The sequence below is a fragment of the Myxococcales bacterium genome (genome assembly GCA_012513515.1).
In the GTDB taxonomy this organism is placed as follows: Bacteria; UBA10199; UBA10199; order 2-02-FULL-44-16; family JAAZCA01; genus JAAZCA01.
In genome coordinates, this window is record JAAZCA010000031.1 from 1 (window position 1) to 89,994 (window position 89,994).

Here is an 89,994-nt window from a genome sequence, read left to right on the forward strand (position 1 = left end):
GCGCAGCTGCGCGATGTCGCCCTGACCATCAGCTGGAGGAAGCTGCTTCAAAATGCTGTCAGCAACAATGGCAGGGGATCCTTTGACCTTCAGATAATGAAGGGTTGACTCGGCTATTTCCCTGAAAACAGGAGCGGCGACCTGACCTCCGTAATAGGAAACTCCTCTTGGTTCGTCTATACCGACAAACACCGCGATCTTAGGATCGTCGGCAGGTGCAAAGCCTACGAAGGAAGAATAGTATTTCCCTTTTGCATAGCCACCGGTTTTCTTGTCAGCCTTTTGCGCAGTTCCTGTCTTCCCTGCAAACTTGTATTCAGAGCTAGAGGCTAAAGTTCCGGTGCCGCCCTTTTCAACGACCCTTATCAACAACTCTCTCATAATATTGGAGGTTTCGGGTGAAATAGGATTCCCTTTCACCTGTGGCAGGCTCTCGTAGAACACCACTCCATCCTCCTGCACCACTTTTTTGACCAGGAAAGGTTTATAAAGAGTTCCGCCGTTGGCTATGGCCGCAAAAGCCATAGTCATCTGGATGGGCGTAGCAGCTATCCCCTGGCCAAAGGCTATTGTTGCATGCTGAAGCGCAGACCAACTCCTTGGTGAGGAAAGTATTCCTGAAGCCTCTCCTGGGAAATCGATCCCAGTCACCTGACCAAAACCAAACTTCCTTATGTATGAGTATATCCCATCCCAGCTGAGCTTCTGCTCGACTTTGTATGCCCCTATGTTGCTGGAGACTCTTATTATATCGGCAACGGAAAGTTTTCCGTGCGGATGAGCGTCTTTTATAACCTTGTTACCTATCCTCAGGCTTCCATTCTCACAGTCGAAAACATCGCTTGGCCTTACGACTCCGGCATCAAGAGCCGAAGCCACTATCACAACTTTGAATGTGGATCCGGGCTCATACGAATCCAGGACGGCGCTATTTTTCCAGTTGGATAGTGGATACTTCGAATAATTATTTGGATCAAAATTAGGCTGATTGGAAATAGCCAGTATCGCTCCGGTGTCAACATCGACCACTATTGCCGTCCCTCCGGAGGCCCGAGCTTCACGAACGCCTTTTTCGAGCTCTCTGCCTGCAATGTATTGAAGAGTTTTGTCTATCGTCAGTTCGACGTCCGAAACCTTCGGATCCTCCAATCCAGACGGAGAAAGGTACAGGTTGCCCTTGGCATCTCTCCTGTAAACTCCCGGAGATGAAGAGGATGAAAGTTCATTATTACGATGAAGCTCTATGCCACCTAGGGGCTCTGAATCCATGCCGACTGCACCGAGAATTGTAGAGGCCAGATTCTGCCCAGGATAAAAGCGGCTATTCTCCTTCATGACATAGATTTCATCCAGATTGAGGTTCATTATTTTTTTTGCCTGCTCCTCTGTAACCCTTCTCTGAACCCAAACAAATTTCCTGTTTGATGTAAGCCTTTCAAGCAGTTTGGATCTGTTGATTTTGAGCACCTTGGATATTTCATTCGCAGCATTAACAGGATCGCTTATCCCCCTGGGGTTAGCGTAGACCGATTCCACCGGAACATCGATCGCGAGCTCCCTTCCCTTCGAATCAAGAATCCTGCCTCTCTTTGTGCTCATTCTCACGGCAGTTCTGTACTGCCTGAGGGCGACTTCCTCTAGCCTTTCATCGTGGCTAAGACGAAACGAAACCGCCCTGCAAAAGAGCACTCCAAAGGATACGGCCAGAAACGCCCCTATGAAGAAGACTCTCTTAACAGTTCGCTTCTCTTCGCTGACTTCAACGGTCCTGTACTTCGGCATACCCAGGCACCTCTTTCGATTCCACGAATTCTATCTCGTCGCTCATGGGAAGCCTCATTCCAAAAATCTCCATGGCGAATTTTTCCAATCTCCCTGGCGCATGAAGAGCTGCAACCTCGGCCTCAAGTCTGTTTTTCTGTTCCAACAAATCGGAAGTCGCCTTTCTCATTCCGCTGACCTCCCGTCCCATCTGTATGACCATCACCCTGGTCCATGCAAAAAAGAGAAGAAACGCCAAGACTACAAACATGAGTCCAACGACCTGCTTTATATAACGCCCTTTAACTTTAGCCGAACGTCGCGCAACAGGCTGTTGTCTGACCGCGCTAAAAGAAGGCACCGTCCCTGTGTGATATCTGGTATCCATCAGCCCTTCTCGATGACCCTTAACTTTGCACTGCGAGACCTTGGGTTCTGCTCCACTTCATCTTTGGAAGGCACGACCACGCGCCTTACCGGAAGCGAAAAGCTTTTCCCGGAGACTAGCTCTCTGAATGAATGTTTCACGATCCTATCCTCAAGCGAGTGATAGCTTATTATCACAAGCCTACCTCCGCTTCTCAAAAGAGCCGGAGCAGAGCTCATAAATTTTTTCAGTTCGTCAAGCTCTCCATTGACCGCAATCCTCAGGGCCTGAAAGGTCCTGGTAGCAGGATGTATTCTCGACCTTCTCATAGCAGGCGGATATGATCTAACGACGATATCGGCAAGTTCTCCGGTCCTTGAAACCTTTCCAAACTTTTTGATGTTGGAAGCTATCCTTCTTGCAAATCTCTCTTCACCCAGCTCTTTGAGAATCGACGAAAGTTCTTCCTCTTCAAGCGATTCCAGAAGCTCGGCAGCGCTCGGTACGCCTGTTTTATCCATTCGCATGTCAAGCTCGGCGTCTTTCAAAAAGCTGAAGCCTCTTTTGGCATCATCGAGCTGATGGCTAGAGACTCCGAGGTCGGCGAGTATCCCGTCCACATTTTTTATTCCTATCTCTTCAAGATGATCCGATACCGAACTCATCGCACCATTGATAAAAAACTTTTTTACTTTCAAAGATCCCAACTTCTTTTTCCCTTCAGCTATGGCTTCTCCGTCCCTGTCTATTCCGATAAAAGTACCGCGAGACGAAAGCCTGCTGGCTATCTCAAAGGCATGCCCGCCTCCTCCGAGAGTGACGTCCACGAAAATGCCGTCTTCTGATGGCCGTAAAAAATCTACAACCTCTCGCATCATAACGGGAACGTGATACTCGCTCATTGCGGATCCTCACGTGGCACATCCTCGACAAAGCTCAGGAGCGCATCGTGAACCGAACCATACATCTCCTCGTCAAGTCCCATCGCTCTCATGATGCTGTTTATGTAACCGTTGGCAGCGGCCATTTTTAGATCACCGCCATCGCACTTGAATGCTATAATCTTGTCGGCGATTCTTCTCACAAGTTTATAGTCAAGGTGCCTGAGGCCTTCGAAATTTAGAACGACGTTGTTTTCATTGCACTGAGACAGCGACATCAGCAGTTTTTCAAAAACCTGCACATTGTCCTGAGACAATTCGCCGTGAACACCCACTACAGAAATGTCGTAATATTTTTTTACTTCAAACATTCCATTTTCGGATTCGCTCCCCTCTCCCGAGGGACGGAAGAAAAACTATTTTTCCTCCTGCCGTCCGGAAGAAGAGAGCGCCCCTCCCCCCTTATGGAAAAATTGAAAGATCACAGCCCAAGATCCGCGAGCCTCTCGCCCAGATTGCCGAGCTTGTCTTGGGCATCGGCGAATATCTTGGCCCACCTGTCACGATCCCATATCTCAATTCTCTTCGTCGCGCCGACTATTACGACCTCACCGCTTATCGCCGCGTAATCCCTGAGCGTCTGCGGGATGAGAATCCTTCCCTGTTTGTCTATCGGACTCTCGAAGGCAGCTGATATGAATACGCGCTGCAGCGCCTTGACTTCCTCAAGAAACTGGGGAAGGGCCGCCACCTTGTTTTCAAGGGTCTGCCACTCCGCCATCGGATAGGCCCACAAGCACTGATCGAAATTCGTTATGATCAGGCGCTCGTCGTAGTTGGTCGCGAGGATCTCGCGAAACCTAGCCGGAACCGAAAGCCTCCCCTTTGAATCGATTTGGTGTTCGTAACGTCCTCTGAACATGGCTCAAACCCACAGTTTAGGTTTATATCCCACCTTCTCCCACTATATGGGAAAATAGCGGCAAAGAAGCCGGACAGTCAAGGCTTTTGCTTTGTAATTGCTTGAAATAATGAGGTTTTTTACGCTTTCTGCACAGCGCACCGATATGACAAAAACATTCCAAAATCCTCATGTTGTAACTACGTATAAAAGTAATATATCGAATAGATCTATAACATGTTGAAATATAAGAATTTTATTCTATAGAATTTATAGGACACATCGACGCGAGCAAATGCCTATCAGATAAGCATTTAATCGATAGATGCTCAGCAAAGACACTTATAGTCGCTTTAGATGAATCAACCTTCAGGATATGCGCTTGGCAAGCGATTTTAAAGCGATTCAAATAAAGAATGGCGCTTTAGCGGCGCTCAAACCTTTTGCACAGCAAAATTCCAGACTTTGGGAGGTAACCAAAAAAGAGGGGGATCGTGGAAAAAATTTGAACAACCTAATGGAGCGGTATGCCCATAAGCATGAGCCCCCTCGAAAAAAGTGTTCCTGCCGAAGGAATCCCGCTGCCGACAAATCCGGCTCCTCCGATGTAAGCATGCCCAGGCATCAAAGCCTGCTGAAAATTTTGAGCCGCCACGTTTCCACCGACATATCTCTGCCACTCGCAAAATTCATTTACTCTCGTCCTCATCGCTCTCCATTCATCTTCTACCTCGCGAGCATCCTCGGTGGAGATTTTTTCATGTGTCAGTGTCGTTAACGAATTCATCCTGTGCAACAATTCGTTTATTTCTCCAAGGGAGCGAATAGCCTTCGTCCTTCCCAAAACAAGTTCATCCATGTGTGGCGCCAAGGATTCATCTTTATCAATGCCTGAATCAGCCGCTAGCATTCGCATCGCATCATTGGAGGCAGAAAGCATCTGTATGCCCCTCGCTATTTCAGGAAGCCAGTAAGAGCTTATCATTTTGCTCAGAAAAGAATTGTATTCGAAAACATCTACAGGATCTGTCGGCATTTTTCTATTCAGGAATTCATTGATATGATTTATTACTCCGGAAGAGAAAAATCTGAAAAGATCGGCGAAGTATCGCCACTGCTCCTCCAAAAAAGACATAAAATTCTGTGAATCAAACTTCATCGATGGATGAGTCGAAAAACCTGCCTTATGAGGAAATTTTTTCCTCTTCTCAAGCTCGGTAAGTAGGGAAAGTTCATCCTGGAGCTTGGAGTATTTTTCAACAGCATCTATTCCAGTTATTTCATCAAGCATAGCCAGAACAACCGAAAGGGTCAGCGTCTTCTGAAAACGTTTCCAGCCATGGCCAAGATCAAACTCGGAAAAACGATAGCTTCCAGGGTGTGAAGATGACTCGTATATTCCCATTCGCCTTATCGACTTTTTTCCTGTCGGACGAAGTTTTGAAAAAGACGCCCCCTTGGATTTTAGGGAGTTAAGAACTGACAATGCGTCGGTATATTCTTCCGATCCAACGGATATCATCTCTGGAATGTACAAAATACAGCGCCTGTCCCCGCCATTCACCACAAAAGGAACTGCCTGAAGCCCCATCTCATCTGCGACTTCCTTGAGAATCAAATTCATTTTTTTAATATCGCAATCAGAGTCCAGTTCGAACTCGAACTCCAAAAGCGCAACCTTTTTCAGGTCCGGATATTTCATGACTGCATAGTTATTTTTCACCCTGCTCCAAACCTCGTGCGCCAAAGCATAGGGATCGATGCTCATTCCATCTACATCATAAGGAGAAGCGAAATGCATTACAAAGTCCCCTGCCTTCTTGCTCATAATAGAAACGGGCATCTTCCAATCGGTAGTGACATCTATGGCGGTGTTCCACACCGATTGAAAAGCCGCATCGCTGAAATCCGGTGCATATAATTTCCTGTGGTGCCTGAGAAACTGTTGAATTGAATCGGCCTCCGCCGCAAAGCCGGACCTCCAATTCAGTTTGAACAGCTCCTGAATAAATACGTTCGCATTAACCATCTCTCCCTTGCGGGTTTTAACGTAATCATCCCTCTTCAGAAAAAAAGGATTTTTAGGATCGGCCATTGATTTAGCCCACAGAACGGCTGCTATACTTCCAAAATCATCGGCGGTTTTTTTCAGTTTTTCTAAAGAATGATAGACTTTCGCCCGGTCCCCTGAGGCGTAAGCCTCATCAAGAGAATCTATCGCTGAAAATAAAATTTCTTTCGCACCGCCCGGGTTGTCCTCTCTGGGAAGGTGTGTAAGATATCCCCATTCGCGCGAAATTCTCTGCCAAATATTGAGGATCTTAGCAATCCCGTCTGCAGTATTGTAACCGAAAATTTGTAACGCACCAAAAAGAACTTCCAGGTGCGGAAGATGTCGAAAAAATCTCTCGTCTAGATGCGCAAAATTAGGCGAAGGATCGTAGGTTCCGTCCGACACGTATTTCCCAATGTCCATGTAGGATTCAAGGACCCTGCTTCTGGATTGATCGGCCAGCACCCCATCGACGTCGGATGGCAAATACACATCGACATCGGAAAGTGGAGCGCGCTCCTTTTCAAAATATTCGAGAACGCCAGAAAGCCTTGCCAGATGATAATACGATCCCTGTAGAACAAATGCCTGCAGGATCTTGCTGCGTTGCCGAGAAGCAGGTAAGGATCCATCCCCAACCCACCTCTTTAAAGCAGGGAAGTCAACCTTAGTATCCTTCAGCAGCGCCTTGAAAGAGGCAAAGCCATTGCCATTAGAACCTTGCGCCTCTACGCGCTTCATTGCCTCGATATCTAGATCGGTGAGATACAAAATATCGCGAAAGGTTTTAATGTCTTCAGGGGTCTGGATCGCCATGTCGAGTATGTTCCCGGAATGAAGTGGCATTACCACCGCAGTACCCCTTATTTCAAACCTATCTATGCACTCAAGCAGCCTCTTCTCATCATCGCTAAGTTTTGCCATGTCTGGAAATCTTGCGGCAAATTCTCTCCTCAACGCATTGGAAAAATTGAGTTTGAAATTACTGAAAACTTTTTCAAGGTCTTCAGGTTTGTCCACAATCAATTGATATGTGGTGTGCTCAGCCGATTGAACGGCACTTGCCACATACTGCCTCCTAGCAAGCCACTCCTTCATAACGCCCATAACAAAATTGGCGAACCTTCCGGTATCATCCATTTCATTCATGTGAGATGCATTTATGGCAAGTCTGGCAGTATATGTTTTGTTGCCACATTCGTCATCGAATATGGTATTTAGAATTCTTTCAGTATGCAGTCTCGCTATAGCATTGTGATCAAAAAAATAATACCCGAGATCGTCGACTATTTCCTGCAGGATAACCTTTACACTCCTCATCTCGTGCAAGAGATCCTCATTCACATCAGAGAGACGAAGCTTGGATATGGCGTCCAGGATCTGTGCGATATGTATCTGCCCTTGGGTATGATGAGTGAGCGTAAATTTTGGCTGAAATAGGATGCAAAATATCCGGCTGACGATGGATCATCCCAATCCAGCTCCAGCGGAAGATATTTACCCGCTCCTCTCAAAAGTGAGGCGTCAGGACTGGAGCTCATCTCCGCCTTGATGAACAGGTCCACCGACTTGCCAAAACTTGCAAGGTCGTCAAATGACAGTTTTTCCTTCGTCATCTTTCTCGCGAAAGTTATTAAATTCTCGCCAGCGACGGTGTCATGAATAACCGGACGGGGGGGAGAATAGCCCTCTCTGAAAAAAGGCGGGACCCTCGGCATCACCATATCAGGTGAAACTCCGCTGTGTCTGACGTAGGAATCGAGAAATCTGCGAGCATATTGGGATTCGAAGACATCAAAATGGCTCTCCATTGGAGGCAGTGCAATCCCAGCGCCACTCAGAAGGTCGATCAGCGAGTTGGCGAGATTGGATGTAGTCAGGAATCTTTTCAGATACTCTTCCATGCACAGCCCCTAGTTAAGCCAATCCCCAAAAAGAGCTCTCCCATTTTATCGGCTGAAATGCGAAAATGTTGCCTTAATTCTGCTAGCAGCTCGACGGGAGAATTAGAACGTTTTTCAAATAATATCAGACAGTTAAACCTTATAGCCCCTCTTATCAAAAACCTGTTTTACCTGCGATACGGAGTATATGGCAAAAAGAAGGGCCGGGATGAGGATGGTCAGTTCGCTATAATTGAAGCTCTCCGAGAGAGGAAATTTGATCCCCAGGTTGTGGGTGAGAATAGACCAGGCATTATTGAGCGCATGGCAAAATATCGGAGCAACGAGGGTTCCGCTCTTTTTATATACGATGCCAAAAAACAGGCCCAGGATGAAATAGAGTGGAAAATACCACGGGTTACCGTGCATCGCAGCGAATATCAGAGAGGCCGTTATCACCCCAATCCGGCTTCCGAGCTTCGAAGAGAGAGAACCCTGGAAAAATCCCCTGAAATAGATTTCCTCACAGATTCCGGTCAAAAGACAAAATATCAGAATTTTTGCGGCAAGCTCCCACGGACTTGAAAAATCCATGACCCCTGAAAGCGAATCAAGCACGTGGACAGGCGTATGAAGATACAGATCGGAGAACCAGACCATGTAGTCGATGAATATGTCCATGCAGAAGGTACCTGCAGCCATGACCAGAAACTGCGACCACGAGGGAACCCTAAAAGGAAATAATCTGCGAAGGTCGTATCTAAAAAAAACCGCCATCGCCAGAGGAACTCCCGCCATTGCGATGATCTCGTTCAGTGAAACCCCCAGGAGCAAAAACCCCGCTTTGATAACGAAATAGGGGGCTATCTGAACTGCGGAGACGAAAACCCCCGATAGAAACACCCCCTGAGGAGGAGGAAATGCACTGCCCGGCGCTAAGAGCGTGTCGATTATTTTTTTCATCTAGTGAGCATCGCCTATTTATAGACTACCACGTCTGACAAATCGAGCCTCGGAGGAACCCTTTTGGCTGGTTCAGCCGGACGACCTATAGGAAGCATCGCAACCGGCCTGAGTTTTTTTGAAAGCGACAGGACATCCGAAGCTACGGCCTCATCGAAAGCCCCTATCCAGCAGCTCCCCAGATCAAGCGACGTTATGGTCAAAAGCATATTCTCTATTGCTGCAGCGGTCTCCTGAATGGAATACAGATCCCTTCCCCTTGCCCCATATCCTCTTTCCGCACGATCGTAATCTATGCAGACGACTATTATGACCGGGGCCTTAGCTATGAACAGCTGATGTGCTGCATTTGACGCCAACATCTCCTTCATTTTAGCATCCCGGACGACCTCGAAATGCCAGCTCTGTCCATTACCGGCCGATGGCGCCATCACCGCGGATTCGAGAACCTGCCTTATCACCTCGTCACCGACATCAAAGGTCGGGTCGAACTGCCTCACCGATCTCCTCTTGGATATAGCCTCTCTCAGTTCCATAGTTCCTCCATAATCACACTAAAATCTGTCGAAGCATTTCTGTCAAGAAAAGAGCTCTTGGCAAAAGCCTCACTAACGTATTTATATTACGCTATGGACAATCCAAAGGCTTTGAAGGTCGGGGACACCATAGGCGTAGCAGCGTCGGCGAGCCCCTTTGACAGAAAAAAATTCATCCGGGGAATCCAGTCCCTGGAGAACATGGGGTTCAAGGTATTCTATAGAAGCGATATATTCGATCAGAGCCGATATTTGGCTGGAACGGACTCGCGAAGGGCGCAGGAGCTGGGCGAACTGTTTTCCAATCAGGAAATATCGGCCATCATGTTCGCACGCGGTGGATACGGAAGTCAGAGGATAATACCACTTCTCGACGCTGGATTCCTTTCTAAACACAGGAAGCCCGTGATAGGTTTTTCGGATGTTACCGCGCTGCTCACCTATCTTCGTCAGTCAGCAGGGGTGCCGACATTCTACGGCCCCGTGATTACCTTGCTTGGCAGCACCAGGAGCGAAATAACTGGAAAATCGCTGCTGAATGCTATCACAGCGCAAGGAGCGCTTGGAAAGATATCCTCGGAACCCGCAAAAACCATAAAGGTCGGCAAGGCATCCGGAAAAATAACGGGCGGCTGCCTCACTATGATAAACTCCAGCATCGGAACTCCATATGAGCTTAAATTCGAAGACTCGATACTTTTCATAGAAGATATCGGTGAAAAGGTGTATGTCCTAGACAGAATGCTCACACAGCTCAAAAACTGCGGGGCTCTAGCGAAGGTCAAGGGGATCATATTTGGATCCCTCATTCCTCCGGAACAGGAGCCGTATGACGTGAAATCTATGATCGAGGACGTCCTCCGCAATTTTCACGGTCCGGTGATCATGGATTTTCCTGCCGGGCATATCGATGAATTCATAACCCTCCCACTCGGGGCCGATGTGACGCTGGATGCGCAGGAGGAATCGCCGCCAATCATAACCTATAATTCCGGCATACTATCATGACAAAAATTATAGACAGAACATTCAAGGAAGCTATCGAGGACGGAGTATTCCCGTCTGCGGAAATACTGGTCGCCAAGGGGGATGAAATTCTTTTTCATGAACGATATGGCAATGCCCGCGAGCACACCTGCTTCGACATAGCATCACTCACCAAGCCTCTTTCAACCGCGACATTGTGCACAATGCTGCTCGGCGATGGGCTCCTAAAATTTGACGATACGATATACCAGTGGCTCGCGGGAGCGAGGGAGCCTTTTCACAAGAAGATCACCATTCGTCATCTTCTGAATCATACCTCCGGCCTCGCAGCCTGGCAGCCCTTTTACAGGGAGCTTCCGCTCAGCCTCATTGGAACTGAAGATGGTAAAAGAGAAATTCTCGAAAGCTGCTATAGAGAACAGACTGAAAATGAACCTGGAGAAAAAACTCTCTACAGCGACATCGGCTACATGATACTGGGGGAAATTCTCGAACAGGCCGGAGACGCTCCGCTCGATTCTATGTTCGCGGATAGAATCGCAAAACCGCTGTTCCTTGCCGACACGTTTTTCGTAAGAAATACCGGAAGCGATCATTTCCCGAGATCGAGGACGGAAAACACCTCCTCCAGCCACGTTCACGATCCCAACCAGAAGCATCATACAGAAAAGAAAAGGCGTTTCGCACCAACTGAGGACTGCCCTTGGCGAAAACGGGTGATACACGGCGAAGTCCACGATCAAAACGCATACGCCATGGGTGGCGTGGCAGGCCATGCAGGACTTTTTTCCACAGCTCAGGATATCAACACCTTAACAGCAGAGCTGGTCAAATGTATAGATAACAAATCGTCTTTAATTCCGCCTGAAATAGCTTCTGAATTCATCGGTAAGAAAAAAGGCAAGTTGGCCGGGGAGGAATTCGTGCTGGGATGGAACCTGCCTTCCCGCAGAAATTCGGCTTCAGGACATTTTTTCTCTGCGAGCTCGATCGGACACTTGGGGTTCACCGGCTGCTCGATATGGATCGATATTGAGGCCGGTTTTCGGATAATACTTCTCACGAACAGAATTCATCCGACGCCGATGAATGAGAAGATAAAATCCTTCAGGCCAAGAATTCACGATCTTATCTATAACGAGCTCCTTTCCGGCTGATCATCAGCTTGCCGTAACGCACTTTTGCTACTCACAGCGTAACCTGGCATAGCCCCCTTTTGGCTTGATTTAAGCTTTCCCATAAACTAAAAATCTTAAAAAGTTCAAACACTTGTGGATCGTCAGCCCTATGGAAAAGCGTAGGACCGGAAGGGCTGCGCAGCTCTATAAAAGGGGAACGAGATGAAAGTACACCTGATAGGAATAGGCGGCACTGGAATGGCATCGCTCGCTGGCCTTCTTTCTGAGTCCGGACACATTGTGAGCGGAAGCGATGGAAAGATCTATCCGCCGATGAGCGATCTTTTGGCCGACCTGAAAGTGAAAATATTCGAAGGGTACGAGGCTTCACACATAGCAGCCGCGAAACCGGATCTCGTGATCATAGGCAACGTGATACGCCGTGAAAATCCCGAGGCCCAGGAGGCGATAAATTCGGGGGTGGAATACACCTCGATGCCCGTCGCAATCTCCAGCCTTTATCTCAAAGACCGCACCCCTCTGGTGATCACCGGAACGCACGGAAAGACGACTATCTCCTCGCTGGTGGCATGGCTCGTAAAATCATGTGATTTCGATCCGGGATACCTGATCGGTGGAATAAGCCGCAACTTCAACAAAAACTATGCCGTCGGGAAGGACAACTACTTCATCATCGAAGGGGATGAATACGACACCGCTTTCTTCGACAAAGGACCGAAGTTTTTGCACTACAGACCGCAGGCGGTCATAATATCTTCGATCGAGTTCGACCATGGCGATATCTACAGCGACATCGACCAGATACTCAAATCCTTCAGGAGGCTAGTCGAAATAGTACCTCCCGACGGGGTGATAATAGCCAACGGAGACGACCCTAATGTCTCGGAAGTTGTGAAAAATTCGGCATGCAGGGTGATCACATACGGGAAAAATCCAGGCAATACGTACTATCCCAAGAACGTCAGGCTCCTTGAATCATCCGTCCGCTTTGAAATATCCAACATAAAAGGCTACTTCGAAATGAAAATGTGGGGCGAGCATAACATCCTAAACGCAGTAGGCTCAATCGCCATGCTTACGGAATGTGGAATGCCCTCTGAAAAGCTGGCGAAGGGGCTTTCCACTTTCACTGGAGTAAGAAGGCGGCAGGAAATAGTGCACGAAGCAAAAGGCGTTACAATCATAGACGACTTTGCGCATCATCCAACCGCAGTCAAAAAGACCATCGAATCCGTCAGGCAGCGTTTTGGCGCAAGAAGGCTTTGGGCAATTTTCGAACCGAGGTCCAACACATCACGAAGAAATTTTTTTCAGAATGAATATTCAGAGGCGTTCAGCGAAGCGGACAGAATACTGATAGCGCACCCCTATCGCGAAAACGACATCCCTGCGCATGAGCGTCTCGACGTAGAAAAGATAGCCTCATCCCTTCATAGGATGGGAAAGGATGCTCACAGCATATCTTCAACTGAAAACATAGTTGAATATGTCATGCGCGGAGTCGATCACGGAGATATAATACTCGTGATGTCCAACGGCGCATTCGACGGAATAACGTCAAAACTCGCAGAGGGATTGAAGTGCAGAAGGATAATCAACAACCGCAGTGAAATAACCCCCAGCAGGGTGCCGAAATGAATTCGGGTCGAAGGGATACCCACCGCCTGAGAAACCTAATAGCTTCCGTAGCCCTGATGATAGGTTTCATCGGCGTGGCCTCATGGCTCGTCGACAGGCCGTTCATAGTCAGCCACGTACTATCTCTCGTAAATATGAAAAGCGCGTGGAAGGTTGAAGCTGAATTCATAGACATAGATTTCGTGACGATGTCAGTATCAGCCAGGGATATCCGCGCAGAACACAGGAAAGAGCAAAGGCGTCTGTCAATTCAAAATCTAAAGGTAGGTCTGAATCCGTTCGGGCTACTCAAAGGCGAGATACTCTTCGATGAATTCGACATCTCAGGCTTGTCGGCATCCTTCCCAAAACGCGAAATCAAGAAGAAAAAACAACCCGGCAAGATAAACCTGGCAAGGATCATACTCCTAAAGAACATCGCCCTCGATGAGGGGATTATACGCCAAATGGATATAAAGGTGGGAGATGAGTTCGAAATATCCACCGACGAGGCAAGGCTGTCGATATCATCCGACCTCTTTTCGCGGACGAACATCAAGCTGAGGGTGGATGGCGCACTCGCTGAAAAATCAGGCGAGAGGATAGCAGGTTCCGGAACCGTACTACTGGACGCATCGACAAACTTCGGAAAATGGGGCGATGAATTTCCATACGTAAACGATCTTTCCGGAAAACTCAGGATCTCCGACGCCAGGATGTCGGGCCTAGACATGAGAGAGTTCTCTGCTAAGGCCGAATATAAGTCCGATCTCCTGATTCTGAAGGATCTCTTCATAAAAACAGGGGAGCACCCGCTCTCTGGAAGGCTATCCGCCGATCTTTCCAGCGAAGAATTCAACCTGTCGATAGGAATAAAAAATCCAATCTATCTCCCATATATAGCAAAGCCATCCATAACCTTCGATACGGGAGGAAAAGTCTGGGGAGAAATAGAACTCGAAGGAACGGGATTTCTCCCTTCAAAAAGCGAAGGAAAGGGACATGTGGATATATCTTATCTCTTCGACGCCAATCCTGAGTCGCCGGTCAATCTCAAGTCGGCTCTCGACTGGAAAAATGGCATGTTGCATCTCGTAAATGCCGCTCTAACGACAGAAGGAGTTCATATCCCAGCTTCGGGTTTCGTTGACATACCGGGAAAGAAAATGTCTTTTTCGGCAAAAGGCGAAAATTTTCCGATCGAAAACTTCTTCAAGACTTTCAACGATCCACGGCTGAAGAAGATATTTGGACGAACCGATTTTTCCGGAACATTTGAAGGCTGGGGCAAAAAATTTCAGGCGGATGTGAAGGGAACAGCCAAAAACGCCGGCTGGTTTCCCATAACGACCGAAATAGCCAACGCGCATTTTACAGCCACCTACGACCGTCTCGCCCTTGTTGGCGAGGTCTTCGACTCGCTGGGAAAAACAGGAAATGCCGATCTAGTAATAGATATGGGCGAAAAGCTTCCGTCGGGAATCAGAAGTAAAAAAATATCACTCAAGGCCAGCTTAAAAAATCATACACTTGATAATTCTTTTGAGTTCATGAACTTGACCGGGGCGGGAGATGGATCGATAGATCTCTCCGGGACACATGAATCCGTCACTGCCAAAGCATCGGGGGCAATAAGAGGGGGGTCTATTAAAGGAATAAAATTCGAGTCCGCATCCCTCGATGCCGATATTTCAAAGAAGAAGGCGGTATTCAAAAATATACAGATCGCCGCATTCAGATCCAAATCCGCCTCCGGCGGAGAGGTCATCGCCGACATATCGCCGGACGGAACAAGGTTCCATGGCACGCCTACGCCGGGAATCACTATAGACGCATCGTACGCGAATAACTCGCACAGGTGGAATATAAAGGAAATATCCATCGAAGCGGATGCGTCGGAAGAGGATGACCTAGGCCCCACCCGCGCCACGATGAACGGTTACATTACGCCTGAAGGGCCCATCGATCTTCGCGTCAAAGGAGTTCTCGATCTGACATACACAAGACCAGCCTTGCCGATGCTAAGAAGCGGAAGCGGAGAGGTTGGCCTCGATTTACACTTCACCGGACAGAGCGAAAATCCGGCCATAAAAGGTTCAATAGATCTGAATGGCAACAGCCTGATGTTCAGAAACTTTCCCCTCTCCATGGAAAACCTCACCGGATCATTCGTATTCGAGGGACAAAAGATCAACATGAAGGATGTAAAATCACGTTCCGATGAAGGTCAGATGAGTTTCAACGGATGGATCGAGCACAAAAACATGAGAGAAAGCGCTGTTGATTTGTCAGTGTCTGGAAATGCGATGCGTTTCAGAAACAGCGAAAATAATCTGTCCTTGGAATTTGAAGGAAGCCTGGAGCTCAAAGGCAAATTCCCATCTCCGCATCTTTCGGGAGACATATCGATAATAGACGGAATTTATGCCAAGGACTTCAACATACTCGATCAGTTCATAAAGGATAAATCAGACAACAAAAAAAGTTACGCCCAAGAAGTTTCATATGAAATAAACCCATCGCTGGATCTGAGGGTAAAAAATAGCGGCGACTTCGAAATCAAGAATAACGTTGGAAGAATATGGCTGCGCTTCGACGCGGAAGTGAAAGGCTCTTTGCAAAAACCCGTCGTCTCCGGTGCTATATCAGCCTCCGAAGGGGAAATTTATTACCTGGGATTGCTCTTCGATGTGGATAAGGGCTTTGTCGAATTCAGGGGAAACTACCAGGAACCCTATATCGAAGTACATGCCAGCAAGGAAGTCTCGATCTACAACATATCGCTCGCGCTTTACGGAAACACTGACAATCTGCGGTTGGACCTTTCAGCCACATCACCTTCCGGCCCTCTGGAAAAGAGAGATGTGGTTTCCCTCATAATGTTTGGCATTACGGAACAGGAAAGAGAGATGTACGCGCGCGAACGCTCAGGTGACTACACCTCTTCTCTGCTCGCAAAATCGCTTTCAAGCGTTGTTGAAAGGCCGTTCACGAAATATACCAGACTCGACATATTCAGGCTTGAGGCCGCAGATCCCAATTCTAACAGCATATCCAGGCTTTATGTAGGCAAACAGCTCTCTGACAGACTCGGAATAAATTTTTCAACCGACATAGGAACCAATGAATCGGAACAGACTATCATAGCCGAATATCTCCTGACCGATCATCTACTTCTGAGGGGCTCACAATCTACTGACAACGTTTCGGAAATAAGCGGGCTTCTACGCTTTAGGATGAGATGAATAGAACACTGAGTACAATTGCGGCTATAGCCGCTGTTTTGATATTCGCAACGGCATCGCCATCGGCGATAGCCGGACAGAGTACCGTCTCGGAAATAAATGTCGCGGGGCTTAAAAATATCTCGCCAGATACCGTAAGATCCATCATGCCCCTGAAGGTCGGCGATGAATTTTCCTGGTCTGAGCTTGAAAGTTCTATAGGATACCTTAGGAAGTGGGGAGTCTTTGACGTCATAGAGGCAAATCCCAGGATTACGGAAGAGGGAGTCTCTATAGACATGCGGTTGGAAGAGGCACTCATAGTATTTTCGATAGACATCGCGGGAAATTATCCTTATTTGGAAAACAAAATAAGGAAATACCTCTCCCTCCACGCCGGAGATATCTACACTCCGGAAAGAGTAGATGAGCAAAAGACAAGGATCGAAGATTTCTACAAGCGCAACGGATTCTTTTCAACCAGCGTCTATTACGATGTGAAATCAGAGCCAGAATCAAATGGCGTCGCCATAACCTATTATATCAAAAGGGGTGAAATCCTCCGGTATAGGAATATCAACATATCCGGCAACAAGGCATATCCATCCGGAAGATTCATATCCAAGATAAATACGCTGAGGCCATATTCAGCGAGAAGGTTGAAGGACGCAATCCGCAGCCTGAGAGAATTTTACAAAAACAACGGATATCCCAAAGCTCGCATAAGAATAGCTGAACAGAGAATGGATTTCGATGCAAAGCGCGTTGACTTGAATGTGGAAGTATATGAAGGCCCGCGAGTGGAGGTTATTTTCACCGGAAGCAAACATCTGAACAAAAAAACTCTCAGAAAAGCCCTGACGATATTTTCGGAAGGAAACATAGACCAATACGAGATAGAAGTAAGCGCCGATGGGATCACCAGGCTCCTGAATAAAAAGGGATACCCGAAAGCTGAAGTAAAAGGGTCGCGCCAAACACTCAAAGACGGAACGATCTTGATAACATTCGATATCGACGAGGGGAAATCACAAAAGATACGTTTCATTAAATTCGAAGGGCGCAAGGACGCTGATACCTCCAAAATAATGAGCGAAATGCGGAATAATCCGGCATCTTTTAAAAAGAGTGGAGCCTACTACCCCTCCGAGAGAGATCGCGACGACAAATCCATACAGAAGGCGATGCAATCCGAAGGATATCTGGATGCAAAGGTGGGCGAATGGGATGTAAGACCCACTCCGCAAGGTTACGCGCTAGATATCGAGATACCCATAGAGGCAGGAGAAAGGACGTTCGTAGGCAAGGTCATATTCAAGAACTCAGATGGGCTTAACCACAAAAAACTCCTGAAGGCATCAGGGTATAAAATAGGAGAACCTTTTGACCTTCCATCACTTGAAAACAGCAAAGAGAGGCTCCTCACATTTTTGGCCGATAACGGGTATCCATACGCAAAAGTAGAAGCGCACTACGAACTGAAGCGGAATAAGAGGGAACTCCTCCAGTCAAAAATAATTTACGACATAGAAAAGGGAAACAAAGTTCGAATAGGCGAAATCTTGATAGTGGGCGACGTCCTGTCGAGCCAAAAGGCGATAAAGAGCGCCATGAACATCAAGGAAGGAGACCTGTTCAGTTACAGGAAAATAATCGAAAGCCAGTTAAACATCAGAAGGCTGGGTCCTTTCGCATCGGTAAGCGTGGCGGCGATCGGTCTGGAAGATAAGCGCGAAACTGTTTCGCTACAGGTAAAGGTGGAAGAACAGAGGCCGTTTTTGATCGATCTCGGACTGAACTATTCCACCGATGAAAGCTGGACGGGATCAATGCGATTCACAAATTTAAACGCCTTCGGCTGGGCCAAGACGAACTCATTGGAGCTAATCGCTGGCACAAAACTGACGCGCGCCGAACTGGTATGGCACGATCCGAGATTTTTAGGTTCCAGCTTTGAAATGACATCGAACGCATGGGCGCAGCATAAGGTGCGCCCGGCCTATTCTTTCGTCCAGGTGGCCGGAGGATTCGGATGGTTCAGAAGATACCGCCGCTTTGGAATGCTCTTCAGATGGGAACTCGATAGAAATTATTTTCTCTCAGGAAACGCCACAGTAGCCGACGCTGACAGTCTTCGAAACAACACCGTATCGAAAATAGCTATATCAGGAAACATCGATACGCGCGATAACTTCTCAGATCCGAGAAAGGGATTCTACACAGCTCTTAACTGGGACACCTTCAACGAAATCAAGGGGGCGGAGGCCAATTTCTTCAGAATTTCATGGCAGGGCGAAAATGACATCAGCCTGTTCGACTGGCTCACGTTCAATACGGCCGGAAGATTTGCGAAGCTCCTCACGATAGGAAGCAACATCAGCATACCGATAAACGAGATGCTATTCCTAGGAGGCGGCGATACGATACGCGGATTCGATGAGGATTCTTTAGGACCTGCGGACGCAGCAGGTAAGCCGGTCGGAGGAAGACTGCGTTGGATCTTCAACGAGGAGATGCGCATACGCGTGATGAAAAATTTTCAGCTGGCGGGCTTCTTCGATATCGGCAGCCTCACCGATTCATTTGGTGCAATCAATTGGAATACGGTCAGGAGATCGGTAGGCCTCGGTATAAGATATGTAACGCCGGTAGGACCCATACGCGTCGACTACGGCTTCAAATTGGATCGCAAGACCGGCGAATCACGCGGAAGGGTGCATATCACGTTCGGTTATGTGTTTTGAGCTATAGTCCATTGTCAATCGTCACCAGTAACGATCGTTACTTCTTCCCCAGCTCCTCTGGATTTAAAATAATTCGGCGTATTATTTCGATATCGATGGGTTTGCCTGCGAAGAAATCTTCAAAAAAATCATTGGCTGCATAATAGAAGAGTCCAATCATCTTCAACTGCGAAAGCATGAACTGAGCCTTTTCCTTCTCGGCCCCACTTAAAGTTATCTTGGCTTCGCTCACTCTGGCCCGCGTTCTCTCTATCGTCGTTATCGCGTCGGACAAGGTTCCATAAATCCTCTCAAGAAAATCACGCAGCACCTTCTTCGGGTAGCTCCTCTCGGCTGCGTAGTAATCCCTTCGCGACCCCTTAACCCAGACCTTGCGAACAAGATTATAATCCTCGAGCATCCTTATATTTATGGATATATTGCTCTTTGAGACTGAAAGCCTATCGGAAATTTCGTCCAAGGAGAGCGGATCGTCGGAAAGAAAAAGCAGTGCATATATCTGGCCGCCGACTTTGTTTATCATCCCCAAAAGCGCCGATGAAATTTTTCCGGCTCCCTGGATAAAGGTATCCATCGCATCATCTAGAGTGACCGGTTGATCTGAAATAATCTTTTTTTTCGAAGATTTTACCACAGGACCTCCTTTTTCCACCAGTCACGATTCACGAGTCACCAGTAACGGTTTTTAACCCGCACACGCCCCCTCTTCCACCTTCGCGGAAAATTCTGTGAGGGGAACTCCATCGAGTGCGTGCGCCCCCGCTATTCCAAAGATATCGAGAACCGTGCTGAATATATCAGTGCTACGCATCGGGCCTTCCCTCAGCACAACGCTCGACAACAGCGGCACTATGATATGTTCGGAAAGAAGCGAGCCATGAGTATATTTTCCCGCACCATCATGTGATGTGGAAAGCAGTGAAACTCCGGAAGCAGCGCTTGTGACGATATCACCAGCCCTCTTCGATCTAAAAAGACCGAGAAGCTGCACTATCGCATCCGGATAGGCGCTCTCCCAGCTGCGTTCAAGTCCCGAAGAGGCATCGAGTACCTGACCCTGCCCTACATATCCGAATGGATCCTCTCTGGTCAGATAGGTTATCCTGCCATCGGCATCCTCGATGATCCTGGCTTTTCCGCGCGAGCTCTGGACGATTATTCCGCCTTCGTTGCTGCGGCCAGCCACGATATCGATTTCAGCTTTCTCGATTAGAGACCCTACGATTCCCTTTCTCTCGATATCCTCGAAAAAGTTTCTTTCATCCCAAGAACCGCCCTTCTTGAAGTACAGATTCGCCATCGAAGTCCCTGAGGGTAGAGAGATCACGTCGCTCTCTTGCCAGTCCTTCAAATTCCCAGATGAACCGGCGACCTTTCCCCTCTTGGAAAGAAAATTCTTGAGATCAAATCTCTTTTTTCTTTCGACCAGAGAACAGTCCGGGACGAAAAAAAGCGCGGTCCTGTCATAAAGTCCGCGGTCTTTGAGTATGCCTATTGCCCCGCCTATGTACTCATCCAGTCTGCGGTAAGAATATTTCACCGCCTCTTCGCTAGCCTCCTCCGGATTCAAAAATGCCGCTGGCGGAAATGAATAAAATACAAAATCGGTCTCCTTCCTGGCGGCCGAGGAAAACCAGCCCAGAGCCGCATTAGCCGCAGCATCCAGGTCCGCCGCGCTTCTTGCTTTCTGGAACCTGCTGAGCGTGCTGAAAAAAGACATGTCGCGCACCAGCCCGCATCCGCGATTGAGCGGGCCGAAGATATTGGCGGCCTGCCGCGAATATTCGAAGATCGTACGAACGGAGTTTGAAAGATCGTGATCCATCGCGTAGGTTCCCCAGCCATCGTAGTCGCGAAACCTATTCATAGAAAAAACTTTTGAGCTGGAAATAGACCTGTCGAACCATCTGATTCCGGGTATATCGCATGTTCCAGGAAAACACCCGGTTATGTAAGGGGCAATCGCCGTTCCCGCCGTAGATGGAAAGGATCCGCACAGCTCGTATTTTCCGCCGCGCGAAGAGATGTGTCCTGAAAGATTCGGCAGCTCTCCGGAAGTTAACATCGAATCAAAAATTTTTCTGTCAACTCCACCTATGTTGAAGATGACCACATGGGCGAATCGCGCTTTGCTCCTGTCGTATCCGTATCTCGCCTTCTCCCACAGCTCCTCGCGGCCGCTGTGCGTGGTGAGTTTGGAGAGGATCTGCACCATCGTTTCCTTGCCGCGCTTGTCCTGCGTGTCCAGCGCGTTCATCACGAATATCGTCCTGTAGGCGGAGGTCCAGATCGTCATCGCCGCTATGAATATCGTGGAGCCTATCACAAGAACCGGCGCAGGGTTGTGCCACCAATGCTCCAGAATTACATCGGCGACCGGCTGCATGATCGCAGCCACACCCATGTAAACTATCCTCTCCGGACGCTGCATGACCCCAACCGCGCAGTCGATTCCAAGCGCCTCGCCCCTCGCTCTGGTGTAGCTCACCATCGTAGAGGCGATCATCGCTATTATGGCGATCGGCATTATCCATCCATCCCTGAAATAATATGCGATCCCGAGGAAACAGGCCGCTTCCCCAACTCTGTCGGTGACAGAATCAAAGAATGCGCCGGAGCGTGTGCATTTGCCGGTTATTCTCGCGACACGGCCGTCGAAGAAATCGAAGCTCGCCCCGAATACCATCGCCCATCCGGCATAGCCAAAGGAACCTATGGCGAAGAGAAGTCCTGAAATCGCAGCGATAAAAAGCCCCATGATGGTTATCATGTTCGGGCTTATGCGCAGTTTGATCAGGAAGCGCACTATCGGATCAGTGGTCCAGAACCACCATTCTCTGGTCGTCGAATCGAGAAAGCTGGAGCCCTGATTTTTGGCGCCGGCGAACTCCCTCTTTTTCTTCTTTGAAAACCAGATGTGGTACATGAAAAATGAGCTGACAAGGACCGCGTTTATAACAAAGAGCGGCCCGAGCGTTATCCAAATTTTGCTTATAGCAGGCATGGCGGTAGTAAAAATCAGATTGAAGGGTTTTGGTCAATAGGATTGACTGCAGGCAAGTTTAAAGGTCAACGGTGGATGGTGAAAGGTTGAGGTTAAGCAAAAATGGTTTTTCTTAACCTCGGCCTCAACCTTAACCTGTTTTTTAGGTCAATGGTCTATGGTCCATTGTCAATCCTCACGGTTGTTACTGGATCCTCGATTACACCACTCGAGGATGACAAACACGGTGTCATTCCCGCATGCCTTAGGCGGGAATCCCGTTCCGACATTTTCGGTTTTCGATCATCAAACCTCGATCCTCGACCATCGAATAAAAAAAGGCCCCCGTTTTCACGGGGGCCTTTTGTTTTACACCTTACATCTCTATAGCTTCAAACTTTAGAAGTTATAGACGAAGCCCATGACTGCGCCGAACACGTACTGCGTCTCACCTGCACCTGATGTCGGCTTCACGATGTCAAAGCGGCCTTCGAGCTTGAACTTCGCACCGTCGGCAACCGCGTATCCGCCGCCAAGAGCGATTTCATGCACCTGTTGCTTTATGCCAGTACCGATGTAGTCGATAGGGCCGTTGGTACCCTGACGCTGCATCGCCATCGAATAACGGAGCGTTCCATCCCACACATCGGAGAACACATAGTGCAGGTTGAGGAGACCGGCGAAGGTATTTAGGTTCTCGTCCACGCCAGGAACGAGGGCGTTATCACGACGATAGATTCCCTCGAGACCGAGAGCGAAAGACTCTGTAAGCCACCAGTTGATATCTGCATCCACGCCAAAGCTGTAGTGCCTGTTGCTGCTGCCATCGGAAGGCCCGAAGAACGGGGAGATCCCGAATGTGCTCTCTGTTCCCTCTTCGCCCCAGTTGAAACCGATTCTGGCGCCGAGAGCCGGCATGTTAGCGGTCCTACCAAAGTTATCGTCGTTGATGATCCTATTGGCAGCCCAGAAGTGCAGGTCAACCAAATCGGAGAAAGCATAGTAGATCTTTGCACCGGTGAGACCGACCGGACGGATCTGCGAGCGGATGAGGATGGTCTGGGAGATCAGATCGTTGTCAGCTACATCTACGGACTCGAAGCCGATCGGGGCGTTGAAACGACCGACCAAAAATTCTACGCCGTTACCAGCCGGGATGTTCGCGGTGGCATAGGCCTGTTCGAGTACGAAAGCCTGGGTGCCAGCAGCAAAGGAATTCACCCTGCCGAAGTCGAGGTCAGCGCGAAGACGTACGTTCTCGCCGAAGGACTTCATGATGTCGAGTTCCACGCCATCGAGGAAGAAACCGAAATAGTGCTTCTTGCTCGAGTCAGCCCCCATGTACTTGCCCATCGGGCCAGGACCGGTCAGCACTCCATCTACACCGGTAGCGATTTCCGTGTTGGCCTTGTCATTGTGGTACTGATAACCCATGCCGGTTACGATGCTGCCGGACATTTCAAAACCGCCGCCTACGTACTTTTCCTGCGCGTTGACGTTGGCCGCAAAAAAGGCCAGGCCGAGCGCTAAAGCTATAACTAGAATCTTTTTCATTGTTTAACTCTCCATTTTTCCTTTCGCCCCAAGTGACGTGACAATTCACGTTACCCGGGACTATTTACTGCAAGCTAGGATGTCGGACTATATTAATTTTATACGCGGACTGGCCGATTCGGAGAGTTTCACCACCTTTCCCGACCCGATTTCCGCTAATCGACTATTGAGTTTTCAACTGCAGTTCCGCTCATCTAGCGATTCGAAACAACTCCGTCAAGCTACAAAAAAACCTGCTACGCGAGAGCTGGGAATATACGCGGGAGTGTAAAGAAAGTTCTAGGCCTCTGCAAGGATAACCTTGTTCTAAAAAGGAATTTTATCCTTAAAATTAAAATATAGCTAAAAAGGATCATTTTTCCCTTGACTGATGGGAGGCGGAGCAGCTAAGTATTTGAAATCATGACAATAAATCCGAGTTCCTATAGGGTGCTGGTCGTCGACGACGAGCCGGAGATCCATGCCGTGCTTGGAAAACTCCTCTCCCGCGAGGGGTATAACGTCGAAAACGCGTATAATGCGGAGGAGGCCTTCCAGTCGATAAAGGAAAACAGACCGGATCTGATCATCCTGGACATAATGATGCCCAAGATCTCCGGGATAGAGGTCTGCAACCGCCTGAAGGCGGATGAGTCAACAAGCGATATCCTTATATTAATCGTCTCCGCGCGCGATGCGCAGCGCGACCGCATCGAGGGGCTCTCCCACGGGGCCGACGATTACGTTTCGAAGCCCTTTCACCTTCGTTCTCTGGTGCGCAAAATCGAGCACATGCTGGAGAAGCGCGATGAAGAAAAGTTTCAGAAGGAAATTGGAAGATAGACAAAAAATCGGGCGTAAGGAAAACCCGACCATGTACTGACATAACTTCGACCATGGACAATTGACCATCGACCAAAACATCAAGAAGCTAGAATCTGGAAGCGAGTTACCAGTCACGGTCGTTGCTGGATCCCCGATTAAAGCACTCGGGGATGACACCATGAATGTCATTCCCGCATGATTTAAGCGGGAATCCAATTCCGACATTTCACCAGTCACGAGTTACAAGTCACGAGTCACGGAATCTTATTTCACTTCAAAAACCCCCGACACTGCAACGCAGGAATTTTTAGGAAGACTGGTGACGCCGTAGGCGTTGCGAACGTGCTTTCCATATGGGCCGAATATCTGCACGAATAGCTCGCTTGCACCGTCTGCAATCTTCTCGTGATGTATACAGTCAACCCCAGTAGCGATATGAACTTCGAGCTTCACTACGCGTTTTATCTTGTTGATAGTTCCGCCGAGGGCGCTTTGCACTATCCCAAGCATCGCTATAGCTGCCGTCTTCGCGGCGAGCTTGGCGGTATCGGGCTTTATTTCGATGCCGACCTTTCCGGAATACTGCAACTTTCCATCTACGTATGGAAGCACGCCGCTGACGTGGAGAAGTTTCCCCGAGGTAACGAAGTTGACCGTATTGCCTATCTCTGCCGACGGCTCCGGAAGGTCTATGAAAAGCTCATCCAACTTGTCGTCAAAATTCATTGAACCCCCTCTTCCGGGGACACAAACGGTTTATGTCCCCCGATGGAAGCTATTTTTTTGATTTGTAAAAGAATATGAAGATGAGCAGCGGCGTCCCTTTGAGCTGCCTATAAGCCTGGATTTCCTCGCTGGCGAATTGACCGCGCATCGTCTCATCGACAAAAACCTCGCGCACATCGACAACGCGAAGATTCGCAGCTTTGCAAATCCTATAATAATCCTCGAACCTTCGCACCATGGAGTCCGCAGGACGAAGCTTGCCTGAGCCGCGCTTTGTATAGAGGCCGAACGGGTGATAGTCCACAAGCACGCCCTGCCCTCCGCGAGAAAGCACCCTCCCCATTTCGGAAAGCGCCCTGCTTAAATCCCCCTGAATCGGGGTGGCCATCCTCGCCAGCAGATATGAGAAACTCTCCGCCGGAAACGGAAGCGCCTGTGCAGTGCTGCGGACGATATATCCGCGCGAGATATCCCCCTGCCGCCCCACCGAGCCACCGCCTATCTCTACCGCCACCGCCAGCTCGGCCTGACGCGCGAGAAGCTTCGAGCCGTATGCCGCAGGCCCCTCTCCGAGCTCCAGCGTAGTTTTACCGGAAAGATCGGGGATATAGCGCTCCATGATCTTATTTACAGAGAGGTCTATGAGCTCCTTCAGCTTCGGATAGTCCATCAGGCTTTCGACGGAGAGTATCGGCTGCACCCCGCTTCGGATGCTCGTCTGGACCTTCACCTCTTTGGCCTTGCCGATAACCTTTTCGATGAAGGTGCCGAGCGTGAACATCGACTTCTTCAGAATTTTTTCGAGCTGATCGGACATAACATATATCTATATTAAAGCGGCCTCGCGGACAATTGTTTTATGAAAGACAAGCGATCAACGGTGAAGGGCGAAAAATACGGCGTAAGGGAGACTTCGACCATGGACTATCGACAATTGACCAAAGATACGTTTATACTACGCCATCATTATAGTGGAGGAGAAAAGAAATGAAATTCGTCACAACCCCGGAAGAAAAAGTTCTCGCAGACAAGTGCGATATTCTGGCCATCGGATGCGTACAATCCAAATTAAAAGGTAAAACTATACCTTCCTTCGGGCAACTTTTAAAAATATCTGACGAAAAACTTTCCGGCGAATTGATGAAACAGACCAGGGTCGAAAAATTTACGGCAAAAAAATCCACATCGATGACGCTCTTCTCGGCAGGGCTCGTAGCGCCGAGGTACATAATGCTGTATGGGCTGGGCGAACGTCAGGAAATATCCCTCGACGACATAAGAAATTTCGCTTCCGCCGCAACCCGCAGCACCGAGAAAATCCACGGCAAGAAATGCGCAGTAGTCCTGCCCAAACTTCCATCATCCATCGAGCTTCCTGATGCGGCACGTGCAATAGCCGAAGGGACGATGCTAGGCTCGTATGCTTATGAAAACTACAAGAGCGACGAAGATGACAAGCACGAACGGGTCACGGAGGTTTCAATCACCATCGATCGCCCGTCGGAAAAATTCAAAAAGGCACTCGATTTCGGCGCAGCTCTGGCGGAGGCAACCGTTCGCGCGCGCGATATGATAAACACACCCGCCAACTATATGACCCCGTCGCACCTGATCGTCGAAGCGAAGCGCATAGCCAAAACAGCAGGGCTCTCTTGCACGGTCTATGACAAAAAACGCATGGCTGATGAAAAGATGGAATGCATACTCTCGGTGGCAAAAGGCTCTGAGGAACCTCCCGCCCTGATAATCCTCGAATATTGCCCTAAGAAAAAACCGAAGAAGCACGTTGTTCTGGTCGGGAAGGGAGTGACATTCGACGCAGGCGGAATTTCGTTAAAGCCTCCACAGGGGATGCCGACGATGAAGGATGACATGGCTGGGGCGGCCGCCGTCATCGCCGCGATGTCAACGATTGGAAATTTCAAGCCGGGCATAAAGGTGACAGCTATCATCCCGGCTGTTGAAAATCTTCCCGACGGAAAGGCGCTGAAGCCAGGCGACATAATCCGCGCAAAAAACGGCAAGACGATAGAGATCATAACGACTGATGCCGAAGGGAGGCTTATCTTGGCCGATGCCCTGGTTCTGGCCTCCGAAATGAAGCCCAGCGCGATAGTCGATCTAGCGACGCTGACCGGTGGCGCGCTTTACTGCTGCGGCGAGCTCTATTCGCTTATCATGGGAAATGACGAAAGGCTGATCGCCAAAATGATGGCTGCGGCGAAGAGTTCCGGCGAGCCAATGTGGCAACTCCCGATGGTAGAGGAGTACAAAAAGGGTTACACATCCGGAATCGCAGACCTGAAAAATTCCGGCAAGAGCAAGGCACAGACAATAATGGGGGCTATTTTTCTTCGCGAATTCGTGGACGAAAAAATTCCGTGGGCGCATATCGACATCGCCGCGTCCAGCTGGACCGAAGAAAAACTCCCGCTTTCTGATCTCGGCGGCACTGGCGCGATGACAAGATCGCTCATCGAATTTGTGATGAAGTTCTAAGCAGTATTGTTACGCTCTTTTGAATCTGCTTATTCCCAGGAATTCAAATGACGGCGCGCGTTCGACCGTGCGGGCAGGTTTTTCCAATACTTCAAGATCGCGGCGAGGATCGGATCCCCTCACCATTTCATCCACCGGGGCATTCGGGGCAGCCCCCACCTTCTCCATCGCATCAGCTGCAAAGGAAAAAAAGAGGTCTCCCTCCCCCTGCTCTCCAACCTTGGACGGATCGCTGGAAACGAGCCACTCTATTTTGGCTACGACTCCCGTCTTCATCTTTGGGAACTCTCCCTTTGCTTGCTCTCTGTTATTGTTATCGACAGGAGGGCGGCTGAAGTTGCTAGGAAAATCAAAGTGTTCTATCTTCCGGGGAGACAAATGGCTTATCTCCCCAATTGGAGGGGCTTAAAACGCCTTCTTTTTGGAATAGGTACCGTTTGTCTCCCCCGAAGAGAACTTGGCTATGAATGATGAAGGGTCCATGTCGCTTCTTATGCCGAGGCGGGTTAGGGAAAAATCATATTTTACCGGATCTTCCGGGGAAAATTCACGAAGAGAGGCGGTGATCTCAGCGGCGGTCTTGAAATCGGCGCTTTTTCTCGATGTAAAGCCGATTGAGGAGCATATCCTGTACATATGCGTATCGAGGGGAATGATCAGCTTCGAGGGGGGAATTCCTCTCCAAAAACCGGGATCGACCTCATCACACCTCACCATCCACCTCGCAAAGAGGTTCAATCGTTTGCAGGCGCTCCCCGAAATCGGCGAAGGAAGAAGATATCCAAGCGGTTTTTCAGCCAATTTATTCATGTTATCGACAAATTTTGCCATAGCCGCGGAGATATCCGCCGCAGAAGCCGAAAAACCATCGCAAAAGCATCCCTCCAGAGATCCAAACCTCTCCACCGCTCCCTTTACTGCAAATAGCATAGATGCAATTTCATCCCCAGTCGTAAAACGATGTTTAAAGTCCTTAAAAAGCATTCTCATCGACTTAAAATTGTTATTTTCAATAAAATTTGACGGATTTTTAACCAAATTTAGGACTTTTTCGACACTTTTTAATATCTGCGCTACCCTGCCATATGCAAGCGAGGACGCAATGAGAGCGACGATCTCTCTATCGACCCCTTCACTGTAGTTGTACAAAAACTGAAGCGGATCAGGGGAGACGTATTCCCGCCGATTTAGACGGCAGTAGAGCTCATCGAGATCCTTTTTCGATATCATGGACATTGATATGCCTCATACTAGGAATTACTCCTGATAAACAAGTATTTTTTAGAGGAGAGGTGCCCTTTCTGTCCTATGAGGGAAAAGGGAAAAGGGCAACTAATTTGAAAAATTGACGATAACCATACCGGAGGAGTTCGCTAAATGCCGCCAAAAATCAATATCAAAAGGAGTCTGCTCGGCGGATTGGTCCCCAATGAGTTTCAAACCGACGTGGCCCATATGGTCGATTTCGCTCATAACGGCCTCCCTTTACAGCTCATCCGAAGTGGAGAGCCGGTCGAGCCGATACATCAAGATCATAAGATAGCGAAACACAACAACTGCAACGGCAAGGAGGAGTGTCTCGCCGATCACTATTTCGGAAGTTTTTTCGATGTGAAAATCGGAATATCCGAACCGCCCCCCAGAATCGCAGCCGCAATCTTTGAAGATAGGACAACGGCCCTGAAAACCACCGAAAGATACCCAAAAAGCTACATCGAATCGTTGATGATCTGCCCGAGGCCTGCGGCGTTTAACACCGGCGCACACAGGATCGTGGTAGTCTTCTGGACCTCAGCTGAAAGATTTGCCGCGGCCTTCGAGGAGGGGGGGAGCCCTCTTCGCCCCAAAGATGAAAACTTCTTCGTTGACGGCCTGACTCCCAAGGCGGAGGAGATGCTCCTAAACCCTATATTCATAGAAAATCAACTTCTCCCCTCCATCGTCGAGGCGATGACGGGCCAGCAACTTTTCAAGGATGCACATAATTTCTTAATAAAAGTAAACAATCCCTCCAAGAATTCAGGCCACACCGGTCACTGGTTTGAAGGGTGCCGCCCTTCTAACTTGATGTATAAATATTAAAAGACCGTGCTACAGTTTGATAGCTCGATAAAAAGTAACCGCCATGACTGGTGACTGGTAAGCGGTCGGAACCCCGCGGTAGCGGCGGCTTAAATCATGCGGGAATGACGGCGTAACAAAAACCTGCGCCATTAACGAGGTTTTTTAGGATTCGCGCCCATGATCCTATTCGCCCAAGATTGTGTGCGTTCTATAAAGCGCCTTTCTACTCCATCAGCAGATACGATTTGAAGAGAACCCACACCTTTGATCTTCATCTTGGATCTTATGATCTTCTCAACGTTATCCCTGCTCATGCCCCCAGTAAGTGGGATCCTCACCTTGAACTTCCCTGTCGGGGTATCTTCTAAATCACACCAGTCTATCTTCACGCGATCATTTAACAGAGCTTCGAGCACGCTTTGCATAACTCCCTTATCTGCAAATTCTGTTCTCTCGACCACAACATCCATAAATGTGACTTTGCCCACGTAGGGAGGGGGGGTGCCCCTGTAGGAATCCTCGAGCGTGGAGAAAAATTCGTCCACCGCCTCCAACTTGCTAGGCTCGTCGATAGGCATCTCGAATTCAAGCAAGGCCTGCTGTGATTCTCCAACCCTTTCGAATTTTACGGATGAAAAAGAAAGCCCGTAGTCAAACGCCGACAAAAGTATGTTTTTGAGAAGCGATGAGTCGTGACGAAGGAGAAGTCTGGCCGAAACTTTTTCGTTACGATCGTAACGCGTAAAAAGTATCGAATTCGCCATTATCCTGCTCTTGACTTCGTTGACAAAATCCTGCCGCCAAGCTCCAGAAGTTTTAGAAATTTCAGAAGCTTTACGAAAAGCCCCAAGCGTTATAAAGAACTCTTCCTCAGTTTTGAATCCCAATCTGCGATAGAGACGCTCAAACGAAAAAAGGAAGGTCGGGCTGGCAGTCCCAAACTTCCTTCCCCCCTGTGAATTTATGAGCTCCTCCTTCACCTCGGATGATATCCTAGCCAGCTCAGCCTTGCCATGTCCGGAAAGGTACTCCTTATTTATCTTTCTGGGATCAAGCGAGAAATTCTTCTCTGCGACGGTTGCAGCATATAACATCATCGCCCTGGCGTAGGGGGTTTTCACAATATGGATCCTTGTGGGAAATATAGAATGGCCCCTCGTTTGGAAATCGAACCTCTGACCGGATTCGATACGGGACTCAAGTTTTTTGGACGAACCTTCCAAAAAACCCACATCGGCATAGAGAGCGGAAAATGCGTCCCTCGCAAAGGCGGCGTCAAGCAGGGATGGTTTTCTATCTTGGCTGCCGGTAACGATCTTCAAAATCTTTCCGTTGGAGTCATCGATGACGAAAAAAGTTCCGGACGAATGAATCCCATCTTTTTTCGCTTTAAACAGGGTTCTGGGAGGGTCTATGTCCGACGAGGTCGTTAGCTGCACCGTTTCCCCTGTTTTATAAGCGCCATGAGCTGCGGAACCGAACTCGGCATTCATGTGCATGGCCGACGTTCTTACCTGTACCTCCAGGAGATATCCGCTGGAATCCTTATAATAGGCGTGTAGGGACTTATACCCGTTTGCCTTTTGTTTAACATAGATGTAGTCGTCGTAATGCTCAGGTAGATACTCCCAGCCGCGGGCGGTGAAATAAGCTTTGACCTCCTCCATCGCCTCGTAGCACATTTCGTCGCGATCGTCATTTATTATGATCCTAATTCCGTTGGTATCGCGGTTATTCCCCTTCTTATCACGTCTGACACGGGCACTGACAGTTGTCTTCATGCGATGCTCGATATAGTGACCGATGCCTTTAGCATCCAAAGCATCCCTGAGCTCCCTTGAAATTTCTTCCAGCCTGGCATTGGACGATCTCCTATCCATGCCGACCTGCTTGCGGAGATGTTCTTCCATTTCCTCGTAAGAGAATGGCTCCAGATGCCGGAATGCGACGTCCTCGAGGGTTCCTCCATCCTGGCTAAAACCGAAATATTTCAGTATCTGCGATGTGACGAAACGAGATCGCTGCATCTTCTCCTCGCTCTCGCGGTCGAGGCCGGAAGAAGGGCGCTGAGATAAAAGCCCTGCGTCGACTGTGTCCTGAGCCGCGAGAAGCATCAACTCCTCGTGGCTGTTCGAAATCGCGAATAGAAGGCTCATGAGACGGCCGTACTGATTCTTGTCAGACCAGTCGCAGGTAAAGGATTTTGTCCTCTCGAGCTGGCTCAGTAATTTTTTAACCTCCGATTTACCATTCCCGGAGATAGAATAATCCTTCTTTCCGGAGATCAGCGCGGCGGCGATCGCGGGAGTGGAGGAGTCCCAGCTGGCGAGTAAAAACGCACATCGCAAATTTCTTATTTGGCTATCGGTGGAAAGAGTGGAAAGGTTATCAAGCGCACTTCTGACAAGTTTGAGGTCCTTATGCCCCAGCTTTTCGAGCCGTTCGAGGAGCTTCTTTTTCGGCTCAGAGGTATCATCGGGATCATGGTCAGGAAAACCATAAAGCCCCGCAAAAATCTCTGAGGACTTCAATGCAGCGCTGGCAGCGGCATCGCCGGAGGAAAAGATCGCAGCCCCGGATCCCGCATCGCCTGCAAAGGCCATCGCGTGAGATGGAGCAAAGATTGATCCGGCGGAAATGCCATGCGGCGCACCATGAGCGAACCTTTTGCAAAAATTTTTAACCTGGCAAATGGTGAAAACTGGAGCGCTTGAGCTCCCAGCCTGCCCGGCGAAAGCCACAGGAGCGAAAGAGGCAGGCGTTGCGGCAAAAGGAAAATTAAAAGGCTTAAGCACAGGAAAACGCATAGTCCCCTGCTTCTCGGCTTCCTGCAAAAAAAGTTGCGTACTTCTTTCGGGGAGGCAAACGATTCGCGCCACTATAAAAAAGATACATATCAGCGACTTAACCGGTTCGGCCAGTCCATGCAAGCGAAAATACTTAAGTAACCTCCGAAAAATCAGCAAATTCAGAGCGCCTCTAAAAACCATGCGCTTGTCATCCCCGAGTGACGGAAAGGTCGTCATCCCCGAATGACGAGAAGGTTGTCATCCCCGAGTGGTATAATCGGGGATCCCGCAACAGCCGTGAAGTGGGAAAAACAGAAGCTAGAAGCTAGAAAAACCTCGCCTGTAGAAATCTCGCTTCTCGCTTCCAGATTCCAGCTTCTTGATGTTTTGGTCGATGGTCAATCGTCCATGGTCGAAGTTATTGTTGCCTCTAGCTTTTCAGAGGTTCCTTAAAGGATCAAAAGAAACAAAATCACAAACGAACAGCTTATTGCCTTGCCATGACGCGCTGCGTGGAATAGTCTGTGGGCATTCAAATTCGCTCTTTCATAAAGTTGCCCGCAAAATGTCCATTCTCCTTTGAACCGAATAAAACGAGGGAGGGGTTATGTATTGTGGGGGAAAAGAATCGCCAAACGGAGTGCGCCTTACAAACACGCAGGTAAATGCGTTCACCAGATTTTTGAAGATTGGTTGGAATGTCGGTCACGAAGATCAGGGGACCCCTATAGATCTCTCGCTTTTCGATTCTTTCCACTCGCTGGATCAATACCGTTACTCCCTTTTCCCAAATCGCATGAAGCCATTTCAGTTCGGATATGATCTGGGCTATAAAAATTTTCTGGAAACAAATAGACGCGGATTCTTTGACAAGTTCTCCCCGGACTTCAATCTGGATGCCCTGCAACTTAGACAAAAAATTCCATGGCCGATAGAAATAATTCTACCCAGCGCCAAGATACTCATTGGATTCGATTTCATGAATAAATATCCCAGCGAAAAAAGCCTGACGGCCATGGGGTGGGAGGAAGGGCAGCTCGACGACAACCTGAGCTCCGGCGTAGCGAAACAGTTTCAAATATCGTTCTGAAAATGTCAGATGTTGTGGAGCTTCATCCCAAGCCAGACGCTTCTGCCCGGCTCTGGAAATCCGAACTCGCTCATGTTATTCGCATCGATCACATTTCGCACCGACAGCGAGAGCTCAAGCCACTTGAAGGGGTCGCTCGTGATCTTCACGTCCCAGCGCTCGCTGGATCGGAGACTGGCCCACACCCCGCTTTCTGGATTAACATAAGGGCGCGGACCGGTGACGATCAGGCTGCTCGATACGCTGAATAGATCGAGTGGCTCCCATGCCACGGAAAATCTGCCTTTGTGTTCCGGCCTGTACTCAAGCTGACTTGCAGGATGTGAACTCGAAAGTTTTCTGGCAAAGAGGTACTGATACCCCATATCTATGTTCAGGTCGCATCCGTCGAATTTGAATTCGATCGCCACCTCCGTCCCGGCTAATCGCGCTCTACTGCTATTTCGCAACTGGTAGAGATCCGGCGAGACAAGCTCCCTCAATATCATATCGTAAATCTCGCTATCGAACACGCTGATCCTGAAGGTGAGCCATTCTAGCGGAGTCACAGTCGCATCGAGCGAGAAGTTCCAGCCCTTCTCCGCTCCCAAATTCGGGTTTGGAAGATGCGATCCGAACGCATCAGCGAACCTCTCCTTCAGCGTTGGAAATCTGGCGCGCCTTGCAACGGAGAGACCGATCATAAAAGCATCGGAGGGTGAAAATTCGACTGCAAAGAGAGGGCTCACGGTCATCTGATTTTTAGTCTCTATCAGCGACGGAAAACTCTGTGGAATCTCCGAATCTATCTGAAGGCCGGTCTTTATGCTCCAGATCTCATCGAGCGCCCAGTTGATCTGTGGAGATATGGTGACGAGCCAGCGTTCATAGCTGATCGAGCCTGCGGCGCCCTCGCTGCTCTCGGTATGCTTCTCTAGCCTGCCTCCAGACCACAGAAGCAGTTCTATCTTCTTCATCCACGGCGGGCTTATTACGAAAGCTCCCTGCAGTACGCCGCCAGCGGCGATGTCGCTATGGCGGGATGTAAATGAGCTGGGGAAACCTTGCGAACTGTATGAAGAATCGTCGTAGGATTTCAGAGTATTGTCGAACTTGGAAAGAAAGAGCGTCTCCTTGATCTGCATACGGTCGGAAAAATATCTCCCCTCGTGCGAAGCAGAAATCGTGCCCGCACTCCAGGGATCAAAACGCCAGAAACGCGGCCTAGATACCTGCGTATTCGGAGGAACGTAATAGTCCCCTCTAACGAGGTCGGCTGAAACAAGGAGGGTGTGATTTTGCACGAGCTCTATGTCGAGTTTGCCCCCACCATATCCCATTTGAACTTCACTGCCGATTCGGTCTCCCCCTCCCTGAGTTGGAGTCGGAGTATAATCCCCGGAGAGCGGAAAGTGGTCCCGGTAATCGAAGCCGCCGTAAAGTACGTACCCGATTTTGCCTATCGTGTTGCTATGAAGAATCGACGCCCCTACCTTGCTCACCGGCGACCCATCGCCCCTAAACTCAAAATGCGGATTTTTGCTCGGCGATCTCGTGATGATATTGACTGCACCGCCGAGTCCGCCCGGGCCATAGCTTATCGAGCTGGCCCCCTTGACGACCTCAATTTCCTCCACCATGAAGGAGGGAAACTTTCCGAGGTCGAGATCGCCGTTATACGGAATGGCGGATGGAACCCCCTCTATCAGGACGGAGACCTCCTTCTGGTCGAACCCCCTCATGTAAAAAAGATGCTCGCCCCTAGTCCCGCTAACGACTTCCATCGATGGCAAATCGCCGAGTACGTCGGCAATGGTCTCTGAGCTCCCTTCGTCGATATCGCCTCTGTCAACGCGATCGACCATGGTTCCCGCCGATTTTCCCGCTATCCCGGCAGTCACTGAGATGACGCCAAGATCCACCGGCTCCCCGGCGTACAATGCGGAATGGAAAAAGATCATGGCAAGGGCCGCCATGGCTGTTCTTCCGGGAATATTCATAAAGGTGCAATACCCAATACTTCCAAAGTCCGCCGCGGTCAACCTGCCTAAAACGAACTTTTCAACTGTCCGCCCTTTTTTACATAGCAGGAGCATCTAATCGCTCTATTGCATTTATAGCGCAAGTTTGACAGGATTCCTCGCGAAACCGGAAGAACCAAGGAGGACTTAAATGGACGACCATAGGAAAATCTATCTCTCTGAAAAGGACATGGAGAGGCTTAGAAACATAGTCGGAGAGCGGCAGCAGAGCAAGGAGCTTCAGCTCCTCGCCGACGAGCTGGACCACGCCATAGTACTTCCTCAGGAAGAAATACCGCCGAACGTGGTTACTATGAACTCCAAGGTCCTCTTCGAAGACGTCGACACCAAGAAGACCTCCGAAATAACCGTCGTCTATCCGCAGCACGCTGACGCAGCAAATCGAAAAATATCCATACTGGCACCGATAGGAGCTGCGCTCATAGGCCTCTCCGTTGGCGATACCATAGAGTGGCCCCTTCCGGGCGGAAAGAAAAAGACTCTACGAATACTGGAGGTGCTATATCAGCCGGAGGCGGCAGGAAGACGGGACCTATAAAGGAAGCTCAGAAAAATGTCCATGGAACAATTGTTAGCACTGGCAGCGGTTTTAATCTTCGTAAGCGTGGTATCAAGTAAGATTTCCGACAAGTTTGCCATTCCGGTTCTGCTGATATTTCTCGCCGTGGGGATGCTCGCCGGTTCCGAGGGAATAGGCGGCATATTTTTCAACGACACCAGAATAGCCAAATCCATAGGCGTAATCGCGCTGATCTTCATAATATTTTCCGGAGGTTTCGACACGGACTGGAAGGAGACCAAGCCGGTGCTCTGGCATGGGGTTCTGCTTTCGACAGTCGGCGTCTTCATAACCGCTGTGATCACCGGATTTTTCGCCATGTATGCCCTTGGCTTTTCGCTTCTCGAAGGGATGTTGCTGGGCTCGATAGTCTCATCGACGGATGCCGCTGCGGTTTTCAGCATCCTGCGCTCAAGAAACATCAGCCTGAAGCCGCCGCTCAAAGCCCTTCTTGAATTTGAATCCGGAAGCAACGACCCCATGGCCGTTTTTCTCACTCTCGGAATAATAGGAATAATTACCTCGTCGGCCGAGATCAGCGCATCGACTCTGATACTAAAATTCCTTCTGGATATGGGCGCGGGCGCTCTCATCGGTTACCTGATGGCAAGATTCAGTATCTTTTTCATAAACTTTCTGAAGCTGGAATACGAAGGGTTGTATCCGGTAATAATGATATCGCTTGTATTGCTTACCTACTCCGCCGCCGTCATCATGAAGGGGAATGGCTTTCTTGCGGTCTACATAGCCGGCCTAATGCTCGGTAAATCCGACATCCCAAACAAGAAGATGATAATGCGATTTCACGACGGAATCGCATGGCTGATGCAGATTGTCATGTTCGTAACTCTCGGCCTTTTGGTTTTCCCCTCGAAACTGATACCTCTGGCAGGAGTCGGAATGGCTCTGACTATGGTTCTCATGTTCGTGGCAAGGCCTGTCAGCGTATTTCTTTTACTTATTCCATTCAAACTCAGCATGCGTATGAAGACAATGGTAGCATGGACCGGTCTCAGGGGATCTGTTCCCATTATACTCGCAACATTTCCTCTGATGGCCAATATCAGCCGTTCGTCGATGATGTTCAATATCGTCTTTTTTGTAGTGATCGCATCCGTGCTTATACAGGGGATGTCGATACCATTCGTGTCTAAAATTCTAAAGGTGAACGCCCCCTTTCCAAGGCGCACCGACCACCCGATAGAATTTGAAAGAAAGGGCAAGATCGATGCGGATCTTACTGACATCATCGTCCCTTATGAATCCGAGGCGATAGGGAAAAAAATAGGCGAGCTTCCAATTCCAAAAGAACTCCTGATAGTTCTCATCTCCAGAAACGGAAAATACGTCATCCCTTCAGGAGATACCACTTTTGAGGCAGGTGACGTCCTCCTCGTTCTGGCAAGCGATCATGATTTTGCCGCGCTCAGTCGCGAGATAAGCAGGATAAAAAAGGTTGAAAAAACCCGAGATATCCAGCAGCCGTTTACATGCGTTTGAAATCTGCCTAGTATGCTGTAACCTCACAGGGAGGAAATATGAAGCTGAAAAAAGCAGTTTCACTTTTCGCAGTTATTCTAATCACGGCCATCTTCTTTTCGGGCTGCGCAAAAGATGATAGCCACTGGGGTCAGAAACTAGATGTCGATAAAAAATGGTGGAAGGTCGAAGGGCAATCTTGGGATCGCAAAAACAATCTTTTCATGGCCGTGGGATATTCCAATCCGAACTGGAGCGATAAATACGATCAGAGGAAGAGCGCAGATTTGGATGCCCGCTCTCAGGCAGCATCCTTTATGAACAGCCTCGTAAAAAATTACATGCAGGAAACGAGAAGCCACAACTATTCCTTATCTGAGAGCTTCGTCGAAATCTCAGCCAACGAAACGGTTTTGGGTTCCGTCATAGTCGCCAGAAAGTATTGGAAAAAGAGGTATCATTCTCTCGTTAAGGTCGATCTCGGCTATTTCTTTTCCAATATCTACAAGAAATACGCAGCCGATATGGAGTCGAAGATAAAAAAATCTTCCCAATCAGTTTCGGCGGAAGAGATAAGCGCGAGGGTCTCCGCTTCTGTAGAGAAACTGAAAACTTTGGAGGTTCCTGCTATTGAAAAAAGCATCGTAGCGACTCCCAAAGCGGAGGGCATAGATGAATAAATTATTGCGCTTCGCAATTTTAGTCTGCGCATTCACGTTTTTATCCTCTCAGGCATCTGCTAAAAAACCTGACTGGATAGATGGAACGTCAAAAAAATATCCCGAGCCACACTATTTCATAGGCATGGGTGAAGCGATGCTCGGAAAGGGTTCGGAAAAACAGGTTCACTCCCTCGCTGCAGACAGGGCACGCGCTGAAATAGCCAAGTCGATAAGGAGTAGCGTATCGGTGGATGAAAGATCGGGAAGAAAGGTTGAGTCTTCGGCAAAAGGAAAAAGTCGCGACCTTTCTCAGGACTCGTATCAGAGTTCATCGGTCAGGATATCGGCAGGCCAGATACTGGAAGATGTTCAGATCAAAGAGTACTACAAGGATAAAAAAGAGGGGCGTCTCTATGCTCTGGCCGCGCTCGACCGCCCGAAGGCCGCCAAGAGGCTCTCGGCAAGGCTCGATCAGGTGCTGAAAGAAATCTCCACCGAAATGGAGATGGGGCGCGAGGCGCAAGATGCCGGAAACTATCTTCCAGCGATGAAACGCTATAGCAACGCACTTTCGCTCTCCTCTGGAGCTTCCGATATCGCGGAACTAATTTCAATATTGAAGCCTGCCGGCCCGTCACCACTATCGGAGGGATTGGCCACAGCGGAGATAAAGGAGCTGATTTCGAGGCTCGGCTCGATGATCGCTTTTGAAATAAAAATAAACGACGAAAATTCTGCGATCAGACCCTACATAGTGCGCGGACTGAAAAATTACGGATTTTCTGTCGGCGCCGACACAGCCGGAGCCAAGAAATCTTATACGCTCGATTGCAGGATTGATATCATCGAAAAAGGAACGATCGATATGGGGCCGGGGCTTCTGATGAATGTGTATCAGGCAGATCTTGATGTTGAGATAACCGACACTTCCGACAGCAATGTCATAGGATCGATGACATGGTCCGCAAACGCAAACGAGAAAAGTTCGGTTGCTGCTGAAAAATCCGCAGTACGCGCGCTTGGAAGGCTCGTGGAAAAACAGATCGGCGAAAAGTTGGTGGGGATTTAAGTTAAACAAAAACTGAAAGGAAAATTTATGAAGCGATATCTATCCACGATAATTGTAATAACCTCGCTCTTCATGGTCGCATCGTGTGGAAGCAAGAGCGTCTATACGAAAGGCAAATACATCAACCCTGAAGAGGTAAAACTCCTGAGCGACAAATTCGTGGAAGCCGACCTTCAGATGATTGCAGACACCCTTACGAATTCTCTTCTCTCAAGCGATCTTGTGGCCGAACAATCTAAAAAGCCTTCGATAATAATCAGCCTTTTTACCAATGGAACCGACGAGCATATCGATATCCTGTCGCTGACAAACAACATAAGAACGGACCTGATGAAATCGAAACAGTTTCGATTCCTAAATGAGCGACTCAGAAAAAAGATGGCGGAGGAATACGAATATCAGGCCTCCGGCTACGTCGATCCCGAAACTGCCAAGATGAAGGGAAAACAGATCGGCGCGGACTGGTTGATATCAGGGCACATCTCCTCCATCAGACAACCGGTTGGAAAAGATGAGATCGTCTATTACAAGACTACGCTGGAAGTCACCGATCTCGAGACCTCTGAAATACTCTGGGCAGATGAAGTAGAGCTTAAAAAAGCATTCAAGCGCAAAAAGGTTAGGTTCTAGCAGATGAGCAAGCCTCCCCTGCGAGCTTTGTCGATTTTATTGGCGATAGCAACAATTCCGCTGGCGTCGTGTTCATCCACTTATATGAAGAGTGCGGATGGAGCCCATCGCGCCATGTATCGTGGCGATTATAAGCGTGCGATCAATCTGATAAATGCCGTAAAACCCGCACAGAAAGATGCGCTCCTTCACCTGATGGACAAGGGGATGATCCTGCACGCTGCCGGACACTACGAAGAGAGCAATAAGGTTCTTTTCGAAGCGGAGGATCTTGCAAAAGGGATACGTTCCAAGAGCCTTTCGCGCGAGGTTGGGGCTACGCTTGGCAGCGAAGAGGCGACCGAATACTCCGGCGACAATCATGAAGTCGTGATGATTGCCGTCACGAGGATGCTCAACTTCCTAATGCTTGACGATTGGAATTCAGCTCTCGTGGAAGTGAGAAGGGTTGGAAATATCGCTGCGGATTATTACGGTTCTTCAAAAAATTTCGACAACGCCTTTGCGATATATCTCTCGGCTGTTATATGGGAAACGCTGGGACACTTAAATGACGCCTACATAGATTATAAAAGACTGGCGTCGCTCAATAAAAATATCCCCTATTATTCAAGCGATCTGAAAAGTTCCGCGAAGAGGCTCGGTCTTTCAGCCAATCTACCGCAAAAGCTTTCCACTCCATTGGAAACGCCTGAAAATTACAGATCGCACGGAGCTGGCGAGCTCATAGTGATACTGCAGAGCGGGCGTTCACCGAAATTCGTATCTGAATACGTATCCGATGGGCTGATCACTATGGCAGTTCCAATAGCGTTTGTATGGCCTGACTCGCCTGCGATGGCAGATGTCATCGTAGATGGAAAAAGCATCGGCGGAACTTATCCATTCTACAATGTGTCCGACGATGTGATGCGCGCAATGAAAAGCCGTCAGAAGCGCACGCTGGTCAGAAAAATTATCAAAAGCTCTGTGCAGACCGGCCTTTATGGGGCGAGCTATAACCTGATGAAATCTGATGATTCGGCAGAACAGGGGCTCGGCCTCGCGCTTGGAATCGCCGGGCTTTTGATGTCGGCATCCGAAAAGGCGGATGAAAGGAGCTGGCGCACCCTTCCAGCCCACTATGAAATAGGAAGGTTCTATCTGAAGCCGGGAAAGAGTGAAGTCTCGGTAGTCTCCAGATCCGGGGCTAAAATAGTTTCAAAAGATGTTGAGATCTCCAAGGAGAAACCCGTCCTTATCCTTGCCCACGTCCCTTGGGACGGAATCGATACGCCAAAGAGGTATGCTGCTAAGCAGAGTGAACAAAAAAATATCTCCGAAAAGGAGAGGACCATCTCAAAGGAGATCAGGAAAAGACCCTCTGATGGAAATCTAAAAATAGATTTGGCGGAGGCAAAAATAGAGAACGGGGATTACGACATCGAAAAGCTGCTTTTGGATGGAATTTCGCAGGGAGGAGATAATATCCGCGGATATTCACTTCTTACCGTATCACTAGCTGTAAAAGGGGATTATATTCCGGCATCCAAAACCGCGCAAAAAGCAGGGCTAACATCCTATGCAGACGCACTCGCCTACGCCGGCGGTGAAAAGAGCTCCGCCCCAAAATCATCGTACTCTCCTTCGGAGGGGAGGGTCAAAGGCTTTTCAAGTTTTACGCACGGGCTCGTTGCTGAAAAAGACGGAAATCATAAGGAGGCCTGCCGACTCTTTTTAAAATCATACGAGGATGGTTTAAAAGGCAAGCCGGTTATCAAAAAGACGCTTGCCGCCCTCGGCGCCTCCGGGGATGATTTCAAGAAATCTGCTGAAGGCAGGGCCATAGCCGACAAGTTCATCGATGAATATCTCGAGATGTACTAGCCGCAATATGATCTGACAGTCCGTATTTCCAGCCACAATCCAACCTTGCAACTGCAGATTAAACATCAAGAAGCTAGAATCTAGAAGTGAGAGGCGATTTCTACAGGCGAGGTTTTTCTAGCTTCTAGCCCCTCGCTTCTGGCCTCTGTTTTTCTCAGTCACGGTTGTTACGGGATCCCCGATTAAACCGCTCGGGGATGACAACCTTTTCGCCATTCGGGGATGACGACCATACTGTCATTCCCGCATGATTTAAGCCGCCGCTACCGCGGGGTTCCGACCGCTCACCAGTTACGAGTCACCAGTCACAAGTCACGGCTGCTACTGGGCCGCCGCATCGGGCTCTTTTTCTGAAGTATCGGAAAATTTCTTCCTCATGCTATGAATGTAATCGGTACCTCTGCGGTAGAGCTTTTCGTATTTCTCATTCCATACCGGTTCTGTGAGTTTTGCATATTCCCTTGAGAATTGGTCGATATTTTCCTTCAGCTCCTTTGCGATCTTGTCTGCGGTTGCGTAAGAGAGCTTCGCGCCAGATTCTGCTATCGCTTCGCGCCAGCATTCCGGCACATCTATGATCATGCAGGGACGAAGGAGATTGTCGCTATACGGCTGCCTTCTTCTTATCGCCCTGAAGAGTTTCGAATCTCGAAGTATCTCGAGAAGTGAGCTGTCGTATACGTTCATATCGGAAGCTTGAGCAAATACACATGGCTCAGCATCCCCCTTATTATTGACGTGAAGGTAGCGCCTGCCGCCGGCGAGACAACCCCCTACCAGAGGGCCATCGCACCAGAAATCAGCCAGAATGATCGACTTCTCTCGCCTAAGCTGCAAAATACGTTCGAACCTGAGCATCCTTTGCTCAGGGGTTGGGACGAGTTCAAAGGCTGGCTCACGCCCTATAGGCATATACTGAAAGTAATAACCGACGTCGCATCCAAGATTCGAATAGTAATCGACTAGCTCATCTGAAAGCAGCATATCGTTGTTCTCACGAGTCGCTGTTCCTGAGAAACCAAATGGCACGCCAGCGGCCTTCAATTTTGCCATAGCCTTTTCGACCCTTTTGAAATGCCCCTTGCCGCGACGCCTGTCTGTCTGCTCCTCGAACCCCTCTATGCTTATGCAAGGAAGGACGTTGCCGAGCCTCGCAATTTTTTCGACGTGATCCTTCTCTGCGAGCGTTACTCCGCTGGTGTAGGTCTGAAAGTAAGCATCGCTGTGCTTCTCGAATATTTCGAAAATCCTGTCGTATATGTAGGGCTCGCCGCCGCTTATAACGAAGAAGTAGATTCCCATCTCCTTGGCCTGTGTGATCAACCTGTCGAAGGCCTCAAAGCTCAGGTCGGAATCTTTTGAATGTTCGGCAGCATAGCAGCCATAGCAGCGCAAAGGACAGCGCTGAGTCGGGCTGACCACAAGAAGAACGGGGATATCGAAGCCGAGGGCATCACGAATGGCATTTCTCTTTTTCTGCCCGGCTACGCCTTCGTTTATGATCATGTTCTCGATTATGGCGCGTTTGCAATTTGAATTAGCCCTTTTGAAGACCTTGCGCAGCGTGCAAAAAATTTTCTCGATGAACTCCTGACCGGCCGGGTAGTTGTTCTCGCCGCAGAGTTTTTTCATCGTGTTTATGACCGTCTTTTCGGGAATATATGGAAGGACTTTAAAAAGCCCCTTCACAATCGGCTTCGTGAAAGCCAGCCTAACCCTCGTTGAAGTCGGGATCGTATAATGCATCGTGCGCTCCTTTTCAATTGCGTTCAATCGGTTCTAAACGTTACAAACATCTGTTATATAAAGGGAAAATACCCGCGCCTTACTGCAACTTTTATCCCCATTTTTCAAGCTTTATATTTATAAAATGTGTAACTTCCCCCTCTTCCGGAGAGAGGGGTGGTGTGCGTTCCCCCAAAAAAACATTATAAATTAACTGGTTATTTGTGTAGACAAGAAGAATTGGGGAGAGGAGCGGTATCTCTCCCCCGAGAGAAGAGGATCGAGGCAGTGTAAAAAATCCCTCCGCGCGAGACCTTGCCGCCGGGCATCGGAGTCATTATGTATTTTATGTCCATGACCTCGAAACCCGCGCAGTCTGGATGTTCGAGCGCGGCGTTGATCCGTTCCTCCAAATCGTACGGACTGGTCGCTTCGACAACCTTGACCTTATACTGAGACATCCAACCTCCGACTGGCAGAAACTACCTGCCGATCCGTTCTATTCCATCCATGTAGGGAAGGAGGGGCTTGGGGATGAGCACGCTGCCATCCTCCTGCTGATAGTTTTCCAATATGGATATGATAGCGCGGCTTACCGCGATGGCGGTCCCATTTAACATATGCACAAAGAAAGTTTTTTTATCGGCCTCCCTTTTAAAGCGCACTTTCAGGCGACGAGCCTGATAGTCGGTGCAGTTCGATGTGGATGTCACTTCCCCCCATTCGCCGGATTCGCCACGCCCCGGCATCCACGCCTCGAGGTCGTATTTCCTGTAGGCGGGCCCTCCTAGGTCTCCGGTGCATATATCCAGAACGCGGTACGGGATACCGAGTCCCTGAAAAATTTTTTCCTCGAGGCCTACGAACTCTTCGTGCATCTCCTCAGAGCTCTCCGGAGTGGTGAAGGCGAACATCTCTATCTTTGTAAACTGGTGAACGCGGTAAAGCCCCTTCGATTCGCGCCCCGCTGCACCCGCTTCCGTTCTGAAGCAGTGCGAAACGCCGACGTATTTTTTCGGAAGTTCGGACTCGGAAAGAACCGTATCCGAAAGCATCCCGCCAAGAGTTATCTCGGCGGTGGCAATCAGGCAAAGGTCGCTGTTCTCCACGGAATAAATCTGAGTCTCCTCGCCCCTGGGATTGAAACCTATTCCGTCAAGTATCGAAGCCCTCGCAAGATCCGGCGTCATGATTGGAACAAATCCTTTGCGCCGCAGGATCGAAAGTGCGTAAGCGATAAGCGCGTTCTCCAGAAGCACCGCCTCGTTTTTCAGATAGTAGAACTTCTGACCGGCGACCTTCGCACCAGATTCAAAATCTATCAGATCGAGCTTCTCGCCGAGCTGAACATGGTCGAGCGGCTTGAATGAAAATTTTGCCGGTTCACCCCACCGCCGTATTTCGCGGTTGCCCTCCTCCCCGGCCGCAACAGGGGCAGATGGATGCGTCATATTTGGAATTTCCCGCACGAGAAGATCCAGCTCCTTCTCGACTTCGGCCAGCTCTGCGTCTGCATCTACAGCGCGCTGCTTTAATTCCTTGCCCTTTTCGATGAGTGCCGTTTTTTCCTGATCGGAGAGTTTGGCTTTCATCGACTTGGCGTTTTCATTCTGTTCGCGCCTGATCTCCTCCGCACCCTGAATCAGAGTTCTGCGTTTTTCATCTAGGGAAGTAAATCGGGCGAGATCGACACGAACATTTCTGTCGGCGCAGTTCTTGCGCACGGCATCGAGATTTTCTCTTATAAATTTCAGATCGAGCATATTTCACCAGCCAGTCCTGTGGTCTATCTGTTGAGCTCGCCCTCTATGACTTCTATGAACGACTGGGCGGGCTGCGCTCCGGAGAGCATGATTCCGTTAATAAAGAAAGCGGGCGTTCCAGTGACTCCGGCATCAACTCCCTTTCGGATACCTTCATCGACGAGGCTGGCGTACTTTCCACCATCGAGGCACTGGTCGAACTTCTTGCTGTCCAGTTTCAAATCCTTGGCGTATTTCTTCAAAGCAGGAATCTCGAGGCTGTTCTGATTGTCGAAGACCTTCTGGTTGTAATCGTAGTACTTGCCCTGATCGCCAGCGCATCTAGCCGCTTCGTGTGCCTTCTTGGCCTGGCGGTGAAAAGAAAGCGGAAAGTCCACAAAGACGTATTTCACTTTCCCCTTGTAATCCTCCATCAGCTTCCAGATGGTCGGACGAACCCTCTTGCAAAAGGGGCACTGGTAATCAGAAAATTCCACGATGCTGATCTCGGCCCCCTTGTTACCAAACACCGGAAGGTCCGCTGTATCGATATTCATTCTGGGGGGGGATAGGTGGATTTTGACTTCCGAGGCCTGACGCAAACGCGAGATCATATCCCTGCGTGCCACCGACCTCTTGGTCTGTTCCAGGTGGGCCCTGACCCTATCCTTCACTTCTTCAAAAGTCTGCTTTCCATCTTCCTTCCTGGCTTCGTAGAAGGCCTTCATCTCGGCCTCCGTAGGCGGAGTCAATTTCGCCTCAATCTCGGATGCCAAAAAATCCCCAACCTTCATCCCCTTGGCCTTTGCCGCTTGGGCTATGAGTTTCTCTTCAAGCATGTCATTGAGCACTCTTTTCTTGATCTGATATACCTGAGTCGCGACCTTCTGAAGCTGGCTTTTTGCAGCCTCGTCAAGCTCCGCCATTGTGATGACTTCGCCGCCCACAACCGCGGCATCGCCGGACTCGGGGGCAGCGCCGGTTGGCGATGGCGATGGCGACGAACATGAAACCATAGTTACAGCCAAGAACAATGAAACAAAACCTGCCACATTACGCTTCATCAACTCCCCCTTTTCCCTGTATCTAAAATTTTGCCGAAGGCTCGCAACAGGCGCATCTTCGGATATCGCTTCCCCCTTTTAAGGCGTGAAATCTATATCACAGCGATTCCCCGTGCAATGGAAAATCTGGCCTGTTTTATTGCTTTTCGGACGAACCTTTGCGGCATATAAGTAAGCTCCGACAGGGATTTTAAAGGCAGCCGACATCGCAAGGCTCTGAACTCGGCAATTGTTGCCCTGAAGGAAAATTTCTCCAAAACAGCGGCGATAAAACTTTAAAGGGTCACACAAAAAGCTCGCAACATTTTTTGGACTCCGACGATAAGTAGTATGTGAGGGTGTTGTAAGGGGGTTAGGGGGTAATAAGTGAAAGTTCTGAAGCTCTTTCTCTGCGTATTGTGCTCCATCCAAGTCGCGCTGGCATCGGCATCTGCTCTGGCCAATCCAAAAATAGATTCCTTTATAAAGACCTCCAAACTCCGCAAGAGCGCGGTTTCATACAAGGCGCTTTCCATGAAAGCCTCTGTAAAATCTGAAGATTCCGAAATGGTGGAAGTCTTTATAAAGAGCTCCGATCCGGAGTCGACAAAGTCAAAAATTAAAAGGGCCCAGGGGTGGGTACACACCTCAACCGATTCGGTGATCACGGCTTCTATCGCCAGCGACTCGCTGGAGTCGATCGCCGAATCGGAGGAGGTACAGTTCATTGAAGGCGGCAAGCCAATCGGAAAGAGCAATGACAAGGCAGCAATTGAAATCAACGCTGGAGAGGTCAGCAAAAGTCTGAATCTTCCCGAAGGCTATACCGGAGAGGGAGTGATCATCGGAATCATCGACACCGGGATCGACTATTCCCACGCCGATTTTAAAGACGCCGAAGGGCGCAGCCGCATCATATCGATCTGGAATCAGATGCACTCCGGCGGAAAATCTCCCAGCGAAATCGAAAACAGCTTTGGAACGGAATGTGATTCCGATTCGATAGCTGACGGAAGCTGTCCCCTCGCGGATTCCGATGGACATGGAACCCATGTCGCCGCCACCGCGGCAGGAAGCGACGAGACCTACAGGGGAATTGCTCCCGACGCCAACATAATAGTTGTCAGCTACGACTCCAGCGTTTCGATGGACACGGGATATGCCAAGCCGATCTTTTCAACAAAAATCTGCCAGGCCGCTTATTACATCTTCAAAAAAGCCGACTCGTTAGGCATGCCGGCCGTAATCAACTTGAGCCTTGGGACCCACATCGGGTCGCACGACGGGTCATCACTTTTCGAATCATGCCTCAGCGAATTGCTGAAAGACTCCGCGGGTCGCGCAATAGTTGCGGCCGCCGGAAATGAATACACCGAAGGCAAAAACGGATTCACAGGAATACACGTCGGAGGCGAGATAAGCGAAACGACTGCCTCGAACTTCGTCATAAGAAGAATAACATCCGACAGGATATATTACATAGACCTATGGGGATCGAAGGGAAGCGATCTCTCAGTTGGCCTCGCATTTCACAATGGACGCGCAGGAGGAACGCCTGAAAAATTTTCGGGCCTCGTTGAAATGGGGGCGAGTTCAAGCGGATCGTTTCTCGACGGAAAGATAAATTATGTTATCAATTTCACCGAAGAATCGTCAGCCTTAAATGGCAAGCCGCATGCCGGCATAAGGATAATGGTCGATCCATCGCTAAACGATATTTCCCGGCACAGCTTCGATCTCGTAGTCTCAGGAAACGGGTCTTACGATGCATGGCTCTTTCCGGACAAGCCGTCAGAGACGATACAATTTACAGATTTTCAGGGCGGCGCCAACACATGGAATTACGTGCCGGGGGACAGCATGAAGAGCATAGCGATGCCCGCCACATCCCCTGAAGTTATCGCCGTAGCCGGATACACAACGCGCAACAGCTGGAACAGAGGCTCCGGATGCTGCGAAGTAGCCTTCAATCTCGGAGCCATACTCGATTTCTCGAGTTCAGGCCCCAGCGCGGATCCTTCAGCTACAGGCCAGAAGCCAGAAATAGCAGCGCCGGGCGGAATGATAGCCTCCGCGCTATCCTCGACGGCGACTCACAATAGCCTGATGATCATGCCCGATGGCAAACATGCTCTCCAGGCCGGCACCAGCATGGCGGCCCCATTTGTGACGGGGACAATCGCTCTGATGTTCTCAGCCGATTCCAACTACACCCACGATGACGTAAAAAAATACATAGTCGAAAGCGCCTACGTCGATGAAGACGTTGGCGAAGCTCCCAACAACAGATGGGGTTTTGGAAAACTCGACGTGCTGGCCGCACTCGAAACAGCGATCAACGGAGGTTCATCCGGCCGCTTCGACGGGAATCAAAGCCTCAGCGAACCTGAAGGCGCAGGCGCTTCCGGAGGAAGCCTTGGTTGCACGCTCTCCTCGGAGGTGAGCGGATCCGACAAAAAGATAGTCTTGGCAGGAATGTTCTTCATCGCAGCGGCCCTGATAGCGGCGAGAAGGCGTTCGATGAGATAGAAGGGGAAGAAGATCCGCTATTTGCGATGGACGATTGAAAATTTTATATAGACCCGGCTTGACCGCTCGGCACCCCTCCCCCATGCCTTTGAGCCCAAGCCGGGTTTTTTGTTGCCTGAATGCAAAATTACGCCGAGTTCCAGATCGAGCATCTCCGGTAGAGCCCTTCGAGCTTTTTAGGCGCTTGCTGAACGATGGGATTGAAAGGGGGATCGAAAGAGGGATCGCTTGAGTTAAAATGGGAATCCTAAAGAGTAACCGCGGAAAAAACAGGAACAGGATCTTCTCCCGTGTCAGATCGCCTGATTACCGCTTTCTCAGGTGAGAATCCTGACCGCTGCTTTTTCATGGGGGATCGTCAATACATCGCGACAGAGAATGTCGAGTTGACAGGTGAGAGCATTTCCACTAATCAGCCGGAGCTTTCGGAATCTGCATCGATCGGGGTGTAGCTCAGCTTGGCTTAGAGCGCACGGTTCGGGTCCGTGAGGCCGGAGGTTCGAATCCTCTCACCCCGACAAGAACAAACATAGAAGGGCTGGCGTTTTGCGCCGGCCCTTTTTCATGTCCGTTCAACAAATCCGCAAAATCAAACGAGCCCTCCCTGTGAGCCTCATGACCAAAGGAATTTTTAATCCCTTCCAGGCTATGATCTCTGCCCGCGCAAAAGGGAAAGCTTTTTATGTCGTTTGAATTTTTTAATTTCGGCCTCGCGCACCATAGCAGCAGATTTGTTCTGCGCCGACTCTACGTGAAGGAGGCGGGCGAAGCCCCTCGCCCTTACATACTTCGCTCCGCGCCCCGCGGCGTGCATCGCGATCCTGCGCTCTATGTCGTTGGTAGCTCCGGTGTAGAGAGTGCCATCGCGACACTCAAGAATATATACCGACCAGGTTTTTTTCATCTCATCAGAAGATCGATAATGTTCGTGCTGATTCGAATATGCGTCCCTTCGCTCTCTATCGATACCCTCTCGAGAAGCGATGCGAGCCTGTGATCACCCGGATTCTCGAGGATTAAAAGCGCCCTAAGCCCCTCGAGCGCATCCTTGAGATTCTTCGCTGCAGTTGCGTCCGCTGCCGAAAGCGTGGCGGTAAGGCGTTTGCCATTCTGGCTTAGAAAATAAAGGAGCGTCCTGCCGCCGTCATCTGCGCCGAAAAATTTTGAAATTTCAGGAGAAAGCCTGAGATAACCGTAGATCACACCAACCGGAAACGAGCCCTCGTCCGAGACATCACGAGGAAGCTTCTTAGAAACTCTTTCGAAGGCCGAAATCGAAGCGACCGCCATGTGAATGTCATCTAGAAACCTGAAGCAATATGATTCATCCACACCATCCTCGCAGAATGTGGAGATCCCGCTTTTTTCGTCCAAAATTTCCGTAAAGGACTCCTCCTCGCCGAGAGCAGCCCTGACATCGGAAACAATCTTCTCCTTTTTGAAATCCCCCTGAATTATGAAGATCGTATTCGAAGGCGAATCTCCGGAAGCGGGAAGGATCGCTGCGGAGAAAAGCCCTACCGAATCCCCCTTGGCCAGAAGCCCTTTGAGAAGATCCGCAGCGGCTCCTCCCTCATTCTGCAGTTTTGAAATTATCGCAGCGCCGATCAGCGGATCTTCGAACAACCTCCAGGCATCCACCGATGCGTAAAAATCACATTCCGCAGGAATCCACCTGGCGACCATTTGAAATTTTTCCGAGGATGGGGATGTGATATCGTAGAGGCGGCTCTTTTCAGATATCGTCGAATCACCCGAAAATTTCAGCGCGTACACGATCGCGGCTGCGAGGAAGAGGATCAAAAGGACTCTAAACGCCATCCTTCCTTTTCTCACCATACATCCCTCCTCTGCCATGAATCGATAAATGCGGCTATCGATTGTCTCGCCTGCATCGCACAGTATTGAAGCCGTGGCATTTTCAAAATTTGCTTTGGATTTTTTACGAGCTTGCCAGCCATCGCCACCGGATCAAGATCACCTGAGTCGGTGACGGCGTCTCCAAACAGAGGAAGGGTCAAATCCAAGGGATCCAAAACGGCGCGCACTATCACAAAAGGCAGAGAATGATCCGCGCAGGCTGCTGCGAGATCGTAGCTCTCCATGTCTATGCCTACCGCCTCGAATTTGGTTCCGGTATATGCCTTATCGTGAGATTCGGAAACGGGCAGCGCAACGGTAACCACCGATCCGGCCTTTCCCCTGATGCCATCCTCATTACATATTTTTATGGCGCTTTCGACGTACCTGGGCTCGAGATCGATCTTCTCCGAACCGCTCTCATCCACAACCCGGTCGGCTATTACGAGATCTCCGGCGGCAAACCTGGGATCTGCCCCCCCGCAATATCCAACATGAAGGCAGAAATCAGGGCGGTGGTTTTCTATGAGGTACGATATCGCCCTGCGCATCGCCTCGCGCCCTATTCCACTTCTGGCGAGTATCACCGGTTTGCCATTATATTTGCCGATTATGATCTGTGCAGGCCTGACATGAATCCGTAAATCCATCTCGATCTTCGATCTGATAGGTCTTATCTCATCATCCATTGCCGCAACGATAGCGAGCCTCTTATTTTCCATCTTCAATATCTAATTCCGTCGAAAGAGGAAGTCAACGCGGCAAAAAACTGCCGTGACTGGTGACTGATGACTCGTAACTGGTGAGCGGTCGGAACCCCGCGGTAGCGGCGGCTTAAATCATGCGGGAATGACATTCATAGTGTCATCCCCGAGTGCTTTAATCGGGAATCCCGTAACAGCCGGCGCTAAAAAGGATTAAGGTAAATGGTTTAAAATAGCGTCCATTTGGCCATGCGAAGGATATCCCCTACGGATTTCATGGAGCTCAGCGCAACGGTGGCCTCGAATCCGCAGTGAGCCATGCAATTGGCACACCGCCTGTCTCTGCCGGGGCCGTAGCGCTCCCAGTCAATATCGTTTATGAAGTCAGAATATCTCTCGTAATGCCTGTCCGTAACGAGGTAACAGGGCGCCTTCCATCCGCATACGTTGTAGGTGACATTTCCCCACGGCGTACACGAATAATCCCGCTTGCCCTGGAGAAAATCGTAGAAGAGTGGAGTATTCCATACGCGCGGGCCTCGCACTACATCATCCAGAGCTTTGAACTTCTCAACTATAGCGGTCCTGTCGAGAAACTGCGACTGATCTTCCACATCCGAATAGTCGAAAGCCGGAGATATGAGCAGGCCGTCAACTCCGAGTGAGCCGAGGTACTTGGCCAGCTGCCTGATTTCTTCGACATCGCTCTGTTTATAGACGGTGGTGTTTGTGCATACAGAAAAACCGGCCTTCTTCGCCGCTACCACCCCCGCCACAGCCTTGTCAAAGGCCCCCTGCTTCTCAACTATCGCGTCGTGGATCTTTGCCGTTCCGTCGATGTGAACGTTTATGTTGAACATTCCGTTCGGACGCAGCGAAGAGATCCTCTTCTCCAGCACCTGCCCGTTGGTGCATAGATAGGCAACCTTTCCTCTGGCGACTATCCCGTCGATGAGCGCAGAGATATCCGGGTATAGTAGGGGCTCTCCGCCGCATACTGAAACCACCGGGGCATCGCACGCATCTATCGCAGCGAAGCACTTCTCCAGCGGAAGCATCTCGGACATATGTTCCCTATACTCGCGAATCCTCCCGCAACCGCTGCATGCAAGATTGCAGGCGTGGAGAGGCTCGAGCATGAGCACGAGAGGAAATTTCTTAACCCCAGCTCTTTTCTGTTTTGAGATATGCTTGGCAACCGCCATCGTCTGTCTTAAAGGGAATCTCATAGGGACGATGCCCTAACATCGCACAGGGTTGGAGTCAACCATCTCAACCATTGACGAGAGTCCGGCGTCGTGACTATCTCAGCCCTATGGAGTTGGAAACGAAGAGATTCAGAATCATCAATGAGGGCTTTATCTGCAACAACTGCGGCGCCAGAGTCCCTCCGACATCCGGCACGACCCCAAGAAATCACTGTCCTTTCTGCCTGTGGTCGAAGCACCTCGACATAAATCCCGGAGACAGGGCAAGCGAATGCCGCGGAATGATGCGCCCGATCGGAATCAACACGGACTCAAAAAAGGAATATGTCATAGTTCACGAATGTGTGAAATGCGGCATAAAAATGAGATCGAAAAGCATACGAAACGACGGAAATGAATCCGATGATTTCGCTGTAATTCTGGAACTCTCGACTCATCCAGTCAAATAGTCCGCTGCTCGAGATTAGATGGTCGAACCTCGAATGCTCCGTAATCAATTGCTATTGCAAGAATTCCCCGCCGGGTGATAAACATTCGGCATGAAAAACGCCGTAGCCCCTTTTCTTCTAAGAACATTGATAGCATCGGCAGCCATATCTGCGATATCGGCCGGAGCGGCTTACATCTTTTTCGATTCATCGGCTGCTCTTTCAATCGCGGCCGGATGGCTCGTCTCGCTTACGTTTGCAGCAGTGCTGTCGATGACCATAAGCAGATCGTTTTGCGGAAAATGCGTTCAAAGCGGAATAGCCATAGCCGGAATCGTGATCATGGCAGGCATAGGAGCCTCGCTGTGGCTCATGATATCGAAGGGATATGCGGACCCCGTTTTTTTTATGGCGGGATTTTCCGCAACCATAATCTCGCTCGCAATTGAAATGATGCGCCTGAAGAGAAAAAAATAAAATTCCTTTGTCATCCCCCGAATGTTTTTATCCTCCGCCTTTGGCGGGGCAGGCGGGAATCCACCAACTGCCGTTCTGGACAAATGGGAATCCATCGCCTAAAATGCCCCGTCTTTAAACAGGTCCAAATCCAACAGGGGGAATGATATGCCTGCCAGAAAAATTCCGGCATCGGAACTGAGATGGAGTCCGCCAAAGTCGATGCTCAATAAGTTCAAAAATCCGCTAAAAATACAGCCCACCGAAGCTATTGTAGGACAGCGAAAGGCCACCGACGCGCTGGACGTGGGGCTCAAGCTCTACAAGAGGGGTTACAACATCTATGTGGCCGGCATAGCTGGCACCGGCAGGATGACGACCATCCGGAGGGCGCTCCAAAAAGTCTGCAAGGAGGCATCATGCCGTCCGGAGGGAAGGATCGTTCCCCCCGACAGATGTTACGTTTACAATTTTATCGATGCGTCGCAGCCGATACTGCTTACCTTCCCGAGGGGTCAGGGGCGCGTCTTCAAAGACGACATAAACGAGTTTATAAGGTTCCTCAGGACGGAGATACCGAAGGTCCTCGAGTCGCAAAACGTCTCTAAAGAACGCGAGATGATCGTGGAGAGGTACCAGCGCCAGGAGAAGAAAATTTTCGAGGAATTCGCTGAAAGCCTGAAGAGGGAAGGCTTCGCCCTCATACAGGTTCAGGAGGGCGGATATATAGCGCCGAGCGTTTTTCCGATCATAGGCAACGAAGCGGTCTCGGTCGATTATCTGGACGTACTCGTCAAAGAGGAAAAGCTGGACGCCGCGGAACGCGACAAGAAGGTGAAGCGACACCGCGAACTGATGGCCGACCTGAAAAGGGTCCTCGCTAGCGCAAAGGGAGTGGGCAAGGAGATGCACCAGTCCCTTGAAAGGCTCGTGGAAAGAGCCGCCTCGACAGTTCTCGACAGCGCCATGGACGACCTTCTCGTCAGATACAAAGATGAAAAGGTGAAAAAATATCTCCTGCGCGTAAAAAATCACATCCTCAAGAATATAGAGAACTTCTCGGGTAAGAAGGAAAATGAAAAACATCAGGAGGGAATACTGGTAATAGGCGGCGGATCGCGCCAGCCGGAGGACCCCTTCTGGTACTATGAAGTCAACCTCCTCTACGACACCTCTTCCGTCCCTTCCGAACATGGTGACGCCCCGATAGTTGAAGAGCATAACCCCAGCTACATAAATCTTTTCGGAGCCATCGAATACAACGTGGGATCGGGAGGATTCTGGAGCACCGACTTTCGGCATATCAAAGCAGGTTCGCTTCTCAGGGCGGACGGCGGATACATAATAGTCAACGCGATGGATCTTCTTCGCAGGCCTCTCGTATGGGATCAGCTCAAGAGGGTGCTCAAGACCGAGCAGCTCTCCATCCAGCAGCCAGAAAGCTATTTTCAGATAGCCCCCCTCACGCTGAAGCCCGAACCGATAGACCTCAGCGTGAAGGTGATCATGATCGGTCCGTCGTGGCTATACAATGTCCTCTACCACTATGAAGAGGATTTCCCAAAAACGTTCAAGGTGCTTTCCGACTTCGGAACTACTATGCCGCTCGATGACAACGCGGCGATCAACTACGCGGCCGTTCTTCGCGCCGTTTGCGAACGCGGCAAAATCAGGCATTTCGACCAGGAAGGGCTGGTCGCCATGCTGGAACACGGAATCGAGGAGGCAGGACAGCGCGACCGCATATCGACGCGCTTCGCGTATATCACCGACGTCCTTCGCGAAGCGGATTTCTTCGCATCGCAAGATGGAAAATCTAAGATAGGCAGAAAGCACGTCGAACAGGCGATAGACAGCAAGAGGGATCGTCACAGCCTGACCGAAGAGAGAGTACAGCGCATGATAGACGAGGGAGTGCTATTGATAGACTGCAAGGGAAAACGCGTAGGTCAGGTCAACGGTCTTTCGGTCTATCAGATGGGGCATGTCTCATTCGGAAAGCCGTCGCGCGTAACCGCAACCACTTCGGTTGGAACGGGCGGTATAGTAAACGTAGAGCGCGAAGCGAAGTTATCCGGGCCAATACACGACAAGGGAGTCCTTATCATCAATGGATATCTCCGCCAGAAATATGCGCAGCGCGAACCGCTAAACCTTTCCGCATCGATCTGTTTCGAACAGTCCTACGGCGGCGTGGACGGCGACTCGGCATCTTCAACTGAAATATACGCGATCCTCTCATCGCTTTCCGGACTTCCCATAAGGCAGGATATCGCCGTAACGGGATCCGTGAATCAGCTCGGCGACATTCAGCCGATCGGCGGAGCCAATGAAAAAATAGAGGGGTTCTTCGACGTCTGCAAGGCCAAGGGGCTTACCGGCAAACAGGGCGTGATGATTCCGGCGCAGAACGAAAGGCATCTGATGCTGAGGCGCGATATCGTCACAGCGGTCAAGAAGGGAAAGTTTCACATCTATTCGATAAGGGATATAGACGAAGGGCTTGAACTTCTCCTCGGAAAATCGGCCGGCAAGATGCGCTCAGACGGCAGCTATCCTCCCGAGACGGTTCACGGCATGGTGGCCAAGCGCATCGCTAAGATGAACGAAGTTCTCGCCACGATGGGAGGCGGCAAGGCCCCGGGCAAAAACAGCGAGAAGAAAGACACTGAAAAGAAAAATAAAGCGAAGAAAAAAACCAAAAAGCGCGGCAGGTAAATTGTTAGAACGGGATTCCCGCCTAAAGCATGCGGGAATGACTGCGCACTGAAAGGTTGTCATCCTCGAGTAGTGAGAAGGTTGTCATCCCCGAATGATTTTATCGGGGATCCAGCAACAACCGCAACATGCGAAAGGTAAAAATATCATGCAAAAATTCAACAAGACCCTTCTTGAAGAGATCCTGTCGCTCCCCACAATGAGTTTCCATGAAACCGCAGTGGCGACATTCGTAAGAATCTATTCTGCAGCGATAGGCCTTAAAGTCGATGAAGATCGCTTCGGCAATATACTTGTCAAATACAAGGGCGGTTCGGGAAGGCCGGTTACATTCACAGCGCACATGGACCATCCCGGATTCGAAATCGTATCCTCATCAGGAAAGAAGGGGACCGCCGCCCTGTGGGGGCGCGTCGACGTAAAGTTCTTTTCAGGATCAAGCGTAGCGATCCATACGGAGAGAGCTAAGATCAAGGGGAAGATTGGAAAGCTCATCAAATCCAAAAAATATTTTGGCAAGCCATGCTTCGAAATCTCATCGGATGAAGAATTTTCGGAAGGCGATTTCGGGCATTACGATCTCCCCGGTTTCAAACAGAAGAAAGATATCCTCCATGCCAGAGCGGCGGACAACCTCGCCAGCGTAGCAGCGATATTGGAACTCATGACGAGGCTGGTCGCCAAAAAATCCAAGTCGAATGTCTGCGGCCTCTTTACGCGTGCGGAGGAAGCCGGCTTCATCGGCGCCTTCGGTGCCATCGAGGCCGGAACAGTTTCCGCTAAGGATCCCATAATAGTCATGGAATGCAGCTCCGCGCCCGGAGGCAAGGTCGATATCGGCGGAGGGCCTGTAATCAGGTCCGGCGATGCCCAGAGTTCCTACGACCCCGCGGTTGAGGCGTGGCTGATCGACTGTGCAGCCTCGGCAAAATCCAGATCGAAGGGATTCAAAAGCCAACGGGCGCTTCTAAAAGGCGGCCGCTGCGAAGCATGCGTATATGTTGCGGAAGGCTTCCCTGTCGGCGGGCTGGCGCTGGCACTTGGCAACTATCACAACCACGGCCCGAAGGGATACGCTGCGGAATACATCTCGGCATGCGACTATGAAAACATGATTTTACTCATGGAAGAGGTCGCCGCATCCCCGATGCCCAAGAATATCTTCAAGAAAAAACTCGCCCCGCTATGGAAAAATTACAGGGATCTGAAAAAGAAATTATAAACATTTTAAAATTATTTAATACTGCATCTTGATTCTTAATCTTCATCTTTATCTTTATCTTAATCCTGATTCTGATCTTAATAACGATATTTTCGAATATAAGTTAGTTTTACAAATGCTGATCAAAGATCAGCGATCAGGATTCGCCCCCTCCCGCAACAACCGTGACTGGTGACTCGTATTAAAATTTGCTCGACCATCCGGCAGTATTGGTAAGCACATTTACAATCGTCTAACTATCGTCTATAATTAGACTATATGTTACAGCCCAAGTATAGCGTTTCTGATAAATTACTTAATAATATCAAGACTATAGCAGTGATATGCTCAGAGCTTAATAATCAGGCATTTGCCAAAACAATACTATCTAGTTTTGAGGCAAAGGCTAATTCCCTCTCTGCATATTCATCCACGAGCATTGAAGGAAATCCAATCCCCCTTACGGATGTCAAAAGACTTATTAAATCAAAACCGGAAAAGATCAGAGATACCGAGCGGGAGGTGCTGAACTATAACAGCGCCTTTGAATACCTTAAAAATGAAATTGCTGGCGGTCAAATATCCATAAGTGAAAAACTGATCTGCACTATCCAAAAGAAAATTACCGAAGGGCTGATCGAAAAGCACAGATGTGGAAAATTCAGAACTGAACCTGTTTTCGTAAACGACCCCAGAACGGGAAAGCCGGCATATCTCCCTCCCGACCATCAAGATGTTGGCAAGCTGATGAAAGAATTATTAGATTTTGTAAAGCAAAAGCGTGGCAAGATCGATGCGCTCATTCTGGCCGGAATTTTTCACAAGGAATTTGTGATCATTCATCCGTTTGTAGATGGTAATGGTAGAACTGCAAGACTAATCACAAAAGCACTTCTTGCAGATATGGGGTTGAACACATTCAATCTCTTCAGCTTCGAAAATTATTACAACAGAAATGTCACCAAATATTTTGTAAAGGTTGGAGCGCTTGGTAACTTTTACGATATTGGAAACGACCTTGATCTTACAGAATGGCTGGAATATTTTACCGATGGAATAATAGATGAGTTGTTGCGCGTTAAAAAGGAGCTCTCTGCCGAAACTATTTCACCTAAAACCAAACTATTTCCCCATCACAACAAGATTCTCGATTTTATAGATCGCAACGGATTCATAACGGATAGGGACTATTCAAAGCTGACCAAGCGTGCAAAGGCAACCAGAGCTTTGGATTTTAAAAAGTTGATGGAACTTGGACTTATTAAACGCTTTGGCAAAGGACGAGCGATTCATTACAAGAAAAAGACAAGATGAAGCCGGGCGTTTTTTTGCCTGTGTCGAGATTGCGTGGCCCCCACATATCTTCAAGAAAAAACTCGCCCCGCTATGGAAAAATTACAGGGATCTGAAAAAGAAATTATAAACATTTTAAAATTATTTAATACTGCATCTTGATTCTTAATCTTCATCTTCGTCTTTATCTTAATCTTGATTCTTAATCTTAATCTTGATTTTGTTGTACTTAAATATGATGGTGAGATTCCTTCGTTTTTAAGCTTTGATTATAATGAGGAATGAGTTTGGTAAAAAAATGTTATAAATAGATAAAGTGTTTGCCCCGCGCCCGTGCGGCTGATATAGCGCTGCGAGACAGTCAGGAGGATTTATGGTCAGAAAAGTCGTCCCATATAAGATCAAGATCGTAGAGCCGATAGCGCTGCTATCCCGCGAGGATCGCGAGGCAAAGATTTCCGAGGCAGGGCTCAACATTTTTCGCCTCAGATCTAAGCACGTCTACATAGACCTTCTCACCGATTCGGGAACCGGCGCGCTCAGTCAGGAGCAGCTTTCACAGATGATGATAGGGGATGAATCGTATGCTGGATCCGAGTCCTTCTTCAGGCTGGAGAAGGCGATCCGCGACATCATGCATCTTCCTTACGTGATCCCGGTCCATCAGGGGCGTGCGGCAGAACAGGTTCTTGATTTCACTCTTGTAAGGGAAGGGCAGGTCGTCCCCGGCAACACGCATTTCGACACGACCAAGGCGCATATCGAATTCCGCGGAGGGCGAACTATAGATTGCACTATCGCGGAGGGGCGCGATTCGACGGTGATGTATCCGTTCAAGGGGAATATAGATATGAATCTCCTCGAGCATGCGTACAAAAAGTATGGCCGTGAAAAGATATCGTATGTTCTCATAACGGTCACGTGCAATTCCGGCGGGGGGCAGCCGGTCTCGATGGAAAATATCAGGCAGGTTTCGAGCTTCTGCGCCGAGAAAGGGCTGCGCCTCTTCTTTGACGCCGCGCGTTTCGCGGAAAACGCCTATTTCATACAGCAGCGCGAACCGGGCTACGCCGACAAATCTATAAAGGGAATCGTGCGCGAGATGTTTTCATATGTCGAAGGATGTACGATGTCGGCGAAGAAGGACGGCCTCGTTCCGATCGGCGGTTTCCTCGCCCTGCGCGATGAGAAACTCTATGAAGAGATGAAGCCCACGGACATCCTCTTCGAGGGTTTCTACACCTACGGCGGAATGAGCGGCATGAACATGGATGCGATGGCGCAGGGGCTTTGCGAGGTCGTAGAGGAAAGTTATCTAGCGCACCGCATAGGTCAGACATCATATCTCGGCGAAGAGCTTACTAAGAGGGACGTTCCGATAGTGAGGCCTGTCGGAGGTCACGCTGTATTTATCGATGGGAGAAGATTTTTCCCGAACGTTCCAGAAAGCGAATTTCCCGCGCAGCTTCTCGTTGTGGAGCTATATCGCGAAGGCGGAGTGAGGGCGGTAGAGGTCGGCTCATGCCTCGCTGGTCGCGATCCCGATAGCGGAGATAACATCCGTCCAGCCCTTGATCTATGCAGACTTACGATCCCGAGGCGCGTTTACACCGAGGAGCATTTCGATTACGTAGCCGACGTCGTTGACGAGGTTTTCAAGAAACAGCGAAGCAGAAAGCGCGGCCTCGGATTCGATGTGGAGACCAAGGGAATTCGCCACTTCACGTCGACGTTTAAGGAGTTGTAAATCAACGTATCTTATAATTACTCAGTGATGATTGCGAATATAATCTTTTTAAAATCCTAAATTGTCGTCGCCGCGACGGGAAAATCCCGTTCCAACCGTTCACCACTCACCAGTCACGGTCGTTGCTGGATCCCCGATTACACCATTCGGGGATGACACTATGAATGTCATTCCCGCGGCATTAAGCCGCCGCTACCGCGGGGTTCCAACCGCTCACCAGTCACCAGTCGCGAGTTACGGCAGTCCCCACTTGCGCCTTACATGGTATAGTTATAATGATAGCGCAGCATGCTATTATCCGTTGGCGCATGAGATGCACCTCAACCGGGGAGGATTCAATGTCAATGACCGACAAAGAGCTCATAAAAATCGCGACGGAGGCGAGAAAAAAGGCGTATGCGCCGTACTCAAAATTCAAGGTGGGAGCGGCACTTCTTTGTAGCGATGGCCGGGTTTTTACCGGCTGCAACGTCGAAAATGCCACGTATGGCGCCACCTGCTGCGCCGAGCGCACCGCCATATTCAAGGCCGTCTCGGAAGGGGCGCGCGAATTCCTTAAAATAGCGGTGGTGACAGGGAGTTCGCATATCGATTCGCCGTGCGGGATATGCCGGCAGGTCCTTTTTGAATTCACCCCCGACCTCAGGGTCATAATGGCAAATACTAAAGGAAAATCAGCAGGTTACACCATTAAAAAGCTCCTCCCCGCCGCATTTTCACTGAAAAAATAGCCCCCTCCTCGGGGGAGACAAGCCGTTTGTGCCCCCGGAGCATACCGGGGTGAAATACGCCGCCAAAAATTTTCTCAAAAATTGGCATTTTTTTTAGCAACTAAACCACAGAGGGATCGATAACACTGCGGTATAGCGCTTTTGGATAAAGCGCTGAAGGGAAAGAAAGTTCGCAACAAATAATTTTTTCGGACGATAAAACTAGTGGATGGGCATGGGGGCTTTATCCGTGCAAATCCTCTTCAACGGACGGCAAAAGGAGGCACAATGTTAGCAGGTTCACAAAGATGCGAATTCAGGTCACAACTATGGCTCGATAGCGATTCATTTAAAACGATGATGGAGGTCCTAAAGGCTGACTGCGAAATAGATTCGAAGAGGTGCGTCGAGACGGAAGGATTCAAACTAGACAACACGAGCGAGCCCTCCGAAGGTGGATGCAGGCGCCAGGTAAAAAGGGGCGCAGAGTTTGAAGATGTCTTCCGGAAAGTAGTCGATGGCAGACTAATTTTAGGTCGTATACTCCCGGCCACCCTGCTGTGGAACGCTATGCAAGCCATGGACGTCTGTAAATGGGGAAGCCGCGCCGGATATCTCTTCGCCGCCGGGACGGAGCTCATAAGAGGGCTTAGGGAAAGCTTCGATCTAGGCAAGGCCGACATCAAATATGACGAATCATTCAAACTAATAAAAGACCTGGGAGACAACCCAGTGAAAGCTCTCGTTGAAGCCAAGGCCGAGTTAAAAGCTGACATCGAAAGCACGCAAATAACCACCAGTGCGAAAGCTGGAAAGCAAACGCAACTTGACACGCTCAAAAGCCACGAAGAGGACTTGGCGGTTACGTATGCGCGCGCCTCAATCGCTTTCATCAGGGATAACGCCGCCAAATCCGACCATCTTGAAATGCTTATAAATCTGGGGATGGATGAAGAGACAGCGATGGTCCTCTACTCGCTCGCTCCGGCCTATAGAGAAGATGGAGAAACGAAGCTAGACGAACTGTGCGTAAGTGTCGCAGTCGAAAAACTCGTTGAAAATAAGTCGATCAGCAGAAGCTGGGGAGATGTAATAATCGCATTCAAGAAGATCGTCGACATCAGCGCCGCAATTCAAAAGGCATCCGAAAGTGAAGATGTAAAAAAAATCGATAGTGCATTTGTCGCCGCAACTGCCGCCAGACAGCCTACGAAAGAGATGATTCAAGGATGGCTCACTAAAAGAATGCAGGCGATAAGGACCGCGATTGGTGAAGATGGGGCATCGAAGCTCGTTACCTCTTATGAGGAAGCCGTAAATCTCCTGACGGATCTCGTACAGATCACGACGGCCCAGAGCGCCCTTGTGAATTCCTTAACCCCCTTGCTGACAGAACTTAATCGGTACGTGGCGCTTTTACAATCCGCCACGCAGCCCGACACCAAATCCGACCCTAAAAAGTCCGAACGAGTAAAAAAGGTACCCCCTAGAGTCATCAGAACAAAAAGCTCTGGCGGTAAAGCTAGCAGAACCTCTTCTAAGACAAATTATGAAGCAATCTGCCGTTCTACCATTGTGCAACGCGCCCAAGACGCTGGTCTGCGCGCTGCTTACGCCAAAGCCGTAAAAGAGGGGAAATGTAAGTAAGTAGTTGTAGGATAAATTCCTTTAATAGGAGGCTAAAATGTTTTCTGCCGGTGACGATAGATATAAACTTGGGCTTACCCCGATACAAACAGCGATTGTCGATGCCATTGCACCGGCGTTTTGTCCGGTACAAAAGTTTGACAACAACCCTGTGAAAAAAGACGATTGCGACCTTCTGCTTGCGAAGGTGCTGGCGGATTCAACCGCGGCTCTCCAGGACGACGAGGCAAAAAACAGGTTCACCGCCGAGATATTCCTCCCTGCAGCGCAGACAGTAGGGCACCAGTGCCAAGAACAAAAAGCAAAGAGAATGGTAGGAGATGAGAGACAATGCTCACTCGACTCCTACAGGGATGAAAAAAAACCTAGGGTTCAAATTTTAACATCGAGAGATAGCGGTCTTTTAGAGATGCCCTTCATCCCATACCTAAGAGAGGCAGCTGCAGGAAGAGTGTCAGGAATCTTAAACGCACCGTCAGCCGGCTCCACACGTACAGTAGCTATGTTAACCGCCCCTCTGCCCAATGCAGAGTTTTCAAATTTTCTAAAAGAGCTCAGGGATAACGGAATGGTAAGGCTCGCCCGCGAGGCAATGCGCCTATTTAACGACGCGGCAGAGCGCGAGGGTTTCAACCGGTCAAAGATCGACCCCCTAGTTGATTCTATAATAGAGCTCGTAAAAGCGTTCTCAGATCATGTTCCGAGTTCATCAGATAAAGATCATGCAATCGATGCCGCACATGAGGCGCTTTCGAAGACTATCATCTATAAATTCGAAGAGGACGGAAGAGGTGATTTTCGTACCCTCCCCGAAAGTGTGTGGGGAGCCGGGAGTAAACTGACGGAAAAGGATGCTTTGAGAAAACTCTTCACAAATGCAATTCCGCGTTATCTCGCAAATAAAACAGCCCCGGCATACGCTGATAAAGATGTCACCAAAGCTCTGGGCGAACTCGGCGACGCGATGCTGAGTGCGATCCAAAAGAGCGCTGAAAAAGATCCCGCAAAGCTAGTCGTAAAAGAGGTGAAGACCGACGGAAGTGGGAAACCGACCGAGGTGATCTTTATGGATGGAGCCGAAGCCGCCAAAGCTCTGGCTGCTTCAGGTCTGGAAGATACGGACGGCAGGGCGCTTCCAAAAAGGCTCATCCAAGGGCTAGGCGCAGGATGGAATGAGATAGCGCTTGAGCCCCTGAAGGAACTTTGGAGGGCCGCCTACCTCAAGAACGCAAAACTTGCCAAGATCGGCACCCCCGAGCGCGAACGCGCAATAGACTCGATGATAGAGCAGCTAGAAGGTGCGAGCCCGGTTGGAATCAAAAGCGCGGTTGTGGAAGATGTTAAGAGAGACGGCACAGTCGTTCTGGGAAATCTCCCAGAAAAGAAATTCGCGGATAGATACCTCAATTATCTTTCAACGCTCGAAGGCGATATGTACATGGCCTTCTACGACAAGATAACCGAACTCCACAGGGAGGCCGTGAATAGCGCCGATTTCAAAGCCAAAAAATTTACGGAAGATGACGTAGCATCGGCGATAGAACGCTCTCTGAGGGATGCGATATCCGGCGGTAAACCTAAAGGATTGAGCACCTTTGGACTGCTGCATTATGCGGGGCTTGATAAGAACAAGAAGCCGAGTTTTGCAGCAAAGACGGATGATAAAGGTAGGTTTGGAGGAGAAGCTTCAGTCGTAACATATTTCGACAGCGGTCGTGCCATACTGCAGGGAAGGTTGAGCGCAGATGTCAGGGCATGGGATATAAATCCGAATTGGTCGCTTTCTGTTCACGGTGGGGTGGCATACGGAGAGAGGCCTGGCTATTTTACCAGAGAGCTCAATCGCCCAACAAGCAATCCACAAGGGGTGAAGGATAACTCTCTCGTAACCGGCATAAACTTGTCGGTTGATGGAAAGGTTATGGTAGGCAAGGAAGGCGAGAAGCGGCCTCTCGGCATGTCGATTGTTGCCGGTATTGTTGAAGACGGCAATGATTTTCGAAACAGGATAGTTTTCCCAAGTTATACCCTGTCCATTCCGTTTGGTAAAAAGGATGAGACGGGTAGTGGCTCTGTAAGTCTTGGGGCCTCCATTGGCAAATATTTAGATATAAACACTAACTCCAATACGCAAGATCAATGGAATCTTAATGAGTCGTTTTTTCTTGGCGGATCAGCAGGTGTAAAATGGCTGATGAATAAAGCGTGGAAAGCTAATTTGGGTCTATCGCTACAGTATGATCATACTCTTAACGGAAGCGCCGCAAAGCTTTTACAGGGATTATTTGAACTTTCTGCTCAGCTCCCTGGAACCGGCCTCGCAGGCGCCTTTAAGATGATATATTCAGGAAGCTACTCTGAAAATAATTGGCATTATCTGAGCTTTAGAATTCCGATTGAGTTCATGTTCCCACTGCCAGAGGGATGGGAAATAGGTCCCCAAGTTATCTACAGGACCGATTTGTTTAGTACAGGATTCGATAAAACAAACGACTCCAATTATACATTAGATTCAGCTGCAAACGGCGGCACGATACCGAGTTCAATAGTCACCGATCCTTCCAATGGAAAGTTTATTCATATTTTAAATCCGCAATTGTGCATTAAACATGATGGAACCGTTGTCGGCGCTAGAGTTTGCATGGGATATGCCTGTGCCATGCAGAATCCTTACATTAACCATTTTGGAACGTTTAATGGTGCACTAACTTGGTAACGGGGTTGATGGTATTAGTCCATACTAAAGAGCTTTGGATAGAGAGAGGATAGGGATATGAAAATAAAATTCTCCTGGATTTCGAAACTTCTTCTACTCGCGGTCGTATTTCTGACCGCCTGCGACGACGGAGAGCTGAGGGTGCGTAGGCATAGCTTCAGCATAACACCGGCGTCACCGGTGATCGTGAAATTCAACGCCGATCCGAACCAGATTCTGCTCGGAGAGAGCACCACGATAACATGGGAGGTTTCAGGGGCGGACTCGATCGAGATAACTTCCGTCGGCAAGGACGGATCCTCTCCCATTCACGTTGAAACCAAGGAAAATGCCGGAACGGTGGTTGCGAAGAACCTCACGGCCGACACCGATTTCATAATAACCGCTGCCGTCGCCGCAGGCGCAGGAGCGGAAGGTGACGTAGCCCCGAAGGGGTTCTCGATAGGCGCGTATCCCCCGAAGGGAGAGGATGTTGCGATAGGCGGGAAGATTGGAGATCCTTCGGGTTCATCCACCGCCCTCCCCTCCACAAAGACCATCACTGTGAAGGTCGTTGCGGTCGAGGAAGTAAACGCGATGATCACAGCCGATAAGGAAACGCTGGCAGATGGCGAATCCACGATAATCCGCTGGAGCGTGACCCCTGAGGATGCGACGGTAGAAGTGCTCGATGATCAGGGCGTTGCGGCAGAGCCAACCTATGCCGGAGATGACTGTTTGATCAGCGACCCGACTGAGCTTCTCGAACGCGGAACTCCGACGGATCAGGTTCCAGCAAAGGGATGCGCTGTGGTATCGCCATTGCAAAGCTCGGTATATACGGTGACAGGCACCTCCAAGAGCGGAACTATCGGCAGCGCTGATGTGGCAGTTTCCGTAGCAAATGTTGAAATATTTGCAGAGATAAAGGTAAACGGTGTTAAGAATGCCAAGGTCTTCAGTTTTTCAGATCCGCTCGATATAACATGGAAGGCCGAACCTGCAGGGTCAATCGTTACAATAAAAGCGAATCCAACAGCAGTATCGTGCACTCCGGAGTTACCTGCTGGACAGGCGGTCAATTATTCAAGTGCGAGCTGTGTAGTTTCTGGAGCTACAGAGTTTATAATCGAGGTAGAGACACCATCTGCTGGTAAAGCAAGTGACACGGCTAACGTTGCACTAGGAGAAACAAATGTTGGTTTGGATATACGCTCGGATGAATGGGCATTCCCGGGAGAAGAGGTTTCTCTGGAAATTAAAGCCGCCAGTGGCACCGATGCGTCTCAGATAAAGGAAGTCCAAATTTCAGACCTATCTGCGGCAGGGTTCATCAAAAGAATTCAACTTCCGACTGCAGGCCTTGTTAAAGTAATTACCCCTCCAGAAGGAATCAGAGTAAAGATGGTTGATACTTCGGATCACGTAACTGATTATGGAGTGATGGTAAGAAGCGTTACGACATTTATTGAAAATGTAACTGAAAATGCAGATGCCATAACTACGCTTTCGTTTGATCCAAATAACAAGGCTACGAGGTTTGCCGGCGTGCAAATGTCAGGCTGGAATACCGGCAAACTCAGAATTTACAAGAATGGTGCAGATATCGATATTGATCTTGGGGCAGCTTTAAAAGCCGCAAATTCGATAGGTAGTGGATGGGTAGAAAGTTTCTTGGATGAGGTAATTCATTACTTCCCTGTCAACGCAATATCCGTTCGACCTGGCAACTCAAATGAAATATACGTTGCTACCACAGGCGGAGTGATGATTTCAGATGATGCTGGTAAAAATTTTAGCATGCTCACTCCTGCTAGAGTTATAAGCTCAAACGGTAAGGACTATGATGGATCGCATCCAACCTGTAGAGGGCTTGAACTAAAAGGCAGTAAGGCGACTTTCAAAAAGCAGATAGTCAACCTTAAACAGGTTTGCGATGTAGAAATTTCGAAGAGTGGGAGGATTCTCGTAGCAACTGACATGGGAATCCTGACAATAAGAGATGTTCAGGCATTTCGCAATAAAGAGGCTGGCGCTGGCGTGATAGGAAGGCCATCTGAAGGCCAAACCGCTGAAAGCTCCGGTTATTTAACTTTTGGCCATGTAGTGGATGATGTGATTTGCGTAGATATCGACTCATGTTCAAAGGCTTTTGCTGCAGCTGACAATGGAATATTTGTCAGCAATGATGGCGGTGAAACTTGGACATCATTTGGAGAAGTTTCATCGAGAGCTTACGAACTTAAAATTCTAGGAGATACTATATACGCAGCGACAGAATCAGGCATATATCAATCGCCTATAGCATCTGCGGGATGGGTAAAAATGGGAGTGGATTCCAAAGTGCTCTCGCTCGCCATTGATCCCACAGTGGGTAAATTTGGAAGAATGTTAATAGCCGCAACCGAAGATGGAATGGTTGTTACGAGGGATTCAGGGGCTACTTGGTCTGCGATGAACGTTGATGGCATATCTGCTGGTGATAGTGTAGCCCTATGGGCAAATACATCCCAATTTGGCGGCAAGATGATCAATGTCATGTTTGGCAGTGGAAAGAATATAGTTTTTGGTCAGGCTTTGGTAGGAACGGTGGCGCAGGAATTAGAGAATTCGGAATATGAAGAAGCGCTGCTCTCAGCCGGCGCAGATGAAAAAGTAGTCGAGGCATTGAAGACTAGGTCTTCGAAATAAAAAGAGGTAAGGTAAATAATTTCAAACGCCGGAGGAAAACCCTCCGGCGTTTTTGTTTTTCCGGGGGACTCAAACCGCTTATCTCCCCTGAAAAAGTATGGCATTTTACGCCTCCGCGATTATAATCGCCCACCATGAAGAACCGCAAATTGAAGATTTTTATCCCCCTTATAATTTCAAGCGCGCTAGCAATCCTCGCCATCCCCCCCTCGATCTGCCATGGAATGGCAAAAAAACACTCCGAATCCGCTAAATTCGAAGAAAGCCCCGGCTGGAACAAGATAGATCTTCGCATGAAAACTGCGTGGAAAGAGGCTGAATCTGAAGGAAAACGCTCAAAAATGCTCGAATGTATAATAAAAACCGAGGAAAAACCCGATAAAGATGGTCGCGAACTCCTAAAACGGGCTGGATTTAAGACCAGAACTTTTATAGGAAGGATAGTAACCGGATCGGTGGCAGCGGGAGACCTGCCGATGGTCGCTAACCTCGAAATGGTGGAAATCATGGAACTTGCGGCCCCCATGTCGCTTAAAAAGAAAAAATGATGCGATCATCGCGTGTTAAAACAGGCAAGCCCCTTCTCTTATACAAAACTCAACCACGGAAGTGGGCGTCGCATCTCATTTGATGCGCAATCGGGGGAATCATGAAGAAAAATCTAATCTATCTGACGATGGCGATCCTCATGGCCCTTCCATCGGCCGCGTACGCCGGAAAGCTCGATCTTCAGCTTAAAATGCTGGCCCAAAGTCCCGAAATCGGAAAGACTATGCTCGGCAAGTCCCTCTTCGTTCGCGGCGGACGAGAGTTTGTCGATGTCATAATAAAATCCTCCGATACCGCGATCACCAAAGAGGCGATCGAGGAAAATGGCGGAACGGTGAGAAGCCTCATCGGCAAGATAATGACAGCATTCGTTCCGATTTCTTACCTGAGCGCGCTGGAAAATCTGGATGAGGTGGAAGCCGTCGAGGCATCGGTACCGATGAAAAATCTGATGGACTCCGCTCGCTCAAATACCGGCGTAGCAACGCTTCAGGCCGGATATAAGAATGTGCAGTACACCGGGGAAAACGTCGTCGTAGGAGTCATCGACACGGGGATCGACTATTCCCATTCCGATTTCAATAACGCGGACGGAAAATCCCGCGTTCAGTACCTTCGATTTCAAAGCGCTGACGAAGATGGGTTCTCGATAACGGAATGCGCCAACGATACAATAAGGGATGGTTCGTGCGAGATATCCTACTATAACAATAAAGATGATGGCCACGGGACTCACGTAGCCGGAATTGCAGCCGGGAGCGATAACACTTACACGGGCGTTGCCAGCGCGGCAGACATAATGCTCGTTCGAAATGATTACCGCGATGATATAGCGGAGGATGGAGAACATGCTTCAGGTCCAACATTCACGGCCGGGGTACTGGATGGGATAGCCGAAATTTTCAAAAAAGCGGACATCCTCGATAAGCCGGCCGTAATAAACATCTCTCAGGGAACCCATATCGGCGCACACGACGATACATCCCTTCTTGAATTTGGAATAAACGAAGCCGTCGCCGGAAAATATGCTGACAATGGTAAAAACTACGGCAGGGCGGTGGTTGTGGCGGCTGGCAATGAGTACGTAAACACAGATATACTGAGAGAGCTGGGAACTCTTGGTGATACATATGCAGATCATGCAGGCGGAATTCACGCCTCGTTTGATGTCCCAAATGGTGAGAGCCATGCCTGGAGGCTTTGGGTAATACTGGGCCAAGCGGTGGGGAGAATTCCGCTTATAATCGACGCGTGGTTTGGCGTGGGAAGCCAGGACCACTGCTCGGTCGCATCGAACATATATCGTTACAATGATGTAGCATCTTCTGGGGCATCCACCTCGAAGGCGGTGGCATCTGTAGGAGACATTCGCCTCTCTGAAAATAAGAACGAAAGCGACGAATCATCGGACAAGATAGTAGCAACCGTTCTCGCTACCGATGGAGCCGATGCCAGAAACGGAAAGCCGAGGGCGATGGTGGCGTTTGCGCCTGGAAGCAAAGCCGCCACTATCGAAGAAGGGGAGATAATAATAATGAAAGATTACATAGGCATCACGAGCGGAAAGGGGTACGTCCTCGATATCATAATCCGCGCTAGCGGCGGAGAGTGCGGGGGGGATATGTGGTTGGAAGGGGGAGGAACCTACGCCAATTTTATGAAAGGAATCGACAACGGCGACTTTGACATGACAAGCGGCAACAACGGCGCTGCCTATGTATTCCACAGTCAAACGGGCAGTGGAAATAATTTGATGACGGTGGGGCTGCCTGCTACAGCCTCAGGCGTCATCGCGGTTGGCGCATACCTGCAGGAAAAACCACATGGACAAAATAAGAGCGAATGGAAAGACTATTACGGCAAAACGTGGGACGCGACCGATATAGACAGCGATACGGATGGCTATGCGAATATAAATGGCGGCACTGTAATGGAGAGATGCCCATTTTCAAGCGCAGGCCCTACGGCAACCGGAGCTATCAAACCCGAAATCATGGCGCCGGGGGACCCTGTAATCTCAACGCTGGCAAAAGGATACGAGAAATCTTACACGGATAGAGAAGGCACTAACTCCTTCAGGCCTCTCAAAATTGACCACAATCATTTCAAAAGCCAGGGGACATCGCAGGCCAGCCCTCACATAGCCGGGCTCGTGGCATTGCTATTCCAGAAAAACGACACCCTGACGGCTGACCAGACGAAGGACGCAATAATAGCCGGAGGCTCCCTCACGACCCCTACCTATGAGGTCGGATACGGAAATGTAAGCGCGACAAAGGTCATCGATTCCGTTTCTTCGCCCGATACGCGCGGATACAGCGGAACTGGAGATCTCAGCACAAGCGATCTGAATCCCAGTTCTTCCAAGGGATGCGGAGGAAGCATAGCGCCTTTTGATTCTGCCGGTTCCCTGTCGCAGATCATCATTCTCGCACTCGCCGCGGCAGGAATGGCGGTGCGAAGGATGAAAAAACATTGTTAATTGTTGGAACTGGATTCCCGCCTAAGACCGCGGGAATGACAACAAACGAGATTGTCATCCCCGCATGGTTTTGGCGGGGATCCGGTAGCTACAGTAACTTGGAATCGAATAAATGAAAAAAATCATCTCAGCGGCGCTGATCGCCGCAATCGCCATCGCAGCTTCATTTGGAATCTCAAAATTAAAATTTTTATCCAGCGCTGAAGATACGACCTTCGATATCAGACAGCTCGCCTTTTCCCCGAAAACATCTGCCAGCGCCGATATCGTCATGATCTGGATCGACGAAAAAACGATTTCGTCGCTGCCATATCGATCCCCGGTGCCGCGCGATTTCCTCGCCAAGTTAAATGACAGACTGCTTTCAGCAGGCGTGAAAATCGTGGGCTATGACATCTTTTTCAAGGGCACATCATTTCCCGAGGCCGACTCTGAACTCGCCGAATCATTGAAAAAATCAAACTCGCTCGCAGTGGTTCCGATGAGGCCGAGATCCCTCTGCCATGAAAAATTCGCAGAGGACCCGGCAATATCCGGATGCGTGGATCTTCCGGATGAAATTTTCATGAACTCACTTACGGGAATCGGACTTGCCGACCTGCCATTTTCCGCATTTGATTCCACAGTCAGGGAGGCAAAGCTTTCATTCATAACCGACCGCGGAAACACCCAATCCTTCGCTGCCATACTCTACGAGGCAGTTAGCGGCGACAGGGCGCAGGACCTGATCGGAGATCCTGCAAACTGGAAAGGGGTTGGGCTTTTATCCATCCCCCCTTTTTCTGATTCCTCCGGAAAAACAGCGATTCGTTTCGCCGGACCTCCGAGCACAATCGGATCCGAAAAAAATCCATTCAGGATATTTTCGGCGAAGATGGTCGCAGATGGCATGATTCCCGATTCATGGCTGAAGGATAAGATAGTTCTTATCGGCGCGGCATACGACGACGCCACCGATGCCTACCTCACGCCGTATTACGGAATATCTACCGGATTTGCCAGAATGAACGGCGTGGAAATACATGCAAACATTCTATCGTCGCTCATGACGAAACAGTTTTATTACTCGATAACTCGCTGGCAGGTATGGATGATATCGGCTGCGCTCGTAATTTTGGTCTCTCTTTCATCGACCATCTTCCCTCCGCTGCGATCGGCGGCTGTCGCTTTGGCTTCGGCGTTTGGATGGATATTCGTATCTGTAATCATTTTCAAAAAATATGCGATAGTCGCTCCGATCGTAACCCCTATCGTTGCGATAGCGATATGCTATCTCTTCGGAGTTGTCTGGAAGGCACTCACCGAGGGGAGGGAGCGAAAATTCATAAAAGGAGTTTTCTCAAGATACGTCCCGCCTGCCATAGTCGATAGGATAGTTGAAAATCCCGAGTTGATAAAGCTAGGCGGTGATGAACGGGTCATCACCAGCATGTTCACCGACATAGCATCTTTCACGAGCATCTCGGAAAAACTCGACCCTTCGACCCTCGTTTCTTTTCTAAATGAATATCTCGGCAGGATGAACGATGTGCTGTTCGAATTCGGCGCCACGCTCGACAAATACGAGGGGGATGCTATCATCGCATTTTTCAACGCTCCGCTCGACGTGGCAAATCATGAGATAGCCGCTGCAAGCGCCGCGATACGCATGAAAGCGGCTGAAAAAGATATCTCGGAAAAATGGAGCGGGCGCTGCGGCAGAGAAATCCGCACGAGGATCGGAATAAACACCGGCCCTGCCGTAATCGGCAACATGGGTTCGGAAGGTCGTTTGGATTACACAGCGATCGGCGACACGATAAATCTAGCAAGCCGACTCGAGGGAACGAATAAATTCTACGGAACGCACATAATTGCGAGCCAGTCCACCGCAGCCGCTCTGTCCGATTCGATAGTAAGAAGGCCTGTCGATCGCGTTCGTGTGAAAGGAAAAAACGAACCGATACTCATTTATGAGATCATAGGTTTTGCGAACGAGCTCGACCCGGCGCGGATCGATTTCGTAATTGCGCAATATCTTGAAGCGTTCAAAAAATTCGAACAGCGGGATTTTTCTGAAGCGAAATCGATCCTGCAAGATATTCTGACAAGACATCCCGATGATTTCCCATCAGTGGAACTTCTCAAGCGCTGCGAGCGCGGAATTTTGGATCCAAGTTGGGATCTTGTAACGGAGATCTCTGGAAAATAGAGATGTATGAATGAGACTCCCGTGACTGGCGACAATTGACAATGGACCATTGACCAGCTGCGATCGGTTGTTTTGGTCGATGGTCAATTGTCCATGGTCGAGGTTATTGTCGGAACGGGATTCACGTTTGCCCCGCGGTAGCGGCGGCTTAAATCATGCGGGAATGACATTCATGGTGTCATCCCCGAATGACGAGAAGGTTGTCATCCCCAAGTGCTTTAATCGGGGATCCAGTAAATCTAAAAAGGAGCTTGTATGAAAAAAATATTATATATCTTCACAGCGACAGCGCTCTTGGCAATTTCCACATCCGCCTTCGCCTCTGCCATCCTAGTGGACAGCGTTGGCGGCGTATCGGTAAAATTTCCGGATGAAAAAATTATGGCCGGCGAGATAGGGATGGAGATGCCGCAGGGAAGCTTTGTATCGACCGACAACTCGGGCAGAGCCTCGATACTCCTGGAAACGGGAACGGTGGCGGAGATAGGCCCCGACTCGAACTATTCGGTGGGAAGGGAAAGCAAAGAGGTCAAGAGCTCGGAATTCGGCGGAGGGATCATGCTCGCGATGCGCGAGATATCGGCCTCCGACGAAGGGCCTACCGTTCATGGAATGGTCAGGGGAGTTCGGACCTTCAAAAGAGCCCGGCCGCGCCCAAGGGCAAACATAATAGGAGCCATATATCCTAAAGCGACCAACGTGCTCCTGACGGATAAAATATCGTTCGAGTGGGACTCAGAGCCGAAGGTGGACTGGCCCTCTCCCGCAATAGCCATAGATGACGCATCGGCAAAAAATATCGCTATCATACCGATAAAGCAAAATCAGAGCTCCGCTATCGTCTCCAATTCCTCAGCCAGGTTTGAACGCGGAAAAAAATACAGCTGGTATCTCGCAACGAGATCGCCTGAGCTTTCTGGAAAGACCGCACGTTTCGAATTTGGCGTCCTCCCCTACCGCGCGGAAAAGGAGCTAAATTCCGAGATCGAAAAAATAAAGGGCTTAAAAATGTCCCCGGATGGGGAAGCCTTCATGAGAGCACAGGTCTATTATAGATACGCCCTCTATCGCATGGCGGTGGATACGCTCCAGCCGATCTACAAAAAAACCGGACAGGAAAATATCGGAAAGTTAATAGATCTCTCTCAGAAAAAGATGGGGATAAGAAGGAGTAAGGATTAAGTTCGGCAGTTGAAATTCGGTTCCTGCGTTTCTTATTCCTTCGGAGCAGCGTAGATCATCGCAGCAGCGGGAGCCCCCCGAAGCCATTTGTCGGATGTGTTGTTGTATGTAACCGACAGAACCATGGAGGAACCCTCCGAAACCGAAATCCCCCGAGGCTCGATGAAGGGATTGCCCTCGAGGTCCAGCAACTTATTTTCGGAATCGAGCTTTGCATCTGCACGCCAGAAAGGCTCAGCGTCGTCGGCAACGCCAACCTCTATTGAGGAGCCGAAATTCGACAGGGCCCCGTGCGCTGCGACCACGGAGAGAGCTTCATTCGTTTCGAAAGAGGCCGACATCTCTGCGAAATCATTCGGCGCGATCGAAACGGCGGAATGACCACACGGATCGAGCTCCAGGAGCATCGGCCTCACGTCCTTCAGGTTCGACTGCTCATTCATCGGTTTAACCAGAAGCGTGAGTTCGAAGAACACATCCTGATACTCCGTGCTCGATTCATTTTTTAGCGATACACGGGCCTCCATGGGATCGGTCGATAGAATCGGGTAGCCATATCCCTGCGGAAGATTAATATCGGTGAGCATCGAGGTAGCCATGGCAAAAGGGAGGCCGCTGCCGGCGTCGGAACAAAGAGGATTTTCCTCATGGAGATTCGATAAAATGACCATGTGCAGAAGGTCATTAGGAAGCGCGCGCCCCTTTACATCTACCACCTTGGGTGAAAAACCGACCATCCAAACCGGCTCATCGCTTTGAAAGGTCATGACCAGTGGACGCTCTAGCATCTCGCCTGATTCGAGCCAGCGCGGAAGGTTCACCGGACCTATGTGATAGACAATTTTTTTGAGGCCGGCCTCAAGCGCAAGCCTGTCGGCTATCGCAGGGGAGGTATCGGCTATCGGGCCGGACTCACGCCCTGCCAGATCGGTCTCGGAAGCGGGGGAATTCGAACAGCCAACCAGGGCGACAAAAACTAAAATAGTGAATAATTTCATTCGGTTCATGGCGGCGGATAATAGCTGGTTTTCATCCCCCAACAATACGCAGGGCGTCAATAAAATCGGATATCCATTTAACGCACCCCGCCGTCCTTCCGGGGAGAGATACCCTCTATCTCCCCTAAATAAAAGCTTAGATATCAATATGTTATTAACTTTAAGGGCTAAAACTGGGGAGGGGTACCGTTTATCTCTCCCACGAAAAAAAATGGGAAATGGGCTTGACTATGCCTGATTTGATATCATATGGTGCGCAACCTGAGGCTATTAGCACTCCGTCGATGTGAGTGCTAATGAATTAAACAAAACGATTTCAACTATTTAAAAGGAGGAAGGAACATGTCGAAGTTGCAGATTAAGCCGTTGCAAGACAGGGTCATCGTGAAACGCCTCTCGGGCGAAGAGAAGACCAAGGGTGGAATCATCATCCCTGACACCGCGAAGGAAAAACCGCAAGAGGGTGAAGTGATGGCGGTCGGCAATGGCAAGATTCTCGAAAATGGAACCAAACAGCCGCTCGATGTGAAGGTCGGGGACAAAATCCTCTTCTCGAAATACTCCGGCACCGAAGTGAAGATTGAAGGTGAAGAGTTCATGATCATGCGCGAAGACGATATCCTCGGCATCATCGGCTGAAAAAAGAAAACCCTAACGAAACAACGAATCAAGGAGGCTTTAAATGTCTGCAAAAGAGTTGCTGTTCAGTCAGGACGCTCGCAATAAAATACTCAGTGGCGTCAACACGCTTGCAAACGCAGTCAAGGTAACGCTCGGCCCGAAGGGGCGGAACGTCGTCCTCGACAAGTCCTTCGGCAGTCCCGTCGTCACAAAGGACGGAGTCACGGTCGCCAAGGATATCGAACTCGAAGACAAGTTCGAGAACATGGGCGCACAGATGGTAAAGGAAGTTTCTTCAAAAACTTCCGACGTTGCCGGAGACGGAACGACCACGGCCACAGTGCTCGCCCAGTATATCTACAGCGAAGGCGCAAAGCTGGTAGCCGCTGGCCATAACCCGATGGCGCTCAAGCGCGGCATCGAAAAGGCGGTGGAATTCACAATCGAAAATTTGAAAAAGAATTCGAAGCCCACGAAGGATCGCAAGGAGATCGCGCAGGTCGGCACAATTTCGGCAAACAATGACGACACCATCGGAGGCATCATCGCCGAGGCGATGGAAAAGGTTGGCAAAGAAGGCGTGATCACCGTCGAAGAGGCCAAGGGGATGGAAACGACCCTCGAGGTAGTCGAAGGTATGCAGTTCGACCGCGGATATCTCTCTCCGTATTTCGTGACCGATCCGGAAAAGATGGAGGTAGCACTCGACAACCCGCTTATCCTCATCAACGAGAAGAAGATCTCCAACATGAAGGATCTCCTCCCGTTGCTAGAACAGGTCGCAAAGATGGGCCGCCCGCTGCTCATCATAGCTGAGGATGTCGACGGCGAAGCTCTCGCTACTCTGGTCGTAAACAAGCTACGTGGCACGCTGCACGTGGCAGCAGTCAAAGCCCCTGGTTTTGGCGATCGCAGAAAAGCGATGCTCGAAGATATTGCCACGCTCACCGGTGGAAAACTCATCGCCGAAGAGCTCGGCTACAAGCTCGAAAACATAACGCTGAACGATCTCGGCAAGGCCAAGAACGTAAAGATCGACAAGGAAAACACCACGATCATCGACGGATCAGGCAAGAAGGAAGAGATCGAAGGGCGCATCGCTCAGATACGCAACCAGATCGAAAACACCTCATCCGACTACGACCGCGAGAAGCTTCAGGAACGCCTTGCCAAGTTAGTCGGCGGAGTCGCGGTGATAAACGTCGGTGCAGCGACCGAAACCGAGATGAAGGAAAAGAAGGCTCGCGTCGAAGACGCCCTCCATGCAACTCGCGCAGCAGTAGAGGAAGGCATAGTCGCAGGCGGCGGAGTAGCCCTCATCCGCGCCACATCAGGACTTGACGCCCTTCGCTCCAAATGCACGGAAGAGGAATGGGAAGGAGTCCAGATCATACGCCGCGCAGCGGAATATCCCTGCCGCTGGATAGCACAGAATGCGGGATGGGAAGGCGCCGTGGTAGTCAACACCGTGAAGGACGCAAAGAATTCCAATGAAGGATTCAACGCCCTGAACTGCAAGTTCGAGGATCTTCTCCAGAGCGGCATCATCGACCCGACCAAGGTCGTCCGTTCAGCTCTTCAGAATGCGGCATCGGTCGCTGGCCTCATGATCACTACAGAGGCCATGATCACCGAAAAGCCAAAGAAGGAAGATCCCATGCCATCTATGCCTCAGGGCGGAATGGGCGGAATGTATTGATCCAGTAAGCATAATGAAGACAAAAGGCCCCTCTTTCGAGGGGCCTTTTTTATCTCGCAAGGGGCCTAAACTCTCAATTTTGGCTCGTAATTTGACAATCTTCCTGTATAATCGCGCACCATGAAAAAGATAATCATCGTAGTTTTTTGCGCCCTCCTCATCTCTTCCGTGCTTGCTTCGACCTCCCCAGCGATGGATTTTTCGGTCCACGGATATTTCAGAAACCGCGGAGTGGTAAACTATGACCTCGACCTTCATAGAAAAAAAACGAACATGCCAGACTCAAATGATCGCTTCGGACTCATCCAGTACAACCAGATGAGGCTTCGCCTCGAACCTGTATTCAAGCTCAACAATTACTTGTCTATGCAGGGGCAGCTCGACATCCTCGACAACGTCCTATTCGGAAGCAAAGACACGGAGCAGCTGCATATCATCGCCCCGATAGTCGGCGATCAGACTCTCCCTCCGGGAGCCGGATCATTCTACATGTCCGGCCCCTCGACCGTTGGAACAAATGGCGCAATCAATGTTCGTCGCATATGGGCCGATATTTTAACTCCGATAGGAAAGTTTCGAATAGGACGCCAGCCCTCAAACTGGGGGCTCGGAATATTCCAAAATGACGGAAACGACCTTCAGGGAGATTTCGGAGACACCGCAGACAGGCTGATGTACATCATGCAGTACGATATCGCAGGCACCGGCGCCATGACTGGAGGGCTTTTTTGGGACATCGCCTACGATGCCCAGTTCGATCCGAGGCAGGATCTCTTCAACACAACCCTCGCACCAAACAGCGATGACTGTCAGCAGTACGGTGCGATACTTCTGTTCGAACGCCCGGAGTTTGCGCTCGGGATGACGGGAGGCCTTCGCCGCAGAAATGGCCGCACCGGAAATACGACGATGTGGGTCACCGATGCCAACGGCGATGAAATCAGGGCTGGCATCGACGGCAAAACGCTCATGTACTTCGCTGATCTCTATGCCAGATACACCTATGAAAACTACGAGTTCAAATTCGAAGGGGTATATCTGGGCGGAAAGGTAACCACCGGTCTCGCTCTGGATTCGATACCATTCGCCGGCCTGTCAGGTGGAGTGGATGGCATCATCCAGCTTCCGCCGGAACAGCGAATGCGCACATTCATGGCGGCGTTCGAGGCAACCGGAAAGTACAAGACGGGGGATGAGTGGAAGTTCCAGACTGGATACGCTGAAGGGGATGACACTCCATTTTCCAATAATATAACGATGTTCGGATTCAGGCCCGACTATCAAATAGCGCTGATAATGTTCAACCTGCCGCTCGGATCTTCTCCGGCCCTGTATGGAGCAAAAAATTACGGCCCAGCAGGGTCGCAGTATCTGGCTGGGAAAAAGCCTATCACCAGCAATTACATAAACAACGCTCTGTATTTCTCGCTCGGCTACAAACACAAATTTGATCTCGCAGGAACCGAGTGGGCTCAGTGGGCCAAGGTCGGCACAAAAATCACAACGGCATGGGCTCCCAAGAAAAACACGAATATAAACCTGGCCGATCTCATTCCGCAGCAGGGAAGGTGGCCCTCGATAAGCGAGCGCAGCACTTCTATGTGGCAGCGCTGGTACGGCCTCGAAGTTGATCTATTGGCCGAGGCTATGCTATTCGAAAATCTCTATACGGCGCTTGAGGGTGGCATACTCCTCCCCGGAAGGGCGTACGATATAGATGTAAATCTCGTCGATCCGGGTTCAATCATCGATCCGATCCCGAGGGATAAGGCCGAGCTGGCCTGGATGATCAGGCTCACCGCTTCGATCCTCTTCTAAACTCATCCTCACGAAATTTTGGCGCTGGCCGAATCACCTCTCATTATGCGATCGGTAAAATTTGTCGCATCAAAAATTACACTATTGAAATCAATCAGTTGAATAGGGCATTGAGGGCCGCCTTCTGGCCCGTGATTTGCAAATTTATATCGCCAGAGGCTGCGAGATGAAGATACCGGCTGGGATCATAATGGAGAAGATGCGGCGCGAGAGGCGCGAAAGGGAGATGGAGGAGGCGCACCGCATCCCATTGATCCCCGTCGATGAAATGCGGGAGAGGCCAGAAAGCACTCATAGGGACAGGGAGTCGGAAAAAGTCATCGTCATAGAGCTGTGACGATTGCATAGCCCAAAGAAAAACCCCCTCAACCTTGCGGCGAGGGGGTTTTTCTCATTTCTGACTGTTTTACGATGCTAAGCTGCTGTGCCTCGCGAACAGAACGACACCGGCTATTATCGAAACCGCGCCAATCACGATCTGCGCTACGGGCGATCCATCGAAAAGATTCGCCAGGCCACGGCTAACCGGCGGCAGGGTGTTTATCAGCCCGCCTATCAAAAGCATTATCGCCCCAAACGTGACAGCATTCATCTTCATCTCCTCCTCCTTTGTTTTCGGTTTCGACCGGCGGAAACTTCCAAGGCCGCGCGCTGCCATTCCGCCTGATTTTTTTCGAAACCGTTCGATCTTGAAGGGGATGATACAGATGAAAAAAGATCCTTCCAAGAAAAATATCGCGTAACTATTTGATATTGCGTCATTTTTTGTGCGGCGCGTCGGCGGCCGGAAAGGCGCGCAAAGACTGACGATTCAGGCAAAAATGATGCGGCACCGCCCTGACACATCGCAAAACAAAAACCGCCATAAGCTCATTTTTTTTGAATCTGCTTTACCGAAATTTTTGTTTCGTACTCGCCCTTCACGTTACAGATCGCCCTGACAGATATTTCATCGCCATCTTGCGCCGCGAATTTTATCGGAGGCATCGTCTGCTGGCGGCGGCTGGTCTGAAAGTCGAATTCCTTCTTCGCAATTACCTCGCCGCCGCGAGAGAGAATCACTTCTTTTACAAAATGTTTCGAAGGATCATTAACCATGTGCTCCACGGCGATATTCATTTCCTGCCTGTTTTTACTGTAGGAGGCCTTGATAAAATGCGGCGGGTCAGCAAAGGCGGTGGCAGCAAGAAAAAAAATCGACGAAACCAACAGAAAAAACTTTTTCATGACTAGATCCTTTGAGGGCTTGGAATATTCTCCGATTTTATTTTACGTCAGATCGCAAATCATCCAGCGACTTAATGAGATTCGTCAGCATTTTTGCAATCACATCAAGCTGCTCGTAATATTTGGCATATTGCTCTTCACTGACAAGAGTTTTTCGGTGCAGGACTTGAATAATTGGCACGCACTCAAATGTGGAGCCACGAGCTATCCATAAAAACTGGCGTTTTTCACCTTTGTGCCATCGGCCGTTGCCTTCGGCGATGTTCAAGGGAACTGAAAGTGCAGCACGGGAAAGTTGGTCGATGAGAGAATAGGAAGTTTTGCCTTTAAGATATTCACAGAGAGATTCGACGGTTTCGACCCAATCGAGCGACTTCTGATAAACTTCAAGTTTTTCAAACTGAAATGACATGCAGATTTTAACCTCTATTTTCTATTCTCCATTTTCTATTTTCTCGACTTTTCGCCTACGTCAGTAGCAACCAACCCCGGAAAATAGAAGAATAGAAAATGGAAAATAGAGGACGACTTTTCGCCAGAAAAGTCGTTGCGCGCCCGGGAGGATTCGAACCTCCGGCCCTCTGATCCGTAGTCAGATACTCTAATCCGCTGAGCTACGGGCGCGTAATTCCATTCAAGAACCCGTTATAAGGACTCGAAGGTCCCCTGAAAAAAGCGCAGATCGTGCGGCTCGAACTTGAATTTCAACCCTTTGACTTCACTTCTGCGCTTCCACACCCTTTTTAGAGACTCCACCACGACATCCATATGGGAATTCGTGTAAACCCTTCGCGGGATGGTAAGGCGAACGAGCTCTAGCTTCGGCAACCTGTTCTGACCGGTGGTGTGATCCCTTCCGGCAGAGACTATTCCTCGTTCCATCGAACGAACTCCGCTTTCTATGTAGAGCTCAGCGGCGAGCCGCTGTGCCGGATACTGTTCCTGAGGTATATGCGGAAAGAAGGCCTTTGCATCGACGAAGACGGCATGACCGCCGATCGGACGGACGACAGGTATGTCGGCCTGCATACAGCTACGGCCTAGATATTCTACTTGGTTTATTCTCCAGTTTATTATTTCCTCGTTTTCAGCTGCCTCCTTGAAACCGCGTGCGACCGCTTCCATGTCACGCCCAGCCATACCGCCGTAAGTATGAAGACCTTCGAACACGACCACCAGATTTTTTGCATCGATGAAAAATTTTTCCTCATTCATCGCAAGCCATCCACCGATATTCACGTATGCGTCCTTTTTTGCCGACATCGTGCATGCATCGGTGTAGGAGCAAAGCTCCCGGCAGATATCTTTCAGGCTCTTGTTCGAATATCCCTGTTCGCGTTTCCTGATGAAATAACAATTTTCCAAAACGCGCGCCGCATCTAGCACAACCTTGATACCGTTCCTCCTGCAGTACTTTGAAACCTCACGCATATTGGCCATCGATACGGGCTGCCCGCCTGCCATATTGACTGGCGCACCTACCGTTATGTAGGCAACTCTGTCAGCTCCGAATTCATTTACGATCTTTTCCAGTTTCGCCAGATCTACATTCCCCTTAAACGGATTATCCGCATAGGGATCGTGCGCATCGTCGATTATCACATCGTGGAAAGTTGCGCCGGCCATTTCCTGATGAAGGCGGGTCGTTGTGAAATACATATTTCCAGGAACGTGGTCGCCTGGCTTGATGAGACACTTTGAAAGTATGTGCTCGGCCCCTCTCCCCTGATGAGTGGGAACGATGTACTTGTATCCCATGACATCGCGAACGACCTCTTCTAAAAAATAATAATTCTTGCTGCCGGCATACGCCTCATCACCGAGCATCATACCCGCCCACTGATAGTCGCTCATGGCGGAGGTTCCGGAGTCGGTCAAGAGGTCTATCCACACATCTTCGCTCTTTAAAAGAAAGGTATTCCAGCCAGCCTCTTTCATCGCCCTTTCGCGTTCCGATCGTGTCTTGATCTTGATATGCTCCACCATTTTAATTTTATAAGGTTCCGCCATCATCATTATGTCATCCATAAATCCTCCTAGTTAAAACCGGCGAAGGCCGGGGATAGGCTTATAATAAGACTCTGAAAGCGATGCAATACAGAAATCCGGCCACAAGAGCTCAGCCCAGCGCTGTTTCAGCCGTAATAGGCTATCGCTTCTATTTCGACATCCACGTTTTTGGGCAGGCTTTTCACCGCAATGCAGGCTCTGGCGGGCTTATATTCTCCAAAATATGAAGCATAGACCTCGTTTACCGCTCCAAAATTGTTCATATCCGACAGGAAGATGGTCGTTTTTGCGACATCGTTGAAAGTGAGCCCTTCTGCTGCCAGCACTTCTTTCAAGTTGTTCATAACAAGCTTTGCCTGTTCAGCGGCATTTCCGCCGAATAGTTTAAGCTCTCCGCTCTTCGGGTCGATCGGAAGCTGGCCCGAGCAAAATAAAATATTCCCAGCCTGAACGGCCTGGCTGTAGGGGCCGACGGCCTTCGGGGCATTCTCTGTCGATATCATCTTCAGAGGCATAAACAGCATCCTTTCGTTACAGTTTTCTATCAAACTATCGCACTACTTCGAACGTTCAACCCACACGTTAGCCAAAGATATAACCGTTTTTAACGCAGCCTCGATAGTCTCAACTGTATTCCATTCGTTGAGGCTGTGCATGTTCTGCATTCCTATAAATAGATTTGTCGAAATAAGCCCTCTGAAACAAAGATGACATGAGTCGTTGCCGCCGCGAACATAGTTAAGTTTCGGCGTCAGACCTATCCTCTTCATCGCCTCTTTGGCGTATTCAACCACGCGCGGATCCTTATCAAGCTCGTACTTGTAATTTTTGTATGTCTCCTTGATGTCGATATCTATCTTGGCTTTCGGAAATTCCTTGAGGAGCTCTTTCTTTATTCCAGCCAGAATGGACTTCTGTTTTTCTATCCCTTCGAGCTCGAAATCCCTTAGATAAATATCCATCTCAGCATGCCCTATTTCGCCCCTGAGATTGGCTACCCACCAGATCGGATCTCTTCCTGATGCGTTCTGAGGCCATCTACGATCATCCATTTTCGATATAAACTTAGCCAGGACCTGTGACGCGTTCAAATATATTCCCTTTCCGTATCCTGGAAATGCGGAAAAACCTTCGACGCGAATCTTCCCCATAAATCCGTTAAAACTTTCGATGTCTATCTCGCCCATTTCTCCGCCGTCGATAGTGTATGCTACATCCGCACCGAATTTTTTAAGATCGAGTTTTTCCGTTCCGACGCCTATCTCTTCATCAGGGATGATGGCTATCCTGATATCTCCATGCAGGTCATCGTTGTTATCCTTCATGTAGTGGGCGAGTTCAACTATCACTGCAATACCTGCCTTGTCATCACCCCCAAGCAAAGTTGTCCCATCGCTCGTTATGATGGTATGACCTATACAATTTTTCAGATGCGGTGCGTTCTCCGGAGTAAGTTTCAAACCAGGCTTCGCAGGATACTCAATATCGCCACCTTTATAATTTTCCACAAAGCGGGCCTTGACGTCCTTACCTGGCGCATCAAAAGAGGTGTCCAGATGTGAAAGCAGGCCTATCACTGGAACCTTTCCATAAGCGGGATGATCGTGCGGAATATTCGACTTGATCGTTGCGAAGATGAAACCGCCTTTACTCATCTCACAGTCATCTGCACCAGCGGCTATCAAATCTTCAAGCACGAGCTTTGCGAGATCAAGCTGGCCGGGGGTGCTCGGAGTAGTTTTGCTCTCCGGATCAGAGGTAGTATCTATCTTGGTATATTTGACAAACGTGTTGATCAGCCTCTTTCTATCTACCATCTCTTCCTCCAATCTTATATCGCAGTGAATTTACTGTCCTTCATTATTACCTTACCATCAACTTCGATCGTAACATCCCTGAGAATTCCATCGTTATGTGCATTGCTCGTCCAGTCGGCTCCAGTCTTATCAGGATAGGGGCTGCCCAGAGCAAGATGGACTCCCGGAAATTTTTCATCCTGAAGAAGGTTGGATATCAGCTTCTTCAAGCCAAGGTTGGTCCCGATCGCAAACTCTCCGAGCCTGTCTGAATTTTCGTCGGTGTTGAAGGTGTATTCTTCGAATTCCTTTTTAAGCTCTGCATTGGCACATTTAACGCTCCCCTTCACACAACGTCCGTTTTTAAGCTCATACGTAAGAGGGGTTGAAGATATATCGCCGTATTTCTTGTTGAAAAAGTCTCCGAAACATCCATCGACTACAACCCTGCCGTTGATGTCAGCCGGAAATGTAAAGATTTCACCATCAGGCAGATTGCTCCATGCCCCGGGTTTTATATTGCCATCGCATAGAACCCATCTGTATTTATCATTGTCAATATCAGCGGTAAAATCGCTGCCGCCTCTAGATGTAACGCGAATCTTCCTTGCTTTGGAAACTATATCGTGAACTTTTTTCGTAACATCCTGGATCTGGGCGTAGTCCGATGCCATGCCCTGCCCCATCATCGCCTCTATAAAATTTGGCATATGACCATGGCGTATCTTCATTTCTTCAACGATCTTCAACATCGGAATTCTAAAGCTCTCCAGTTCCCCCTTCTTACCCTGAGCGACGTAGATGCTGACGGTACAATTTTTAAGCGTGTCGGCAATTTCATCTGGAAACCTGAGCGGAGTCGAGCCGTCATCAGGTCTCGATCCATAATTTTCCATGATGAACTTGACAACCTCCGCCCCGGCATTTTTTGCCTCATCGTAGAGAGTAGCAGCGAGATAATCCGTGTCCTTATCGGTTATGATCGCCATCTTTTCACCACGCTGAACCTTGAGACAGTTAACTATAGCCTGTTTGGCGCCGAATTTTACCTCTGCGCTTACCATAGAACCTCCTTCTTTTTAAACGAAAACCCCCCGCCGGTGGCGGGGGGCCCCAAAGCCTGTTAGGCCGATTCCTTCTTCGCCCTCTTCGCATCCGTATAAACATAGACGCAAAGGACGCAAAGCATGACCGCACCGAGCCAGTTCCCGAAAACTCCATCGTTGTGGAAGCTCGGAAGGATGTTTACTTCGTAGCTCGTCTCTATAAATCTGATCACTGAACCAATAACACCCATTAGAGCTCCACCTGCGATAAAACCGGATGCGATGAGAGTTCCTCTCTCACGCCTGACGTTTGCGAGGCCCGTGTCGCCCTTCGCACTCTTCTGAACGAAGTGGGCGATTATAGCACCGAGAAGAACCGGCATGTTGTATGCCATAGGTATGTACATACCCAGAGCGAACGCCAGAGGTGCTATGCCAAGGAGCTCCATGATGATGGCGATTACTGCGCCTATTCCGTAGAGCAGCCACGGAGCGCCCTGAGCTGACATGACGCCCTTTATGATTGCGGCCATGGCGTTTGCCTGCGGAGCAGGAAGCGGTTTCGGATGCAGTTCGGAGACAACAAAACCATCGACGCGATTCAGCATTATTATGACCGCTGCAACTGTTGCCGCAGCAAAAAGCGTTCCTAAAATCTTGCACCATTGCTGTCTGGATGGCGTAGAGCCTATCCAGTACCCGACCTTCAGGTCGGTGATAAGTCCGCCGGCCATAGAAAGAGATGTGCAGACCATGCCTCCGATGAGAAGCGCCGCCATCATCCCCTGCGGACCGGAGAGCCCCGCAGCCACCAGGATAACGCAGGAAAGAATCAGCGTTATTATCGTCATACCGGAGACGGGGTTGATTCCCACGATGGCAATCGCCCTCGCAGAAACCGTGGTAAAGAGAAACGAGACCAGGAAGACCACCGCAAGAGCTACCAAGCTGAGTGAGGAGGGATTTACCTGATCGTCAAGGACGGAATATCTGAAGAATATCCAAGATCCTACGATTAGAGCGAGCAGCATAAGAAGGATGACCGGCATAGGTATATCTCTCTGCGTTCTCTCTACCTTCGTCTCCCCTTCACGCCCCCTTCTGGACTCGAAGGCCTCTCTGAAGCCCTTCGTGAAGGCCTGGACTATTATCGGCATGGCTTTTATTATTCCGATGAGGCCTGCCGCGAAAATTCCACCGATACCTATGTATCTGACGTAGTTTCCAAAGATCTGGTGAGCGCTCATCGAGGCAATCGTCGTTCCCTCCGCCGCAGGGGGAATCGCAACGGGGATGAAGCCGCCGAGGTAGTTGAAAAACGGTACGAAGATGAACCATGACAGCATCGAACCGCAGGCGATGATAAGGGCGTAGCGCAATCCGACTATGTATCCAAGCCCGAGAACGGCAGCCCCGGTATTGATGGTAAAAACAGCCTTAACCTTGTCGGTCAAAGGAGCCATGAAACCTATCATAGCCGTCGTAAATTCCTCGGCCCATGAATGCATAGCAAGTACCAGAAAATCGTATAGGCCGCCGATCGCCATCGCGACTGCGAGGATCTTGGCCTGAGCGCCGCCCTTCTCCCCGGCGACGAGAACCTCGGTCGTCGCAGTGGCTTCTGGAAAGGGGAGCTTGCCGTGCTGATCGGAGACAAAATATCTGCGAAGCGGGACCAGATAGATGACGCCTATGATGCCGCCCATAGTAGCAGCGAGGAAAATCTGCATCAGGTTCACATGTGCATCCAACCCCAGTATGAAGAGCGCGGGGAGCGTGAAGATAGCCCCGGCAACAACCAGCCCCGAGGCGGCGCCGATCGACTGTATTACCACGTTTTCAAGTATCGTGGATTTTCGCCTGAACAGCTGACCAAGGCCAACCGCCAGAATCGCTATCGGTATCGCAGCCTCAAATACCTGAGCGATCTTGAGACCAAGATAGGCTGCAGCGCCCGAAAACAGGATCGCCATCAGGATACCCATGAAGATAGCCCTGAAGGTGAGCTCTTTCACATTGTCGTTCGCACCGACTATCGGCGTGTAAACTTCACCGGGCTTTAGCTCGGTGTACGCATTTGCCGGCAACCCGGACTTTCCGCTTGAGACCTGCATACAACCCCCTTGGTTATAAAAACAGCGCCCCAGGATTACCCCTGTCGGCGCCGCATCGTGTCCTACTTATATAATGATATGATAAAATGTTTTAGATATGCCACCATCAAAGCCTCCACATCATCGATTGGTCAACGTTTGTATTTAACGGGATAATCTTTGTCAACAATACATCCCTTTTTTAAGCACTAGGATTGACTCGGAGAACGCAGTACTATAATTAAGGAACCTCTGAGAAACTAGCGGTAAGCGCCTCTAAAAACACTATTATGAGCCGTCGCGACCGGAAAACTCACGTCGCTAGTTTCCTGTATTGGAGCAGCGCGGTTATATTTTGAAGCGGGGCAGGCGGAAATCCCGTTCCAACAATAACTTCGACCACGGACAATTGACCATCGACCAAAACCACCGATCGCAGCTGGTCAATGGTCCATTGTCAATCGGCACTCGGGGATGACAAGCGCATAGTTTTTAGAGGTGCCATGAATTTGTTGATTTTTCAGAGGTTACTTAAATCAGGCAAATGAGACTTGGAATTGACATCCTCCTTGACGAAAATCGATCTAAATTGCTCGGCCGCAGAGTTGGGCTTCTCACCAACTCTGCCTGCGTGGATTCAAAGGGAAGACCCACTCTAGATAGGGTTTTATCGGATGATGAAATCGACCTGAGGGCGATATTCGCCCCTGAGCACGGAATAAATCTGTCCGCACAGGACATGGAACCCGTTCCATCCGAATCTGAACAAAGGAGGAAAGTACCCGTACACAGCCTGTACGGAAACTCCGTAGAATCGCTAGTCCCTACGGACGAAGCCCTCTCCTCCATAGACCTGATGCTGATAGATCTTCAGGATATAGGAAGCAGATACTATACTTACGTATGGACGGCGGCGCTTTGTGCGAAAGGCTGTTCCCGAAGGGGGAGAAAGATAATCCTGTGCGACCGCCCCAATCCGATAGGCGGAATCTCTACAGAAGGCGGCGGAATAGAACCGGGGTTTGAATCATTTGTGGGGCTGTATTCGGTGCCAAACAGGCATGGAATGACGATCGCTGAGATTGTTCACTATGTGAACAATAATGAGCATATCGGCGCAAACATGGATATCATAAAGATGGATGGATGGCAAAGACAGATGCTGTGGAATGATACCGGCCTCAGTTGGCACAATCCATCTCCGAATATGCGTTCGCTAGCTGCCGCACTTCTATATCCGGGGATGTGCCTCATTGAGGCCACCAATCTTTCCGAGGGACGGGGAACCGATGAACCATTCATCCTCGTAGGCGCACCGTTTATATCAGCTGATAAAATATCGTCGGAATTTAACGCCCTCTCGCTCCCTGGAATCATCGCCGAACCGGCGAGCTTCACGCCCAATCGTCAAAAATGGAGAGGAGAACGGTGCGAGGGGGTCCGCTGGAAAATTATCGATAGAAATACATTCCGCCCATATCTGACTGGCCTTGTCTTCATATGGCTTGTGAAAAAACTTTATGGAGGCCGCGGCTTTGAGTGGCGCAAAGATCCCTACGAATTCGTCAGCGATATCCCTGCGATAGATCTTTTGACCGGGTCTGCGCAATTCAGAAAAAAAATCGACAGCAGTTCTATGGAAGACCTCTTAAAACTATCTGAAACCCCGCAAGAATTTGCAGATAGAATCTCCGGTTATCTTTTGTATTGAATAGTTAAGGAACCTCTGAAAAATCAGCAATCCTCTCGAGATCGTATTATATGTAGTAGCCAAGACTTGATCTGACAGTTGGCACCCTCCGGGGTGTCTGTCAGTTTAAGTCTTGGCTACTACACTCTCACGTGCAAACAACTAAATCTTACACCTTTATTGCGGAGAGGGAGGGATTCGAACCCTCGGTACCCTTTTGAGGTACAACTGCTTAGCAGGCAGCTGGAATCAGCCACTCTCCCACCTCTCCCCCACCACTAAACCGTTGGTGGGGCCCCGTACCCCACAACGTCTTAATGTGGGGCCACCCCTCGCTATTTATA

At 49.5% G+C, this 89,994-nt stretch carries 71 protein-coding genes and 3 tRNA genes; 37 read left to right on the forward strand and 37 right to left on the reverse strand.

Annotated elements, in window-relative coordinates; all coding sequences use genetic code 11:
- The 9 genes from GX659_06815 to GX659_06855 all read right to left on the reverse strand — a co-directional run.
- A partial coding sequence (locus GX659_06815) for a penicillin-binding protein 2 (protein NLD28495.1) occupies positions 1–1,782 on the reverse strand: 1,782 nt, incomplete at its 3' end.
- On the reverse strand, positions 1,760–2,149 hold the full coding sequence (locus GX659_06820) for a cell division protein FtsL (GenBank protein NLD28496.1): 390 nt from the start codon (positions 2,147–2,149) through the stop codon (positions 1,760–1,762). The genes GX659_06820 and GX659_06815, both read right to left, overlap by 23 nt.
- A complete protein-coding gene (gene rsmH, locus GX659_06825; GenBank protein ID NLD28497.1) occupies positions 2,149–3,030 on the reverse strand; it encodes a 16S rRNA (cytosine(1402)-N(4))-methyltransferase RsmH in 882 nt (293 codons plus the stop codon). Before rsmH ends, GX659_06820 begins: the two co-directional genes overlap by 1 nt.
- A complete protein-coding gene (locus tag GX659_06830) occupies positions 3,027–3,380 on the reverse strand; it encodes an STAS domain-containing protein (GenBank protein ID NLD28498.1) in 354 nt (117 codons plus the stop codon). Before GX659_06830 ends, rsmH begins: the two co-directional genes overlap by 4 nt.
- Before the next feature lie 110 nt (positions 3,381–3,490).
- Entirely contained in the window at positions 3,491–3,931 is a 441-nt protein-coding gene (gene mraZ / locus GX659_06835; GenBank protein NLD28499.1) for a division/cell wall cluster transcriptional repressor MraZ, read from the reverse strand.
- Between the two features lie 493 nt (positions 3,932–4,424).
- Positions 4,425–7,283 (reverse strand): hypothetical protein, encoded by a 2,859-nt coding sequence (locus GX659_06840; GenBank protein NLD28500.1) that lies wholly within the window; start codon positions 7,281–7,283, stop codon positions 4,425–4,427.
- A 20-nt stretch (positions 7,284–7,303) separates the two neighbouring features.
- Positions 7,304–7,867 (reverse strand): hypothetical protein, encoded by a 564-nt coding sequence (locus GX659_06845; protein NLD28501.1) that lies wholly within the window; start codon positions 7,865–7,867, stop codon positions 7,304–7,306.
- Positions 7,868–7,999: 132 nt separating this feature from the next.
- Complete coding sequence (locus tag GX659_06850) at positions 8,000–8,809, reverse strand: CPBP family intramembrane metalloprotease (protein NLD28502.1); 810 nt, start codon at positions 8,807–8,809, stop codon at positions 8,000–8,002.
- A 14-nt stretch (positions 8,810–8,823) separates the two neighbouring features.
- The gene (locus GX659_06855; protein ID NLD28503.1) at positions 8,824–9,345 is read right to left on the reverse strand and encodes a nitroreductase family protein; all 522 of its coding nucleotides are present in this window, start codon (positions 9,343–9,345) and stop codon (positions 8,824–8,826) included.
- 93 nt (positions 9,346–9,438) lie between these two features.
- Between GX659_06855 and GX659_06860 the strand changes: the two genes are divergently transcribed.
- The 5 genes from GX659_06860 to bamA all read left to right on the forward strand — a co-directional run bounded on the left by GX659_06860 (position 9,439) and on the right by bamA (position 19,056).
- Positions 9,439–10,353 (forward strand): LD-carboxypeptidase, encoded by a 915-nt coding sequence (locus GX659_06860; protein NLD28504.1) that lies wholly within the window; start codon positions 9,439–9,441, stop codon positions 10,351–10,353.
- Positions 10,350–11,489 carry a beta-lactamase family protein gene (locus GX659_06865; GenBank protein ID NLD28505.1) on the forward strand — a complete coding sequence of 380 codons (1,140 nt, stop codon included), beginning with the start codon at positions 10,350–10,352 and terminating at the stop codon, positions 11,487–11,489. Before GX659_06860 ends, GX659_06865 begins: the two co-directional genes overlap by 4 nt.
- Positions 11,490–11,672: 183 nt before the next feature.
- Positions 11,673–13,109, forward strand: a complete 1,437-nt coding sequence (locus tag GX659_06870) for a hypothetical protein (GenBank protein NLD28506.1) — start codon at positions 11,673–11,675, stop codon at positions 13,107–13,109.
- Positions 13,106–16,333 (forward strand): hypothetical protein, encoded by a 3,228-nt coding sequence (locus GX659_06875; protein NLD28507.1) that lies wholly within the window; start codon positions 13,106–13,108, stop codon positions 16,331–16,333. Before GX659_06870 ends, GX659_06875 begins: the two co-directional genes overlap by 4 nt.
- A complete protein-coding gene (gene bamA, locus GX659_06880; protein NLD28508.1) occupies positions 16,330–19,056 on the forward strand; it encodes an outer membrane protein assembly factor BamA in 2,727 nt (908 codons plus the stop codon). Before GX659_06875 ends, bamA begins: the two co-directional genes overlap by 4 nt.
- A 37-nt stretch (positions 19,057–19,093) precedes the next feature.
- On the opposite strand, the gene GX659_06885 is transcribed toward bamA, so the two are convergent.
- The 3 genes from GX659_06885 to GX659_06895 form a co-directional block, all read right to left on the reverse strand.
- The gene (locus tag GX659_06885; GenBank protein ID NLD28509.1) at positions 19,094–19,690 is read right to left on the reverse strand and encodes an ArsR family transcriptional regulator; all 597 of its coding nucleotides are present in this window, start codon (positions 19,688–19,690) and stop codon (positions 19,094–19,096) included.
- Positions 19,691–19,741: 51 nt separating this feature from the next.
- A complete protein-coding gene (locus tag GX659_06890) occupies positions 19,742–22,060 on the reverse strand; it encodes a hypothetical protein (GenBank protein ID NLD28510.1) in 2,319 nt (772 codons plus the stop codon).
- A gap of 378 nt (positions 22,061–22,438) precedes the next feature.
- On the reverse strand, positions 22,439–23,593 hold the full coding sequence (locus GX659_06895) for an outer membrane beta-barrel protein (protein NLD28511.1): 1,155 nt from the start codon (positions 23,591–23,593) through the stop codon (positions 22,439–22,441).
- A gap of 402 nt (positions 23,594–23,995) precedes the next feature.
- Here GX659_06895 and GX659_06900 point away from each other — a divergent pair, with 402 nt between their 5' ends.
- Positions 23,996–24,415 (forward strand): response regulator, encoded by a 420-nt coding sequence (locus tag GX659_06900; GenBank protein ID NLD28512.1) that lies wholly within the window; start codon positions 23,996–23,998, stop codon positions 24,413–24,415.
- 246 nt (positions 24,416–24,661) lie between these two features.
- On the opposite strand, the gene GX659_06905 is transcribed toward GX659_06900, so the two are convergent.
- Positions 24,662–25,123 (reverse strand): RidA family protein, encoded by a 462-nt coding sequence (locus GX659_06905; GenBank protein ID NLD28513.1) that lies wholly within the window; start codon positions 25,121–25,123, stop codon positions 24,662–24,664.
- 49 nt (positions 25,124–25,172) lie between these two features.
- On the reverse strand, positions 25,173–25,940 hold the full coding sequence (locus tag GX659_06910; protein NLD28514.1) for a class I SAM-dependent methyltransferase: 768 nt from the start codon (positions 25,938–25,940) through the stop codon (positions 25,173–25,175).
- Between the two features lie 170 nt (positions 25,941–26,110).
- Between GX659_06910 and GX659_06915 the strand changes: the two genes are divergently transcribed.
- Entirely contained in the window at positions 26,111–27,622 is a 1,512-nt protein-coding gene (locus GX659_06915; protein NLD28515.1) for a leucyl aminopeptidase, read from the forward strand.
- 9 nt (positions 27,623–27,631) lie between these two features.
- Here the strand turns inward: GX659_06915 and GX659_06920 are convergent, their stop codons facing one another.
- Complete coding sequence (locus GX659_06920; GenBank protein NLD28516.1) at positions 27,632–27,898, reverse strand: hypothetical protein; 267 nt, start codon at positions 27,896–27,898, stop codon at positions 27,632–27,634.
- A 129-nt stretch (positions 27,899–28,027) separates the two neighbouring features.
- Positions 28,028–28,858, reverse strand: a complete 831-nt coding sequence (locus tag GX659_06925) for a TIGR02757 family protein (GenBank protein NLD28517.1) — start codon at positions 28,856–28,858, stop codon at positions 28,028–28,030.
- Positions 28,859–28,999: 141 nt separating this feature from the next.
- On the opposite strand from GX659_06925, the gene GX659_06930 reads away from it, so the two are divergent.
- Positions 29,000–29,704: a hypothetical protein gene (locus GX659_06930; protein ID NLD28518.1), complete on the forward strand. Its 705-nt coding sequence runs from the start codon at positions 29,000–29,002 to the stop codon at positions 29,702–29,704.
- Positions 29,705–29,835: 131 nt separating this feature from the next.
- Here GX659_06930 and GX659_06935 read toward each other — a convergent pair whose 3' ends face one another.
- Entirely contained in the window at positions 29,836–32,493 is a 2,658-nt protein-coding gene (locus GX659_06935) for a hypothetical protein (protein ID NLD28519.1), read from the reverse strand.
- A 225-nt stretch (positions 32,494–32,718) separates the two neighbouring features.
- Here GX659_06935 and GX659_06940 point away from each other — a divergent pair, with 225 nt between their 5' ends.
- A complete protein-coding gene (locus tag GX659_06940) occupies positions 32,719–32,928 on the forward strand; it encodes a hypothetical protein (protein ID NLD28520.1) in 210 nt (69 codons plus the stop codon).
- 154 nt (positions 32,929–33,082) lie between these two features.
- Positions 33,083–33,565 carry a hypothetical protein gene (locus GX659_06945; GenBank protein ID NLD28521.1) on the forward strand — a complete coding sequence of 161 codons (483 nt, stop codon included), beginning with the start codon at positions 33,083–33,085 and terminating at the stop codon, positions 33,563–33,565.
- A 5-nt stretch (positions 33,566–33,570) separates the two neighbouring features.
- Here GX659_06945 and GX659_06950 read toward each other — a convergent pair whose 3' ends face one another.
- The gene (locus GX659_06950; protein NLD28522.1) at positions 33,571–35,544 is read right to left on the reverse strand and encodes a TonB-dependent receptor; all 1,974 of its coding nucleotides are present in this window, start codon (positions 35,542–35,544) and stop codon (positions 33,571–33,573) included.
- Positions 35,545–35,716: 172 nt separating this feature from the next.
- On the opposite strand from GX659_06950, the gene rnk reads away from it, so the two are divergent.
- From rnk to GX659_06980, 6 genes are all read left to right on the forward strand, one after another.
- Positions 35,717–36,124: a nucleoside diphosphate kinase regulator gene (gene rnk, locus GX659_06955; GenBank protein NLD28523.1), complete on the forward strand. Its 408-nt coding sequence runs from the start codon at positions 35,717–35,719 to the stop codon at positions 36,122–36,124.
- A gap of 15 nt (positions 36,125–36,139) precedes the next feature.
- The gene (locus tag GX659_06960) at positions 36,140–37,645 is read left to right on the forward strand and encodes a potassium/proton antiporter (protein NLD28524.1); all 1,506 of its coding nucleotides are present in this window, start codon (positions 36,140–36,142) and stop codon (positions 37,643–37,645) included.
- Positions 37,646–37,683: 38 nt separating this feature from the next.
- Positions 37,684–38,304 carry a hypothetical protein gene (locus GX659_06965; protein NLD28525.1) on the forward strand — a complete coding sequence of 207 codons (621 nt, stop codon included), beginning with the start codon at positions 37,684–37,686 and terminating at the stop codon, positions 38,302–38,304.
- Positions 38,297–39,355, forward strand: a complete 1,059-nt coding sequence (locus GX659_06970; GenBank protein NLD28526.1) for a hypothetical protein — start codon at positions 38,297–38,299, stop codon at positions 39,353–39,355. Before GX659_06965 ends, GX659_06970 begins: the two co-directional genes overlap by 8 nt.
- Before the next feature lie 27 nt (positions 39,356–39,382).
- A complete protein-coding gene (gene lpoB, locus GX659_06975; GenBank protein NLD28527.1) occupies positions 39,383–39,985 on the forward strand; it encodes a penicillin-binding protein activator LpoB in 603 nt (200 codons plus the stop codon).
- 84 nt (positions 39,986–40,069) lie between these two features.
- Entirely contained in the window at positions 40,070–41,851 is a 1,782-nt protein-coding gene (locus tag GX659_06980; protein NLD28528.1) for a hypothetical protein, read from the forward strand.
- Positions 41,852–42,172: 321 nt separating this feature from the next.
- On the opposite strand, the gene GX659_06985 is transcribed toward GX659_06980, so the two are convergent.
- The 4 genes from GX659_06985 to GX659_07000 all read right to left on the reverse strand — a co-directional run bounded on the left by GX659_06985 (position 42,173) and on the right by GX659_07000 (position 46,382).
- Positions 42,173–43,597 (reverse strand): radical SAM protein, encoded by a 1,425-nt coding sequence (locus tag GX659_06985; protein ID NLD28529.1) that lies wholly within the window; start codon positions 43,595–43,597, stop codon positions 42,173–42,175.
- A gap of 197 nt (positions 43,598–43,794) precedes the next feature.
- Positions 43,795–44,037 carry a YrzA family protein gene (locus GX659_06990; protein NLD28530.1) on the reverse strand — a complete coding sequence of 81 codons (243 nt, stop codon included), beginning with the start codon at positions 44,035–44,037 and terminating at the stop codon, positions 43,795–43,797.
- A 21-nt stretch (positions 44,038–44,058) separates the two neighbouring features.
- On the reverse strand, positions 44,059–45,339 hold the full coding sequence (serS, locus tag GX659_06995) for a serine--tRNA ligase (GenBank protein ID NLD28531.1): 1,281 nt from the start codon (positions 45,337–45,339) through the stop codon (positions 44,059–44,061).
- 23 nt (positions 45,340–45,362) lie between these two features.
- Complete coding sequence (locus tag GX659_07000) at positions 45,363–46,382, reverse strand: thioredoxin domain-containing protein (protein NLD28532.1); 1,020 nt, start codon at positions 46,380–46,382, stop codon at positions 45,363–45,365.
- A 366-nt stretch (positions 46,383–46,748) separates the two neighbouring features.
- Between GX659_07000 and GX659_07005 the strand changes: the two genes are divergently transcribed.
- A complete protein-coding gene (locus GX659_07005) occupies positions 46,749–48,890 on the forward strand; it encodes a S8 family serine peptidase (GenBank protein NLD28533.1) in 2,142 nt (713 codons plus the stop codon).
- Positions 48,891–49,332: 442 nt separating this feature from the next.
- A tRNA-Pro gene (locus tag GX659_07010) sits at positions 49,333–49,408 on the forward strand.
- Positions 49,409–49,536: 128 nt separating this feature from the next.
- Here the strand turns inward: GX659_07010 and GX659_07015 are convergent.
- The 4 genes from GX659_07015 to hpnH form a co-directional block, all read right to left on the reverse strand.
- Entirely contained in the window at positions 49,537–49,794 is a 258-nt protein-coding gene (locus GX659_07015) for a GIY-YIG nuclease family protein (GenBank protein NLD28534.1), read from the reverse strand.
- Positions 49,791–50,729, reverse strand: coding sequence for a hypothetical protein (locus GX659_07020; protein NLD28535.1), 939 nt, complete (start codon positions 50,727–50,729; stop codon positions 49,791–49,793). Before GX659_07020 ends, GX659_07015 begins: the two co-directional genes overlap by 4 nt.
- Positions 50,723–51,472 (reverse strand): hypothetical protein, encoded by a 750-nt coding sequence (locus GX659_07025; protein NLD28536.1) that lies wholly within the window; start codon positions 51,470–51,472, stop codon positions 50,723–50,725. The genes GX659_07020 and GX659_07025 overlap by 7 nt, the downstream gene beginning before the upstream one ends.
- 209 nt (positions 51,473–51,681) lie before the next feature.
- The gene (gene hpnH / locus GX659_07030) at positions 51,682–52,683 is read right to left on the reverse strand and encodes an adenosyl-hopene transferase HpnH (protein ID NLD28537.1); all 1,002 of its coding nucleotides are present in this window, start codon (positions 52,681–52,683) and stop codon (positions 51,682–51,684) included.
- Between the two features lie 86 nt (positions 52,684–52,769).
- On the opposite strand from hpnH, the gene GX659_07035 reads away from it, so the two are divergent.
- The 14 genes from GX659_07035 to GX659_07100 all read left to right on the forward strand — a co-directional run bounded on the left by GX659_07035 (position 52,770) and on the right by GX659_07100 (position 74,652).
- A complete protein-coding gene (locus GX659_07035; GenBank protein NLD28538.1) occupies positions 52,770–53,111 on the forward strand; it encodes an RNHCP domain-containing protein in 342 nt (113 codons plus the stop codon).
- A 90-nt stretch (positions 53,112–53,201) separates the two neighbouring features.
- Positions 53,202–53,567: a hypothetical protein gene (locus tag GX659_07040; protein ID NLD28539.1), complete on the forward strand. Its 366-nt coding sequence runs from the start codon at positions 53,202–53,204 to the stop codon at positions 53,565–53,567.
- Between the two features lie 147 nt (positions 53,568–53,714).
- Complete coding sequence (locus tag GX659_07045; GenBank protein NLD28540.1) at positions 53,715–56,264, forward strand: AAA family ATPase; 2,550 nt, start codon at positions 53,715–53,717, stop codon at positions 56,262–56,264.
- Between the two features lie 148 nt (positions 56,265–56,412).
- Entirely contained in the window at positions 56,413–57,486 is a 1,074-nt protein-coding gene (locus tag GX659_07050; protein ID NLD28541.1) for a M20/M25/M40 family metallo-hydrolase, read from the forward strand.
- A gap of 258 nt (positions 57,487–57,744) precedes the next feature.
- Positions 57,745–58,779 carry a Fic family protein gene (locus tag GX659_07055; protein ID NLD28542.1) on the forward strand — a complete coding sequence of 345 codons (1,035 nt, stop codon included), beginning with the start codon at positions 57,745–57,747 and terminating at the stop codon, positions 58,777–58,779.
- A gap of 352 nt (positions 58,780–59,131) precedes the next feature.
- Entirely contained in the window at positions 59,132–60,505 is a 1,374-nt protein-coding gene (locus tag GX659_07060; GenBank protein ID NLD28543.1) for a tryptophanase, read from the forward strand.
- Positions 60,506–60,843: 338 nt separating this feature from the next.
- Complete coding sequence (cdd, locus tag GX659_07065) at positions 60,844–61,236, forward strand: cytidine deaminase (protein NLD28544.1); 393 nt, start codon at positions 60,844–60,846, stop codon at positions 61,234–61,236.
- Positions 61,237–61,503: 267 nt separating this feature from the next.
- The gene (locus GX659_07070; GenBank protein NLD28545.1) at positions 61,504–62,862 is read left to right on the forward strand and encodes a hypothetical protein; all 1,359 of its coding nucleotides are present in this window, start codon (positions 61,504–61,506) and stop codon (positions 62,860–62,862) included.
- Positions 62,863–62,899: 37 nt separating this feature from the next.
- Positions 62,900–65,578, forward strand: a complete 2,679-nt coding sequence (locus tag GX659_07075) for a hypothetical protein (protein ID NLD28546.1) — start codon at positions 62,900–62,902, stop codon at positions 65,576–65,578.
- A 57-nt stretch (positions 65,579–65,635) separates the two neighbouring features.
- Positions 65,636–68,248 carry a hypothetical protein gene (locus tag GX659_07080; GenBank protein ID NLD28547.1) on the forward strand — a complete coding sequence of 871 codons (2,613 nt, stop codon included), beginning with the start codon at positions 65,636–65,638 and terminating at the stop codon, positions 68,246–68,248.
- A gap of 134 nt (positions 68,249–68,382) precedes the next feature.
- Positions 68,383–68,796, forward strand: coding sequence for a hypothetical protein (locus tag GX659_07085; GenBank protein NLD28548.1), 414 nt, complete (start codon positions 68,383–68,385; stop codon positions 68,794–68,796).
- Positions 68,797–68,897: 101 nt separating this feature from the next.
- Positions 68,898–71,279, forward strand: coding sequence for a S8 family serine peptidase (locus tag GX659_07090; protein ID NLD28549.1), 2,382 nt, complete (start codon positions 68,898–68,900; stop codon positions 71,277–71,279).
- 112 nt (positions 71,280–71,391) lie between these two features.
- The gene (locus GX659_07095) at positions 71,392–73,470 is read left to right on the forward strand and encodes an adenylate/guanylate cyclase domain-containing protein (protein ID NLD28550.1); all 2,079 of its coding nucleotides are present in this window, start codon (positions 71,392–71,394) and stop codon (positions 73,468–73,470) included.
- Between the two features lie 255 nt (positions 73,471–73,725).
- On the forward strand, positions 73,726–74,652 hold the full coding sequence (locus GX659_07100; GenBank protein NLD28551.1) for a hypothetical protein: 927 nt from the start codon (positions 73,726–73,728) through the stop codon (positions 74,650–74,652).
- 32 nt (positions 74,653–74,684) lie between these two features.
- On the opposite strand, the gene GX659_07105 is transcribed toward GX659_07100, so the two are convergent.
- Complete coding sequence (locus GX659_07105; GenBank protein ID NLD28552.1) at positions 74,685–75,650, reverse strand: hypothetical protein; 966 nt, start codon at positions 75,648–75,650, stop codon at positions 74,685–74,687.
- Between the two features lie 342 nt (positions 75,651–75,992).
- Between GX659_07105 and GX659_07110 the strand changes: the two genes are divergently transcribed.
- The 4 genes from GX659_07110 (at position 75,993) to GX659_07125 (ending at position 80,125) form a co-directional block, all read left to right on the forward strand.
- On the forward strand, positions 75,993–76,289 hold the full coding sequence (locus tag GX659_07110; protein NLD28553.1) for a co-chaperone GroES: 297 nt from the start codon (positions 75,993–75,995) through the stop codon (positions 76,287–76,289).
- Between the two features lie 43 nt (positions 76,290–76,332).
- Positions 76,333–77,970, forward strand: a complete 1,638-nt coding sequence (gene groL / locus GX659_07115) for a chaperonin GroEL (GenBank protein NLD28554.1) — start codon at positions 76,333–76,335, stop codon at positions 77,968–77,970.
- Positions 77,971–78,090: 120 nt separating this feature from the next.
- On the forward strand, positions 78,091–79,788 hold the full coding sequence (locus GX659_07120; protein NLD28555.1) for a hypothetical protein: 1,698 nt from the start codon (positions 78,091–78,093) through the stop codon (positions 79,786–79,788).
- A 136-nt stretch (positions 79,789–79,924) separates the two neighbouring features.
- Positions 79,925–80,125, forward strand: coding sequence for a hypothetical protein (locus GX659_07125; protein ID NLD28556.1), 201 nt, complete (start codon positions 79,925–79,927; stop codon positions 80,123–80,125).
- 69 nt (positions 80,126–80,194) lie between these two features.
- Here the strand turns inward: GX659_07125 and GX659_07130 are convergent, their stop codons facing one another.
- The 9 genes from GX659_07130 to GX659_07170 all read right to left on the reverse strand — a co-directional run bounded on the left by GX659_07130 (position 80,195) and on the right by GX659_07170 (position 87,981).
- On the reverse strand, positions 80,195–80,386 hold the full coding sequence (locus GX659_07130; protein ID NLD28557.1) for a hypothetical protein: 192 nt from the start codon (positions 80,384–80,386) through the stop codon (positions 80,195–80,197).
- Positions 80,387–80,658: 272 nt separating this feature from the next.
- Complete coding sequence (locus tag GX659_07135) at positions 80,659–81,015, reverse strand: hypothetical protein (protein ID NLD28558.1); 357 nt, start codon at positions 81,013–81,015, stop codon at positions 80,659–80,661.
- A 37-nt stretch (positions 81,016–81,052) separates the two neighbouring features.
- Positions 81,053–81,427 (reverse strand): four helix bundle protein, encoded by a 375-nt coding sequence (locus tag GX659_07140; protein ID NLD28559.1) that lies wholly within the window; start codon positions 81,425–81,427, stop codon positions 81,053–81,055.
- Between the two features lie 138 nt (positions 81,428–81,565).
- A tRNA-Arg gene (locus tag GX659_07145) sits at positions 81,566–81,639 on the reverse strand.
- Positions 81,640–81,660: 21 nt separating this feature from the next.
- Positions 81,661–83,043 carry a tyrosine phenol-lyase gene (locus GX659_07150; GenBank protein ID NLD28560.1) on the reverse strand — a complete coding sequence of 461 codons (1,383 nt, stop codon included), beginning with the start codon at positions 83,041–83,043 and terminating at the stop codon, positions 81,661–81,663.
- Between the two features lie 107 nt (positions 83,044–83,150).
- Positions 83,151–83,540, reverse strand: a complete 390-nt coding sequence (locus tag GX659_07155; protein ID NLD28561.1) for a RidA family protein — start codon at positions 83,538–83,540, stop codon at positions 83,151–83,153.
- 42 nt (positions 83,541–83,582) lie between these two features.
- Positions 83,583–84,842: a peptidase T gene (pepT, locus tag GX659_07160; GenBank protein NLD28562.1), complete on the reverse strand. Its 1,260-nt coding sequence runs from the start codon at positions 84,840–84,842 to the stop codon at positions 83,583–83,585.
- 14 nt (positions 84,843–84,856) lie between these two features.
- A complete protein-coding gene (locus tag GX659_07165) occupies positions 84,857–85,885 on the reverse strand; it encodes an aminopeptidase (GenBank protein NLD28563.1) in 1,029 nt (342 codons plus the stop codon).
- Between the two features lie 59 nt (positions 85,886–85,944).
- Positions 85,945–87,981, reverse strand: coding sequence for an oligopeptide transporter, OPT family (locus GX659_07170; GenBank protein NLD28564.1), 2,037 nt, complete (start codon positions 87,979–87,981; stop codon positions 85,945–85,947).
- Between the two features lie 523 nt (positions 87,982–88,504).
- On the opposite strand from GX659_07170, the gene GX659_07175 reads away from it, so the two are divergent.
- Positions 88,505–89,671, forward strand: coding sequence for a DUF1343 domain-containing protein (locus GX659_07175; protein NLD28565.1), 1,167 nt, complete (start codon positions 88,505–88,507; stop codon positions 89,669–89,671).
- A gap of 162 nt (positions 89,672–89,833) precedes the next feature.
- Here GX659_07175 and GX659_07180 read toward each other — a convergent pair.
- A tRNA-Ser gene (locus tag GX659_07180) sits at positions 89,834–89,921 on the reverse strand.
- Positions 89,922–89,994 lie beyond the last annotated feature (73 nt).

Coding starts and splice junctions, on each gene's coding strand:
- GX659_06820 (NLD28496.1), bottom strand. CDS start 2,149: ATGGATACCAGATATCACACAGGGACGGTGCCTTCTTTTAGCGCGGTC.
- rsmH (NLD28497.1), bottom strand. CDS start 3,030: ATGAGCGAGTATCACGTTCCCGTTATGATGCGAGAGGTTGTAGATTTT.
- GX659_06830 (NLD28498.1), bottom strand. CDS start 3,380: ATGTTTGAAGTAAAAAAATATTACGACATTTCTGTAGTGGGTGTTCAC.
- mraZ (NLD28499.1), bottom strand. CDS start 3,931: ATGTTCAGAGGACGTTACGAACACCAAATCGATTCAAAGGGGAGGCTT.
- GX659_06840 (NLD28500.1), bottom strand. CDS start 7,283: ATGAGGAGTGTAAAGGTTATCCTGCAGGAAATAGTCGACGATCTCGGG.
- GX659_06845 (NLD28501.1), bottom strand. CDS start 7,867: ATGGAAGAGTATCTGAAAAGATTCCTGACTACATCCAATCTCGCCAAC.
- GX659_06850 (NLD28502.1), bottom strand. CDS start 8,809: ATGAAAAAAATAATCGACACGCTCTTAGCGCCGGGCAGTGCATTTCCT.
- GX659_06855 (NLD28503.1), bottom strand. CDS start 9,345: ATGGAACTGAGAGAGGCTATATCCAAGAGGAGATCGGTGAGGCAGTTC.
- GX659_06860 (NLD28504.1), top strand. CDS start 9,439: ATGGACAATCCAAAGGCTTTGAAGGTCGGGGACACCATAGGCGTAGCA.
- GX659_06865 (NLD28505.1), top strand. CDS start 10,350: ATGACAAAAATTATAGACAGAACATTCAAGGAAGCTATCGAGGACGGA.
- GX659_06870 (NLD28506.1), top strand. CDS start 11,673: ATGAAAGTACACCTGATAGGAATAGGCGGCACTGGAATGGCATCGCTC.
- GX659_06875 (NLD28507.1), top strand. CDS start 13,106: ATGAATTCGGGTCGAAGGGATACCCACCGCCTGAGAAACCTAATAGCT.
- bamA (NLD28508.1), top strand. CDS start 16,330: ATGAATAGAACACTGAGTACAATTGCGGCTATAGCCGCTGTTTTGATA.
- GX659_06890 (NLD28510.1), bottom strand. CDS start 22,060: ATGCCTGCTATAAGCAAAATTTGGATAACGCTCGGGCCGCTCTTTGTT.
- GX659_06895 (NLD28511.1), bottom strand. CDS start 23,593: ATGAAAAAGATTCTAGTTATAGCTTTAGCGCTCGGCCTGGCCTTTTTT.
- GX659_06900 (NLD28512.1), top strand. CDS start 23,996: ATGACAATAAATCCGAGTTCCTATAGGGTGCTGGTCGTCGACGACGAG.
- GX659_06905 (NLD28513.1), bottom strand. CDS start 25,123: ATGAATTTTGACGACAAGTTGGATGAGCTTTTCATAGACCTTCCGGAG.
- GX659_06910 (NLD28514.1), bottom strand. CDS start 25,940: ATGTCCGATCAGCTCGAAAAAATTCTGAAGAAGTCGATGTTCACGCTC.
- GX659_06915 (NLD28515.1), top strand. CDS start 26,111: ATGAAATTCGTCACAACCCCGGAAGAAAAAGTTCTCGCAGACAAGTGC.
- GX659_06920 (NLD28516.1), bottom strand. CDS start 27,898: ATGAAGACGGGAGTCGTAGCCAAAATAGAGTGGCTCGTTTCCAGCGAT.
- GX659_06925 (NLD28517.1), bottom strand. CDS start 28,858: ATGTCCATGATATCGAAAAAGGATCTCGATGAGCTCTACTGCCGTCTA.
- GX659_06930 (NLD28518.1), top strand. CDS start 29,000: ATGCCGCCAAAAATCAATATCAAAAGGAGTCTGCTCGGCGGATTGGTC.
- GX659_06935 (NLD28519.1), bottom strand. CDS start 32,493: ATGCGTTTTCCTGTGCTTAAGCCTTTTAATTTTCCTTTTGCCGCAACG.
- GX659_06940 (NLD28520.1), top strand. CDS start 32,719: ATGACGAGAAGGTTGTCATCCCCGAGTGGTATAATCGGGGATCCCGCA.
- GX659_06945 (NLD28521.1), top strand. CDS start 33,083: ATGTATTGTGGGGGAAAAGAATCGCCAAACGGAGTGCGCCTTACAAAC.
- GX659_06950 (NLD28522.1), bottom strand. CDS start 35,544: ATGAATATTCCCGGAAGAACAGCCATGGCGGCCCTTGCCATGATCTTT.
- rnk (NLD28523.1), top strand. CDS start 35,717: ATGGACGACCATAGGAAAATCTATCTCTCTGAAAAGGACATGGAGAGG.
- GX659_06960 (NLD28524.1), top strand. CDS start 36,140: ATGTCCATGGAACAATTGTTAGCACTGGCAGCGGTTTTAATCTTCGTA.
- GX659_06965 (NLD28525.1), top strand. CDS start 37,684: ATGAAGCTGAAAAAAGCAGTTTCACTTTTCGCAGTTATTCTAATCACG.
- GX659_06970 (NLD28526.1), top strand. CDS start 38,297: ATGAATAAATTATTGCGCTTCGCAATTTTAGTCTGCGCATTCACGTTT.
- lpoB (NLD28527.1), top strand. CDS start 39,383: ATGAAGCGATATCTATCCACGATAATTGTAATAACCTCGCTCTTCATG.
- GX659_06980 (NLD28528.1), top strand. CDS start 40,070: ATGAAGAGTGCGGATGGAGCCCATCGCGCCATGTATCGTGGCGATTAT.
- GX659_06985 (NLD28529.1), bottom strand. CDS start 43,597: ATGCATTATACGATCCCGACTTCAACGAGGGTTAGGCTGGCTTTCACG.
- GX659_06990 (NLD28530.1), bottom strand. CDS start 44,037: ATGTCTCAGTATAAGGTCAAGGTTGTCGAAGCGACCAGTCCGTACGAT.
- serS (NLD28531.1), bottom strand. CDS start 45,339: ATGCTCGATCTGAAATTTATAAGAGAAAATCTCGATGCCGTGCGCAAG.
- GX659_07000 (NLD28532.1), bottom strand. CDS start 46,382: ATGAAGCGTAATGTGGCAGGTTTTGTTTCATTGTTCTTGGCTGTAACT.
- GX659_07015 (NLD28534.1), bottom strand. CDS start 49,794: ATGAAAAAAACCTGGTCGGTATATATTCTTGAGTGTCGCGATGGCACT.
- GX659_07020 (NLD28535.1), bottom strand. CDS start 50,729: ATGGTGAGAAAAGGAAGGATGGCGTTTAGAGTCCTTTTGATCCTCTTC.
- GX659_07025 (NLD28536.1), bottom strand. CDS start 51,472: ATGGAAAATAAGAGGCTCGCTATCGTTGCGGCAATGGATGATGAGATA.
- hpnH (NLD28537.1), bottom strand. CDS start 52,683: ATGAGATTCCCTTTAAGACAGACGATGGCGGTTGCCAAGCATATCTCA.
- GX659_07035 (NLD28538.1), top strand. CDS start 52,770: ATGGAGTTGGAAACGAAGAGATTCAGAATCATCAATGAGGGCTTTATC.
- GX659_07040 (NLD28539.1), top strand. CDS start 53,202: ATGAAAAACGCCGTAGCCCCTTTTCTTCTAAGAACATTGATAGCATCG.
- GX659_07045 (NLD28540.1), top strand. CDS start 53,715: ATGCCTGCCAGAAAAATTCCGGCATCGGAACTGAGATGGAGTCCGCCA.
- GX659_07050 (NLD28541.1), top strand. CDS start 56,413: ATGCAAAAATTCAACAAGACCCTTCTTGAAGAGATCCTGTCGCTCCCC.
- GX659_07055 (NLD28542.1), top strand. CDS start 57,745: ATGTTACAGCCCAAGTATAGCGTTTCTGATAAATTACTTAATAATATC.
- GX659_07060 (NLD28543.1), top strand. CDS start 59,132: ATGGTCAGAAAAGTCGTCCCATATAAGATCAAGATCGTAGAGCCGATA.
- cdd (NLD28544.1), top strand. CDS start 60,844: ATGTCAATGACCGACAAAGAGCTCATAAAAATCGCGACGGAGGCGAGA.
- GX659_07070 (NLD28545.1), top strand. CDS start 61,504: ATGTTAGCAGGTTCACAAAGATGCGAATTCAGGTCACAACTATGGCTC.
- GX659_07075 (NLD28546.1), top strand. CDS start 62,900: ATGTTTTCTGCCGGTGACGATAGATATAAACTTGGGCTTACCCCGATA.
- GX659_07080 (NLD28547.1), top strand. CDS start 65,636: ATGAAAATAAAATTCTCCTGGATTTCGAAACTTCTTCTACTCGCGGTC.
- GX659_07085 (NLD28548.1), top strand. CDS start 68,383: ATGAAGAACCGCAAATTGAAGATTTTTATCCCCCTTATAATTTCAAGC.
- GX659_07090 (NLD28549.1), top strand. CDS start 68,898: ATGAAGAAAAATCTAATCTATCTGACGATGGCGATCCTCATGGCCCTT.
- GX659_07095 (NLD28550.1), top strand. CDS start 71,392: ATGAAAAAAATCATCTCAGCGGCGCTGATCGCCGCAATCGCCATCGCA.
- GX659_07100 (NLD28551.1), top strand. CDS start 73,726: ATGAAAAAAATATTATATATCTTCACAGCGACAGCGCTCTTGGCAATT.
- GX659_07105 (NLD28552.1), bottom strand. CDS start 75,650: ATGAAATTATTCACTATTTTAGTTTTTGTCGCCCTGGTTGGCTGTTCG.
- GX659_07110 (NLD28553.1), top strand. CDS start 75,993: ATGTCGAAGTTGCAGATTAAGCCGTTGCAAGACAGGGTCATCGTGAAA.
- groL (NLD28554.1), top strand. CDS start 76,333: ATGTCTGCAAAAGAGTTGCTGTTCAGTCAGGACGCTCGCAATAAAATA.
- GX659_07120 (NLD28555.1), top strand. CDS start 78,091: ATGAAAAAGATAATCATCGTAGTTTTTTGCGCCCTCCTCATCTCTTCC.
- GX659_07130 (NLD28557.1), bottom strand. CDS start 80,386: ATGAAGATGAATGCTGTCACGTTTGGGGCGATAATGCTTTTGATAGGC.
- GX659_07135 (NLD28558.1), bottom strand. CDS start 81,015: ATGAAAAAGTTTTTTCTGTTGGTTTCGTCGATTTTTTTTCTTGCTGCC.
- GX659_07140 (NLD28559.1), bottom strand. CDS start 81,427: ATGTCATTTCAGTTTGAAAAACTTGAAGTTTATCAGAAGTCGCTCGAT.
- GX659_07150 (NLD28560.1), bottom strand. CDS start 83,043: ATGGATGACATAATGATGATGGCGGAACCTTATAAAATTAAAATGGTG.
- GX659_07155 (NLD28561.1), bottom strand. CDS start 83,540: ATGCCTCTGAAGATGATATCGACAGAGAATGCCCCGAAGGCCGTCGGC.
- pepT (NLD28562.1), bottom strand. CDS start 84,842: ATGGTAGATAGAAAGAGGCTGATCAACACGTTTGTCAAATATACCAAG.
- GX659_07165 (NLD28563.1), bottom strand. CDS start 85,885: ATGGTAAGCGCAGAGGTAAAATTCGGCGCCAAACAGGCTATAGTTAAC.
- GX659_07170 (NLD28564.1), bottom strand. CDS start 87,981: ATGCAGGTCTCAAGCGGAAAGTCCGGGTTGCCGGCAAATGCGTACACC.
- GX659_07175 (NLD28565.1), top strand. CDS start 88,505: ATGAGACTTGGAATTGACATCCTCCTTGACGAAAATCGATCTAAATTG.